68 protein-coding genes are annotated in these 83,622 nt (G+C 38.1%); 38 read left to right on the top strand and 30 right to left on the bottom strand.

What is annotated here, in order from left to right; genetic code table 11:
* Positions 1 to 77 precede the first annotated feature (77 nt).
* From VB797_RS14990 to VB797_RS14970, 5 genes are all read left to right on the top strand, one after another.
* On the top strand, positions 78 to 686 hold the full coding sequence (locus tag VB797_RS14990; protein WP_323238493.1) for a hypothetical protein: 609 nt from the start codon (positions 78 to 80) through the stop codon (positions 684 to 686).
* Positions 687 to 833: 147 nt separating this feature from the next.
* Positions 834 to 2,570, top strand: coding sequence for an SDR family NAD(P)-dependent oxidoreductase (locus VB797_RS14985; RefSeq protein ID WP_323238492.1), 1,737 nt, complete (start codon positions 834 to 836; stop codon positions 2,568 to 2,570).
* Between the two features lie 69 nt (positions 2,571 to 2,639).
* Positions 2,640 to 7,388, top strand: a complete 4,749-nt coding sequence (locus tag VB797_RS14980; RefSeq protein ID WP_323238491.1) for a PfaB family protein — start codon at positions 2,640 to 2,642, stop codon at positions 7,386 to 7,388.
* 154 nt (positions 7,389 to 7,542) lie between these two features.
* Positions 7,543 to 9,192: a PfaD family polyunsaturated fatty acid/polyketide biosynthesis protein gene (locus VB797_RS14975; protein WP_323238490.1), complete on the top strand. Its 1,650-nt coding sequence runs from the start codon at positions 7,543 to 7,545 to the stop codon at positions 9,190 to 9,192.
* Between the two features lie 226 nt (positions 9,193 to 9,418).
* On the top strand, positions 9,419 to 10,933 hold the full coding sequence (locus VB797_RS14970; RefSeq protein WP_323238489.1) for a thioester reductase domain-containing protein: 1,515 nt from the start codon (positions 9,419 to 9,421) through the stop codon (positions 10,931 to 10,933).
* A gap of 105 nt (positions 10,934 to 11,038) precedes the next feature.
* On the opposite strand, the gene VB797_RS14965 is transcribed toward VB797_RS14970, so the two are convergent.
* On the bottom strand, positions 11,039 to 11,398 hold the full coding sequence (locus VB797_RS14965) for a hypothetical protein (RefSeq protein ID WP_323238488.1): 360 nt from the start codon (positions 11,396 to 11,398) through the stop codon (positions 11,039 to 11,041).
* A gap of 119 nt (positions 11,399 to 11,517) precedes the next feature.
* Here VB797_RS14965 and VB797_RS14960 point away from each other — a divergent pair, with 119 nt between their 5' ends.
* Together VB797_RS14960 and VB797_RS14955 are read left to right on the top strand one after the other, a co-directional pair.
* Positions 11,518 to 11,964 carry a DoxX family protein gene (locus VB797_RS14960; protein WP_323238487.1) on the top strand — a complete coding sequence of 149 codons (447 nt, stop codon included), beginning with the start codon at positions 11,518 to 11,520 and terminating at the stop codon, positions 11,962 to 11,964.
* A gap of 40 nt (positions 11,965 to 12,004) precedes the next feature.
* Positions 12,005 to 12,499, top strand: a complete 495-nt coding sequence (locus VB797_RS14955; protein WP_323238486.1) for an ureidoglycolate lyase — start codon at positions 12,005 to 12,007, stop codon at positions 12,497 to 12,499.
* A gap of 88 nt (positions 12,500 to 12,587) precedes the next feature.
* On the opposite strand, the gene VB797_RS14950 is transcribed toward VB797_RS14955, so the two are convergent.
* A complete protein-coding gene (locus VB797_RS14950) occupies positions 12,588 to 13,043 on the bottom strand; it encodes a helix-turn-helix domain-containing protein (RefSeq protein ID WP_323238485.1) in 456 nt (151 codons plus the stop codon).
* A 267-nt stretch (positions 13,044 to 13,310) separates the two neighbouring features.
* Here VB797_RS14950 and VB797_RS14945 point away from each other — a divergent pair, with 267 nt between their 5' ends.
* On the top strand, positions 13,311 to 13,685 hold the full coding sequence (locus VB797_RS14945; RefSeq protein WP_323238484.1) for a hypothetical protein: 375 nt from the start codon (positions 13,311 to 13,313) through the stop codon (positions 13,683 to 13,685).
* Positions 13,686 to 13,792: 107 nt separating this feature from the next.
* Positions 13,793 to 14,068 (top strand): hypothetical protein, encoded by a 276-nt coding sequence (locus VB797_RS14940; protein ID WP_323238483.1) that lies wholly within the window; start codon positions 13,793 to 13,795, stop codon positions 14,066 to 14,068.
* On the opposite strand, the gene VB797_RS14935 is transcribed toward VB797_RS14940, so the two are convergent.
* Together VB797_RS14935 and VB797_RS14930 are read right to left on the bottom strand one after the other, a co-directional pair.
* Positions 14,055 to 14,213: a hypothetical protein gene (locus VB797_RS14935; RefSeq protein ID WP_323238482.1), complete on the bottom strand. Its 159-nt coding sequence runs from the start codon at positions 14,211 to 14,213 to the stop codon at positions 14,055 to 14,057. The genes VB797_RS14940 and VB797_RS14935 overlap by 14 nt on opposite strands.
* Before the next feature lie 466 nt (positions 14,214 to 14,679).
* Positions 14,680 to 14,838 (bottom strand): hypothetical protein, encoded by a 159-nt coding sequence (locus VB797_RS14930; protein WP_323238481.1) that lies wholly within the window; start codon positions 14,836 to 14,838, stop codon positions 14,680 to 14,682.
* Between the two features lie 211 nt (positions 14,839 to 15,049).
* On the opposite strand from VB797_RS14930, the gene VB797_RS14925 reads away from it, so the two are divergent.
* Complete coding sequence (locus VB797_RS14925) at positions 15,050 to 15,580, top strand: DUF4330 domain-containing protein (RefSeq protein WP_323238480.1); 531 nt, start codon at positions 15,050 to 15,052, stop codon at positions 15,578 to 15,580.
* Positions 15,581 to 15,692: 112 nt separating this feature from the next.
* Here VB797_RS14925 and VB797_RS14920 read toward each other — a convergent pair whose 3' ends face one another.
* From VB797_RS14920 to VB797_RS14905, 4 genes are all read right to left on the bottom strand, one after another.
* Positions 15,693 to 18,350, bottom strand: a complete 2,658-nt coding sequence (locus VB797_RS14920; RefSeq protein ID WP_323238479.1) for a molybdopterin-dependent oxidoreductase — start codon at positions 18,348 to 18,350, stop codon at positions 15,693 to 15,695.
* 53 nt (positions 18,351 to 18,403) lie between these two features.
* Positions 18,404 to 19,225, bottom strand: coding sequence for an FAD binding domain-containing protein (locus VB797_RS14915; RefSeq protein WP_323238478.1), 822 nt, complete (start codon positions 19,223 to 19,225; stop codon positions 18,404 to 18,406).
* Between the two features lie 86 nt (positions 19,226 to 19,311).
* The gene (locus VB797_RS14910; RefSeq protein ID WP_323238477.1) at positions 19,312 to 20,352 is read right to left on the bottom strand and encodes a tRNA-dihydrouridine synthase family protein; all 1,041 of its coding nucleotides are present in this window, start codon (positions 20,350 to 20,352) and stop codon (positions 19,312 to 19,314) included.
* A 55-nt stretch (positions 20,353 to 20,407) separates the two neighbouring features.
* On the bottom strand, positions 20,408 to 21,082 hold the full coding sequence (locus VB797_RS14905) for a glutathione S-transferase family protein (RefSeq protein WP_323238476.1): 675 nt from the start codon (positions 21,080 to 21,082) through the stop codon (positions 20,408 to 20,410).
* 252 nt (positions 21,083 to 21,334) lie between these two features.
* Here VB797_RS14905 and VB797_RS14900 point away from each other — a divergent pair, with 252 nt between their 5' ends.
* A complete protein-coding gene (locus tag VB797_RS14900) occupies positions 21,335 to 21,865 on the top strand; it encodes a DNA-binding protein (RefSeq protein ID WP_323238475.1) in 531 nt (176 codons plus the stop codon).
* Between the two features lie 10 nt (positions 21,866 to 21,875).
* Here VB797_RS14900 and VB797_RS14895 read toward each other — a convergent pair whose 3' ends face one another.
* Positions 21,876 to 23,474 carry an FAD-dependent monooxygenase gene (locus VB797_RS14895; protein WP_323238474.1) on the bottom strand — a complete coding sequence of 533 codons (1,599 nt, stop codon included), beginning with the start codon at positions 23,472 to 23,474 and terminating at the stop codon, positions 21,876 to 21,878.
* A gap of 109 nt (positions 23,475 to 23,583) precedes the next feature.
* Entirely contained in the window at positions 23,584 to 26,961 is a 3,378-nt protein-coding gene (locus VB797_RS14890; RefSeq protein WP_323238473.1) for a ferritin-like domain-containing protein, read from the bottom strand.
* A 215-nt stretch (positions 26,962 to 27,176) separates the two neighbouring features.
* Here VB797_RS14890 and VB797_RS14885 point away from each other — a divergent pair, with 215 nt between their 5' ends.
* From VB797_RS14885 to VB797_RS14845, 9 genes are all read left to right on the top strand, one after another.
* The gene (locus tag VB797_RS14885) at positions 27,177 to 28,661 is read left to right on the top strand and encodes a serine/threonine-protein kinase (RefSeq protein WP_323238472.1); all 1,485 of its coding nucleotides are present in this window, start codon (positions 27,177 to 27,179) and stop codon (positions 28,659 to 28,661) included.
* A gap of 188 nt (positions 28,662 to 28,849) precedes the next feature.
* Positions 28,850 to 30,364 (top strand): NAD(P)/FAD-dependent oxidoreductase, encoded by a 1,515-nt coding sequence (locus tag VB797_RS14880; RefSeq protein WP_323238471.1) that lies wholly within the window; start codon positions 28,850 to 28,852, stop codon positions 30,362 to 30,364.
* 461 nt (positions 30,365 to 30,825) lie between these two features.
* On the top strand, positions 30,826 to 31,917 hold the full coding sequence (aroF, locus tag VB797_RS14875; RefSeq protein ID WP_323238470.1) for a 3-deoxy-7-phosphoheptulonate synthase: 1,092 nt from the start codon (positions 30,826 to 30,828) through the stop codon (positions 31,915 to 31,917).
* 249 nt (positions 31,918 to 32,166) lie between these two features.
* Positions 32,167 to 34,362 (top strand): anthranilate synthase, encoded by a 2,196-nt coding sequence (locus tag VB797_RS14870; protein WP_323238469.1) that lies wholly within the window; start codon positions 32,167 to 32,169, stop codon positions 34,360 to 34,362.
* 246 nt (positions 34,363 to 34,608) lie between these two features.
* On the top strand, positions 34,609 to 35,454 hold the full coding sequence (gene trpA, locus VB797_RS14865; RefSeq protein ID WP_323238468.1) for a tryptophan synthase subunit alpha: 846 nt from the start codon (positions 34,609 to 34,611) through the stop codon (positions 35,452 to 35,454).
* A 58-nt stretch (positions 35,455 to 35,512) separates the two neighbouring features.
* Positions 35,513 to 36,736, top strand: a complete 1,224-nt coding sequence (gene trpB / locus VB797_RS14860) for a tryptophan synthase subunit beta (RefSeq protein WP_323238467.1) — start codon at positions 35,513 to 35,515, stop codon at positions 36,734 to 36,736.
* Positions 36,737 to 36,943: 207 nt separating this feature from the next.
* Entirely contained in the window at positions 36,944 to 38,440 is a 1,497-nt protein-coding gene (locus VB797_RS14855) for an iron uptake porin (RefSeq protein WP_323238466.1), read from the top strand.
* Between the two features lie 132 nt (positions 38,441 to 38,572).
* Complete coding sequence (gene trpD, locus VB797_RS14850) at positions 38,573 to 39,652, top strand: anthranilate phosphoribosyltransferase (protein WP_323238465.1); 1,080 nt, start codon at positions 38,573 to 38,575, stop codon at positions 39,650 to 39,652.
* Between the two features lie 859 nt (positions 39,653 to 40,511).
* Positions 40,512 to 40,703 carry a hypothetical protein gene (locus VB797_RS14845; RefSeq protein ID WP_323238464.1) on the top strand — a complete coding sequence of 64 codons (192 nt, stop codon included), beginning with the start codon at positions 40,512 to 40,514 and terminating at the stop codon, positions 40,701 to 40,703.
* A 104-nt stretch (positions 40,704 to 40,807) separates the two neighbouring features.
* On the opposite strand, the gene VB797_RS14840 is transcribed toward VB797_RS14845, so the two are convergent.
* Positions 40,808 to 41,986 (bottom strand): DUF1822 family protein, encoded by a 1,179-nt coding sequence (locus VB797_RS14840; RefSeq protein ID WP_323238463.1) that lies wholly within the window; start codon positions 41,984 to 41,986, stop codon positions 40,808 to 40,810.
* 49 nt (positions 41,987 to 42,035) lie between these two features.
* A complete protein-coding gene (locus tag VB797_RS14835) occupies positions 42,036 to 43,226 on the bottom strand; it encodes a sigma-70 family RNA polymerase sigma factor (RefSeq protein ID WP_323238462.1) in 1,191 nt (396 codons plus the stop codon).
* Between the two features lie 278 nt (positions 43,227 to 43,504).
* Between VB797_RS14835 and VB797_RS14830 the strand changes: the two genes are divergently transcribed.
* Entirely contained in the window at positions 43,505 to 43,645 is a 141-nt protein-coding gene (locus tag VB797_RS14830) for a hypothetical protein (RefSeq protein WP_323238461.1), read from the top strand.
* Positions 43,646 to 43,769: 124 nt separating this feature from the next.
* The gene (locus tag VB797_RS14825; RefSeq protein ID WP_323238460.1) at positions 43,770 to 45,929 is read left to right on the top strand and encodes a caspase family protein; all 2,160 of its coding nucleotides are present in this window, start codon (positions 43,770 to 43,772) and stop codon (positions 45,927 to 45,929) included.
* Positions 45,930 to 45,987: 58 nt separating this feature from the next.
* Here VB797_RS14825 and VB797_RS14820 read toward each other — a convergent pair whose 3' ends face one another.
* Together VB797_RS14820 and VB797_RS14815 are read right to left on the bottom strand one after the other, a co-directional pair.
* Positions 45,988 to 46,881: a Tll0287-like domain-containing protein gene (locus VB797_RS14820; RefSeq protein ID WP_323238459.1), complete on the bottom strand. Its 894-nt coding sequence runs from the start codon at positions 46,879 to 46,881 to the stop codon at positions 45,988 to 45,990.
* A gap of 428 nt (positions 46,882 to 47,309) precedes the next feature.
* Positions 47,310 to 48,203, bottom strand: coding sequence for a Tll0287-like domain-containing protein (locus VB797_RS14815; protein WP_323238458.1), 894 nt, complete (start codon positions 48,201 to 48,203; stop codon positions 47,310 to 47,312).
* 103 nt (positions 48,204 to 48,306) lie between these two features.
* Between VB797_RS14815 and VB797_RS14810 the strand changes: the two genes are divergently transcribed.
* The gene (locus VB797_RS14810; RefSeq protein WP_323238457.1) at positions 48,307 to 49,167 is read left to right on the top strand and encodes a phosphate/phosphite/phosphonate ABC transporter substrate-binding protein; all 861 of its coding nucleotides are present in this window, start codon (positions 48,307 to 48,309) and stop codon (positions 49,165 to 49,167) included.
* Here the strand turns inward: VB797_RS14810 and VB797_RS14805 are convergent.
* From VB797_RS14805 to VB797_RS14780, 6 genes are all read right to left on the bottom strand, one after another.
* Positions 49,160 to 50,776 (bottom strand): MFS transporter, encoded by a 1,617-nt coding sequence (locus VB797_RS14805; protein WP_323238456.1) that lies wholly within the window; start codon positions 50,774 to 50,776, stop codon positions 49,160 to 49,162. The genes VB797_RS14810 and VB797_RS14805 overlap by 8 nt on opposite strands.
* A gap of 426 nt (positions 50,777 to 51,202) precedes the next feature.
* The gene (locus tag VB797_RS14800) at positions 51,203 to 52,429 is read right to left on the bottom strand and encodes a cytochrome P450 (RefSeq protein ID WP_323238455.1); all 1,227 of its coding nucleotides are present in this window, start codon (positions 52,427 to 52,429) and stop codon (positions 51,203 to 51,205) included.
* 71 nt (positions 52,430 to 52,500) lie between these two features.
* Positions 52,501 to 53,769 carry a cytochrome P450 gene (locus VB797_RS14795; RefSeq protein ID WP_323238454.1) on the bottom strand — a complete coding sequence of 423 codons (1,269 nt, stop codon included), beginning with the start codon at positions 53,767 to 53,769 and terminating at the stop codon, positions 52,501 to 52,503.
* Between the two features lie 397 nt (positions 53,770 to 54,166).
* On the bottom strand, positions 54,167 to 55,447 hold the full coding sequence (locus VB797_RS14790; RefSeq protein ID WP_323238453.1) for a cytochrome P450: 1,281 nt from the start codon (positions 55,445 to 55,447) through the stop codon (positions 54,167 to 54,169).
* A 296-nt stretch (positions 55,448 to 55,743) separates the two neighbouring features.
* Positions 55,744 to 56,979: an MFS transporter gene (locus tag VB797_RS14785; protein ID WP_323238452.1), complete on the bottom strand. Its 1,236-nt coding sequence runs from the start codon at positions 56,977 to 56,979 to the stop codon at positions 55,744 to 55,746.
* A gap of 419 nt (positions 56,980 to 57,398) precedes the next feature.
* Positions 57,399 to 57,623 (bottom strand): peptidoglycan-binding domain-containing protein, encoded by a 225-nt coding sequence (locus VB797_RS14780; protein ID WP_323238451.1) that lies wholly within the window; start codon positions 57,621 to 57,623, stop codon positions 57,399 to 57,401.
* 277 nt (positions 57,624 to 57,900) lie between these two features.
* Here VB797_RS14780 and VB797_RS14775 point away from each other — a divergent pair, with 277 nt between their 5' ends.
* A complete protein-coding gene (locus VB797_RS14775) occupies positions 57,901 to 58,872 on the top strand; it encodes an alpha/beta hydrolase (protein ID WP_323238450.1) in 972 nt (323 codons plus the stop codon).
* Here VB797_RS14775 and VB797_RS34985 read toward each other — a convergent pair.
* On the bottom strand, positions 58,861 to 58,968 hold the full coding sequence (locus tag VB797_RS34985; RefSeq protein WP_416350872.1) for a TPR end-of-group domain-containing protein: 108 nt from the start codon (positions 58,966 to 58,968) through the stop codon (positions 58,861 to 58,863). The two genes, VB797_RS14775 and VB797_RS34985, sit on opposite strands and share 12 nt — an antisense overlap.
* 218 nt (positions 58,969 to 59,186) lie before the next feature.
* Here VB797_RS34985 and VB797_RS14770 point away from each other — a divergent pair, with 218 nt between their 5' ends.
* The 5 genes from VB797_RS14770 to VB797_RS14750 all read left to right on the top strand — a co-directional run bounded on the left by VB797_RS14770 (position 59,187) and on the right by VB797_RS14750 (position 63,426).
* Positions 59,187 to 59,561: a cupin domain-containing protein gene (locus tag VB797_RS14770; RefSeq protein WP_323238449.1), complete on the top strand. Its 375-nt coding sequence runs from the start codon at positions 59,187 to 59,189 to the stop codon at positions 59,559 to 59,561.
* A 293-nt stretch (positions 59,562 to 59,854) separates the two neighbouring features.
* Entirely contained in the window at positions 59,855 to 60,808 is a 954-nt protein-coding gene (locus VB797_RS14765) for a methyltransferase domain-containing protein (protein ID WP_323238448.1), read from the top strand.
* 281 nt (positions 60,809 to 61,089) lie between these two features.
* Positions 61,090 to 62,256, top strand: coding sequence for an alpha-hydroxy acid oxidase (locus tag VB797_RS14760; RefSeq protein ID WP_323238447.1), 1,167 nt, complete (start codon positions 61,090 to 61,092; stop codon positions 62,254 to 62,256).
* A 169-nt stretch (positions 62,257 to 62,425) separates the two neighbouring features.
* Positions 62,426 to 62,683, top strand: coding sequence for a hypothetical protein (locus tag VB797_RS14755; protein WP_323238446.1), 258 nt, complete (start codon positions 62,426 to 62,428; stop codon positions 62,681 to 62,683).
* A complete protein-coding gene (locus VB797_RS14750; RefSeq protein WP_323238445.1) occupies positions 62,629 to 63,426 on the top strand; it encodes a cyclic peptide export ABC transporter in 798 nt (265 codons plus the stop codon). Before VB797_RS14755 ends, VB797_RS14750 begins: the two co-directional genes overlap by 55 nt.
* 109 nt (positions 63,427 to 63,535) lie before the next feature.
* On the opposite strand, the gene VB797_RS14745 is transcribed toward VB797_RS14750, so the two are convergent.
* The gene (locus VB797_RS14745) at positions 63,536 to 64,504 is read right to left on the bottom strand and encodes a hypothetical protein (protein ID WP_323238444.1); all 969 of its coding nucleotides are present in this window, start codon (positions 64,502 to 64,504) and stop codon (positions 63,536 to 63,538) included.
* A 155-nt stretch (positions 64,505 to 64,659) separates the two neighbouring features.
* On the opposite strand from VB797_RS14745, the gene VB797_RS14740 reads away from it, so the two are divergent.
* A complete protein-coding gene (locus VB797_RS14740; protein WP_323238443.1) occupies positions 64,660 to 65,298 on the top strand; it encodes a peptidase M15 in 639 nt (212 codons plus the stop codon).
* Positions 65,299 to 65,517: 219 nt separating this feature from the next.
* On the opposite strand, the gene VB797_RS14735 is transcribed toward VB797_RS14740, so the two are convergent.
* Complete coding sequence (locus VB797_RS14735) at positions 65,518 to 65,736, bottom strand: type II toxin-antitoxin system HicA family toxin (protein ID WP_323238442.1); 219 nt, start codon at positions 65,734 to 65,736, stop codon at positions 65,518 to 65,520.
* A 3-nt stretch (positions 65,737 to 65,739) separates the two neighbouring features.
* Positions 65,740 to 65,949, bottom strand: coding sequence for a type II toxin-antitoxin system HicB family antitoxin (locus tag VB797_RS14730; RefSeq protein ID WP_323238441.1), 210 nt, complete (start codon positions 65,947 to 65,949; stop codon positions 65,740 to 65,742).
* Between the two features lie 379 nt (positions 65,950 to 66,328).
* Here VB797_RS14730 and VB797_RS14725 point away from each other — a divergent pair, with 379 nt between their 5' ends.
* The 3 genes from VB797_RS14725 to VB797_RS14715 all read left to right on the top strand — a co-directional run bounded on the left by VB797_RS14725 (position 66,329) and on the right by VB797_RS14715 (position 69,966).
* Positions 66,329 to 68,539, top strand: coding sequence for a phosphoketolase (locus VB797_RS14725; RefSeq protein WP_323238440.1), 2,211 nt, complete (start codon positions 66,329 to 66,331; stop codon positions 68,537 to 68,539).
* An 80-nt stretch (positions 68,540 to 68,619) separates the two neighbouring features.
* On the top strand, positions 68,620 to 69,078 hold the full coding sequence (locus tag VB797_RS14720) for a hypothetical protein (protein WP_323238439.1): 459 nt from the start codon (positions 68,620 to 68,622) through the stop codon (positions 69,076 to 69,078).
* Between the two features lie 75 nt (positions 69,079 to 69,153).
* Positions 69,154 to 69,966: an Rpn family recombination-promoting nuclease/putative transposase gene (locus tag VB797_RS14715; RefSeq protein ID WP_323238438.1), complete on the top strand. Its 813-nt coding sequence runs from the start codon at positions 69,154 to 69,156 to the stop codon at positions 69,964 to 69,966.
* A 265-nt stretch (positions 69,967 to 70,231) separates the two neighbouring features.
* On the opposite strand, the gene VB797_RS14710 is transcribed toward VB797_RS14715, so the two are convergent.
* The 3 genes from VB797_RS14710 to VB797_RS14700 all read right to left on the bottom strand — a co-directional run bounded on the left by VB797_RS14710 (position 70,232) and on the right by VB797_RS14700 (position 73,319).
* Complete coding sequence (locus tag VB797_RS14710) at positions 70,232 to 70,510, bottom strand: hypothetical protein (RefSeq protein WP_323238437.1); 279 nt, start codon at positions 70,508 to 70,510, stop codon at positions 70,232 to 70,234.
* A gap of 831 nt (positions 70,511 to 71,341) precedes the next feature.
* A complete protein-coding gene (locus tag VB797_RS14705; protein ID WP_323238436.1) occupies positions 71,342 to 71,662 on the bottom strand; it encodes a cyclase family protein in 321 nt (106 codons plus the stop codon).
* A 529-nt stretch (positions 71,663 to 72,191) separates the two neighbouring features.
* Positions 72,192 to 73,319: a retropepsin-like aspartic protease gene (locus VB797_RS14700; protein ID WP_323238435.1), complete on the bottom strand. Its 1,128-nt coding sequence runs from the start codon at positions 73,317 to 73,319 to the stop codon at positions 72,192 to 72,194.
* Between the two features lie 416 nt (positions 73,320 to 73,735).
* Between VB797_RS14700 and carA the strand changes: the two genes are divergently transcribed.
* From carA to VB797_RS14675, 5 genes are all read left to right on the top strand, one after another.
* On the top strand, positions 73,736 to 74,896 hold the full coding sequence (gene carA / locus VB797_RS14695) for a glutamine-hydrolyzing carbamoyl-phosphate synthase small subunit (RefSeq protein WP_323238434.1): 1,161 nt from the start codon (positions 73,736 to 73,738) through the stop codon (positions 74,894 to 74,896).
* Between the two features lie 109 nt (positions 74,897 to 75,005).
* Positions 75,006 to 75,407 carry an STAS domain-containing protein gene (locus VB797_RS14690; RefSeq protein WP_323238500.1) on the top strand — a complete coding sequence of 134 codons (402 nt, stop codon included), beginning with the start codon at positions 75,006 to 75,008 and terminating at the stop codon, positions 75,405 to 75,407.
* A gap of 463 nt (positions 75,408 to 75,870) precedes the next feature.
* Positions 75,871 to 76,347, top strand: coding sequence for a Mini-ribonuclease 3 (locus tag VB797_RS14685; RefSeq protein ID WP_323238433.1), 477 nt, complete (start codon positions 75,871 to 75,873; stop codon positions 76,345 to 76,347).
* A gap of 103 nt (positions 76,348 to 76,450) precedes the next feature.
* Positions 76,451 to 77,434, top strand: coding sequence for a 23S rRNA (guanosine(2251)-2'-O)-methyltransferase RlmB (gene rlmB, locus VB797_RS14680; protein WP_323238432.1), 984 nt, complete (start codon positions 76,451 to 76,453; stop codon positions 77,432 to 77,434).
* A gap of 83 nt (positions 77,435 to 77,517) precedes the next feature.
* Positions 77,518 to 77,820 (top strand): DUF1816 domain-containing protein, encoded by a 303-nt coding sequence (locus VB797_RS14675; protein ID WP_323238431.1) that lies wholly within the window; start codon positions 77,518 to 77,520, stop codon positions 77,818 to 77,820.
* A gap of 316 nt (positions 77,821 to 78,136) precedes the next feature.
* On the opposite strand, the gene VB797_RS14670 is transcribed toward VB797_RS14675, so the two are convergent.
* The 3 genes from VB797_RS14670 to VB797_RS14660 form a co-directional block, all read right to left on the bottom strand.
* Entirely contained in the window at positions 78,137 to 78,952 is an 816-nt protein-coding gene (locus VB797_RS14670; protein WP_323238430.1) for an alpha/beta hydrolase, read from the bottom strand.
* A gap of 100 nt (positions 78,953 to 79,052) precedes the next feature.
* A complete protein-coding gene (locus tag VB797_RS14665; RefSeq protein ID WP_323238499.1) occupies positions 79,053 to 79,742 on the bottom strand; it encodes a CAP domain-containing protein in 690 nt (229 codons plus the stop codon).
* A 250-nt stretch (positions 79,743 to 79,992) separates the two neighbouring features.
* Positions 79,993 to 83,616: a hybrid sensor histidine kinase/response regulator gene (locus VB797_RS14660; protein ID WP_323238498.1), complete on the bottom strand. Its 3,624-nt coding sequence runs from the start codon at positions 83,614 to 83,616 to the stop codon at positions 79,993 to 79,995.
* Between the last annotated feature and the right edge of the window lie 6 nt (positions 83,617 to 83,622).

Genomic DNA, 83,622 nt, shown 5'->3' with positions numbered 1-83,622 from the left:
ACTCCCTATTCCCTACTCCCTATTCCCTACTCCCTATTCCCCAAAGCAAAAAATTTTAAATTACAAATTAATATATTATGTCAGAACAAAAAAATAATTACGTTGGTCGCATTGTTGACTGGAGTAAACAAGCACCTATCAGAGCAGCAAAAGTAATATTCGAGAATAATGATGGTACTTCAATTGTTTCTTACACCGATTTAGAAGGAATTTACCGATTCTCGGCAAAACCCGATAATAACGGAGTTATTCAAGGAAAAATGACAGTGGAAGCTAACGGTTATCAAACTTATAAAACATCCATCAAGTCACCAGGAGATAAACCAGACTTTGGGGATATTACGCTTGTTCAAGGTAGTAGTAAAACTCAAAATACAGAAAATATCAAACATACGAATAGTACAAGTAATACTACTAATACGACCGATAAGACCAATAAGACAAATACTAGCAATACGACTAGTCAAACTCATAATAATACTAATCGCACGAATAGAAACAATAGTGATAGTGACAAATTAATTCCAGTATTAATAGCTTTAATGGTAGCCTTTTTCACGTTTACAACATTTGCTATTGTATCCGCGATGAGAAAAGAACGTTTTAATCGACGCGACAATTACATTAATTTTAATCAATTACCAATTAATGGGGTCGAAAGTCAGAGGTTAGAAGTTAAAGGTTAAAGGTAACTTGTTCCCAGTCTCTGGCTGGGAACACCTAACAGAAGGCTCTGCCTTCAAGCGATGGAAGAGAGGCAGAGCCTCCAGGGTAAGCATTCCCAGCCTGGAGGCTGGGAACGAGACTAACACGCTAAATCCTTATAAAAAATCATGAAAACAGCAACTTCAATTCGTCCCAAATCGGTTTTTCTTGTGAGCGGTGGTGCTAAAGGTATTACTGCCAAATGCGTAATTGAATTGGCACAGCAGTATCCGTGTAAATTTATTTTACTAGGTCGTTCTTCTCTATTAGAATCAGAACCTTTATTTGCTAGAGATTGCTTTGACGAAGCAGTTTTAAAAAAGAATATCATGGAAGATTTGCTTGCTAGAGGAGAAAAACCTACTCCCATGCAGGTGAAAAAGATTTATAATCAAATTATTTCTGATAGAGAGATTAAACAAACTCTAGAGATAATTAAACAAACAGGAGGTGAAGCCCAATATATTAATGTTGATGTCACAAATACTCAGGATTTACAGCAAAAAATAGCCGCTGTTACAGATATGGGTACAATAACTGGTATTATTCATGGTGCGGGTAATTTAGCTGATAAACTAATTGAAAAGAAGACCGAAGAAGATTTTGAAAAAGTTTACAGTGCCAAAATTCAAGGCTTAGAAAATCTACTTAGTTGCGTTAATCTTGCTCAATTAGAACATTTAGTTTTATACTCTTCCGTTGCGGGTTTCTATGGCAATATCGGTCAGTCGGATTATGCTTTATCCAACGAAATTCTCAACAAATCGGCTCATTTATTAAAACAACAGTATCCCCAATGTCATGTTGTAGCGATTAATTGGGGAGGTTGGGATAGTGGGATGGTAACACCGGAATTGAAGAAAGAATTCGCACGTAGGGGGATTGAAATTATTCCGGTAGAAGCAGGAGCAAAAATGTTAGTCAACGAACTTCATGACTCTTACCGTGATTCTACACAGGTTGTTATTGGTAGTCCGATTTCTCCACCCCCAGCAGCTTTAAATTCGCAGTTAAGAAGTTATCGCATTCATCGTAAATTAACAGAAGCAGCTAATCCTTTTTTGCAAGATCACATAGTTGGTGGAAGACCAGTTTTACCCGCGACCTGTGGAACAGCATGGATAATCAATGCTTGCGAGCAGCTTTATCCTGGATATAGGTTTTATTACTATAACAACTTTAAGGTATTGAAAGGCATAATTTTTAATGGAAACCAAGCTGAGGAATATATTTTAGATTTAGAAGAAATTGCTAAAAATGAGCAACAAGAAATCATTTTTAAAGCAAAAATATGGAGTAGAAATAGTAACGGAAAACTTAATTACCATTTCAGTCTTGACGAAATTCATTTATTACCGCAAAATACGACCAGCCCAATTTATGAAAAATTGAATATGACCGAAGATAAAATCATTACAATCACGGGTAATGACTTTTATCAAGAAAATCCATCAATATTTCCTTTATTTCATGGAGAATCGTTTAAAGGATTAACAAAAGTATTAAATATTAGTCCAGAAAAAATTACTATCGAATGTATTTGGAACGAGATCGATAGAAAACAGCAAGGACAGTTTCCTGTTCAATGGGTAAATCCTTTCTCCGTTGATTTAAGTACTCATCCTTTATGGGTTTGGTTGCAGTATTATCATCAAGAAATTTGTTTACCCGCAGAAATTAAGAAACACGAACAATTTGCAGCAACTCCTTACAATCAACCTTTTTATGTTTCTTGCGAAGTTGTGAATAAAACGAATAATAGCGTTGCAGCCGATTTTATCATCCACGACAACCAAGGTAAAATATATTCCCGCTTATTAGGTGGTAAAGGAATTATTATCCCGACACAATCTTTGAAATCCTAATCAGTTCTCTGCGTACCTTTGCGAGAAACTTAGCGAAACTTTGCGTTTATATCTTTTATTAAGCTAATTATGGAACAAATAGCAATAATTGGATTTTCATGTTTATTCCCCGATGCTAAAAACGCTGAAGAATTTTGGCATAATTTAATTGAACAAATAGATTCTACTTCATCCTTAAGTATTGATGAAATTGGGATAGAACCGACTATATTTTACGATTCAGAGAAAGGAAAAGCAGACAAAGTTTACTCCTTACAAGGAGGATTTGTCCGTAATTTTAAATTTGATGGGTCGGGATATAATCTTCCCGCTTCGTTTCTACAAAATCTAGATGACACCTTTAAATGGTCGCTTTATGCTGCGAAGCAAGCATTGCAAAATAGTGGTTACTTGGAAAACAAATCTGTGCTTTCCAAATGTGGAGTATTATTGGGCAGTCTCTCGTTACCTACGAAGTCATCAAACCAACTGTTTGAACCGATTTATCAACAGGTCTTAGAACCAGCTATAAGACAACTTTTACAACAAGAATTTGATTTAGCAAGTTTACCGAACTCGGAAGAAACATCGTTCTATAATGCGATGATATCGGGTTTACCTGCTGCTATCGTTTCTCAAGCTTTATCTTTATCTCACATCCATTTTTGCCTCGATGCTGCTTGTTCCTCTCCGTTATACGCTGCTAGATTAGCATCTCATTACCTGTGGACGCACAAAGCTGACTTGATGTTAGCGGGTGGTATCAGTTGTGCAGACCCGATTTTTATCCGGATGTTGTTTTCCGGTATCCAAGGATATCCTGAAAACAACGATATTAGCCGTCCTTTGGATAAATCCTCACGGGGATTACTTACCTCTGAAGGTGTGGGAATGCTAGTACTCAAGCGACATAGCGATGCAGTTCGAGATGGCGATCGCATTTACGCAACGATCGCAGGTAACGGACTTTCCAATGATGGTAGAGGTAAACATCTACTCAGCCCTAATCCGAAAGGACAAACTTTAGCTTTTGAAAAAGCTTACTCGGAAGCACAACTCGACCCGAAAGCGATCGACTATATCGAATGTCATGCTACCGGAACTTTATTAGGAGACAGTACCGAATTTAACTCTGTCGAAACCTTTTTTGGTAAACATGGAGCAACTCCCTTATCGGGTTCGGTAAAATCTAATATCGGACATTTGCTTACTGGTGCGGCTAGCGCTAGCGTAATTAAAGTACTCTTAAGTATGAGTAAGGGTATCATTCCCACAACTATCAATATTACAGACCCAATCGGCTCCGAAGATAACGTAATATCACCAAGTCGTATTGTCACAAGTGCAACTAATTGGCACTCAAAAAGCGCGTCGGTAAAACGTGCTGCTATTAGCGCTTTCGGCTTGGGTGGAACTAATGCTCATACAATTTTAGAACAAAATAAAAATACTCAAATAGAATCAAGCCAACCACTCAAACCAGCTAAAATGGCAATTGTGGGAATGGATGTCTTTTTCGCTGAGTGCGATGGTTTAGATGCTTTTGAGAGCAGTATTTATCAGGGAAAACAGCATTTTATTCCTCTACCGGAACAGAGATGGCATGGTGTAGAAACCGAAACTGAATTACTTAAAAAATACAATTTACCTGACGGAAAAGCACCGCTGGGGGGTTATATTAATGAATTTGAAATTGATACTGTATCTAGTAAAATTCCCCCTAATGAATTAGAAAAGCTCAACAAACAACAATTGTTGATGCTCAAGGTAGCAGAACGTGCTTTGCAAGATGCGGGAATTAAAGAAGGCGATAATGTAGCAGTGTTAATTGCTACAGAAGCTGAACTTTCGGTGCATCAACTCCAGCAAAGATGGAATTTATCTTGGCAAATTAAAGAAGGATTAAGTACTGGCGCAATATCCTTATCTTCTGATAAAGTTAATCAGCTAGAAACAATCGTTAAAGACGGAATTCATCAACCCGCTGATAGTAGTGAATTTGTGAGCTACATCTCTAACATTATGGCGAGTCGGATTTCCTCACTTTGGGATTTTACGGCTCCTGTATTTACCATTTCGGCTGGGGAAAATTCTACATTCAAAGCTTTAGAAGTAGCTCAAAATTTATTAAGTACCGGGGAAGCAGATGCCGTCTTAGTGGGTGCTGTAGATTTAGCCGGGGGTATGGAGAATGTTTTATTACGAAGTAAAATAGCTACAGTTAATACAGGTGTAAATACTCTTTCCTATGACCAGAAAGCTAACGGCTGGATGGTTGGAGAAGGTGCCGGTGCAGTAGTTTTGAAACGATATGAAGTCGCAAAGCAAGAAAATGAGTGCATTTACGCGGTCATTGATGCAATTAGTTTCGCGCAGAAAAATGCTAACAAAAATGATTTGCAAAGTCGTTTGGGAAGTACCGATGCTAACGCGGTTGATTCTGCTTGTCAGCAAGCTTTTGAACTGGCACAAATCAAACCTCCAGAAGTGTCTTATTTGGAAGTTTTTGGTAGCGGTATTTCTCAAGAAGATGAAGCGGAAATTAATGGTTTACTTCGGGCTTATCCAAGCGGTGCAAATAAATTAACCTGTGCTATTGGCAGTGTTAAAAGTAATATCGGTCACACCTATGTTGCTTCGGGAATTGCAAGTCTAATTAAAACAGCTTTGTGTCTTTACTATAGATATATTCCCGCAACACCAAAATGGACTGGAGTGAAAGATATTAAAAGGTGGGAAAACAGTCCTTTCTATGTTGTTCCAGAATCAAGACCGTGGTTTGTTAACCCCGAAACTAATAAAAGAACAGCAGCCATTAATAGCATTGGTATAGATGGGACTTACGCTCATTTAATCTTATCAGAAGAACGCGATCGCCAAGACCGTAGCAGCAGATTTTTGCAGCAAATGCCTCTTCAATTGTTTGCGATCGCAGGCAATAATCGCGAAGATTTACTACAGCAAGTTGACAATTTGCAAAATGTAGTAAATAGCGGAACTTCTTTACCCAAAGCTGCGAGCATGACTTTTGCTAATTACCAAAAAAGCAGCCAAGACTATACTTTGGTAATTGTGGCGCGTAATGTGAAAGAATTAGTTAGAGAAAGCGAAGCAGCTATCAAAGGTGTAAATAATGCATTTGATAACGGTGAAGAATGGCAAACTCCACTAGGCAGTTATTTTACAGCTAAACCGTTAGGCAAAAAAGCAGAAGTTGCATTTATCTATCCTGCTGCGGTTAATTCTTATCTCGGGATTGGTAGAAACCTGTTTCGTCTGTTTCCTCAAGTTCACGATGACATCATCTTACAAAATTTAGACAGTCGCGTTAATCATGTTGAGGGATTAGTATATCCTAGAAGTTTGAATAAACTGTCCACTCGGCAATTAGAAGGACTCGAAAAACAACTGCTAGATGATTCAGCAGCGATGTTTGAAAATGAAATAGTTGTAGCAAGACTGCTTTCCAATATTCTTCGAGATAACTTCCAGATAAAACCAAAATTTGCCTTTGGTTACAGCTTGGGTGAAGTCAGTATGATGTCTGCTGTCGGAGTATGGAATAAATTTGGTCAGATGAGCAATGCTTTAAACTCATCTACCTTATTTGGAGACAGATTATCAGGTGCGAAAAATTGCGTCCGCGAATTTTGGCAACTACCACCCGTAGAACAGTCACCGGACAATAACTTCTGGTGCAATTACGTTCTGATTGCTACACCATCTCAAGTTAGGGAAAGTATTGTAGGGGAAAACCGCGTTTACTTGACTCAAATTAATACACCATCTGAAGTCGTAATTGCAGGTGAACCCGTAGCTTGCGAAAGAGTCATAGAAAAGTTGGGTTGTAATGCTTTTCGCGCACCTTTTGACCATGTAATTCACTGTGAAGCAATGGCTTCAGAATATCAAGAAATGAAGAGCGTGAATACTTTACCAGTTCAAGAAAAAGAGCATAATCTGACACTTTATTCTGCTTCGGAATATGCACCAATAAAGTTAGAAAGTGAAGCCATTGCTGAAGGTATCGCTACAGGACTTTGCAAAGAACTTGATTTTCCCCGGTTAGTTAATCAACTGTATAACGATGGTGCCAAAATATTTATTGAAACGGGTGCTGGTAGCGTTTGTTCTCGATGGATTGATACAAATTTAAGCGACAAAGAACACATGACAATTTCTCTGAATCGCAGAGCTTTAGACGACCACAGCAGCATTGTCAAAGCATTAGCAAAATTAGTTAGTCATCAAGTTGCTTTAGATTTATCACCGCTATATTCCCCAGTAGAAGAAACTAGTCAAAAAGCTAAATTTAGCCAGAAGAAAGTGATATTGGGCGGTTATAGTTTTACTGACAAAATTTTGACCCCAGAGAACAAAAAGCTGTTTCAAGAACAAGTAGAAGTTAATTTTGAGCCTGTTAAAAAAGCAGATTTGGTAGAGCAAAGTACTCCTACACCCCCACCTGTAGAAGTAAAATTAGCGGAGAAAATTAACTCAACACCTCAACCAAAAAAGAAACCAAACATTCCCGCACCTTTGCCGAAACAATCCGAAGTAAATCCGATGAAAATTGCCGTACACAGCATAGAAAATCAAACAAAATTACCAACGACTCCGAAAAATACCACATCATTAACTACCATTACAGAAAAATTAGCTTCAACTGTTAGCTTGTGCAGTAACAGAAAACCTCAAATTCAAAAAGTAAATGCGAATAACTTAATGGTTCATAAAACACATTCTACATTTCTAAAATCTCGTCAAGAATTTAGTCAGCAACTCAGCAAAATAATTCAGCTACAAATCTCTTGCGCCGAACACTTGTTTGACAAGTAATAATTATCAATGAACAATTATCAATTATCAATCAGTAACTAAAAAATGATGATTGATATAACACTTCTGCAAAGCTAATATCGTTGTTATTTGATAATTGTTCATTTTTACTTGTTATTTATTCACTGTTAATTGTTAATTGATCATAAAAAACGTGCTAAACAAAGAAAATAACGGACTGATATTTCATGGGTCTTCCTCGACTAAAAATCGAGTTTGGAAAGGTTCAGTAAGCTGTATTTCCTTTGACCTTGAAGGAATGAAACAACAATTACTGGAAATAGATAAACCCTGTTATATTGTTAAAGTAGAAGACAGAATTGGTGTCACTAACTATGGCTATTGTCCCCTCGATAATAGCCAACCAGCAGAAATAGAATTATTACTGGCAACTCCACCTATTTTTACAAAAAGTTTTGGAGACCCGGACTTTCTGGCTTTTCACAATGTCAGATATGCTTATGCAACTGGGGCAATGGCTGGGGGTATAGCTTCAGAAGAAATGGTAATTGCGCTTGGTAAACAGAAGATTTTGAGTTCCTTTGGTGCGGGTGGTTTAAGCTTAGCTCGCTTAGAAGAAGCCATCAAAATTATTCAAGCATCTTTACCTCATGGACCTTATGCTTTCAATTTGATTCACAGTCCCAACGACCCAGAAATTGAAACAGGTGCTGTAGATTTATATCTAAAATATGGAGTGGAAACTATAGAAGCTTCGGCTTTCTTAGATTTAACTCCTAATATTGTTTATTATCGTGCGGCTGGACTAAGTTTAAATTCAGCTAACAAAATTCAAATCAATAATAAGGTAATAGCTAAAATTTCTCGTCGAGAAGTTGCGAGTAAATTTATGCAGCCAGCACCTTTAAAAATGCTTAAAGAACTGGTTGATAAAGGCTTAATTACCGAATTACAAGCAACTCTCGCAGCCCAAATTCCCATTGCAGATGATATTACTGTAGAAGCCGATTCTGGTGGTCATACAGATAATCGTCCTTTAGTTTGCGTTTTGCCTTCCATCATTGCTTTAAAGGATGAAATACAGGCACAATATTGTTACGAAAAACCCCTTAGAGTTGGGGTAGCAGGAGGAATTTCGACTCCTCAATCGGCTCTAGCAGCCTTTATGATGGGTGCTGCATATGTGGTGACTGGTTCAATCAATCAATCTTGTGTAGAAGCAGGAACTTCTATTCATGCGAAAAAATTATTAGCACAAGCTGACATGGCTGATGTGATGATGGCACCTGCTGCTGATATGTTTGAAATGGGAGTGAAATTACAGGTTCTTAAACGTGGAACAATGTTTCCTCTCAAGGCACAAAGACTATACGAAATCTATCGAAACTATAACTCCCTTGACGAACTTCCGGCTGCGGAAAAAGAAAAGTTAGAAAAGCAGATTTTTCGCAAAAGTATTGAAGAAATTTGGCAGGAAACCGTCGCTTATCAATCCCAAAGTAATCCTCACAAACTTACTAAAGCGGCAAAGAATCCTAAATACAAAATGGCACTGATTTTTCGTTGGTATTTGGGATTATCTTCGAGATGGTCGAATTCCGGTGAAAAAGGTAGAGAAGTTGATTATCAAGTATGGTGTGGCCCCGCAATGGGTAGTTTTAATGACTGGGTGCGCGGTTCTTATTTGTTAGAACCAAATAATCGTCGGGTAGTTGATGTTGCTAACCAGTTGATGATAGGAACATCTTATTTATACCGCATCCAAAGTTTAAAAATGCAGGGTCTGCAATTTCCTAATTTTTATTCTCAGTATCACCCAGTCAAGTCTACATTAGAGACGTAAAAAACTATTTTAGATTTTAGATTTTGGATTTTGGATTTGTCCTACGGAAACCCTACGCGAATGGATTTTAGATTTTAGATGGAAAACAAGTCCCTGACGTATTATTTAAAAGATAATTTTAAATCTCCATCCGTAAATAAATCTTAATTTTAAAATCTTAAATCTAGAATTTACAAGCTGCTTTTCCAAAAAACAACAAGCTACATAATTCTAAATCCAAATTAAAATGACTACAACACAATCTATTAAAGCCGCAGAAATTGAAGCATGGTTGTTATCTAACCTAGCTGAGTTACTCAACATGGAAGCCGAAGAAATCGACGTAACTCAACCTTTGGATAGTTACGGTTTAGATTCAACCCAAGCAATGGTAATTGTGACCAAATTACAGAAAATGCTGGGATTTGAACTGTCTCCCATGTTGCTTTGGCATTATCCGACAATTGAATCACTTGCGGGACGTTTAGCTGAAGAAGCGGAAGAATCTCAACAAGATGTCAAACCACTCAAAGATGCTAGTAGCACTCCTAATTTAGCCGCAGAAGCAGTTTTAGATGAAAATATCCGTCCTGCATCAACTTCTTTTAAATTTAATCCCAATCCCCAAAATATCTTTTTAACCGGGGGTACCGGCTTTTTGGGAGGATTTTTAATCAACGAACTTTTACAGCAGACTGATGCAGATATCTACTGCTTGGTACGTGCAGCAGATGCAGAATCTGGTAAGGAAAAGCTGAAAAAGAATCTAGAATCCTATGCAATTTGGAACGAAGAATTTAGTCCTCGGATTATTCCGATAGTTGGTGATTTATCCCAGCCGCAGTTAGGTATAAGCACTGAAGGCTTTGAAATGTTGGCAACAAATATAGATGCCATCTATCATAGTGCTGCGATGCTCAACTATGTATTTCCTTACTCAGCGCTGAAAACAGCCAACGTTTTAGGAACCCAAGAAATCATCCGTTTAGCTTGCAAAATTAAAGTTAAACCCCTCCATTACGTCTCTAGCGTCGCGGTATTTGAATCACCCTACTACGCAGGTAAAGTAGTTACAGAAGACGATCGCTTTGACAATTGGGAAGGTATTTTCCTAGGATATTCTCAAACTAAATGGGTCGCAGAAAAGTTAGTTAAAATAGCCGGTGAAAGAGGACTTCCCATCACCATTTACCGACCACCTTTAATTTCCGGACACAGCCAAACCGGAGTTGGTAATACCGACGATTTTGTCAACTTAATGACTAAAGGCTGTCTGCAAATGGGAGCTTTCCCGGATGTGGATTATATGCTGGATATGTCACCAGTTGACTATGTGAGTAAGGCGATCGCGCATTTATCTAGACAAGAAGAATCCTTGGGTAAAGCTTTCCACCTGCAACATCCGCAACCAGCACCTTTAAGTACTTTAGTTGAATGGTTGAATACCTTTGGTTTCCCGATCAAAATGATTCCCTACGAAGAATGGCAAGATAAGTTAATAAATGATGTCACATCTGCGGAAAATCCCTTATACACCCTGCGTCCATTTTTACTCGAACGTTGGTCGGAAAGACAACTGACAATACCCGATTTATACTTAACATCCAACAGACCAATTATTAGCTGCAATGCAACCTTAAACGCTCTTGCGGGAAGTGGTGTAGCTTGTGCGCCCATTGATGGAGAATTATTTACAACCTATTCAATGTACTTGCTTCAAAGTGGTTTTCTTAACCTTGAATCTGTTTTGAATAAGTCCTAAATAGTACCCTCAGACTAGAAGTCTGGGGCTACAGAAGCAAAGCCCACCTGCGTGGGCTAATCTGCATCTTCATACAGAATTGGGCAAAATGTTTAATATGTACAATTAACGATTCGTCATCGTGTTGATTAGTCCAACATTCAGGATGCTTTGCACCATATTCTCGTAATTCTTCAAGCTTTTTATAAAAATATAATTAGGATTATTTAATTTACTTTTTAGAATAACCGGGTCAACATGGCAAGATTCAAATACTCTTGTGTAGTTAAATTCTTTACCCATGTTCCTAATTAACTTTATCAACACTTTCGGAAACCGATCTTTTACTGAATCCGGAAAGTTATTGTTTAAAAAATTCATTAAATAGTCGGCATGAAATACCGTCGCTTTGGTATTTTGAAATACTTTATTTGCCAATCTTGATTTACCAGTCCTGCAAACACCACCGATCGCAACTGTTTTCATGATTTTCCATACCTTCAAAAGGCGATCGGCTTAAATTTTTACCACTCTCGACAGAAGACAAAGTAACTTTGAGCGCACAAACTAAAATAATACTTTAGTTATTTGCTCAAATGGAACTAATGAAAAAGAACAAAGAACTTCTACGGGTTATACTTGCCGCTACTATAATTTTTGTTGGAACCCTGCACTTCCTCGTTCCTCAACCTTTTGTAAAAATTATGCCGTCACAACTTCCCTATCCTTTGGGTTTAGTCTATTTAAGTGGCTTTTATGAAATATTAGGTGGTATCGGTTTACTAGTTCCACCTTTAAGTCAAGCCGCTGCGTGGGGGTTAATTGCCTTATTTATCGCGGTTTATCCAGCTAATATTAATATGGCAGTTAATCATATCGAAATTGAAAGCATACCATATTCAGGTTCGCCTTTGTTTCAAGCTATTAGACTTCCCCTCCAAGGAGTTTTAATTGCTTGGGCTTACTGGTATACGAAACCTGCTGACAAAGAAAAACAAGCTTCCATTATTCCTAAATCCATGATTCCCAAAGAATTAGAATTAGGGGACTAGCAAGTAGGGAGTAGGGAACAATTAAATAGGAATCCTATATATGAATATTACGAAAACAGTAAAAAAACTACCAGCGCAAACTATAACATCTGAAAATTTTCAACCTTACGGACAGGTTATTTTTCCTAGTCAAGATGGCAACCTATTTAATCAAGAAGATGCTCAATTAGTACTTGATAACGGCATCCCTCGATTTTATATTATGCAATTACAGGGTCGCGGACGCAAGTTTCACAATATTACCCGTCACGCAAAATGCACTCAATGCTTAGGTTCTTTAGCTGGTAAAGATTGGTTTATGGCGGTTTGTCCGGCTAATAATCAAATAAAAGAACCGGATTTACAAGATATTGCCGCTTTTCGCATTCCTGGAAATTGCTTTATTAAATTAAACGTCGGAACTTGGCACGCTGGGCCTTATTTTGAACATGATACTGTAGATTTTTACAACTTAGAATTAAGCGATACGAATGAAATTGACCATTTTACTCATAGCTTTTTGAAAAGTCATCAGTTAACATTTGAGATTATTTAGGGAATTATAAAAATAAAAATCACTTTGATGATATTTTAGGACAAATTATGAAGAACAGTATCTACCCATCAGCGTATGCATCTGATTATTATTTATTGTCTTCTTCATTATACTTTTCGGCTATTGAATTAGATTTAGCTGATTGACTTTTATCCTTAGATTTTTTTCTTTTTACGCCAGTAACCTTTTCTCTAATTGCGTCTAAGCCTTCTGGATTAACCCAATTTTTGCTGTGAGTCATTCTGTAAACGTCTGTACGCCCCTTGCGCTTTTCCTGAGTCAAAAAACCTGCTTCACAAAGAAACTTCAGCGCATATTGAGCCTTGCGAACACTCATTTGACAAATTTCTGCTGTCTTAGTCAGGCTAGCAAAATATTCGCCATTTAATTTTCCTCCGGTTCTCCGAACTGCATGAGCATAAATCCTAAATTCATAAGGATCTAAACCATACTCATCAAGGACATTGTGAACAAACATCACTGAATCCGGACGAGTGACGGCTTTTGGAATGTCTTCTTTTATCATCGTTGTTGTTTTTTCCATACTATAGTATTTAGTATAAATATACTCCTAGAGCTTATACAATATTTTACCCCTGCACTAGATGCCGTAGCCCTGGTATAACTTAAGTTTATACTTTAATGGTATAGGGCAAGCCTAAAAAAAGCATGATTTGCCGGAGGGATAGTTGCTAATTTCTAATTTTGTCGCTAATATAACAAAAGAGGCTCTTGCTAGTAACAAGAACCTCTGGAAAAAAGTTTTCACTCTAATGAAAACCTCATATTGTATTGTTTCACTTGAAAAAAAATGAATTATTTCGATTATACTTCGGGATCAAAAGTCTCGCAAGCATTAAGTCTTGTCAAAGAAGCAAAAGCTTTCGCAGATAGATATGGATTGGAGCGTTTAGATCATCTGACTGGATTTCCAAGCGTTGCCGAGAATATTGCAAATACTCAATTGAATCACAGCGATTTAGAAATACTCACCGAAGTAGAGACGATAGGACTTAAACTTAACTCTACATTGGTGAGTTTAATTATGGAATGCACTATTCAAGAGGTTCGATACGCTATTGCTGTTGTTGAACAAGCTCGTAAACGAGAGACGCTAAGAAATCCAGAAGGACTGTTTTATCGTGTCCTTGAAAAAAAATGTAAATCAAATGGCTTTGGTTTTTAAAGTAGTAAAACTAAACTACAAAACCTTTGATACAAGACTAAATAGTTAATCTTGGAGGAACAGCATTTAAGTATGCTTTTTCCTCCATTTACTCATGAAAAGATGTTATGGCAATTAGAATAAAAGCCACACTCATAGAATTTGAAGCGGCTTCTACTAATGGGTGCGTTTATGGAGAAATTAAAAGTAAACGGGGTCTTTATGTCTATGTTGAATTGGGGGAGGAAAAAGAATATATTCCTTCATCAAGTGACAATCGAATGACGGAATATAGACTTTTTACAAGTTGTGATGTTTACTTTGCTAAGACTAAAGAACAACTAGCTGATGGAGAATTTGAGGCAGAATATTTATCTAATACAACTGTAATTATTTACTGCTAGTTGGAGCTTTAGCAACATCTAAAGGAAGTCTACGTAACTTTTTACGGCGAGTTTCTATATTCTCGTGATTCTCATACAGATAGTTTTCCAAGTCTTCCATACTTACTTCTACAGTCTTTCCGCCTTTTAAATAAACAGTAGGCATTCTGCTGTCTCCAATACTATGCTTCTTTCTCTATTTTAGAGGTTGGACGGAAAAGTTGCTTTCATTTAACGAAAAAATCTTCTCAAAACCTCTCTCTAACTAGGAAGGAGACTTTAACCTAGGTTTTTACTAACTTTAATGTTAATAACAATATTTTTAAAATATTCTCTCAGAAAGTCTCTCAATAGCTAAGCACAGAAATTGACCATTTCACTCATAGTTTTTTGAAAAGTCATCAGTTAACGTTTGAGATTATTTAGCTATTTAAGTTTGTAAATCTTGATTCTGCCGATCGCTAACCATCTTGTAATAGCAAAAGTCCTCTAGAAGAGGACTGAATAAATTGACAATTTATACTAGAAGGATGTTGTTTTCAATCCTAGATAGCATAATCATGATTTGCTTTTATTAAAAATATTTGTAACGGCAAATCTTAAAAAAAAAGGATATTGCATAATTCCTTGAATTATTTAGTCGTATTTAAATAATGAACAACATCTATAGGAAGCCTGCGTAATTTTTTACGGCGATTTCCTATCCTTTCATGATTTTCATACAGATACTTCTCTAAATCTTCCATACTTACTTGTACAGTCTCTTCGTCTTTCAAATAAACAGTAGGCATTTTATTCTCCTCAGCTATAAGTGACTTGGCGATTAAGTATCTTTAGTTACGAACTATTGATAGTTTGGCAACACGGACTAGTAATTAATACATATTAGACTTTTATATGACTAATTTGTCAACAGGTGCGCTACTATCATATGAAAGCTCAATACTACTTGTGTTAGCTTTATTTCATCTGTCCAATTTGCACTAAAAGGCATTAACTTTTATGGCAATTTGGAATTTTAATAATTTTAATTATGCTATGGCAAGAAAAATTTTCAATCTGTCGCTGACTCCACTAATTGTAATCGCGATCGCAATTCTAATATTATTCTCTCACGTATCTGTTTCTAGCGCTCAAGTTAATGTTCCCACAAAGCCGATAGAAGTGGATTTGTTTGTAGATGGTTTAAATTTACTGCGTCCGGAAGTTTTACTGGAACAAGGTTTAAAAAGTGGTGGAAAAACTAACTTGACTATCGACAATCAACCCTCCGGTCAAATGACGATAAAATCTGTCAAGCAGCTACCTATAACTACAAACGTAACTCAACCAGATGGCTCGGTGAAAGAGTTACCAGACCCTAGCGCTCAATTTAAAACTGATATATTTGTAACTTTGACAGGCAATGCACAAATTCAAAATACTGGTGCAGTTATCGGTGAAAGCTCAGTCAAAATCGGTAGTCCTGCTAAGATAGAAGGCTTTGATTATGATATTAATGCTACTGTGGTTGATTTAAGAACGGAAAAGTGAAATAAAGGGAATGGGTAATTGGTAATTGGTAATGGGTAATGGGTAATGGGTAATTGGTAATTTCTGAGTCCTAACTTTTAACTCCTAACTCCTAACTCCTAACTCCTAACTCCTAACTCCTAACTTTTAACAATTGCCAAACTCTTTGAGGGGTCATTGGTAATTGTCGCAATCTTGCTCCCGTGGCATTGGCGATCGCGTTTGCAATTGCTGGTGCGGTACAATTAGTGGTAATTTCCCCTACTCCTTTGGCACCAAATGGGCCATAGGGGTCGGTTTTTTCTATTAAAAATACTTCCATTGGTGGCATATCTGCCGCTGTGGGGATGCGGTATTCTCTCAATTTGGGATTAATTATTCTTCCTTGTTCGTCAAATAATAATTCTTCCATCAATGCATAACCAATTCCCATCGCAATTCCCCCGGTTGCTTGTCCCTCACAAATTTTGGGGTTAATCGCTTTACCAATATCAATTGCTTGGACACATCTTAAAACATTAACTTTCCCCGTCTCCATATCAACTTCTACTTCCACACCCTGCACCGCAAACGTTAAAGTTGCTTCATCTGCTGTATAGGTTTCTTCGACTTCAATTATCTGTTGTAAATCAACGCTATTATCTGCAATTTTCTGCTTTAATTTCTCCGCTGCTAATTTAACAGCTTGTCCCGAAATATACATCGTTGCTGAAGCATAAGAACCTGCATCAAAGGGTGTTAACTGTGTATCTCCAGAAATAATTTTAATCTTGGCAACCGTCACCCCCAAGACTTCCGCAGCGATTTGTCGTAAAGTGGTATCGGAACCCGTACCAACATCAACTGAACCCGTTCTTAACTCATATTTACCATCAGCGAAACGCGATAATTTAACGCAAGCAGTGTGGATTTTACATAAACCGCTTCCCTGCATTGAAACCGCGAACCCAATACCACGACGGAGATGATTATCAATAACTGGGTGCTTTCCCGGAATGTAATTTAACGTTTCAATAACTTTAGTAAAACACTCTTCCACCGCATAGCTACCAATTAAATTAAAATGCTCCCCACTGTTTCCTAAACTAACTACATCTCCCGGACGAATTAAATTTTTCTGTCTAATTTTAATCACATCAAGACCTAATTGATTGGCAATTTGATCAATTTGAGATTCCATTGCAAAAGTGCCTTGAGTTGCACCATAACCGCGAAATGCACCCCCAGGCATGGTATTAGTATAAACAGCGTATGCCGTAAATCTTTTATTCGCACAGCGATATAAACCCAAAGGAATATAGCCAGATAAAAATACTACCGTCTTACCGTGATTGCCGTAAGCACCAGTATTAGCAATGATTTCTAAATCTTGAGCAATAATCTTACCATCTGCTTTAACTCCAGTTTTGAGCTTGATTGTCATTGCATGACGGCTATTTGTCGCGGTAAATTCTTCATTTCTGGTCATTTCCCACTGTACGGGTTTACCAGTCCGCAAAGTTGCTAAAGCACATAAATCTTCTGTTAATATTTCTTGCTTGTTGCCAAAACCTCCACCGAGTTGTGGTTTATAAACCCGGATTTTCTCTTGAGGTAAATCAAAAAGTTGTGATAATAATCTTTGAGCGTGAAACGGTACTTGGGTACTGCTGCGAACAACCAAAGTTCCATCAGATTCTAAATGCGTTACCGTTACATGAGGTTCTAAATGAACGTGCTGGACTGCTGGCAATATATAAGTATTTTCTACGATTAAATCCGCTTCCATAAAAGCTTTTTCTACATCTCCCGATTCCAAGAATATTTCACCCGCAATATTATGATCGCGATCGGGAATTTGCACAGATTCCGCTTCTGTATGGATCACAACGCTACCTGTCATCGCTTCCACTGGATTGGTAACGTGGGGTAAAATCTCGTAATCAACCTCAATTAACTCACAGGCAATTTGCGCGATCGCCACCGATTCAGCCACCACCGCAGCCACTCTATCGCCGACAAACCGCACCATATTATCTAACAAATAATGGTCTAAAGGATCGGGAACGGGTTCCGCGTGTCCGGCAGTAGTGTAAGGTATCCTAGGTACATCTTCGTGAGTGAAGATATTTACTACCCCCCGCAGTGCTTTCGCTTTGTCAACGTTAATCTTGCGGATTTTGGCATGAGGAAATGGCGATCGCAATATTTTCAAATGTAATAATCCGGATTGCAAAATATCAGCAGTGTAGTATGCTTTACCTGTAACGATTGACGTTCCATCTTGTTTTGGAACGTTTTCTCCGACGGAGTGTGGTGTGAGAATTGCGGGTGTGACAAGGATGTCACGCCCATTTGATTTTTGATCGAGTAAAATACTTTCAATTATTGCTTGGTAGCCAGTGCAGCGGCAAAGGTTGCCTTTCATACAATTTTGGATTTTAACAAGGGATGCATTTTTTGGGGATTGCGGAAGATCGAACTTCGCTGCACTCATAATCATTCCCGGAGTACAAAATCCGCATTGAAATCCCTGAGCTTGTAAAAAAGCTTGCTGTATTGGTGCAAGTTCGTCATTTAACGATAATCCTTCGATAGTCGTTACAGATTGTTCGTTAATTCGCATCGCTGGATAAATGCAGCTATGTACCGCTATATCATTAACCCAAACAGTACAAGCACCACAATCACCAGTTTCGCAAACTCGATGTACCCCAAAGTAATTAAGTTGACGAAGTAACGAAAGCAAACTACTACCAGAGTCACAGGTCGCGGTATGAATTTGGTTATTAACGCGGAATACAGGTTGCATAAGTTGGGAATTGGGAATTGGGAATTGGGAATTGGTAATCTAAAATCTAAAATTTAAAATCCAAAATTGTTAAAACAACGTTTAATTAAAACCTGCGTAACTTGCCGACGATAAATGGCGATCGCTCTGGCATCTTCAATAAAATCCATATTTTCCACAGATGTAATATAATCTAAACTTGAATCTAAATTATGATCGAATTCCAATAACACTGGTGCAACAACACTCGCAGCAATAACCAGCCGCATTTTGTTCGCAATTTCATTATAAGCACCTACAACAATAGCTAAAGCCGGGTCACTGGCTGCCATGCCAAAACGTTTATAATCAACTTGCCATTTCAAATGTTCTACAGGAATCAAAACCCGTCGTAACAATTCCCCAGATTGCAAAACTGTGTGACGAGAAGCAATTTGAAAATCCTTTGCTGCAACGATTCGCGATTTTCCTTGCAAATTCCAAATTTCATAACTTGCATCCAAAGCCACCATCATTGGTGCAAGAGTACCCACCGACAATGCAAGACAAATATTACCCCCCACCGTAGCCATATTCACCACCTTCAACGAAGCAGCAAGCGCAGATATCGCAGCTTTAAAACCTTCCACTGCTATATATTCAGATAACCAAGGATGTTTTAATAACTTAATTAAAGGACAAGTTGCACCAATAGTTAATAATCCCCCTTCCGAGGAAGAATTCACCTCAATTTCATCCCATCCCCACGCCTGTATATCTACTAATGTTTTCACATCAGGCTGTGGTTCGGAAAATAACCAAGTACCCCCAGCCAACCAACTCCAATTTTTTCCCCAAGCAGTAACTTTATTAATATCCGTAGGACGTAAATAATTATCTATATTATGTAAATCCATTGTGTTTATCGAAGATAACTAAATGCAGCTTTAGTATATTTAAACACAAAGGTTTCAGTTATGCGATCGCTAAAAAATAAAATAAGTTAAGCACCTGATCGCTTTTCAACACAGCTTGAGTACGGTGCCAGGGCTAAGTATTGGTTACTATCGGTAAGGAGAAAGCGATCGCACAAATTAAGCAGTTCGACTTCGGTCTGTGTCTTTCGCATCAGCCGGAGGAAATGACCTTCAGCGTCAACTAATAGTGCAATGTAGTTGAGGTACATTTTGAGGTGTCCGGCACGCGCTCGCACTGGTATAGTTGCTGAATCGGGAGTTTGCCGTAAACGATCGATATATTGACGTACTTCGACCAAAGGAACGGGCGAAATCGGCTCCGATAGTAAGCTGAGGCGAATTTGATTAAAAATCCAAGGATTTGCGATCGCCCACCGTCCCACCATAACACCCGCCGCACCCGTTTGAGAAAGCACTTTGAGGGCAGTTGTCGCAGAGTTGATATTACCATTGGCAAGTACCGGACAATTGACCCGTTTGACCGCTTGAGCAATCAGATCGTATTTCACTTCCCCGTGATACATATCTTTCACCGTGCGACCGTGCAAACTCAGCAAGTCAATGTTGTGGCGATTAATCGTATCTAAAATGGAGTAAAAGTTATCCGTATTTTCAAAACCGACGCGCATCTTCACCGTTAAAGGGCGATCGTTTACAGCAGAACGCAGTTCTCCCAAAATCCGATCCACTTTTTCGGGTTCTCTAAGTAATCCACCCCCAACATTTTTACGATAAACTCTAGGTGCCGGACAACCCAGATTCAAGTCAATTCCAGCAATATTATAGCGACAGAGTTCCCGTGCTGTTCTTACTAAGTCAGGAATGCTTTCGCCAATCATTTGAGCAAAAACTGGGCGACCCGTATCGTTTTCAGTGATTGCTGCCAGAATTTTACGGTTGAGCCTTGAGGTGTCATTGACGCGAAAATATTCGGTGAAGAAGTAGTCGGGACTGCCGTAGTGGGCAATCACCTTCATAAACCAAAGATTTGTCACGTCCTGCATCGGCGCAAGAGCGGTGAGAGGTAAATCTGGATCGAGCGATTGGGGAAGCGATATCTGGGACATAGAGATTACAAAGATTACACTCATCGACACATTACTTTATCATTGCTCGCTCAGGTCATAGAAACGAAGAACCTCGATCTTTTACGGGATATTTCAATGTAGATAACATCTGGGTCATCTGTTCTCTTCCGGACTCAAAAACCCTCGCTACAGAAGGTTTCGCTTTCAGTCGTTCAAAGTAAGCTGTCAAAGAAAGCAAATGTTCGTAATCGTAAACTATCCGTAGATAAGCAAGAGTTGGAGCCGCACTACAATCAGCAGCAGTAAACTGTTCCCCTACCAACCAGGTACGATTCGCTAGTTTTTCATCTAGTAAATTACAAGCAGACTCCAACAATCTCTTGGCTTTGACAACTTCTTTTTTACCTCTTTCCTCTGGAGGAAGCTGACCATCTTTAAATAATGCTTCTCTTCCCCCGTTGATATATACATCCACAATGCGATCGAGCATTCGCATTTCTAAATTTACGTTACTATCTTGGGGAATTAAAAGAATATCATTTTGATAACTATCTAAATATTCAATTATAATGTTCGCTTCTAAAAGTACTTCCCCATCGTCGGTTATTAAAGTGGGGATTTTTCCAAAGCGGTTTATCTCTGAATATTGATTTCTTGATTCTGCATCAAATAAATTTACTTCAATAGGGGTGAAATCTAACTCTTTTTCGTATAGAGCAATTAATACCCGTTGGGAATAAGAAGAAGCCGGTGCGTAATAGAGTTTCATGCTGGTTATTTTTCCTCCTGTAGAGACGCAGTATTACTACGTCTTTTGATATTGCGATCGCTACCAATAAATTAGTAAAACATTATCAAACTGAATAAATGAGAGTAATGTGTATATATTTAGACACTTATTCCATAAAAAAAGCTTTTTTAGCTGAATATAATTTTATTTTTCTAAAAAAAAACTAAAAAATTGATATATTCCATCATCGGTATAGTACTATTTACTTATAGGGTGATTTGGTGATGAAAAATGATTGGAACTACACAAGCAGCTAAATTATTAAATATTTCTCCTCGAAGATTGAGACATTTGTTAGCTCAAGACAGAGTTCACGGAGCTTTTAAAGCAGGTCGAAATTGGGTAATTCCGACGGTAAATGGTTATCCTAAGATTGCAACAGCGTCTCGCGGTCCGAAATCAACTTGGAAGAAAGTTCGGTTTACCGCTCAGAATGTTATTCATATTAATCGTCAATTAATTGGAACAAAGATGGATGATGGTCAATTCGCTCCACCAATCAGCGTTAAGTGTAGGAACGAGAATACATATTCGAGTCGGGTTGTAATTCCCGGACCTTGCGTTCTGGTTTATGATTTTGAGAATCCTCAAAAGGATTGCGGTGCCACGGCATGGGTTGAAACTTTTTGCGAACCCATGCTCGAAGATGGTTGCACTTATCAACAAATCATGGATAAAAATCCAAAGCCAGTTAAAGGTAAATCTCGAAAAGCTTCAGGACAAGGTTTTGCAAAGAAAGCCGATTGTCCTGTTGCTGCTTAACTGCTAAATGTCAAACTCCTCGAATTTTATCAACAATAATTTCCACATCTTGAGGTATTTCATTACCCCTCCAAGCGACGTGTCCGTCGGGTCTTACCAAAACAAAAGCACGCTCGTAAAGTTGTGCAATTTCAAGATTATCGATTTGATGAGTTGTCAAAGGAATTTGTTTTTCGTGACAGATTTTAGTTAAACGTTCAATTCCAGAGCTTGAGCTTGAGTTGAAACACATCAACGTAAATCCATGACCGAATAAATCTAAAGTTGATAATCCAGATTTTAACCAAGCATGGGGAGCGCGGCAGCCGGGATAACTACTTTGCGTCCATTGGCGATCGCCATCTTGGGGAGGATTACCGTCAGGAATTAGAATTGGTGAAGAGTAACGCAAACCAAGGTGAACACCAGGAGCGTCAAATTCTTTTTTGACTCCACTACGTTCCATGCCTTGTGCCATTTGTTTACGAATTGTTTCACCCTTGGGAGAGTTATTCGCAATTTCGGGAGGAATGCCGCGTTTTTGAGTTCTTTGTAAATTAGCGTTTGCAGCTTCGAGGTTCTGTACCGCTATCGGACGACGTTCGGTTTCGTAGGTATCGAGTAAATTTGCTCCTCCCCAACCTTGAATAGTAGCAGCGAGTTTCCAGCCTAAATCTACAGCATCACCGATGCCGGTATTCATGCCAAAACCGCCAGATGGGGAAAGTGTATGAGCGCAATCACCGATAAAAAAGATGCGATCGCAACGGAATTTTTCTGCAACTTTATGAGATAACCGCCAGGGTAAGTTAGAAATAATTTCTACTGGGGTATCTATAGAAATAGCTGCTTTGATTGCTGTATAAGCATCGTGAATTTCACCGTTTTCTTGAGGTTTTAAAATTAAACGATATTGTCCTTTTCCATCTACAGCCCGTAAAGGTTCTTGGATTATGGGGTTAACTAAAAAGAAAACCACAGCATTGCGATCGCCTAGTTGTGATGCTAATTCGGGTGCTTGGAAAACAACGCTTTGAAATACCTGGGTGTCGTGATATTCAACTGCATCCACACCGCATTGTTTACGAATAGTAGCGCGAGCGCCATCGCTAGCTACCATGTATTTAGCTTCAATGGTTTCGGTGTTTCCGGTTTGTAAATTTTTGATGCTCGCAACTATTCCGCGATCGGATTGTTGAAAATTTTCTAATTCCGAAAGTAATTTGACACAACCTTGGGGATATTGTCCTAAGAATTTCAGAAATTCGGGAGCAAACCAATGTTGGGGACATACCTGTTCCGTTTCCGGAGCGTAATCGGGTTGAGTGCGATCGGCATAGGATGGTAAATGAACGCGGAAGATTTCATGTCCTCCCACAGTTGTTACCCAAGCCACATCTAAGGTATGGTTTTTATCCCAACCGGCATTTCTAATTTGTTCGGAAATACCCCAACGACGGCAGAATTCCATTGAACGATATCCGACAGTACTTACTTTGGGGTCGCGAACCACTCCATCAGTTTTTTCGATCAAAATGCAATCGATGCCTTGGTAACCTAATTCGGCTGCCATTGACATTCCAACGGGACCGCCACCGACGATTAATACTTCTGTTGTTGTGTTTTTCATTGTTGATTGGATGGGGGATGGGGAGACAAGGGGACAAGGAGAAGATAATTCTTCATATCTTTTGTGTTTGTATTAAAAAAATACTCTGCGTACCTTTGCGTTAAAAAAATCATTTCTCACTTTTCCTTAATTCCTCGAAGAAATTACCATAAAAATCAAACATTTCAGAAACGGCTTCGGGAATAACTTCGCAGCGATGAGAACGTTTTGCTAAAATCTGGAATTGACTTGATATGGTTTGATAGGCAATTTCTTGATTAGGTATGTATTCCGGTGTGGGAATATCAAAGGATGGTCCTGCTGTTTTACCGCGTTTTCCCGAAGGTAAGGTCATCAACAGTTCTCCCAAGGGACGCATCATTCCTGTCATTACATCTATACTGGCGTTCATTAATTTGGAACGTCGTAAACTACCTTGAGGATTTGAACCGAAGTGCTGTACCATCAGCTGCATCATTAAGAAGTAACTTTCGTTGAATATTTCCATTACCGTTCTGGTGTGAGGAACCGTAACAACGTTATTATTACAATCTTGATAATTTAAACTGGGATTTCTCAAGGATGGGTATGAAGGATTCCAAGTTCTTTTATCTCCTTTTTTGGATTGATTAATTTGTTCTTGGGAAAGAGAGTCTGCTAAATTGCGGAATTTTTGATAGTGCGATCGCGCAAATGTTTCGCTTTCGGTTTCGCTTCCTTCTCCATGTTCGACAATTACATCAACGGCGAATAAGGCGCTTTTGAGGTCGTAAACCTGCATTTGATAATCTGGGTGTGCTTTATTCAAGTTTTCTCGCATGAATAAACGATGTTCTCCACCGACGCTTTCTTTACTTACTGCAAATAAATCGGGAATGTTTTGTAATCCATTACGGATTTGACCGTATAGTTCGCTTAAGGAACCATATGTATGTAACTGACCTGAAGTCGGAATAGGTTCGTTGAGGAAGTCAGGCATTTCCAAACGTATAAAATACTGTAGTGATAAAGCATTTAATGGTTCGAGAGCAAAGTTTATATCTATGGGGAATTTGGCGTTAAGTTGTTGGAAATCGGGAACTGCTGGATAAAATGGTTCTCCAATTGCCATCAATATATTGTTAACTAAAAGAAAGTGAATCATTTCCTCGCGGGCAATTTCCATTAATACTCCCCGCATTCCATAATTATCAACTTCTTTGCGATCGCCACAAGCCAAATATAATTGTTCTTGCGTCCACAATCCCCGACGCACGTATTCTTCCCCGGTGACGTAGTTGGGAACGGAATATCCGGCGTAAATATATTGCAGCATCACAGCAACTTCTAATTCTGCTGCTTGTTTTAATGCTGTGATTAATTCTTCCTTGGTTTGAATTTTATATTCGGATTGCTGTGGTTGTAACTGAACTGAAGTGGGAATATAACCAATTTGCTGTTGATTTTGCAGGAATTTGAGTAAAAGTTTGGATTGAGCTTCAGACATATCTCTTGTGGGAGGCATATAGTAAGTTTTGGTTTTATTTTTGGGGTCTGACATTTGCCACATCAAGCGAGCGTAGGTAGCTACTTTACACTTATCAGCCAAACTAAAAACTTCAGTTTTCATAAACGAAAAGCTGGCTTCGTAGAAAGCTAAAATATGTTCGTAAATTAAGTTGAAATCTACATCTTCTTGAAGAATTTCATCTAGGTGCCAATCATCACCCATGACTCTGACAGCTAAGAAGCCCGAACCGTTCCAAAAGCCGAGTTTATTGTGGTTATCGTAAGCAATTTCCGCTTCATCTGGGTGGTTGCGATCGCAAGGTATTTCGTTGAAAGAACTAGAAATTAATACTTTAGTAGTTCCCGGTTTGGCACCTCTTAAAGTAAACCAACCGCGTCCTTGTTGATTGGTAGAGATTTCACAACTTGAACTAAATTCTCCTTTTTCATCTTGTTTTCCAGGTTTTAATCCAACGATTTGAATTTTACAACTGCGGGGGAAGTGGAAAATTTGAGCTTTATTTTGAGAATCTTGTTCAAATTGGTAACGTAATTGAGGAAAAGCTCTAGGATTATAAAATTGATTTACGTAAATTGACTGTACCGATTGCGGACGACCTCTAACAAAAGAGCGGACTTCTAATTCAACAGCGTTATCTTCCCCTTTACTAGAATTGGGAAATTCGATAAATAAACAAGCGTCGTCAACCTGAAGATTAATTTCCTTCTCTTGTACTAAAACTGTTCTTTCGTTGTCAACGCTTCCGATAATGCACAAACCTTGATTTTCAATATCTTTTCGTAAATCTTCCCAATCATCATAAAAAGGAATATCTATTAAACCACTAGTTAACTGATGGGCTTCCTTGTTGTATGCTTCTGAAGGGATTTTCCCAATTAATCTATGACTGTTAACAGTACATAATTCTAAATCGCCTAAATCCAACTTTGAAAAAATCTCGTGAAATCCAGCTTTAGCGTTAGGCTCACGCCCAACACAAGGAACAGCCGTAATCATATTTAAACTAATACCTTGGGGATTTAATTGCAAAGTCAAGTTTCCCATACTTCCCCCTGCTCCCCTACGGGTTGCGCCACTTGCGACAAGGGAGGGAACCTCCGCAACGCAGTAGCTTACCTGCTCCCTGCTAAGAGCCTTTGAAGTTAATAACCGTCCGTGGGGATAAGTTTTTAATTCGTCTTGACACCATAAGCCGATAGTTCCATGTAATTCCCAGAAACTTGGTGCATCCGGTTGAACTGGTGCCGACATATTGCTGATACTAAACTGCACCACCAAACCCAAAACGTCCTCTCGCTGCATGGCTGACTTCAACATGGAAACCGTCGGCGATATATTTACCTCGTCATTCCATAGAAAATCTTCAGTATCCTTAGAAATAGCAAACTGATAAACGGCAGCTTTACCAAATTCATCATTTAAAATATGAAGAGGTAAATCGCGAATATAATTAAAATCTTGCCAGCGAGCTAACTGATAACCCTCGATGGGAGCAGTTACCATATAAGGAACTTGATTGGAATCACCCAACCTGCCAAAAGCTAACTGACCCAACATAATTGTATTAGTCCAATTAGAAGCCGGGTCACATTCAAAAATTCGAGCGCGGTTGACAGTCGTTTTAACATACTCATTATAATGACCCCAAAAATCAACACTGCGTCCGATAACCGGGTCATCTAAATCAACTTTTCCAAATTCTCTTTGAGTACTAATTATTTTGGCATCAATAGAGAAATGACCGTTACCACCGAAATTCCAACCCATCGCTTGACTAAAAGGACCATTTTCATCTAACTTCCCGTACTCGTTGAATTTTGGTCCCTTATTATAAAGAAATTCGTGATATTCGGAAGCAGAATGGTTTTCTTTGTAAGGTAAACCATTCATATAAACAGTATTGCTACCCATATCTACTAAACCGTTTTTATATCCAGTAGGGGCGTGAATGCGGGCTAAACCTTGAAAATGTAGGCGAGGAAAATCTAAAATACTCATCTTAAGTAACAGCAATGTACTATTGCTATATAGGAGTGAGCGCTTACGGTTTATGCAGCTACGCTGTATTTTGCCTGTCATTTTCATAGACATCTGCCAAGTTATGTCCCAATTACTTTATAAAAAAGATTCTGGACAAAATCCGATGCATAAATTTAAATCTTCTATCTCTATTAAACTAAAAATTATATAATTAACTAACTAGTAACTTAAAAATGAGTGCCGAAATCAATCAAGGAACATTAATTAATAATCGCTATTTAATTCAGAGAACTTTGGGAGCAGGTGGGTTTGGTAGAACTTATTTGGCTTTAGATATTCAGCGTTTTCAAGAACCCTGTGTTCTGAAAGAGTTTTTACCAGATACTAATAATTCCAAGGTAATTACGAAATCGAAGGAACTATTTGAACGCGAAGCAAAAGTTTTATACCAAATTCAACACGAACAAATTCCTCAGTTTTTGGCTTTGTTAACTCATGAGGAACAGCTTTTTATTGTTCAAGAGTATATTGATGGTAAAACTTATTTACAAATTTTAAGCGATCGCCTTTCTAAAACGGGTAAGCCATTTTCGGAAATGGAAGTGAGACAATGGCTTTCAGATCTTTTACCAGTTGTGGCATATATTCATAGCTGCAATATTATTCACCGGGATATTTCTTTAGAAAATGTCATGCTTCCTGGCGATCAAACGAAGCCCGTATTAATTGATTTTGGAGTAGTGAAAGAAAAATTTACCCAAATATTTTTAAATAATTCTTCATCGCAGCAGTGCTTTAATCAAGGTTCAGTTGTAGGAAAAATGGGTTACTCACCACCAGAACAATTGCGTTTGGGACATTGTTATCCTTCCAGCGATCTTTACGCGCTTGCTGTTAGTGCGCTAATTTTATTAACTGGAAAAATGCCATCTATGTTAATAGATGAATCTTTAAATTGGCAATGGCAATCTTACGTTAAAGTTAGCGATCCTTTTGCTCGCATTCTTAATAAAATGTTGGCAGAATTACCGATAGACCGCTATCAATCGGCGAAAGAGGTAATAATAGAACTTGGTAATAATCATAATAATAATACTAATATTAATAATTATGTAGAAAATGATGACTTGAAGCCAAGAATGTCATTAGGTGGTATAATATCAAGTCTATTACCGAGAAGAACGCATCATAACGAGAAGCAAAATTCGGATAACGAGCTTACTTTTGAACAACTCGCACAAACACCAGTTTCTTTAAATCCACAATTTGTAGATTACTGTCAGCGGCAACTTACAAGTTTTGTCGGACCATTAGCGAGCGTTGTTATGGAACATACTTTGTCAGAAAATCCCGGCATAGCATCGAAAGAATTTGTAGAAGTTTTAGCTAAAAAAATTCCTGACGCACAACGAGCGAGAGATTTTAGAAGTCACATCCAACTGTTAAAAGAGTTTAAACCAGAAAAAATTCCGAAGTTAAAGCGATCGCAGTTAAATTTAACAAATTCTCCTGCAATTAGCGATCCAGAGTTTTTGGATCGTTGTCGGCGAGAATTAACTAGTTTTGTTGGACCTTTTGCAAGTGTAGTTATTAGAGACACTTTAGAAGAATGTCCGCATCTAACTCCCAAGCAACTTATAGAATCTTTAGTAGTTGGAATTCCCAATCAAAAAAGGGCAAAGGAATTTGAAAAACGTGTTCTCGAAGAGCGAGACTAATCGATGATTATTTTCTGTGCTGTTGAGGAACCTGGTTTTTTGGAAAAACCGGGTTTTTTAATTTCTAAAAATAATTGAAGTTTGAATCAAAGCGCATATCTGCATAAACGAGAAAGCTTGTCCGGTATGAAGTAACAGAAGCGGTAAACACACCGCAGACGAAATTCAAACCGAACAAGGATAAAAAAATGCTTACTTCAACTTTACTAGATATGTGTGAAATGACCAACTTGCAACCTGGTAAAAAAATTACCATTCTGGGTGCAGGAATTGCAGGATTGGTTGCAGCTTATGAATTAGAACGTTTAGGTCATCAAGTCGAAATTATCGAGGGTAGCCCCCGAATAGGTGGAAGAGTTTGGACGCATCGCTTTGGTAAGGATAATAACGCACCTTATGCAGAGTTGGGAGCAATGCGAATTCCTAGCAGCCATCAGCATACATTACATTATGTAAATGAAATGGGATTAAGCGACAAACTCTGTAAGTTTATGACTGTATTTGAAGAACAAAATGCCTTTATTAATTTAGAAGGTAAAATCTTCAAAATGAAAGATGCTCCTCGTATTTTGCAACAACGCTATCAAGGGATTTTTACAGATACTCGTTATAGTGAAGAAACTCGTTTATTTGCAGCTTGGTTAAAAACGATTGTTGATACTATTTCTCCCGGTGATTTGCGAGAAAGCTTAGAAAATGACCTCAAATCTCACTTGATGGATGAATTAGAAAGATTGGATTTGGAACCTTATTTTTGCGAAGATAAAGAATCTATCGATCTACAATCTTTTATTAAAGAAAATCCTAGTTTTCGCGCTCGTTGCAGTAAAGCATTAGATATGTTTTTTGAAGACATTGTAGTTGAAACCAGTCGCGATTTATTACAACTTCAAGGCGGAATGGAGCAAATTATCGACCGTTTAGTAGAATCAATTAAGTCTCCTATTAAGTGCAATCGAAAAGTAGTAGCTATTAGAGTTAATGGAGAATATACAGAAATTGACTATGTAGAAAATGGCGAAAAATACACCCTTAGTTGCGATTATGTCTTGTGTACAATTCCTTTTTCTGTAATACGAAAGATGGAATTAGCAGGATTTGATGAAAGAAAACTCAACTCTATTCATAATACTTATTACTGTCCCGCGACAAAAGTTGCTTTTCACACCAAAGAAAATTTTTGGCAAAAACAAGGTATTCGCGGTGGTGCTTCTTTTAGCGGTGAAGGTGTTCGTCAAACTTACTATCCTTCTGTTAAATTCAATCCAAATAGCGGTAGCGTGATGTTAGCTAGCTATACAATCGGTGATGATGCCGATCGCATGGGAATGATGTCTGAACAACAGCGTCATAGTTATGTTAAAGATGTTGTTGGTAAAGTTCACCCAGAATTACAAGAAGAGAATATGGTTGTAGAAGCTGCTTCTATTGCTTGGGGTAATTACGAATGGAGTGCTGGTGGTTGTGCGGTACATTGGGAAGATGAATCTGTGAATACTTCCAATTATTTGGAAGCAGCTAGAAGACAACATCAATTGTTATTTGCTGGAGAACATTGTTCTAAATATCCTGCTTGGTTACAAGGTTCTATTGAATCTGCTTTGGAAGCTGTTTACGATATTGTTTCTGATAAGAGAAGAGATTACTTTGGTACAACTTCTGTTAATCAAAGACAAGATGCTTATGTTTTACAAGCTGCTTAGAATAACGGCTAAAAATTTTAGAGGAAAGAGTTTTGACGTGAATACCTCAACTCTTCCCCCTCTCCGAAGCTTTTGGTTAAATATATAGAGACATCTCCGGAAATGAAAAAACCTCTCTCCTAGTAGGAGAGAGGCTTATTTTTTTCCTTTCCTATCAGGGAAAGGGTGTAAGAGGGTTAGGTGTTTGCATAAAGAAGGAAACCAATATAAATGTTTTACGGAGATGTCTACTTTATTTTGCTTAATAAAATTGTAATTTTGTAATTTTTTCATGGTTATGTTGATTTTATTTAATGATTTGGGAAACATAAGAATCAAGACTCTAAATTTTTTATAAATAATATATTTTAATTAACCGTAGAGAGGCTGAGGAAGAGAAGAAGAGAAAATTATTCATATTTTGCATAAATTGAAAAAGCCTATCCCTATAAATAATTATCAAATGAAAATAAGGAAGATAGATGATTATTGTTACCCAATCCGGAACCCCTGAAGTTGAAATTGAGCGTATTATTGGAGAATTGAGCGTTTATGAGGGAACTGTAGAAAAAATTATTGGTAAAGAGAAGGTTGTAATTGGTTTAGTCAGCGATACTTGTGATATTAATCTTGGATATATTCAACAAATTAGTCCGTTCATCGAACAAGTTTTCCGAGTTGAACAACCTTTTAAGCGAGCTTCTTTAGAATACCGTAACGGCGAACATTCTCAAGTTGTTGTCCAAACTCCTAATGGTGCGATCGCTTTCGGTGAAAATCATCCTTTGGTTGTGATCGCTGGACCTTGCTCTGTAGAAAATGAAGAGATGATTGTGGAGACTGCTAAAGTAGTTAAAGCTACTGGCGCTCAATTTCTTCGAGGTGGTGCTTATAAGCCTCGCAGTTCGCCTTATTCTTTTCAGGGACATGGTGAAAGCGCTTTGCATTTATTAGCTAAAGCCCGTGAAGTTACTGGTTTAGGAATTATCACTGAAGTAATGGATACTGCCGATTTGGATAAAGTAGCAGAGGTTGCTGATGTGGTACAAATTGGAGCCAGGAATATGCAAAATTTCTCGCTGTTAAAGAAAGCTGGTGCAACTGGTAAACCGATTTTACTCAAGCGGGGAATGTCTGCAACTATTGAAGAATGGTTGATGGCTGCTGAATATATTTTATCTACTGGCAACAATGACGTGATTTTGTGCGAGCGCGGAATTCGCAGCTTTGACAACAAATACACTCGCAATGTTCTAGATTTATCGATTGTACCAGTATTGCGGACTCTGACTCATTTACCAATTACCATCGACCCCAGTCATGCTACTGGTTATTCAAAGTTTGTGCCGACAATGGCTAAAGCTGCGATCGCAGCTGGTACGGATTCTTTAATGATTGAAGTTCACCCCAATCCTGCAAAAGCTCTTTCCGATGGGCCGCAATCTTTAACTCCTGGAAATTTCATCGAGTTAATGCGAGAAATCAAGCCTCTATCGGAATACTTTGGACGGGGAAATGATTCCGTGACGACTTCAAGTTTTGTTAGTGAAAGTGGAATTAAAGTTGGTGTTTGATGGATAAGGATTGAAATCCTTAATAGGAACAATTAATTAAACCTGGTTTTTTGTGAAAAATCGGGTTTTTTAGTTTTTATTCTTGTAGAGTGTGTGACTAGGGTGTTGACTCTGTAACTTTTTAGGAGCTAAAAATTCATGCACAATTTATATTTCATTAATAATGGTGCTTTCGTTACCTTGATAAATTGCATAAACCAAATTTACTCATCCCTATAAACATTTAAAGAAGGTTTGAGAATAATTAATATGCAATTTGACACGAATTCTTACACAACTCAAGGCGGTATATTTATATCCCGTACCGTTACGAATACTTCTATCGATGCTGCTATTGATGAAGTTTTGATGCGCTTGGATTCTCAACGAGGTGGTTTGCTCGCTAGTAGTTATGAATATCCGGGAAGATATAAAAGATGGGCGATAGGTTTTGTCAATCCACCTTTAGAAATATCTACACGAGATCGCACTTTTACAATTACAGCTCACAACGAACGAGGTTTGGTTTTACTCGGTTATTTGAGTGAGTTGTTATTAGATAAACCATATATTGAAGAGATAAATCGAGAGGATACATCCATTTCGGGTTCGATTAAAATTAGCGATCGCCTATTTTCTGAAGAAGAGCGCAGCAGACAACCATCTGTATTCAGCGTAATTCGAGAAATTATCTCTGCATTCTTCAGTCCCTTGGATGAAAATTTAGGGCTTTACGGTGCTTTGGGTTACGATTTGGTTTTCCAATTTGAACAAATGCCTAAATTATTGGAACGGGAATCCGATCAAAGGGATTTAGTTTTATATTTACCCGATGAGCTATTCGTTGTTGACTATCATTTACAACAAGCATTCCGGATGCAGTACGATTTTGTGACTCAGAATGGTAGTACTAGAGATATACCACGGACGGGTGAAGCAATTGATTACCGGGGTAAACGTCTCAATATAACTCAAGGTTCCGACCACGCACCGGGAGAATATCAACAACAAGTTATTAAAGCTCTTGATTATTTCCGCAGGGGTGATTTATTTGAAGTGGTTCCTTCTCAATGTTTTTCTGAAACCTGCGAAAAATCCCCTACTCAACTATTCCGGACTCTGATAAAAATTAATCCCAGTCCTTATGGATTCATCTTTAATTTAGGTGGAGAATACTTAATTGGTGCATCTCCAGAAATGTTTGTCCGGGTTGAAGGTAGAAGGGTGGAAACTTGTCCCATTAGCGGCACAATTAGAAGGGGAGAAACTGCGATCGATGATGCGGTACAAATTCAGAAGTTGCTCAATTCACGCAAAGATGAATCAGAACTGACAATGTGTACCGATGTAGACCGCAATGATAAATCACGGATTTGCGAACCCGGTTCTGTAAAAGTTATCGGTCGTCGTCAAATTGAATTGTATAGCCATTTGATTCATACAGTTGACCATGTTGAAGGAATACTAAAACCGGAAGCCGATGCTTTAGATGCATTTCTGACTCATTTATGGGCAGTTACCGTTACCGGAGCGCCAAAACGTTCCGCAATGCAGTTCCTTGAACAAAACGAACGCAGCGCTAGACGCTGGTATGGTGGAGCCGTGGGAGGCTTTAATTTTAGGGGTGGTTTAAATACTGGTTTAATTTTACGAACCATCCGACTCCAAGATTCAATTGCAGAAGTAAGAGTTGGTGCCACAGTTTTGTATGATTCCGATCCCGAAGCAGAAGCAGAGGAAACTTTAACTAAAGGCGGTGCTTTATTCCAAGCATTGAATAGAGCGAGTCATCAAGAAGTTTCCAAAGCGGTCATTCCGGAATTTGGCATTAAAGAAGCGAAACCAGCAGCAGGCAAGAAAGTATTATTAATAGATTACGAAGACTCATTCGTTCATACCCTCGCCAACTACATTCGTCAAACAGGTGCGACAGTCACAACATTACGACATGGTTTTCCCGAATCGGTATTTGACGAACAACCAGATTTAGTTGTATTGTCTCCCGGCCCTGGAAGACCTAGTGATTTTAAATTAGAAAGTGCGATCGCCGCTTGCAAAAAACGTCAGATTCCCATATTCGGCGTATGTTTGGGTTTGCAGGGAATAGTTGAAGCGCATGGTGGGAAGTTGGGAGTTTTAGATTATCCTCAGCACGGTAAGACATCTTTGGTAAATGTAGTAGATAAAAATTCCGTTGCTTTCAAAGACTTACCGTCATCCTTTGAAGTTGGTAGATATCATTCTTTGTACGCTTTGCAAGATAGTTTACCCGACGAACTAAAAATTACAGCCATGTCCGAAGACGGAATAGTTATGGGCATCGAGCATAAAACCTTACCAATAGCCGCAGTACAGTTCCATCCCGAATCTATCATGACATTAATTGGAGGTACGGGATTAACAATTGTCACTAACGTAGTAAGTGAATTTACTTGTTCCGCTAAGGGAGTAGTTTTAGCAAATTAAAGAAGAGATGGGGGGACAAGACCGCCTACATTTACGAAGCCTGCCTTCGCAGGCTAATAGTCTTGTAGCCTGCGAAGGCAGGCTTTGTAGCTGTAGCGATACCCTTCTAGGGTATTGCTACGACAAAATTAGGACACTCCCCCAAAATTTCTCTAATTAATTCAAAGATTACTGCATAAACTTCAAATCCCTTCCCCTAGAAAACAATAGCAATTACCAATTACCAATTAGCAATTACCAATCCCCATGAATTCAATATCCGAAAAATTTAAACATCTCCGCGCCCAAAAGCAATGTGCTTTAATTCCATTTATCACAGCTGGCGACCCCGACTTAGAAACTACATCTCAAGCATTAGCGATATTAGAAGCAAACGGTGCGGATTTTATTGAATTGGGAGTTCCTTACTCCGACCCCTTAGCCGACGGTCCGGTGATTCAAGCCGCAGCAACTCGCGCTTTAGAAAGGGGAACTCGCTTAAATGATGTTTTGCACATAGCGCGGTCAGTCACTCGTAAAATCAAAGCTCCGATTATCTTGTTTACTTATTACAATCCGATTCTTAATTTAGGAATTGACCAATTTCTTAAAAGAATTGCTGAAGCCGGAATTAAAGGTTTAGTCGTACCAGATTTACCCTTAGAAGAAGCAGATAATTTAATTAACACAGCCGAAGCTGCCGGAATCGAAGTCATATTACTTGTGACTCCCAATACACCCGATGACAGAATAAAGGCGATCGCACAAAAGTCTCGCGGATTTATTTATCTTGTCAGCGTCACTGGGGTTACAGGAGTCCGTTCTCAATTGCAGACACGAGTCAAAGATGTGTTGCAAAATATCCGCAGTATTACCGACAAACCGATCGCCGTTGGATTTGGTATATCCAGCCCAGAGCAAGCCCTTCAAGTAAAACAATGGGGAGCAGATGCGGTCATCGTCGGAAGTGCATTTGTTAAACGTCTAGGAGAATCAACACCATACAACGGATTGCGAGCCATTACAGAATTTTGCACTGATTTAAAAACAGCGATTAGCGGAGCTAAACGCCTTCAGCGTAACGCAAAAGAAAGGTTAAAAGTTAAAAGTTAAAAGTTATTTTTTCTTCCCATGCCCCATGCCCAATTACCAATTACCAATTACTAAAAAAATGCTATTAACAACAAACACTCCAGACACCTTCGGCAGATTCGGTAAATTCGGCGGTAAGTACGTACCAGAAACTTTAATGCCTGCTTTGAGCGAATTAGAGAGGGCTTATCAAAAGTATCGGAATGACCCGGATTTCATCGGCGAACTGCAAGGACTGTTACGCGATTACGTGGGACGCTCTACTCCCCTATATTTTGCCGAAAGACTGACTCAACATTATGCTCGTCCCGATGGTGCAGGAGCGCAGATTTACTTAAAGCGCGAAGACTTAAATCATACTGGCGCTCATAAAATTAATAATGCGTTAGGACAAGTTCTACTCGCTAAACGCATGGGAAAGCAAAGGATTATCGCGGAAACTGGAGCCGGACAACACGGAGTTGCAACCGCTACTGTATGCGCTAGATTCGGTTTAGAATGCGTGGTTTATATGGGCGTTCACGATATGGAACGACAAGCCCTAAATGTATTCCGGATGCGGTTGATGGGTGCGGAAGTTCGCCCGGTGGAAGCGGGTACGGGTACTTTAAAGGATGCGACTTCTCAAGCAATTCGCGATTGGGTGACGAATGTTGAAACTACTCATTACATTTTAGGTTCCGTGGCTGGGCCACATCCCTACCCAATGATAGTGAGGGACTTTCAGGCAATTATTGGTAAAGAAACTCGCTCTCAAGCTGAAGAAAAATGGGGTGGATTACCCGATATTCTTTTAGCTTGTGTTGGTGGTGGTTCTAATGCAATGGGACTATTTCATGAATTTGTTGGCGAGAAATCGGTACGGTTAATTGGTGTGGAAGCGGCTGGTGAAGGCATTGATACTGATAAACACGCGGCAACTTTAACACTTGGGAGAGTCGGTGTTTTACACGGAGCCATGAGTTTCGTTTTGCAGGATGAAGATGGACAGATTATCGAGCCTTACTCTGTTAGCGCTGGTTTGGATTATCCCGGAGTTGGTCCGGAACACAGTTATTTCAAAGAGATTAAGCGTGCGGAATATTACAGCGTTACCGATAAACAGGCTTTAACAGCATTTCAATTATTATCGCAATTAGAAGGAATTATTCCCGCTTTAGAAACATCTCATGCGATCGCCTATTTGGAAACTCTTTGTCCGCAGTTGACTGGTAGTCCTCGAATTGTCATCAACTGTTCCGGTAGAGGTGATAAAGATGTACAAACAGTGGTGAAGTTGTTGCAGCGAGCAGTTAGCACTTAGGCATTTAGGAGTTGTTTAGGTCAAAGGTGAGAAGTTAGGAGGACAGGAATTACAGCAGATTGCAAGAGATCATCAATTACCAATTACCCATTACCAATTACCAATTATCCATTTTCAACAATGATTAAAAGCTTTAAATTATTCTTTCTTCTTTCTTGTAGCTTCTGCTTTCTTTTAACGATATCTCCTGTTAAAGCAGAAACAGGAATGGGTCAGGTTACGAATGTTAATCAATTGAGCGATGTTCAACCAACTGATTGGGCATTTCAAGCATTACAGTCTTTAGTTGAGCGGTATGGTTGTATTGCTGGATATCCGAATGGAACTTTTCGCGGCAATCGAGCTATGACTCGTTATGAATTTGCTGCGGGACTTAATGCTTGTTTGGATAGAGTTAACGAACTAATTGCTACGGCTACGACGGATGCGGTAACAAAAGAAGATTTGGTAACTTTGCAGAGGTTACAGGAAAATTTTACTGCGGAATTAGCAACTTTACGCGGTCGGGTGGATACTTTAGAAGCACGTAGCGTCCAATTAGAAGCCAATCAGTTTTCTACAACTACTAAGTTACACGGACAAGCAATTATTTCTGCTAACTTTGGTGGGTTTGATGGCGATCGCATTATTGATGCTACGGGGAGACAAATTACAAATGACCCCAACGCTACAATTGTATTTAGGGCAGGAATTGATTTAGACACTAGCTTTAATAAAACTGACTTATTAAAACTGCGTTTGGAAACGGGAAGCGGTTTTACAGAAAACGGTCAAGTTCAAGGTGGTAGAGATAATGCAGGTGGTTTCTTAGAACCATTTTTCGGTAGTGCTTTGGATTATTCGATCAATCCCCCCACAGATAGAAATATTGAAATTTCTCGACTCTATTACACCTTTAAACCCAGTCAAGATTTAGCAGTTACCATCGGTCCGAATATTCGGGCTGCCGATTTTATAGACTTTAATAGTTATGCCAAACTTAGCTTCCGCGACTTTAGTACTCAAGCTTTTGTAAATAACTATGTTATCTTCCCTATTGAGTTTCCCAGTGCTGGGGCTGTAATTGACTGGAAACCCAATCGAGGAGCTTTTACGGTGAGGGCTGCTTATACCGCAGCCGATGCAGGAAATCCCAGCGATCGAGGAAGACTCATTGGAACGGCACCTTTTATTGATGTACTGTACGATTCTCCTAATATTCCCAATTCTCCCAATACAGGAGGAGAACGCGGTTTATTTGGAGATAATTATCAAGGTATTGTAGAAGTTGAATTTTCCCCTTCTAGGGATTTAGCTTTACGTTTACAGTACAGCGGTGGTGAAGTATTTGATAACCATTTTGACGCTATTGGAGCCAATTTAGAATTTACCCTAGCCAAGAAGCTAGGTATATTTGGACGCTATGGTTACAGTAATTACAACAATACTCGTTTTGGCGATATTAGTCCGAATTATTGGATGGCTGGCGTTGGATTCAGGGACTTATTTACTAAAGGTGCTTTAGCTGGAATTGCAGTTGGACAGCCTTTTATTGCCACAGAAATCGGCGATTCAACTCAGACAAATTACGAAGCATTTTACAACTATCCAGTTAATAGAAACGTGCAAATCACGCCAACTATTCAAGTAATTGAAAACGCCGCAAATCAAAATAGTAATGGTACGATTTATACCGGAACTTTACGAACAACTTTCTCTTTTTAAGGATGGGTAATCGGTAATGGGGAGAAGAATTAATAATTCCTAACTCACTACTTTTTACTTATCACTCCTAACTTCTAACTATTCCAATTCGCAATTACCAATTACCAATTCCCAATTCCCAAATATAAAATCATGCAAACAAAATTAGAACAATCAAGTTTAACTAACAATTGGTCTGCGATATTGCAACAATTGCTTAATGGAAAATCCCTTGATATTTCTCAAGCATCGGAATTAATGCAAGGTTGGCTGACGGAAAGTATTCCGGAGGTGTTGTCTGGGGCGATTTTGACGGCAATTCAAGCGAAAGGTGTTTCTGTAGAAGAGTTATTGGGAATGGTAGAGGTGTTGCGATCGCAATCTGTAAAACCTGTTTCTCGCAATCTTGTAGGTGATTTACCTTTTATTGATACTTGCGGAACAGGTGGAGATGGAGCTTCAACGTTTAATATTTCGACAGCAGTTGCTTTTGTCACGGCTGCTTGTGGAGTTAAGGTTGCCAAACATGGTAATCGTTCCGCTTCTGGTAAAACGGGTTCTGCTGACGTGTTGGAAGCTTTGGGAGTTAATCTCAGAGCCGATACTCAAAAAGCTCAAGCTGCTTTAGAAGCTGTGGGAATCACCTTTTTATTTGCCCCAGATTGGCATCCGGCATTAAAGGCGATCGCACCGTTACGAAAAACTCTCAAAGTCCGCACTGTATTTAATTTACTCGGTCCTTTGCTCAATCCTTTGAAACCTACCGGACAAGTTATTGGAGTTAATAGTCCGGTTTTGATCGAAACCTTTGCTCAAGTTCTCGGTAAGTTAGGAACTCGTCGTGGTATTGTTCTCCACGGCAGGGAAAGATTGGACGAAGCCGGTTTGGGAGATAAAACAGATTTAGCGGTATTATCTAATGGAATAATACAGATATTGGAATTAGATCCCAACGAATTAAACGTAAATTCCGCACCGATTGAAACCATAAAAGGTGGAGACGTTCAAGAAAATGCCGTTATTCTCAAGGCTGTTTTGCAAGGTCAAGGTACTCAACAGCAGCAAGATGTTGTGGCTTTGAATGCTGCTTTGGCATTGTATGTTGGTGAAGCGGTTGCGGATACAGGGAATTATTTACAGACTTTTGCAAATGCTGTGGTGTTGGCGAAAGATGCCATGAAAGATGGAGAACCTTGGCGGAAGTTGGAACAGTTGACGGAGTTTTTAAAGTAATTGGATTTATACAACCTTAAATCTCCTCAACCCTCCTTATTAAAGGGGGGTTTTGTTTGATTAATTGAAAATTGGGGATAATTTTTTTCATCCTTTTTTGTAAAACGCTATAGCTCAATATATCGGCGGTTTTGTAATTTTGATTGGGATTATTTTGAATCAATTAGGTATTTTACGAAAACCGGCTCTTCAGTACCTAGTATGCTAATTCTCAGGATTAAATCACGAAAACCTTTGCTGTATAAAGATTCCAAACAGTTTAGTTAGTATTATTTATTAATTTCTTCCTTCTTCCCCTACTGCCTTCTGCCTTCTGCCTTTTTACGACTATTTAATTAGCATAACAAGTGCGGAAGAACCCGAAAACCATCCCGTCAAAGTTATAATGATGGTACAAATTCACCTCTGAAATTACGAGAAGTTGAAAACAAGGTTGGATTTAAAGGAATTAGGACTTACGCATTGACAGAAAAGCCTAAATAGCAGGTATAGTTTTCAAGGCTTACAGCTAGATTTTTAAATCATATTTTGGCGAGAACCGCACCTACGGTGAACGCCAGCAATCAAAAGCGACATCCAAAAGCCTGAAACAAAGTATTTACGTTAATACACAAGATGGTTGTTTTGTACAGTGCGTAAGTCCTAGGAATATAAGAAAGACGAAAAAAAGATGAGTAAATTTTCTGGCTTAATCTTAGTTCTATATATAATGATTATGGGGTGCGATTGCAATACTATAATTAACACCTCTGCCCCTAAGAGCATCAACCTTTACGTTGACTCCAAGCGCGTTGAATGTGTTGGTGTTGCTCCCCAAATATGCCTGCGTATAAGGAAAACCACCGACTAAAGAGCAAAAATGGAAAAAAATACAGATGATCTCCCTATTGCTGATTGGATATCTGAGGGACAACGCCAAAACGCAATTCACTTAATTGTGGTATACGATGGTCAAAATGGAAATTATAAACCTGTTTATGTACAAGCAAATGAAAATATTGAACAGAAAAGAAGAGGTTACTATACTGTTGTGACCGATTTACGTTGCTGAATTTAAATGTCATTTGTTTCACAACCCGGAATGGTGCGTGACACCACAAACCTTGTTGTTAGAAATATAATCGCTTCTTGTGTCACACACCCTACAAGAAAACTTTATAAATACAAGGTTTCATATTCAAAATCATCGGCTGTCGGCTCTGTCTTCCACACTAAACCTTCCTCATCTTCACCCAAAGCAACATCTACATAAATTCTTTCTACAGGAGTTCTAGCTTGGGCTTGATTGCCGTCAAATGGCTGCAAATCTTCTGTTAACAATATTAACTTCACGCCAACAGGAATCATTTCTCCTACAGTGGCACGTCGTAATTCAAACCGCCAAATTCTATCTTGAATTCTACCTTTGGGATGCACTAATAAATCATATTCATCCCCGGATATAGTAATTTTTCTAATTAAAGTAGTTGCTCCCGATGGTGTTGTAGAACCTCTAGCACCTTCTAAACCGGGCTGTAAATCTACGCTTTCCCAGCCGAACTGTTGAGCAAATTCCGATACTCCGGTTTGCATCCATTGACGAATTGACCACTGTCTTTGCATCCCCTGACGCTGTTCGTACAGTCGCACTCTCCAACCACCATGTTCTAGAAGCGCTCCCCACATGGTAAAAGGTATTTCTAAACGGGGATTGATTACTTGAGGATTCCCTAACCGATTAATTAAATTTTCTGCTTGAGTTGCGGACAATTCCGGCATCGGAACAGTTGCATTTTTAGTAACTTCTTCGGAACAAACTTGACGTGCTATCCATAAAATACTCAAGTTTGAAATTAGATGCTCTTTGTCCAAGCAATAAGTGCGATCGCTAGCATCATAAGTTCCCATTTCCTTTAAATTTACTTGCGATGTATAACCCAAAATTCTGATATAGTTTTCCTCTATATTAACTTGTAGGGCTAAGTAATAATCGGCACTCCAATTTGGAATGTCTACCCATTCTTGAGGAACTCGTATTTCTGATATATCTAAAGCTTCACTGGGAATCAGCACCAGCTTTTTACCGTTAAAGGAAATACCCGTACCGTTGGTAACTTCCCAAATGCTCGGTAAGGTTGCCCAATTAGGAAACACTTTCGCATCACCCGCGTGTTCTTCTTTTATCCAAGGTAAAAATACTTGGCTGCTCAAGCGATTGAGATATGCCATCCAGCGACGATTATCTGTAGAAAAGGCTTGGCTTTGTTCCCAAATCTTGGTTTGTTGGCTTTCAGGAATTTCTAGCCATAAATTGGTAGGGTTATTTAAGCTCAGCGTTTCTAAATCAATTGTCATAATTTTGGCTCCCGCTTGAAAGAAATATAATCAAGGTAATTTTTTGAATTTAATATGAGTCTTGAGGTTTGTAGTAATTTTGCAACCATTCCTCTAAAACTGTACTCATATAATCTAGTACCGACGAGTTTAAGGAGATATGCAGCGACTCTTTTGACCAAGTTGCTAATTTAATCAATAATGTGTCTTTACATTTACTGAGCTTTCGTGAAATAGTGTATTGCTTGACTCCCAATTCTTTCGCGATCTGGGATTGGGTCAAACTACCTTGGTAGTAATATTTGATGATATTTTGTCCTTGTTCATCTAGCTGGTTGATTGCAGCAATCAATACATCGCTAATTCGATCTTGCTGGGATTTTCTTTCGGCAATTTCTTCTTGAACAACAATTTCTGATAGTAAAGATTCTTGTCTGAGTTGCGGTAATATATCTTGAAATTCTCCCGAATTATCTCCGGTAGTTGCATTCAAGGAAGCCATATTCGGATACAAATAAGCCCGTGTGGCTTTAGCACAAGCAATCAGCCATTTTTCGATAGTTGTACCATTGCATTCGGGTCCCGGTTGCGATTGGGTCAGACGTTCTTGATTATAAAGTTTGGCAATATTATCCCATACAGCATCATCAGGTCTTGCTAATTTGCGAGTTCCCTTTTCTTTACGGGGAGCGTACAAAGCTTGATAACATTTCCATGCAAGTACGTAATTATCGATCGCTAAATTCAATCCAGCATTTTCTAAAGATTCTACCAACCGCTTTTGAGTTAGTTTCCGCAACAACCGCCAATCGGTAGAAATATCAACTTCTTTTTGCTGTCGTAACAATTCTTTAAGTTCGCTGCTAAAAATTGCACTCGCGTAGTTTTTGATATTAAAACCCATATCGGGTTTAAAGCCTTGCAAAACTTTATCAGTCTTAGTGACGATCGCTTGAAAGCAATCTGATAAAGTATATTGTCCCGATGAAAAATGAGTAACTGTTTTATTCGCAGCCCAGTAGCAAACTTCTTGTAAATAAGCTGATATATGTCCGCTTGCTAAATTCTCCGATTGAGAAAGCCATTCTTTATACCAGTAAGTTACCCAGAAATCTTCGGAATTTTCAGGTTTTGCTAATTTGTTTTGACGATTAGTAATATTTCGACGCAGTTTAGCTTCAGTTGCCCAACCAATTACCCGGTCAGCATCAAATTGTAAAAAAGTTGAAAATAATTCGGTGATTCCTTGACGAGAACGCATAACTAAAATTACTCACAAATACAAATGCATAATTACATCATAAATACAGCTATCTATAATTAATTACCGATAATAGACTTAAATATAAATTTACACAATTTAACTTTGATTATTACTAACTTGGTATGAACGAATCAATTTTGTCAATACTTCTGAGTATATAAATAAATTTACATGAAAATTTTAAATTAGGAAACTTGACGTTCAACTGCATAACTCTGTAAAAGCTTTACCCATACAATAAATAGGGAAGGTTAATTTAAAGGTACTGAAAGTTCATGCTTAAAAAAGTTACAATTATTGATATTAGTCTTGGACAACTGCCTTTAGGTTGTGACTTACAGTTGCGATCGCGAATATCGAATTCACAAATATTCTTCTCTAGTTCTTCTCGATTGGGGATTATCTTTAAGCTTTAAAGTTAGAACACAAATGGCAGCTTTGTTAATACTGGAATTACTGGAATTCAATTATCTTAATTTTCTAAAAATAAGAACAAAATTCGATTTAAGGATAAAATAATCTTATCAGAGGTCTAAAATTATGGCTCTCGGCGTAGGTTCTAGCAATTCAACTTATACATTAAAATCAGGAGAAGCCAAGCTTTGGCTGTTATTGGTAGGTGTTAACGATTATCAAGATATCGGTTTACCTTCTTTACGTTATCCAGCGTTAGACTGTCAGGGTTTGGAAGCAGCACTTGTTAAAGCTACTGAAGGATTTCCCAACAAAGAAGTCGTTGTGCTTCACGATTTTGCGTCACAGACTCCTAAATTAACAAATATTCGTAAAAGTTTGCAAAAAATTGTTTCGCAATCTCAAGCTCACGATTCAATTATGCTGTATTTCTCAGGACACGGGATGTTAGAGCCAAATACGCAAGAAGCTGTCCTGTGTTTTTCAGATACTAATAAAAATAATTTGTTGGCTACTGGTTTACCTATGCAGGAACTAGTAAAAATGTTAGGTGCTAGTCCAGCAAAGCAACAGTTATTATGCTTGGATACCTGTCATAGTGGTGATATGGCATTGTTGGGAGCGGGATCTGGTAGTGCTAGGGATGGAAATATCGCTCCTCTATCCAACACTACCCCGCAACTAATGAATGTCTTAAGACAGCAAGCTTCTCAAAGTAAGGGATTTTGTGCTTTACTCAGTTGCGATCGCGGTCAGCAATCTTGGGAGTTTCCCGAGTTGGGACATGGAGTATTCACCTACTATTTAATGCGGGGATTGTCGGGGGAAGCTGCCGATAACAGCGGATTTATTGATGCTGACGGACTTTATAAATATGTTTATCGTCAGACGGTACAGTATATTGATAAATTAAATCATCAAGTACGTTTAATTAATCAGCAAAAGCTCAAGCGGGGAGATAGCAAGCTTTATCCAGAGTATCCTTTACAAACTCCGAAAAGAATTGTTGAAGGTGTTGGAGAATTAATTGTTGGATTTAAGCACAAGAATGTTAATTCTCAAAAGTTACGACGTGCTTTAATAGTTGATGGATTAAAAAATCAGCAAAACACTCATGATTTAAGTCAATTACTAGCTACTGCTGGTGATTTTGAAGTGGAATTTTTTCACCAACATAAAAATTGGTCGGAAATTCGCTCAGAAATTCAACAATTTATCCGTAAGAGCGAAGAATTAAATAAAAAATCCTCTATAAAAGTCGGGGGAGTGAAGAATATACCCACCTGCTTATTATATTTACGCGGGTACGTTCAAGAAAACGAAGATGGAGAAGCCTGTTTAATTTTAGGTGACGGAGTGCGTTTGAGTCGTTCTTATTTGAGACAAGTATTACGTCGCGCTCAAAATACTCAGCAAATAGTCATTTTAGATATAATAAAATCGGTATCTCCAGGGATTAGTTCTGGGGAAAATTGGCTAGAAGATTTACAGTGCGGTACCGAATACGGACAATGTTTAATAGTTACGGAAACACCTATCGATAAATCAGAATTAGTTACCCAAACTTTGTTAAAAAGTCTTAACGACGCAAATCATCAAGTTGGATTACCCGTTGCTCAATGGATTACTCAACTACAAAAACTTTTACAAATTCAAGGAATAAGTTTGCATACTTGGTTTTCGGGTACCCAAGCAATCATTGATATTTTACCAGGGAATATTCAACAAAATGTTCAACAAATCAACCATCAAAGAACTGTAGTTCAACTACCCAAAAAACCCCCGACTCCTAATCAATTTTCTCATGTAAAAATACCAGCACAATCTCAAAAAAACTTCAGTTTAAATTCTGAAAAATATACCGAATTAGAAAACTTACTCAAACAATCAATAGGAGTAATTTCCGGAACAATATTGCAGCAATCTATTCAAAAAGCAGCAAATGATGAAGAGTTAATCGAAAAACTTACGGATTATATATCACTTCAGAAAAAAACACAGTTCAAAAATCAAGCAACAGCTATCTTATCAATACCAGCTATTGCTACTCAAACGGAGTTAGGTAAATCTCCAGCAGTTGCATATCCCACCATCGACAACAACTTTGTCAACAAATGCAAACACGATTTAGTTTATTTAATTGGTCCTATGGCTAATTTTATCATTGAAGAGACTTTGCAATCCCACCCGCAAATTACTGACATACAATTTGCCGATCGATTAGCACAGAATATTCCCGATCCCGCAATGGCGATCGAATTTAAGCAGCGGATATTGAAAAAATAGGCGAGCAAAGGTCAAAGGTTAAAAGTTATTCAATTTTACATTTTGTATTTCCAATTAGTCATTCCCCTTTTTTCTTATTCAACATATTCATCGCAATTTCTAAACTATACTTCATGCGATTAAAAGCTTCGGCTAAATCTCCAATTTCATCTTTATTTTGTCTGCCAAAATTAGCATCCATATCACCAACGCTAACTTGTTCGGCTACTGTAGCAATGTTTCTAATCCGCTGTAGGATGATTCTTTTTAACAGCAGATTCATCACAATAACGACGGATGCAAAAATCATCGTCACAATTCCCGTAACTAGTATAAATGACTGATGAGCATTGTTAATAATCCTTTCGGCAGGTATATAAACAATTTGAGCGGCAACAATTTCATTCAACTTCCATCCGAAGCCATTTTCACTTCCATAAGTTGTTAGCTGACTTTTTGGCGCGTTTCCAGAAGTACTGTGACAACGTAAACAACTTTCATTTTTAATCGCAAAAGGTTTAGCAGTGTAATACAGTTGTGTTCCAGACATGGAGCGAAAACCAGATAAAGATGTTGTATTTGACTCTTGACGAAATCGGTTGACAATTTCAGTTTCAAAATCATCAGCTTTATCTCGTAAATTGGTCGGATTTAATGCAGCATCTTTATAAAAGAAACTAGCAAATTCGGGGATTTTACGAAAATATTCAAAAGTTTCTCTTACTGAATAAGTTGGGATAGATTCTGGAATAAATTTTTCTTGAGTATCTAGTTTCGGTAACAATAAAGGCTGTACGCGATCGTTTGTATAGTTTCTAATTGAATTATTCATATCCATTAAGGCTAATGCTTTAGAATTTACCTCGCTTTCTACTTTTTTTTCTAATACATTTGCCAAAGAAATTCCACTAATTAATATACTAATGATAAAAACAATAATCAGACTTATATTTACTTTAGTTCCTATTTTCACGATTATATCTTCCTGTTTAATAATTAGTAATTAGGACAAGCGAGTAAGGGTAAGATTTTGTAGACACGCAAGCAGCTTCTTAAAGAATAGCCGATTTTTAGATATTTTTTGACTAAGGATCGATCTGGGTTAAATTTCTCCATAAAACATATAAGAATCCGTTTTGATTTCTAAATAACTTGTAGGGAATAAGGAACAGGGAACAGGGAATAGAAAATAGGGAACAGAAAATGTACATATAGCAATCCGGAATCAAACGTGAGAAAATACTTAATTTACAAAAGTATCTCTTTTAACTCGCTAATTACTATGCTTTGTGGCTGAATTGATATATTGCGTAAAACAAAGTTGAAAAGCTAGTTTTATATTTTACTAAATATTTATCAGTGTTTTCTCATGAATAATTTAGGATTGCTATAGTCTACTGCTCAACTATTTTTTTTCTTATTTAACATATTCATAGCAATTTCTAAACTATATTTCATACGATTAAAAGCTTCAGCTAAATCTCCAATTTCATCCTTATTTTGTTTACCAAAACTAGCATCCATATTTCCAACGCTAACTTGTTCGGCAACTATGGCAATTTTTCTAATCCGCTGTAGGATGATTCTTTTTAACAACAAATTCATCACAATAATCACGAATGTAAAAACTATTGCCACAATTCCAGTAACTAGTATAAATGACTGATGAGCATTGTTAAGAATCTGTTCGGCGGGTACATAAACGATTTGAATACCAAGAATTTCATTCAAATTCCATCCGAAGCCATTTTCGCTTCCATAAGTTGTTAGCTGACTTTTTGGTGCATTTTCGGGAGTACTATGACAACGCAGACAACTTTCATTTTTAATCGCAAAAGGTTTAGCAGTATAATAAAGATTTGTTCCAGCCATCGTGCGGGAACCAGATAAAGATGGTGTATTTGGCTCTTGACGAAATTTGTTGACAATTTTAGTCTCAAAACTATCAGCTTTATCTCGCAAATTGGTAGGATTCAATGTTGCATCTTTATAGAAAAAATTGGCATATTCTGGATTAGCACGAAAACTTTCAAATACTTCTCTAACAGAATAAGCTGGTATCGATTCTGGAATAAAATTATCTTGAATTTCTACTTGTGGTAATAATAAAGGTCCTACCCGTTCATTTGTGTAGTTTCTAAGTGAGTTATTCATTGCCATTAAGATTACGGCTTTAGAATTTATCTCGTTTTCTGCTTTGTTTGTTAATACATTTGACAGCACAATTCCACTCACTAAAATACCGATGATGAAAACAGTTATCAGAATTAGATTTGCTTTAGTTCCTATTTTCACGGTCGTCTCCTTATTGCGTAACTATATAAAGATTTATTTCGCGGTTATCTAACAATTTAAATTACTTAGATAATTATAATGCCCTTTTTTACATAATTAATAGATGAAATTAAGATTGTCTCGACGTGCATTTATGTTGCAAATGCTGTTTTCCTTAGCAGCTTGTACGACAGAAGAAACAATAATTAATCCACAATCGGGATTAGTTATTGGTGTAATCAGTTATGGACAAGGACAACAAACTGTAGAAAGGTTGAGCAGTTTCCGTAAATACTTAAGCGAACAATTAAAAACTATTGTTCAAATAGAACCTGCTTTTAATGAACGAATAGCAATTGAGCAGATTAAGCGTCATTATTGGTCGTTAGTTTTTGCTACTCCTGGTTTAGCTGCGATCGCTATTGCTAATTATCAATATTCAACTCTTTTCCCTTTACAAATCGGTACTAGTTCGCGTTCTATAATCGTTGTCAATCAAAACAGCCCTTTGAAAAAATTATCAGATTTACAAGGAAAAAATATTGCTTTAGGACAGGAGGGTGATGCAACTGGCTATTATTTACCACTTTATAATCTTTATGGTTTAACATTAGCATCAATCCTATTTGCTCCAACATCAAAAGAATCTTTAGAATGGGTATCGCAAGGTAAAGTTGATGCTGCGGCAATGTCCTTGGAAGAGTTTAATTTTTATAAATCAAAACTCAATTCTGTATTTCGGGTCTTATTTAATGATTCTCATACCGTACCATCGGGTGCTGTTTTAGTTAGTCCTAAACTTGAGCAGAATCGTGTTAATATAATTGCCAATTATATCAAAAAGGCTCCTCCTACTGTGATTCAACAAGCTAAATATTTACCGTCAGAATCACCTCCCGATTATCAATATATGATTGAAGTGGTGAAAAGAGTCACTTCTATTACTCAAAATCTTAACTCTAAACCCGTGCGTTTATTTAATTAAGTTGAAATGTAAAAGTTATTAGGTCACGCTTACCTAAACCAATTTTGACACCCGAACCCAACTTATACCAAGTACCAGGTAAAAGTGGATATTTGTTAATATAAGTACCGTTAGAACTTCCCATATCTTGAATATAGTAATTTTCTCCATCAAATTTGATTTGAGCATGATTTCGTGAAACAACCTCCGAGTGAGGTAAATTTGCAACATTTATTCCCTGCATACTATTATTGCGTTTACCAATACAAATCAATGCAGGATTTTCCGGTAAATCAATAACCTTGTTGGTGAGAGTATGAACTAATTGAGCAACGGGTGTTTGTAAATTTGTCGGAGATGCAATGGAAGGAATAGCTGTTAATTCTTGCTTTATTTCTGGTAGTAACTCCAATGCGGATTTCGTTTGCTTAGGAGTTATGAGAATATTAAATATTACAAAGGCGATGATTGCAAAAACAGCCGTACCGAAGAAAACTGCTTTTATACCACCGATCGCGATCGCAACACTTCCTAATATCGGACCGAGAGCTTGTCCTAAAGATTGAACGCTAGCATTCACCGACATAAATCCAGCGCGGGTATCTTGTGCGGAAAGTCCTGCTAATAATGCTTGAGAAGATGGTAAGGCAAATGCTAATGCTACACCGAATAAAGCGCTAGGAATCAATAGCAGCCAAGGGTTAGTCATTAACGGAACAATTAACAATGCCACAGCACTGATAAGAAAAGAAACTTTAATTAAGGTAATTTCCGAAAATCTTTGAATTAAGCGTCCTAATTGAGAAGCACTGATGGCAACTGCTAAAGACATGACGCATAAAATAATCCCATTTGTAAACCCGGAAGCACCAAGGTCAATTCCGGCAAAAATGGGGATGTAGGTAATGAAAGCTCCAAATTGAATCATAAATATGGAGCCGACTGCAAATAATAATCCTAGTACCGAACGGTTATTAACGCTGTTCCAAGTACTTTTGAGATAAACGCTCAAGCTTTCTTTTTTGATCCCGTTTGGTTTTGAGGGCAGCTTTAACACCATTATTACCAACATTACCAAGGGGAAAGCCAGAACCGAAAGTAAAAACGGATATGACCAACTAAGACTTCCTAATGCTCCACCCACTAACGGATAAATCGCCGAAGAAATTCCGATGACAGCAGCATTAATCGACATTGCCGTACCCAGACTTCTGCCGTTGTAGAGCATCGCAATCATAGTTAATGACAAAGCATCCAACGGAGCCGCACCCAACCCTTGTAAAAAGCGCAATCCCACAACAGAAGTGAAAGTCCCTGCAAATGCAATTGAAGCTCCGGCGATCGCAAATAAAATAAGTGCGGGAATTAAAACTTTCCTAATGCCGATGCGGTCAGCTAATACTCCTAAAATCGGAGTTGCGATACCAATAGGCAATACAAAAAGCGTCATCATCAGTTCAATTTCTCTAGGAGAGACATTGAATACGGATGTTAGGCTTGGTAGTATTGGAGCAACAGTTTGCCCTCCCATAATCGATATCAGGGTTACACCGATGATGATGTAAAGATTTTTGTCTTTGGTGATATCTCTTGAACTTTTCTGCTCTGCTAAAATTGACGTGTTATTCATCGCTTAAAAGTTTACTCCTCACTGGTTTTATTGCTTCATTAGATGATTAGGGATGGGGTGAAGTAGTTTATGCAATATTGATGGGGAATTGGTAATTATTTTGTAGGGTCTGTAACACTACGAGCAATTTTGAACGTAGCGTAATGGTTGATGGTGTCACGCACCAATCCGGTATTGGAATAGTTTTTTTGAAACGCAAAGGAACGCTGAGGGAAGCGCGGAGGAACGCGGAGTTTTTATTCGTTTATTGAATGATTTTGAGGTGAGGGGGAGATAAGGAGAAGAATAAGTTGTTACGCATTTAATTTGTATAAGACAAGATTGCAAGATGCATGTCTTGGCGGACACGCGCTTGTTGACCGCATTATACAATTTAGCTGCACATCAGCTTAACTAACTACTTCCTAACTCCTAACTCCTAACTCTTCACCCCCACTCTAAATTAAGTCTTTCATAACCACGGTCTAATAATGTGGGAATATGGTTTAATTCTTGGTTGGGAGTAATTCGTAAGTTAGGTATTCTAGTCGATAATACTTCTAGAGCAATCCTTACTTGTCTGCGAGCTAAGTTGAAACCAGTACAGTGATGTTTTCCATGACTGAATGCCAGATGGTTGACGGGAGCATCTTGGAAACGTTCGATATTAAAGCGATCGCCATCAATAAATTCCTCAGAATCGCGGTTTGCGGAGCCGTAGAGTATAAGCACCCGGCTATCTTGTGGTATGGTGGTTCCCGACAAGGTGACTTCTTGGGTGGTAACTCTAACCATCGATTGGGCTGGTGTATCGTATCTGAGGACTTCTTCTAAAGCTATGGGAATTAGTGATGGATTTTCATGTAAATTTTGCCATGTTTGAGAATCTTCGACTAATAATTTCAAAGCTGTTCCAATTAAACTTGCGGTTGTTTTATGTCCGGCTATTACTATTTCACATAAAAGTAAAACCTGTTCCGGTAGGGTAAGATCGCTGCTTTGTAGTTCGCTAATTAAGTCATCCCCCGGTGCGGAGCGTCGTTGTTCGATTAAGCTGGCAAGATATTGTTGTAAGGCAACATAGTTTTTAGCGCATTCGATTTGACGCTCTGGTGGTAATTTTGTTGAGAATAAAGCCGAGGTGCTATTCCCAGACTCTTTTACTAGTTCCATTTTTTCTAAAGGCACCCCGTACATTGTTAGGATGACTTCAAGGGGTAATGGGTGAGCAAATTTAGATACGATTTCGACTTTGCCATCATTAAGGAAATTATCTACTAATTTATTCGCGATCGCATAAATAGAATTTTCTACCGTTCCCAGTCGTTCTGGTGCAAAAACTTTTACAAAAGGCGCACGCAAGCGTTTATGTTGTTCTCCATCACTATTAATTAAGGAAACAAAGGGAAACCCTTGACGCAATACCTCGACTACCTCTGGAGTCAAATCTCCTACAGCTTGCAGGCTCTTGGCTGATGAAAATTGTGTGGGATTTTTGAGTATATTTAACACGTCATCGTATCGTGTAATTACATAGGCGTTCAACAATTCGCTATAAAATATTGGTTCTTCATTTCTCGCACGTTGAAAAAATGGATAGGGGTCATCAAGTTGTTCTTTAGAAAAGGGTTGGTATTCTTTCCCTGCATGAAACGGACAAGTTTGTTTGTTCATTGTTTTAATTCTTTTTAATTGGTAATTGGGCATGGGGGATTGGTAATTGTGTATTACTCATTACCTATTTCTTAAACAACATCCCACTCAACATGAAGATTCGTACAACCCCGACTCCTCAATGTGGGAATATATGTAAATTCTTGGTTGGATTGAAGTTTTAGATTTGGCAACCTTGAAGACAATACCTCTAAAGCAATCCGAGCTTCGGTAAGCGCTAACTTGGAACCGATACAGCGATGCATTCCGTGACCAAATGCTAAATGATTGGAAGTTGTTTTTTGGAAGCGTTGAATGTCAAAGTTATCTGCATTCTCATACTGACTTTCATCGCGGTTTGCGGAGCCATACATTAAAAACAATTTGGTGTCTTTAGGTAAAGTAGCTCCTCCAATTTCAACTATTCCGGTAGTGGTACGATAAACTGCTGGTACCGGAGCATCATATCTAAGCGCTTCTTCTACAACCCCAGGAATGATTGATGGATTTTCACAAATTGTCTGCCATAAATCCCGTTGATCTAAAAGAACTTTCAAAGCGTTTCCTATCAAGTGGCTGGTAGTTTTATGTCCTGCGAATATCAACCCAGATAAAACCATTACCATATCCGGCATAGTTAAATCAGAATCTTGAATATCGCTGATTAAATCGTTTTGGGGTGATTGCTTTCTTTGCTCGATTAAATCTGCAACTTTGTATTGTAATGATACAAAACTGCGAGCGCATTCGACTTGTCTTTGGGGGGTTAATGGTGCAGAGAATAATTCCGCCATATCATTGCACCATATCTTAATATCTGTCATTCCTGCCAAAGGAACCCCATATAAATTAAGAATTACCTCCAACGGCATGGGGAAAGCAAATTGTCCGAGAATATCTGCTTGACCATCTTTAATAAAATTGTCTACCAATCGGTTAGCGATCGCGCTCACAGATTCTTCCATTGCTGCAATACGTGCTGGTGCAAAAACTTTGAGCAAAGGTTCCTTCAAAAATTTGTGGCGAGATCCATCACTATTCACCAAGTCGGAAACGAAAGGAAACCCGGTACGTAAAACATCAATGGTTTCTTTCGTATATTCCCCAATTGGCTCTAAATTATCTTTGGAAGAATATTTGGCAGGGTCTTTAAGTATGGCAAGTATATCATCGTAGCGAGTCACAACATAACCATTTAACGCCGAACTATAAAATATCGGTTCTTCCTTTCGAGCAAAATCATAAAATAAATAAGGATTTGACAATTGAGGATTGACAAAAGGTTGATATTCCTCTCCTATTTTTTCCTTATGAAAAGGACAACCTTGTCTCTGAGATTGTGCAGTATCTTGTACGTTCATAATAAATTCCTCTTGAAGAATAAATTTAATTCAATACTGTTCCATTACGGGAATTGAAAATGGAAGAAAAAAAGTTTAGTCTCTCCCTCACTAAATCTATAGGGGTAAGAAAATTCTATTTATGCAATCAAGAACAAAATTACGAACACGATTATTAGAGAAGATGTTCAAGCGATAGAATCACAAAAGCCAGTACGTTTACCCAGCGATCGCGCTAGCATTACTTACTGTAAATGGCTCAAACAGTTAGGGGCAACTTTCGGCACCATTAAATGAATGATGGGAATTGGGGATGGGGAATTGGTAGTTAAACAGCAAGGGAGCAAGATGCGAACACTACAGATAGTTATGAATCTTTGTCCCCCCATCTCCCCATCCCCTTCTCTCCTCATCCTCTTCAAGCGTGGTCGTGTCCCCACAATCCTTTCGCATCCCTTGGAGAACTAAAGCCGACTTGTAAATGCTTTGGTCCGTGAAACACTATATTATTTGCCCATTCAATTGATTCTGATTTCAAACTCAAATTTGGCAATCTATTTATTAAAGTATTTAAAGCAATGGTGACTTCAGCACGAGCGAGTGTTGAACCTAAGCAGAAATGAATGCCGCTACCAAAACCACTATGTTTAGTTTCTTCTCGTTCAAAATTTAATTCGTCGGGATTTGCAAACTGTGATTCATCTCGATTGGCTGAACCCAAAATTAAACCAACGCTATCACCGCGTTTGATTACCTTACCGTCAATTTCAAAGTCGGAATAAGCCCAACGACTGACCATCTGTACCGGGGAATCATATCTTACCAATTCTTCCACTGCTGCGGGAATTAATTCCGGGTGCGATCGCAACAACTTTAATTGCTTGGGATGACGCAATAAAGCCAATGTTCCCTTACTAATCAAATTAACTGTTGTTTCATGACCTGCGGTTAATAAATGAATGCAGGTAGCTAATATTTCTTCGTCATTTAACTTATTTCCTTCATCCCTAGCTTTAACCAAAGCCGTAATTAAATCCTTTCCTGGCTCTTGATGTCTCTTCGCAATTTCCTTTTTAAAATATTCAATAAATCCTTGAGTAGCAGCTTCCGCTTGTTCGTACACTTCCGGAGATGGAGTCAAACGACTGGCGCTAGCGTGTTGTAGAGCTAAAGCCCATTTTCTAAATAAAGGTCGGTCTTTGGGGTCAACACCCAACATATCGGCAATTACCATTATGGGTAGAGGAAAAGCAAAATCTTCAACTAAATCCATTTCCCCTTGCAGATGGACTCTATCTAATAAACAATCAGCTATGCCGATAATGGCAGGTCTAAGATTTTCCACCATTTTGGGAGAAAACACTTTATTAACAATAGTTCTTAATCTAGTGTGAGTAGGAGGATCGCGGAACACCATCCAATTGCTCACCATCGAACTAAATCCCCGATAAGCCTTGGGAACTGGTGAACCTTCATCATCATCTCGCACCTTACTAGCTTCCCTACCAAAGCTGGAACTTTCCATTACCTTCATCACATCCCGGTATCGGAACAGATACCAAGCACCGGGTAAATTGGGATTTGCAGAAATTCCCCAATGTACTGGATCTTCCTTTCTGTAACGGCTGTAGAAGCTGTAAGGGTCTTCAATTACCTCTTTGACAAATGGATTTAATCTTTCAATTGTAGAAATAGACATATTTACCCACAGATTTTTTTGAATTCCTTATTTATTGCTTAGGGGTGAAGGATTTTGGATTATGCAATTTTTAATAGGTAATAGGTAATGGGTACTTGTCTCTCTCTTCTTTCTTTCCTCAGCGTCCTCTGCGTCTCTGCGGTTATTAAAAAAAATTGAACTTAAATTTTTGATATAACCATAAATAAATGTAGAGACGCGATATTATATCGCGTCTCTACAAGGTTTTGGGTTGTGTAATTGGTAATGGAAGATGAATATTTGAACCACTACCAATTGTGATTTTGTCATATTTACTAAACTTTGCGAGACTTTGAATTGATTAACAAACTGAATCCGACAAGCGCGATCGCAGTTACAGCAGCACCGACATAACAAACTCCTTGAATTCCCCAAATTCCAAATAATATTCCCGCAAAAACCGGACCGATCGCTCTTCCAACTGCTTGAATTGTAACGTTAAGGGACATAAAACCGGCGCGGTATTCTATTGGAGCAAGTTTAGCTAAAGATGATTGGAGTGAAGGAAACGCTAAAGCTTCAACTATTCCCATGAGAACGCAAGGGATTACTAACATCGGAATTGAATTAACTGTGGGAATGATGCATAGTGCGATCGCGAAGATGACGAAAGATATTTTGATTAATTTGATTTCAGAAACTTTGTTCGCTGCTAAAGTGACGAATATTGAAAAGATTGTCAGAGATATGGCATTTGTGGTTAATATAATCCCAATTACCGCGCTCGTTGCTCCTAATTTATCTCCAGCGAAAATTGGAGTGAAGGTATAGAATGCTCCGAACTCTACCATGAATAAGGTAATTACCGCAAAAAACAAGGCTAAAACATTTCGATTTTGAATACTTTTTAGTATATTTTTAACATAGCTACCTAGTTGAAATTTTTCAGTATTCTTTGGTGTTCTGGGCAATTTGAGTTTTAGCATTACTAATAATGCAACGGGAACTGCTAATAGTGATAGTGCGAAAGGGTATCTCCAACTTAGACTTGCTAAAACACCTCCCAAGATCGGATAAATTGTTGAACCAACACCAATTGCTCCAGCATTGACAGCCATTGCTTGAGTTAGTTTTTTGTCACCATACAAACTACTAATGATTGAAAGTGTCAAAGCCTCTAAAGGAGCAGCACCAATTCCCTGTAAAATTCTCCACTCTATAAGAGAGCGAAAGTTTCCAGCGAAGGCACATAAAATACCGCCGAGAGTAAATACCAGCAAGGAAGGAATTAACACCTTCTTAAAGCCAAAATGGTCTGCTAACAACCCGAATATTGGAGTTCCCAGAGCAACTGGAATTAAGTAAGCTGCCATGATTAATCCTGCTTGTTGAGCAGAAATATTTAATCCCTTAGCTATAGTTGGAAGAATTGGGCTGACGCTAAATAAAGGCATAATTGCGATCGCCGTGATACTAACAGCAATTAAAATATTTTTATCTTGGAAAATATTGCCTTTTGGTCGATTATTTTTGCCTAACTGAGAGTTAGTTGTAGTTAATGATGTAGTCATTTTTTTGATTTTCTTAATACATATTATGTGTTAGGGGAACTAAAATAAATAATATGCATTTAAAACGCTTTATTACTCGATAATTGCAAAAAGTATCTGTCAGCAAGGATTGAAAGTGTTTAAGTAAATTGGCTTTTTATGGAGGGGGTTTGGGGGAGAATCCTCCAATCATTGGTTTTTTAGCTTAAGACAGATTAATAATTATGTTTATTATCACTAGCTAAAAATTAAATTCTAAATATAAAATATCAATTAAAAATTAAAATTAAACTTAAAAAAAACCGACTTTTCCAAAACCGGGTTTATAAGGATATTAAATTATTTGTAATTAAAGTTAAATGTTTTTAATACTTTAAAATTAATAAAAAGCGGGCTGATAATTCAACCCGCGACTGCTCAGTTTAAATTAACCAATTAAATTAACCAACCGGAGCGCCCAACTTCCGACCAGTTTCGGCTCCCACAATTCCATCTATAGTTAAGCCGTTATCTTTTTGAAATGCTTTGACTGCATTTTCAGTATGTTCATCAAAGTTTCCATCAACACCGTTTGGTCCGAGTTGATATCCTCGTGCAGATAAATCCCCCTGTAAGCGCTCGACATCAGAACCATTCATTCCATGATTTAAGATTTGAGGTGCCATTACTCTAATTCTCCTTATTGATTAACAGTTAACCGTTCAGAGTTAACTTTGTGGTCTTATTTAATATGTAGGGAGAGGGTTTGTTAGTTTATGCAGTTGCATAAATTTACCATCACCAGAAATATCAAGTTATTGGGTCGTTGCCCTAAACAAATTGCTTTTACTTGTAGGACGTGGAGAAATTGAGGGTAATCGGTTTTGCATAAGTAAAAATACTGTACTTTTTGTATCATTTATTTATATAATGACAGACTGGTAAATATGTTTAAACAAGTAAATGCTAACTAGAGTTTTTGTGCTGATTTTAATGGCACTTTATCAAGCCATAGCTAGCTGGTGGGAAGATCGACAACCAGCACCCGGTCAATTGATTGATGTGGGTCAATATCGGCTACATCTTTACGTTAAAGGAGAAGCGAGTCCTACTATCGTCATAGATCATAGCTTAGGAGGAGTAGAAGGGTATTTGCTAATTGAGGAATTGTCAAAATTAGCACAAGTATGTATTTGCGATCGCGCTGGATATGGATGGAGCGATAGTAGTCCGCATCCGCGAACCAGCGAGCAAATTGTCAAGGAATTAGACGCACTACTTACTCAAGCCGGAATTCAACCACCTTACATTTTGATCGGGAATTCATTCGGTAGTTACAATGTACGACTTTATGCTCATAAGTTTCCTCAAAAAGTTGCGGGGTTGGTGCTTACAGATGGGTTACACGAGACAGGAATGCTCAAAATGCCGGTTCAATTAAAAGCATTGAAACTCTTTTTTATATCGGGTTTTGTAATGTCTATTTTCGGCTCAATATTGGGGATTATTAGATTATTAAGAGTTTGTGGAGTATTTGAGTTTATCAAGCCTGAACTACGGCATTTTTCTGCAAATAAACTTAATTTCGTAAAGCGTTCTTTTTGTCGTCCCAAACATTGGATTACAATGATTAGAGAAATGATAAATTTAGAGAAAAGTGCGCGTCAGGTGAGTGCAGCTAAAAATTTGGGAACATTACCTATAGTTAGTATTAAAGCCAGTTCTTTCTTCAAACCCAGCTTTTTTACTTTTTTTCTTCCTCTGCAAAGTACCAATAAGTTGCGGGATAAAATGCACGTAGAACTATGTAAATTATCAACAAATTGTCTTCAGTTGGAAGCAAGTAAAAGCGACCATTTCGTATGGATAGATCGACCGGATGTGATTGTAGATGCCGTAAACATTTTGCTTTCCCATACTGATTTACTTCATTAGTTTTTTAAACTCTTCGTTATCTCTAATTGAATTGAAAGCAGATTCTTCTTTAGCTTTTTCTTTATAATCTTGATTTTGTTTTATAGCTTCGTTCAAATTGTTTTGCAGACATTTTTATCTATTGGGTTATTCAAACTTCACTCAGCATCATGCAATAAAATTAGGAAAAAAATTTTGTCCGGTGGTTCCTTCAATAAATTTAAGATGAGATGCTATAGCATAGTTTTCACCTCTGCTAGATTGCACCTTAATTTCTTCGCTCATGCAAAATATCCTTTAAACTTTATTTGTAGTACTAATAAAAGGTAGTCCCGATGAAGTCCACATCAACCTACTGGAATTCATTAGATAAAAGTAATTTCGATGAATGGGAAGTCATAGATGGATCTGAAGGTAATCTCCGCCAGTTAACATTATCTGAGGATAAAAATACTGGTGATTACACGAGGTTGACTTGGTTTAAAAGTGATTATTATACAGGTCAGTTTGGTTCTAAAAGCCATACATATCCCGAAGAGATATTTGTTGTGTCTGGTCGGTTGTATGATGAAGCCTTTGATATGTGGCTTGAGCCAGGATTTTATGCAAGCCGTCCTCCAGGTGAAGTTCACGGTCCCTTCCGTGCAGATGGTGATGTGTTAATTTTTGAAGTTTCATATCCATCACAATCTATCGACGTAATAGATTAGCTGTAATTTGTAGGTTGGGTTAGACACGAAAAACAATTTGGTTTGTAACGAGAATACTTATTAATCGTGTCGTAACCCAACATTACCGTATTAAATAAACAATATTATCGCCGCGAGGATATGGGATTTTTGATAATATCAATAATGGAATCTTGGGTTACAGCGCAATATAAACTTTTAACTAAAACCTATTATTTTTTGTGCGCCTAACTCAACCTACTACTACAAAGAAATTTTAATTCACGTTTCATTAATACGATAAAATTATGACAAAATATTAAGGCATTATTCTAATGAACTGGTTGCTTTCTACCTTGGGAATTATCCTTGCAATATTAATTGTAAGCATCGCACTATATTTAATTACTGCTCGTCGCTATCAATCATCTGACTCCGTAGCTAATTCCTACGACGAATGGACGGATGACGGGATTTTGGAATTTTACTGGGGGGAGCATATCCACTTGGGACATTATGGTTCACCACCCACAAATAAGAATTTTCTGGTTGCTAAATACGATTTTGTCGATGAAATGGTGCGTTGGGGTGGTTTAGATCAATTACCCGCAGGTACCACCGTCTTAGATGTTGGTTGTGGAATCGGTGGTAGCAGCCGTATTTTAGCCAAGGATTACGGGTTTGACGTTACGGGTGTTACTATTAGTCCGCAACAGGTCAAACGCGCTACTGAGTTGACCTCCGAAGGAGTTAATGCGAAGTTTCTGGTGGATGATGCGATGGCTCTTTCTTTCCCAGATGCCAGTTTTGATGTAGTTTGGTCAATTGAAGCGGGGCCACATATGCCGGATAAAGCGGTTTTTGCCAAAGAATTGATGCGAGTGATAAAACCCGGTGGGTTGCTAGTTGTAGCCGATTGGAATCAAAGAGACGATCGCCAAATCCCGCTGAATTTCTGGGAGAAACCAGTCATGCAGCAACTACTCGATCAGTGGTCTCATCCGGCTTTTTCTAGCATAGAAGGTTTTTCCGAACTTTTGGAAGCCACGGGATTTGTTGAAGGAGAAGTGACAACGGCTGACTGGACGCAAGAAACACTTCCTTCTTGGTTCGATACTATCTGGCAAGGAATAATTAAACCACAAGGGTGGATGCGTTTTGGGGTATCGGGTTTTCTTAAATCTGTGCGGGAAGTACCGACAATTCTTTTAATGCGGTTAGCATTTGGTACCGGGCTTTGCAGATTTGGGATGTTTCGCGCAGTTAGGGGTAATTTAGAGTCGCGATAGCGAAGCGCTGCTGCAAGCAGATCGCAAGAAGTTTCAACGCAAACCGCTCAAGTTTGATTGATGGGTAATAGGTAATAGGTAATTAAAGGTAGGTTGAGTTGCTTTTATTACACTCAATCTACTTTTTACAAAGGATTAAAAAAGCCTTTTGATGTCCTCTTTGTTTTCCATATCAGTGTTTGCAAAAAAGTGGTTAATTCGCTCATCATTATTCAAAACGTATCCGTAAAAATTATCGTATTCCGCGTTTAACGTAGCACTTTTATATTTATATAAAAACAATGGATTTGAAATTATTTAAAAGTGTAGCAGATTGTCGTAACATAAATGATTTTAGATATTTAGCTAAGGCAAAATTACCTGTTCCAATATTTCATTATATAGATGGAGCGGCAGATGATGAAGTTACTTATAGAAGAAATACCAAAGCATACGAAGAATGCGATTTGATTCCTAATGTGTTAGCAGGAGTTGAAGAAGTAGATACTTCTGTGGAAATAATGGGAATGAAAATAGATATTCCGATGTTTTGTTCGCCAACAGCATTACAAAGATTATTCCATTATGACGGTGAAAGAGCGGTTGCGAAAGCAGCAGAAAAATACGGAACTTTGTTTGGTATTTCAAGTTTAGGAACCGTTAGTTTGCAAGAAATTGGTAAAACAATATCAACACCAAAGATGTTCCAATTTTACTGTCATAAAGATAAAGCTTTGAATGATGCAATGATAGAAATGTGTAGGGAAGCAAATTTTGATGCGATCGCTTTAACCGTCGATACAATTACTGGAGGAAACAGAGAACGGGATTTGTGGACGGGATTCACTACACCCCCAAAGCTTACACCGAGGAGTTTAATTAGTTTTGCTCTACATCCGAATTGGTCGTTGAATTATCTTTTACGCGAGCCATTCAGCTTACCGCAATTAGAACAACACGTTAATAAAGGAACAAATGTCGCAGTATCGGTAGGTGATTATTTAAGTACGATGCTCGATCAATCAATGGATTGGAAGGATGCTGAAGAGATTAGAAAAAAATGGGGTAAGAAATTTTGTCTCAAAGGTGTAATGAGCGTTGATGATGCCAAAAGAGCAGTTGACATCGGAGCCGATGCAATAATGGTATCAAATCACGGTGGTCGTCAATTGGATGGTTGTATATCTCCTTTCGAGCAGTTAGCAGAAATAGTAGATGCTGTAGGAGATAAGATTGATGTAATCTGCGACGGTGGTATCAGAAGAGGAACCCATGTTCTGAAAGCGCTGTCAGTTGGTGCTAAAGCTTGTTCTGGTGGAAGATGGTATTTGTATGCATTAGCTGCTGGTGGTCAATTGGGGGTTGAAAAAGCTATTTCTAATATGAAAAATGAAATCGAAAGAGATATGAAACTTATGGGAATCACTAAACTTTCCCAACTGTCAAGAAAAAATATAAAATTTAGATGATTCAGCGAATAGGGAACAGGGAATAGCAAATAATATCAAGTCAGGCTACTAATTACTTACTATATAGCTCAGAACTATCATAAATTGTTATTTAACCATTACCAATTACCTACCCTTACACATCTGAGAATTGTTACGCGAACATGATATAATACAGAACATTTTTTTTATGAAAATTATCCGACTTCTGCTCAAAAATTCAGGTAAAGATTTCTTTTTAGCAGCAATATTTAGTATTCTTAGCGGTGCTAGTGGTGCGGGTATTATCGCCGTTATCAATTATGCGATCGCCAATTTGCAAAACTCACCTGTTTGGTTAATTGTGCTGTTCGTTAGCCTCTGCGTTGGTTTATGGATTTTTCAGTTTATTAGTTGGGTATTGATAAATCGTCTTTACCTCAAATTGCTCAAGCAAATATCGCTTTAAATAAAATTGAATCTTTAGGAATATCTCTTTCCGAACAAGTTACCGAACCAAATTTTCCTACAGGTTCTGATTTTGAATCCAATTGGACGAGTTTAGAATTGGTTAATGTAAGTCATGCTTATGGTGGAGAGAGCGAAGAACATCAGTTTACTTTAGATAATATCAATCTCAAGTTTGAGCCAGGTGAATTAGTTTTTATTGTCGGTGCTAATGGTAGCGGTAAATCAACTTTAGTTAAGTTAATTACGGGCTTATACGTTCCCGATAACGGTCAGATTTTATTTAATAATCGTCCCGTTACAGATGATAACCGTGAATGGTATCGTCAGCAGTTTTCTGTCGTGTTTTATGACTTCTATTTATTTGCTCGCTTGTTAGGAATAGAAGAAAACCGCGAAACAGAAATACAGAATTATCTTACACTATTAGAATTAGAGCGAAAAGTAACAGTTAAAGACGGTGTTTTATCGACAATAAATTTATCTCAGGGACAGCGCAAACGTCTGGCTTTACTAACAGCTTATTTAGAAAATCGTCCAATTTACGTATTTGATGAATGGGCATCCGATCAAGACCCCGTATTTAAAGAAATATTTTATAACAAATTGCTTCCAGAATTAAAACAGCGTGGAAAAACTGTAATTGCTATCAGTCATGATGACCTTTATTTTAATAATTGCGATCGATTAATTAAACTAGATTATGGTCGTGTAGTTGAGAATCGTGCGATCGGGAATGGGTAAGTTGGGTTACGGCTTGAATTAAATTGAACTCCCAATTTTACAAAAAGCCCGCAGGCTGTAAGCCTGGGGCTACCTTAACGAAGCCCACCTGCGTGGGCTATGAGCATTCTTAGCCCACGCAGGTGGGCTTTGTTTCTGTAGCCGCACCCTTATAGGGTGTTGGTTTTTTATCAAATTTATGTTTTATTTTAGTAACTAGAGTAATCAACCCTGCAAATATAACCGACCATAAACTAGTTCCAGATTCGGGGACTTTAACATTAGATTTTGTATTTTTAAATGCCAACAAAGTTACATTTCTATCTTGTTCAAAAAAGCTTTCTACAGAACCCTTAAAAAGAGAAGTGCTAATTGCTCGACTTCTAGCCAAATCGCCAATTTCTTCGACATTAGAATAACTGAAATCACTGTTAATATCAATATTTTTACTCTTAGTGTTATTAATAAAATCAATTCTACCTAAAGCATCAATGTTGGCTGCAAGGGTAAAATATTCTAATATATTATTTTGACTAATCTGATTTGGTTCTAGTTGTGTTGAGTTGAGAAAATCAAACCGATTATCTATAGAAATACCAGTTGTATCCAAAAGATAAAAAGCAATATCGACCGCAGCATTCGCAGTTTCAACTCCTGGTTTGTCTACAGAAGCTTCTAAATCGAGAATAGTTGTAAAGTCGAATGATAAAGTATCGTTACTACTTACATCAAAATTGGCAAAAAATCTTGGCATGGTTTCCGCTGAAGCTTCGTAACTTGAACCCTCACCAGATGTCAAACTTTCTGCAATATTAGATATGTCTAATGGAGTTGGTTTAGCATTAGTTCTAGAAAAGTTCTTAAAATCTGCTCTGCTATCATCGGATTTAGATTCAGCAGAAGCATTAGCATCATTAATCGCTTCAAATGCTGCGTTTTCTCTATTGAAATTTGTGAATGTTAACTCCCCAAAGGAACTAGCAAAAGTTGCAGCTAAAGTAGGTGAACTTGCTAACATCGAGGTAGCAACAAATGGAGAGACTTGTAAAATTAACTTTTCCCCAAATGTTGAATATAACTTCTTCCGCATTTTTGTCATGATTTTATTTTTAATCTATATGATGTCCGAAAAATTAACTATATTAGCTAGTATTTGTAGAATACAAATAAAATAGTTAAATTACGGATAAAAAACCCTTAACCATAAAAATTTTACAAAATGCAAGTATTTGACCTAATACAATTACTGTAATCATGAGAAAGCCCCAAACTGTTAAAGCTTTAGAAGAATTAGGAAGAATCCAACTCTCTAAAAATTTTTTCATGCGAGAATTTCTATATTCAGAAATCTCTCAGATCGAGGGTATACCCAATATTCCAGACGATATTGATTTGGCTGTAGAATCCGGAAGCAATCTCTGTAAGTTTGTGCTAGAGCCAATTCAAGACGTACTCGGTAGAGTTAGCATTCGTTCAGCATACCGTTCTCGTGCAGTTAACGCTAAGGGAGCGGAAAATAAAAATCAGTACAATTGTGCGAGTAATGAATCAAACTATGCCAAACATATCTGGGATGCTTTAGATAAAGATGGGTATATGGGAGCAACAGCGTGTATTATTGTTAATTCATTTTTACCTTATTACACAAAAAGTGAAGATTGGACGGCTTTGGCATGGTGGATACACGATAGTATAGATGCTTACGCAGATATGGTATTTTTTCCAAAGTTTGCAGCCTTTAATATTAGCTGGAGCGAGAATCCGAAACGTTCAAAAAATATTTATAGCTATGTAGAAAATCCCCATACTGGTAAAAAAGGATATTTAACAAAAGAAGGAATGGATAATTTTTCGGGTTCCCATGAGCAGTTTTATCGGGAATTTATTAAGTAGTTTGTATGTTGGCTTCACAGCGCACAAAAAATAATAGGTTTTAATTAAAAGTTTAGATCGCGCCGTAACCCAACATTGCATTATTGATATTATTAAAAATCTCATATCCTCGCGGCGATAATATTGTTTATTTAATACGGTAATGTTGGGTTACGACACGATTAATATTATTGTCGTTACGAGCCAAGTTTGCTTTTCGTGTCTAACCCAACCTACAAGCTATTCTAAGAATTCTTCTACAGTCAATTCGATATCGCTTGCTATCTGCCGTAAAAGTCGGGGAGAAATATCACGTCCTTTATGAAACGGAACTGTAGTTCCTCTACCATCTTTATGACGAAATTGTTTGTGTGAACCCTTTTGACGAACTTCTACAAAACCCAGCTTTTCTAAAATACGTACAACTTCTTGTGGTTTGAGAACAGGTATGTTGCTCATAGTTCATTGAACCACAATCTGCTGCGTACCAACAAAATCCGTCTTAAATACGACTTTTTCATCCTCCAAAAGCATTTCAATTACTTCTCGGAGATTCTCGCGCAATTCGTCTAAAGTTTCTCCTTGGGAATGCGCTCCCGGAAATCCAGGAACATAACCAACGTAAAGATTAGTGTCAGAATCTCGCTCTATAATTGCAGTGAAGACTTTCATAAGTGCGATTATATTTACTTGATTATTATGTCGTTTCGCTTGTTAGTTGTCCATAATAAAAAAAAGAATAATGATTTTCATTTTTAAATTAACAGGACTTACGATATTGTTATAATACCCAGTTGGTGCGTGACACCACAAACAATATTGTTTCGTTCCAAATCACTCAAAGTTGGTAGGTTGGCTTCACGGCGCACAGAAATAGTAGAGGGGGAAGAGAAACAAGAATTAATTATTTTGAATTATTCAAAACTCCTCACTCCTAACTTTCCATGCCCATTGCCATTATTTATCTATAGGTTGAGAAATCGCAATCAATCCCAGTAACCGTAAAGTTGTAAAATTTTGTTAGATATAAAGCGGCTATTAGGTAATCGGCATGACAGCAACTACTCCCAAAGCAACATCGGCTCCCAAGTTTTGCGAAGGTATTCAATATTTTGGGGAAACAAAACCTGATTTTGATAAGTATGGTAAGCAAAGTGCCATACAAGATGGTAAAACCGCTATCAACGGTAGTCAAGACCCAACGGCAGTTTACCAAACTTTACTTTATGCCGATGCTTTACGTTATTTAACATTACAAATTACCGGAAGTAAAGCTTCGGGACATCCTGGTGGTTTTGCATCTCAAGCGGAAGCTTATGCTGCTTTAGTCATGCTGGGTTACAAGAATATTCTGACGGAAGTGGGACACCACGCTCCCGGTTTTTATAGTGCCATGTTTCTTGACCGTTCCCTAGAAGACATGGATATTACCACGGTGGCACAGTTGCGGGAACGTTATCGGGAAAAACACGGTTTGCTGGGACACCTTTCGGGTATGATTCCTGGCATTCTCGCACCTGCTGGTCCTTTAGGTCAAGGTCAGCATTTTGCGATGGCTGCGGCTTATTTAAATCGAGATAAATTATTTCCCTTTACCGTTGGTGATGGAGGTTTAGGGGAGCCTTATATTATGAGTGCGATCGCGCATTTTAATACGGCTTTCCCAAAGATTACTAATTTTCTCCCGGTGTTGGTGTGGAATGGTTACTCTCAGGAACATCACAGCATGGTTTCGCTGAAAACCAATGATGAGATGGGAAATTACTGGGTTGGTAATGGTTTTGAAGAAGTTGTTATTGTTGATGCTAAAGACTTTGACGATCGCAATCAGCCGGGTGACTATGTTGATAGTACCGAATTTTCCTTTGAGAGAAGATTGCTATTTACCAAAGCCGTATTGGAAGGAATTGATAAAGCTGCTAAATCTGCACTTGGTGGCAAACTTACCGTATTTATTATTAAACAACTCAAAGGTGCGGGAGTTCACGCTACTGGTTCCAAATCCCACAACCTTTATCCCAAAGATACTTTAGATGCTGCTCATATGGTAGAAGCCTTGAAAAAACGGGCTTTATCTGTAGAAGCTTGGGAATTAGTGCGGAACAATTGCGATCGCGCTGGTGGTGGCCCTGCTGCAAAGATTGCGGTGACTGAATTTGAGTTACAATTACCTGAGTTGGGTAAATTGCCTTTGGAAGAGTTTCAGGTAGGTGGGGAGCCAAAAGTTTCTACTACCGCGATGGGACTTTTAGTTGGTAAAGTCGGACAAGCTGACAAGAATTTTTTAGTTACCAACGCTGACGGAAACGCCGCATCGGGTATTGGCAATATCAATGAAGCTTTAAAAATTATCCATCCCACCCAAGATGATGATTACAATCAAGCACCACAGGGGCAAGTTTACGAACCTTTGAGCGAAGATGCTTGTGCTGGTTTAGCTGCGGGTTTATGCTTGATGGGGGGACGCAGTTTATGGTGTTCCTACGAATCCTTTGCCATCAACGGTTTACCAATTTGGCAAACTGTAACTCAAGCAATGGCAGAATTACGCCGAGCAACTCCTTCTACAATAACCTTATTTACCGCCGGTGCATTGGAACAGGGACGCAACGGATGGACTCACCAACGCCCGGAAATCGAAGCTTACTTTGCTTCCATGATGCGTAACGGCAATATTTTCCCACTATTCCCCACCGATGCCAACAGTATTCAAGCTTGTTACGAATGGGCTTTGACTACTAAAAATAAAGGAATTGTCATAACTGCGAGCAAATCACCCTTGCCAATTCGTACTACCTTTGAACAAACCCGACAAGCCTTAAAAGATGGTGCGGTGGTGTTGCAAGAAACCGATGGTAACAAGAAAGTTGTCTTTGCAGTCATTGGTGACATGATGTTAAAGCCAGTATACGAAGCAGCCGAACATCTGCAAAGTGAAGGTATAAGCGTAAAAATTGTTTCCATTGTAAACCCCCGTCGTTTATATCGTCCCCACGATACAGCTTGGGATTTATGTTCGCACTCAGACGGTGATTTTATCGATGATGCTAAATTTGCCGAAATATTCGATGGAGATGCCTTGATTGGCATTACTGGTGGTGCTGCGGCGATGTTAGAACCCGTGATGCTGCGGAGTAACTGCAAGCGCGATACCTTTGCATGGAGACGCGGGGAAACCACTGCAAGTGCGGGTGAATTGATGGCATTTAACGGTTTGACAGCCGAAGGTTTGAAAGAAAGAGCGATCGAGTTAGTAGGTTAAGTTTTGTAGTTGCGCTTCAGCACTAATTGAGTTTTTGGTGCTGAAGTAAAACTAAAATTATGAATTATGAATTATGAATTATGTTGATATTAAGCGAAGAAGTAAATGATATATTAGCTTCAAAAGCAACTCTTATCAAATTTTTTGCATTACCCGAAGAACAGCAAATACAAATTATACCAGTCCTCGATGAAGAAAGAAAATATGACTTTCCAGACGGAGATTTAATCACAGATAATGCTTTGGAAATTTTGGTAAATGAGTACAAGGCATCTTTAAACTCAATCTTAATCTGGCTAGACGAGCCACATAATGACAACATTCAAGGTTTGTTTAAAGTTTTTGAGCAAATATTTGAAATAATCAATTTTATAGAGAATCATTATAACGAGGATACTGATAACTCAACTATTTTCAAACTTCCTGAGTGGAGTAAACTTCGCGAGCTTTCCTCCGTTGTGCAAAAAACGTTAAATATTCAGCAAGCTCCAAATACAAATATTCTCAAAAGTTATATAGAATATCGACTCCATCCTTGAAAATTAAACTATCTCTACCACGGCATCGCATTGCTATATAATACATATGCTCTACCATTTCAAAAGCGGTAATAGATGAAAACAGACACCATCTTCTATACTCTGCTGCAAAATCTCCCCAGCGTATTGTTTGAATTACTGCAACAGTCTCCTACACAAGCTTTCCATTACGAATTTTCCTCTGTGGAAATAAAAGAACTTGCACGACGGATTGATGGTTTATTTTTACCCAAACCTGAATACCCACACGATCCAATTTATTTTGTAGAAGTACAATATCAGCGCGATGACGATTTATACTGGCGATTAATTACCGAAGCATTTGTTTATTTGAATCAATACAGACCCGAAAAACCTTGGCAAGCAGTGGTTTTATGGGCAAAACGCAGTCTCGATCCAGGTATACCGATCGCGTATCAAACATCACTATCTCATGGGCAAATTCAAGTAATATATTTGGATGAATTAACCGATACTTCTTCCTCAATCGGGTTAGGAATTATTGGTTTGGTAGTTGCTCCAGAAAACGAAGCAGTACAAGTAGCAAGAAACTTGATCGACAAAGTACAACAAGCAGATGTCACAAACCGTCGTCAGCTTTTAGAATTAGTAGAAAGGATGCTGATTTATAAATTTTCCAATCAAAGTAGACAGGAGTTAGAAGCGATGTTTGGATTAACGGAATGGCGACAAACTAGATTTTATCAGGAAGTTAGAGAAGAAGTTAAAGAGGAAGTGAAGGAAGAGGTTGAACAAAAAACGAAACTCGAAACAATCCCTCGGATGTTAAATATGGGTTTGAGTGTAGAACAAATTGCTGAAGCGCTCGAATTAGAAGTTGAAGTAGTTCGACGAGCTATTAAAAAGCAAAGTGAGGAAGAATCTTAATTTTGATGTAGATTAGTTTATTTGCTTTTACTGTGAAAATTTGTATTTTAAAGATATTAGTTGATAACAAACAAAAGTAGACAGGAGTTATAATTTTCATCAACATTAACGCGATCGCAATTCCCACTCCGGCTTAATTTTAAATTCCACGAAGATTAAATACAAAAACTAAAGTCAGAAGCTAGAAGAATAAACTTCTAAGTTCTGACTTATGTATACTATGCAATTTTTTTAAAAATGAGCAAAATTTAGTTTAATTATTCAGTTAATCAGCATTTACGACTGAACAATTAGGTCCTACGCATTTAACTGTTTTCACCGCTTCAACTTCATTTCTTACAAGCATATTAAATTTAGGTTGCGAAATATAGAGTTGGTAAACTCCTAATAACAACAATACGCTACCTATCTGTATAAATGATGGAGCCAATACAAACCCCATCGCTAAAAGTATTACTCCGGTAAACACTACTGCAATACGATAGACTTCTTCGGCTATCTTCAATCCCAGCCATATAGTACCCAAAGCAAGAATCAATAGCATTAGATAAATTGTAAGCATTTCTATCTCCTAAACTGTATTTACTCATAACCATCTATCGCTCTAATAAGATAACAACTATTCCGGCATTATATAACAGTTGTTTTACAATTCTAAATATCAATCTCTCAAAATTTAAAAAAAATCAATAAACCGCTTTTTAGAGATAATTGTCTTAACATTTATTCTAGTTATTTCTGTTTTAATGTTATTTTAAGTATAACGTCAAGTTGATATAAGTGATTCCAATGCTTTTGGAGTCTTAGTTAATGGGGATCAATCGATTATCAATATTGAAAGCTGCGCGATACCTGCATAATTCATACGTCTTCGACCGAGGTTTACTTTAGAAAGTATATTCATTTGACCGATAAGTTATTGGATATAATTATTTCAGTAATCTCAACATAACTCAAAACTCTAAGTCCGAATACAATCAATAATGGCATCCAGCTATCAGCATCAAGACGAACTAGAAATAGATTTATTGTTTAGAGCAATAAACTACTGCTGCAAATACAAATATCCTTATTGATGAGTCAAAATACCAACCTTAAAATCATTGAAAGTCAAAAAAACGGTATTAATAGCCTTAAAAACCCATTACAGCCCGAAAAACTGAATTATGTACTTTTAATAGTTATAATTTTCATTTTGTGACACATCTAATATTACTAAAAACCAGCTTTGAACATATACTCCTAAAGTAGTATTTATCAATTTGGTTGGCGATAGAGGCAGCATAGCTGAACGCAAATACCAATTGCATAATTAATCATTATTAATAATCAATAAAGTTAATTATCTTTTTATATTTTACTAAATCGCAAAAACTCATAGCAAAGCTACCACACTTGCCGGAGAACCCGAACCGCAGCGCAACCTTAAAACTCCAATAACAAGAATAATTCCAGTCGCGGGTAGCTGTTCCAAATTAGTTAAATTTTCCAATACAATGCGCGGTTGTTCCAACATCAAACGATTGATAGTAAAACCTGTGTCCCGACCCGCATCTACACCGTGGGTATCTATTCCAATCCCAGCAATATTTCTTTCTTGAATTAATAGCTTAGCTGCATCAACCCCAAAACCGGGGAAATGCATCATCCCTCGAACGTCTTGATTAAAAAAAGCTTGTTCGTTGCTCCACCACATTAATTTTGCAGCGTCGCACTACTATGACCCCGCAGAACTTATGTGGTGAACTATTATTACAGAGCCAAGGGAAGCTTGCAGGTAATTTTATTTCCATTACTCCCCCCAACCCTACTCCCTCACCTCAACCGGCATTGGCTTGGTAGACTACTAGAGAAGATCGAGCTTTAATCCAAAATCTAAAATAAATAATCCCCCGAACCCTATATACTCTAAAAGTTCGGGGGTAAGTTCAAATGTTGCAGCAAAAAGTGAATTACTATTTAGGTTAACACCTTATAGCTTAAGCTTTAGCTAAAAAAAGGTTAATTTTTGTTTAAGACACCAGGAAAAATACGGAGCAAATATAATTTGTCCTTGACTGTTGCCGTATACCGCGCAATATTAAGTTATTCTAAAATTGCTCCTCAGAGCATCACCGAACTATACGAATACCGTGTTAAAGATCGTATTTATTGAAATATTACACTTTAATTTTTAAATTCCTATTAGGGTCAAGACCCCTCACTTATATTTGTCTCTGTAGAAATTACTCCTTAAAAAGCTTTTTGGGATAAATAGGAATGCTTTTTCGAGTTTCCTTTTTAGGTATTGGAGCATCGAACCGGGGACGAAATTCAACAACATTGCTTTTAATCGTAATGTCGTAGTTACCAAAAAAGTCGTGTCCTAAAAGTCCATTTTCCAATTCCGAACCGGCGATCGCCACAGCCACTTTTTTGACTTTGACACCACCTGCTTCAATAGAGTCAACGTAGCCGATGGGGAATTCTACAGATTGAGCGCTTGCAGTATTTGCTTTTGCTTTACCAACAGTAGAAACACCAAGCGAGCTAGCCATTTGCTGAGTAATTACAGTCCCGCTGGCTCCCGTATCAACAATCATCTCAAATTGGCGTTTCCCGTTAAAAGTGACATCAATAATTGGTGTACCACCGATACGTCGTTTAATTGGAGCGCGAAATACCATCGCTTGACGGCTGTCTTCTTGAATCGGTACGGCAGCATACACCTGTTTTGTCTCGATGGGTATTTCTACCGTTTGAGGTGTTGGTGGGGGTGGTGCGGGTTGAGGAAGCGGGGGTAATTCCTGCTGTAGGGCGATAGGAGATTGTAAATTCTGCTGCAATATCTTTTGTACCCCTTGAGGAATCTGCATTTTTTTACTTGCGATCGATTCTTTGAGCGGCGGTACTGATACTACTATTTTTTCGGGTTCTGGCTGTTGGGGTTGAGGAAGCGCAACCGATTTTTCCAGAGCATAATCAAAATGGCGCTGGTATTCCTTAACTTTTGCTTTAGCGATCGGGTAGTAGCTGGCTTGAGGCTTAACAGTTTTCATCAAGTTAATGGCATCTTGGTAATAATCAGCCACTAATTTCCAATCTTCTGGAGAATGAGCCGATTGACTGACGCTAAAACCACCTGCGGCTTTGTCCAATGCCATTTCAAAGGAAGTTGGTATAGCTTCTTCATTGGTTTTAGTTGATTGTGCCGAGTTAGGCGAACCCACCACAGGGGAAGCACTCGGCACCGATCGCGGCTGCTGATTAGTCGGAGTTTTGGCAGTTTTTTCTTGGCTACAGGCAGTACTAGCGATAGTTAGTACGCTCCATAGTAAGATCGACGCTGTACGGGAAAACAAAGGCTTAAGCATAATAGTTTTGATTTTACCAAGCCCTTGGGGGCAAAAATCTATTTTCAAGTTTTAATTATTCAACATTCATCAAACACGACTATCTGCCTAATTTTGTGCGATCGTCCAAGCATCTTCAAGCCTAAAAATATAATTCTCCTTCACCTATGCTCTTTTACCTATTTTAATCAGTAGGAAACTTTTGGACTTGTTCGTTGAGTACGAATAGTAATTAGTTCTAAGATCTTTACTGCTCAGTTATATATTTCCTATTTCCTACTCCCTACTCCTTATTCCCGACCTCAACCAAATATTTAATTAATTTTACACAACTACTTATTTGTAATTTACTTATAAAAATAAAAAATTCAAGTAAATTAACTCGTGGGATAATTATGTTTCGCTCCCAATAGCTAATCGTAATCGTTTTATTGCTTATGCCTCTGTTTGACGCAACACCTGCTCTACTTGTCTTAGCGGATGGAACCAGCTATCGCGGTTGGTCTTTTGGTGCTACTGGCACAGCCATCGGCGAAGTTGTTTTTAATACCGGCATGACGGGATATCAAGAAGTAATGACCGACCCTAGTTATTGCGGTCAGATTATTGCTTTTACTTATCCAGAATTAGGAAATACTGGTGTTAATCCTCTTGATGCGGAGTCCGATAAACCACATTTGCGAGCTTGTATCGCTCGTAATATTTGTTATCGACCAAGCAACTGGCGAGCAACTCAATCTTTACCCGATTACTTAAAGCAGCACCAGATACCTGGTATATATGGTATCGATACTCGTGCATTAACTCGTAAAATTCGCAACGTTGGAGCGATGAATGGCGGTGTTTCTACTGAAATACTCGATCCCAGTGAATTACTAGAGCAGGTCAATGCAGCTCCATCGATGAGCGGATTAAATCTGGTAAAAGAAGTAACTACTTCAGAAGTTTACGAATGGTCGGAACCCACAATTCCAGCGTGGGAATTTAATGAGGATTCAACTAACAACGAAAAATTCACCGTTGTAGCCTTGGATTTTGGCGTTAAACGCAATATATTACGCCGTTTAGCAAGCCACGGTTGTCGGGTAATTGTAGTTCCAGCAGATACTCCAACCGAAGAAATTCTCAGACATAACCCAGACGGAATTTTTCTTTCCAACGGACCAGGAGATCCCAGCGCAGTTACCGAAGGAATTGAAACTGCGAAAGCGCTATTAAAATCCGAGAAACCCATATTTGGTATTTGTATGGGACATCAAATTTTGGGTCAAGCCTTGGGGGCGCAAACCTATAAACTTAAATTTGGTCATCGCGGCTTAAATCAACCAGCAGGTTTACACGAACGAATCGAAATCACTTCTCAGAACCACAGCTTTGCCATTGACCCCGATTCACTACCTCATAGCCAAGTAGAAATTAGCCATCTTAATCTGAATGACGGTACCGTCGCTGGAGTCAAACATAAGTCATTACCAGTTTTCTCGGTGCAATATCACCCAGAAGCTTCTCCAGGTCCTCACGATGCAGATTATTTATTTGAGCATTTTGTTCAAGCAATGAGAACATCTCGTCAAGCAATTACTGCTCAAGTAAGGTAAAAATAGAAAAAGTGAGAAATTGGAGAATTGTCAGACTTTGATGATCTCACTCCCCTTATCTTTTAGAACAGGGGTTAAAGTAGACAACAGACACAAAAAACATCTATACTTGAGCGTTTGCTTTCACCATGAGGAGGGAATTATTGCTGAACCACTAAATCTAACCGTTAGCCTGCGAGGCACTCGCGAAGTCAGGGATAACTGTCAGCTATTTCGCCTCACAGGTTTGTTAGACGCATTTTCAGAGCCGACATTTCGTAAGGTACTGAGTACTAAAATTGATGAAGGTCCCAAACACGTTATTTTAGATCTTTCGCAAATTGACTTTGTGGATAGTTCTGGTTTGGGAGCTTTGGTTCAATTAGCCAAGCAGTCTCAAAACACCAAAGGTACCTTTCAAATCGTCACTAACGCTCGCGTTACTCAGACAGTCAAGCTCGTCCGCTTGGAAAAGTTTCTTGCCTTACAAACTTCAGTTGATCAGGCTTTAGAAAACACCAAGTCTTCTTGACGGTCAAAAAATAAGCTATCCGATATTTAAATTTGGATAGCTTAATTTTTATTTAGTTAAAAACCAGCAGACAGTTATTATATTTTTATATTTGACACTGGTATCATCAAGTTCAATATTTTCCAATAGGTATATATGATTATTGATATGAACTATAACTTTTAAAATATCTTTCCAATTCACATAGTTTGAAATTGGTATAGAATTAGGATGAAATTGATAGAATTAATTTATTTATACTGACAGAATATTTTCGATTGGCAAGAATATTGTTAATAAAAGTTAAAATAAGTGCGATCGCTCGGAAGTAACAAGTTAAAACGATTAAAATTATCAAGAACTTTTGTAACAATAACGGCAATAATTACTAACCAGTACGACAATAACGAACGAGTAGTAACTAATTTTTTTTAAAGTCATCATAAGTAAGATAATTATTAACCGTATCAGGAATGATTAAGTTGTGAAATCCAAGGAGGAAGATCTTTTAAATTCAGGTTGTGAAAATGTCCGCAAGGATTCATTTGATTTATATGGATCGAGATCAAATGCAGAACAGTTTTTACCTCAACTTTCTGTATCGCAACTACGGCAGCTTTCTCCTACTGCTCTTGCCTATTTAGGCGATGCAGTTTACGAACTGTATATTAGAAGATATTACTTGCTACCACCCCGACGGGTAGAAAATTATCATCTTTTGGTAGTGTCACAAGTAAGAGCCGAAAAGCAAGCGAAAATGTTAAACTTACTCATTCCGCATCTTAACAACAATGAATTAGAAATTGTCCGCAGGGGTCGTAACGCCGCCACAGGTCGTCCCAAGCGTGTAGATCCTCAAACATACCGACAAGCCACCAGTCTAGAAACTTTGATTGGCTATTTATATCTCACCGATACCGAACGATTGAGCGAACTTCTGCAAAAACTCATCATAGAATAGAGTCGTAGCAGAATATATGACTCTTGAATGTCCATAATGGACAATGTTCGGTAAAAAAATGTGAGAGAAGATACCCTACATCTTAGCTCTACCAAATAACCATATGATAGACAAACCAAGAAAAATCAAAATTAATGTTAATGACGAAAATCGCCCACAACCTTTAAAACTAAAAGGTAAGCGTTTTTCATCTCTACCTAATGGTACTAGAGATAGAGATCGTAGTTCTATAATTGATAAGCCTCGTCAAAATAGTTCTAATTTTGAATCTCCATCATCTACAGAAGAATCAGAAAATAGCGATTTAATTTACGGTCGTCATCCAGTTTTGAGTACTTTGGAAAACCAAGGTCGTCTCAATCGAGTTTGGATTACTTCCCGTTTGCGCTACGATCGCCGTTTCCACGATCTGCTTTTGCAAGCCAAAGGGAATGGGACAGTAATAGATGAAGTTGAACCCAGCCGCTTAGACCAAATTACTAAAAATGCTAATCATCAGGGAGTAGCTGCACAAATTGCTCCTTACGACTATTTTGACTTGGACGATTTGATCGAAAAAGCTTTGGCTGCCACTGATACCCCAGTAATAGTTGTGGCTGACGGAATTACCGATCCCCACAATTTAGGAGCAATCATTCGTACAGCCGAGTCAATTGGGGCCCAAGGTTTAGTAATTCCACAGCGTAGAGCAGTTGGTATTACCTCTACAGTCATGAAGGTAGCCACTGGTGCTTTAGATAATTTTGCTGTGGCTAGAGTAGTTAATCTCAGTCGTGCTTTAGAAGATTTGAAAACTGCTGGTTTTTGGATTTATGGTACTGCTAGTTCTTCTAGCCAGCCGATACATACAGTAAATTTTAAGGGTTCCCCAATTGCTTTAGTTATTGGTTCTGAAGGTGATGGTTTGGGTATGCTGACACAAAAATGCTGCGATGCTTTAGTGTCAATTCCCTTGAAAGGCAAAACTCCTAGCCTCAACGCTTCAGTTGCGGCTGGTATGGTACTGTACGAAATTTATCGTCAGCGCTGGAATGATACGCTTTACTTAGAAAATTTGTCAAAAACCCCTTCCAAAAACCGTATATAAAAGAGTATAAAGAAGTGTGAAGGGAAAAACCGTCAGTATAGCTCTTTAATACCTACTATCAACTTTAGTAATTAGCAACAACCATGAACACAATTGGAAATGCTTTCAAAGAATTTGCTACGAACATTTTTGATAACTTTGGCTTGGCTTGGTGGGTAGAGATTGCTACTCAAAATCCTAAGTGTACTTATTATTTCGGTCCGTTTCTAGATGGTACGGAAGCTAAAGCTTCTGTGAAGGGTTACGTAGAAGACCTGGAACTAGAAGGAGCGCAGGGTATTAAAGTTGATGTTAAGCGTTGTAAACCAAAAGTTTTAACTATCTCTGAAGACTTGGGGGAATGGTTTGACCGCAAAGTAAAGCCTGTCTTTAGCGGTCAAATGTAATTAAAAGCTTTCAGCATTCAGGTTTTTGAAGTTTCGCTGAAAGCTTTCTCTATCAGGCACCGTTTTCTAAAAAAAATGAAGCATAAGGTATGAATAATCGATTTTGGCTTGACTTTTGTTATACTTTGTGTTTCATTATTTCGATATTATAGTTTTATACTTGTTCTCAGACTTACTTGTTCCCAGGCTCTGCCTGGGAATACATTGCATGAGGCTCTGCCTCTTATTAGGACTGGAGGCAGAGCCTCTAGAACTGCATTCCCAGGTAGAACCTGGGAACGAGAAAACGAGAAACCACAAATCCAAAATCTAAAATCTAAAATTGTATATGCGGATTATCCTTCAACCAACAGTCAATATCGCTTAATACTTGATGGGGAATTTCCCACGGGAACAGATGAGCGGTGTTTGGATAACGATGCAGTTGAGAATTTGGTAGGTGTTGAAAAGTTTCCAAACTGCTTTCAAATGTGATGTGCCTATCTTCCGTACCCGCGAGAACTAAGGAGGGACATTGAATTTGGCTTAAGTCGTCAACTTTGTTGTATCCGGCTCTGATTGCGGAATAAAGAGCGCGAGTTGAATAGTTGGAAGTTTGGAAGTAAGCCGGTATGGCACATGAGGCAATATAGCTGTAAGCAGTAGGGGTATGTTGTTGAATTAAGTAGCGAAAAAGAGAACGCTTGCCAAAGGTATCAATATTCCACTCCCAATTGGGATTTACTAAACTTAAAAGAGCAGCAATACCTGTATAGAGATTGTCTTGCCATGAAATGGGTGGATGATTACCGCGAGGTCTTGCCGCTGTAGCTACCAAAATCAACCCATTTACGCGCTGTGGGAGTCGCCGCGCTAGTTCCATAGCTAAAATGCCGCCCAAAGACCATCCCAATACCAAGCATTTTTCAATTTGAAAGCGGTTTAAAAGAGCTTCTAAGTCGCTTAAATGGTCATTCATCTCAAAATTTTCATAGCAGCGGCTTTTACCGTATCCACGTAAATCTGGAGCGATAGTTTGAAAGCGCTTTGATAAACTATCGGTAAATACAGAAAGACTCGAACCCGAACCGGGATGTCCGTGTAAGCAGAGAATCGGGAAGCCTTGACCTTGAGTATAAACGTTGAGGTGCATCGGGGAAGGAGTTAGGAGTTAGGAGTTAGGAGTTAGGAGTTAGGAATTAGGAGTTAGCAGTTAGCAGTTAGAAATTAGGAGTTAGACTTTTAGTTGGTAATTAAACTGAGTTTTCTTGATATCCTCCAGCGTAGGTGATAACGCACATCTGCCTGTAGGTGGTGTGAATTCCAAAAGCAACACCCGATACTTTAAAATCGGGGTTAAACATATTTACTCGATGACCGCGATCGCTAACTCCATCATCAATAATTAACTGCATGACAATATCCCTTGCGGTATGGGAACCGTAGCTGATATTTTCACCTGCTGTAACTTGCCATTTTCCGTAGCGATTCAAACGTTTAAAAGGGTCGCTATTATCGCTACCGTTATGACCGACGATACCTTTAGGGCCTTGATCTTTAACATGATCCTTGGCTGCTAAAGACATTCCTTTGGAAGCAGTTAAAGGAGGTGCGGGAGCAACTGTTTTTAGATAGTTAATAGCTTCATCAACGGCAGGAACACCTTCTTGAGTGATCAAATAAACATTTTGAGAAATTTTGACCCGTTTACCTTCAAAGCGTTTTCTATAGTCTTCTAATATAGCAGCATAAGCTTTTGGATTTGTCCGAGCCTGATTCATTTCAGCAATTACTCGTTGTTCCAAAGGTGAATGATAAGAGCGCGTCACGGATTCAGTGGTTTGTAAGGGAGTTTCCGGCACTGGAGATATTGGTTGAGTGATTTCGACAGAAGAACATCCAGCAAGTAGGCTAAGAGCTACCCAATAAAGCATCCGACGCATCAACATCATATGGGACAGTGAAGTATAAGTATCGTAGATATATCTAGATTCACGATGTTAGCATCAGTTTCCCGATCGCGACATCATATATTTATTACTATGTTGAATTACTTACGAGCAAATAACGTAAAAAACCCGATTTATTAAATAAATCAGGTTGAGATCAAAATTACTTCAATCAGGAAAGTTTAATATTTCAGAGGTAAGTCAAATAGACTACAAATTAATATTCACCGTATAGGAGTTTAGATCAATTACTCATTACCAATTGCTCGACTTTAGAAAGAAACTCATGTTCCAAATAAGGCTTGGTTAAATAAGCATTTGCGCCTAATGCTTCCGCAAGCTGACGATGTTTTTCCGCACTCCGAGAAGTCAAAACAATTACGGGTACATTGGCTAAGTCCGTACTTTGACGTAGGTTGCTTAATAATTCAAACCCATTCATTCGGGGCATTTCTAAATCAGAAATCACTAAATCAACTTTAGAATAGTGCTGTAGTTTTTCTAACGCTTCTACTCCATTTTGGGCTTGTATCACCTTATAACCGTATTTTTGTAAAGTTAATGAAATAGTTTGACGCAAACTAATCGCATCATCTACTACTAAAACTACTTTTGAAGATTTGACTGAATTCCCGGAAGTAATTTGAAGATTATTTGTAGATTTAGAAGCAGTAAGTAGCGCTTTAGATGCAACAATTTCTCCGGACATTTGTAAAGTCTTATGTGCAGAACCCGCTGACGGTAATACCATATAATCAATTGATGCCTGCATTTCGCCCACTGATGGTAACAAAGTACCATCAATCACTAGGATTAAATTCCCATTAGCCAAACTACTACAACCGTAAACATATTTTGGTGGAGCAATTGCTTGACCTAAAGGTCTAACTACCAATTCTTGCTCGCCGATTATTTGGTCAATTTCTAAACCTAAAATTTGGTCATTGCTACGTAGTAATAAGATGGGATTTACAGTTTTGTCCGTATTATTAATTATAGATTGATGATGTAATGTATTTTCAGTGTTGAACGAGCGATGATATTGCATTAAATCTGAAAAGTTGAGCAGATTTACCATGCGTTCTTCCTTACCTGTATTCCAGTAAAGAACTTTTTTGTTTTCAAACTGTTTAATTTGGTCGGGAGATGGAAGCAATATTTTGGCAATACTGTCTAATAACAGTGCGTAAGCAGCACCTCCCGTTTGAACTATCATTAACTTTTCAGTAGTCATAGAAAAAGGAATTTTTAATACAAATGTTGTTCCTTGCTGGGGTTGTGAGTAAACTGCGATCGAACCGTTGAGCGATCGCAATTGAGCGCGGACAATATCTAACCCAATACCCCGTCCGGAAATATCGCTAACTTTACCAGCAGTCGAAAATCCTGGAGCAAATAAACAATTTAGTAATTCTTCTTCCATCAAGTTTGAATCGTACTGATTAAATTGTTGATCTTGATGTAAAAATCCTAATTCAATTGCTTTATTGCGAATTTTCTCAAAATTCAATCCTCCACCATCATCTCGAACTTCGATGACAGTCTGAGAACCTCGATTGTAAGCACAAATTTCGATTAAACCTTGCTCTGATTTACCGCGATCGCGACGAACTTCTGCTGATTCAATCCCATGATCGTAGGAGTTACGCACCAAATGCAATAATGGCTCGTAAAGCTTTTCAGCAATTGCTTTATCTACCAAAACGGAACCACCACTCAGCCGCAATTCAACATTTTTACCGTGAACGTTACTGAGATTTTGCACCATTTGAGGGAAACGATTCAAAATATTACCTAGAGGTAACATTCTTGCTTCGACCAAATTATCAATAATACCAAGCGTTAATCGCTGTTTTTTATCGTGAATTTGACTAGATTGCTGAATAATTACATCTGCTGATTCTAAAATTTCCTGTAATTGGATTGCTTGTTCGGTAGCTTCGTGCAGTCCTAAATGAAACTCAGTGTAGTCATCCATTTCTAGAGAATCAAAGTCCACAAAGCCAACATTTAAGGTCTTTAGCGATACTGCTTTTTGAGACTGTAAAGGTAATTCCCGTAATTCTTCTAAAGTTTGTTGATGTTTTTGTAGCTTTTCGGATAGCTGCTTAATTGTTTGTTTAAGCTGTTCATCCTGGGAAGTCCGACGCTTTTGATAAATTAGCAATTCACCTGCTAAATAATTAAGCCGCTGTAAACTTTCTACATCTACACGTACAAATGTTGGTAATTTAGAATTTCTAGCAGTCGTTGGTGATTTTTCTGCTATTTTATGTTCAGTTTGGGCTATTGAATTAGTCGCAAGTTGAATAATTGTCTTAGGATCTTCATCTATATGATTATCATGGACTATTGGTAATGATTTGGAGTTAGTAAGTCCATTTTCTAAGCCATCTTCAAATCTAGTTGCTGTATCTTCAGTAATATCATTATTGATATTAGAATTTACTTCTTCTCCCCAGATTGCTTCTACAATATTTTCATCTTGATTTAGAGCAATTACCGGAGAATTTTGTTTAATTTCCAATAATTTTTTTAATTTGGGACTATCAAGCCAATTTTTTTCTTTAACGATCACGGGAGAATATTTTTTATACTCTTTTGCAATATCAGAAATTTTTATTTGTAAAGTTTCAATTACTGAAAAATCATCTAAATTATTTTGATAGTATTTAAATTTGGCTACTGCTAAAAGTACAGTTAAAACACCACCAAGACGATAGAGGCAGAGGTTAGTACTATCCGAATCATCTTGCAAGTATTCCAGAAACTCTTGCAGCCAGTTTTCTATATATTCCATAGATTTTTCAACATTGTTCTTAGGAATAAGTAGATGTAACCCAAGGTTTTCTTCCGGAATATCTAACTCATTGTTAAACCAACCTAAAAGACATCGAATTACTTTTAAATTAAATTTTGCAGATTTCGGCTTCAGGGGTTCGTTATCGATATTCCCTTTTGTAAAAAATTCGTATAATTGTTCGATCTCGCTTTTAAAAGATGTAGAAAAAGATTCAGTTTTTAATAATTCATTTTGTGATAGAGATAAATCATCCGTCTCATCCTGAGAACTAATTGCTCCAGGTAATGAAAAAGCAAGTAAAGCTTGTGAAGGTTCTCCACCACGTTCGCGATCGCCATCTAAAACTGCTTTCCGTGCTTGCTGTAAATCGCGATTAGCAATTTTAGCAATTTCCAAGGCTTGAGAGGGATTAGCCTCTAATCCAGCAATAATCGCTTGAGTTATTTGACCGAATCCAGGTAAATTTAAAGACTCAGACAATCCAGTAAAAACTTCAGCTTGAGTACGTAAAAAAGTAGCAACTTCGGCAGTCGCGGGAGGATTTTTGAGTAATTCTTGAATACTATCTATCCGTTGAGTTACACCTGTTTCAAAAATTGATAAGACGATATCAAAACCCAACTCCTCAGAAGTAGGAATATGAGCTTCAGCACCAAACGCATCACCGAGTTTTTCCTGTAAATGTGTGAATACCGAAGCAGCCCGCTGCATCAACTCATCATCATCAATTTTAGTCCCCGTCATTTCCGAAGTTAAGCACAATTGTAAACACTCAAAAGCCTGTAAAAGTAAAGAGTGCAAATGAGAATCAATTTCTACTTCCGGATTATATAAAGCCTTAAAAACATCTTCTAAAGAATGAGCTATTTTAGTAATTGATTCTAATTCAACATTTGCAGCACCACCTTTAAGCGTGTGAGTAGCTCGCATCAAATTATGTACTTTATTAGTACTTCGCTCCTCAACCAAACTAAAAAGTTCTTGCTCAATAGTTTGCAGCAATTCTGGAGCTTCGCTAAGAAAATAAATATATCCTTGTTCGCGGATCGAAGAGTCGGTGATCATGATGTG

Origin of the sequence: Rivularia sp. UHCC 0363 (genome assembly GCF_034931125.1) — a bacterium.
Taxonomy (GTDB): Bacteria; Cyanobacteriota; Cyanobacteriia; order Cyanobacteriales; family Nostocaceae; genus Rivularia.
Note: the sequence above shows the minus strand (reverse complement) of the source record. Positions and strands in the feature narration are given on the sequence as shown.

What these genes read in the sequence shown, in the direction of transcription:
- VB797_RS14900 (WP_323238475.1), top strand. Translation starts at nt 21,335, where the DNA reads ATGATTGGAACTACACAAGCAGCTAAATTATTAAATATTTCTCCTCGA.
- VB797_RS14720 (WP_323238439.1), top strand. Translation starts at nt 68,620, where the DNA reads ATGTTGATATTAAGCGAAGAAGTAAATGATATATTAGCTTCAAAAGCA.
- VB797_RS14890 (WP_323238473.1), bottom strand. Translation starts at nt 26,961, where the DNA reads ATGAGTATTTTAGATTTTCCTCGCCTACATTTTCAAGGTTTAGCCCGC.
- VB797_RS14960 (WP_323238487.1), top strand. Translation starts at nt 11,518, where the DNA reads ATGAAAAAGAACAAAGAACTTCTACGGGTTATACTTGCCGCTACTATA.
- VB797_RS14705 (WP_323238436.1), bottom strand. Translation starts at nt 71,662, where the DNA reads ATGTGGTGGAGCAACGAACAAGCTTTTTTTAATCAAGACGTTCGAGGG.
- trpA (WP_323238468.1), top strand. Translation starts at nt 34,609, where the DNA reads ATGAATTCAATATCCGAAAAATTTAAACATCTCCGCGCCCAAAAGCAA.
- trpB (WP_323238467.1), top strand. Translation starts at nt 35,513, where the DNA reads ATGCTATTAACAACAAACACTCCAGACACCTTCGGCAGATTCGGTAAA.
- VB797_RS14980 (WP_323238491.1), top strand. Translation starts at nt 2,640, where the DNA reads ATGGAACAAATAGCAATAATTGGATTTTCATGTTTATTCCCCGATGCT.
- VB797_RS14780 (WP_323238451.1), bottom strand. Translation starts at nt 57,623, where the DNA reads ATGGCACCTCAAATCTTAAATCATGGAATGAATGGTTCTGATGTCGAG.
- VB797_RS14930 (WP_323238481.1), bottom strand. Translation starts at nt 14,838, where the DNA reads ATGCCTACTGTTTATTTGAAAGACGAAGAGACTGTACAAGTAAGTATG.
- VB797_RS14825 (WP_323238460.1), top strand. Translation starts at nt 43,770, where the DNA reads ATGGCTCTCGGCGTAGGTTCTAGCAATTCAACTTATACATTAAAATCA.
- VB797_RS14730 (WP_323238441.1), bottom strand. Translation starts at nt 65,949, where the DNA reads ATGAAAGTCTTCACTGCAATTATAGAGCGAGATTCTGACACTAATCTT.
- VB797_RS14765 (WP_323238448.1), top strand. Translation starts at nt 59,855, where the DNA reads ATGAACTGGTTGCTTTCTACCTTGGGAATTATCCTTGCAATATTAATT.
- VB797_RS14965 (WP_323238488.1), bottom strand. Translation starts at nt 11,398, where the DNA reads ATGAAAACAGTTGCGATCGGTGGTGTTTGCAGGACTGGTAAATCAAGA.
- VB797_RS14920 (WP_323238479.1), bottom strand. Translation starts at nt 18,350, where the DNA reads ATGCAACCTGTATTCCGCGTTAATAACCAAATTCATACCGCGACCTGT.
- VB797_RS14775 (WP_323238450.1), top strand. Translation starts at nt 57,901, where the DNA reads ATGCTAACTAGAGTTTTTGTGCTGATTTTAATGGCACTTTATCAAGCC.
- VB797_RS14905 (WP_323238476.1), bottom strand. Translation starts at nt 21,082, where the DNA reads ATGAAACTCTATTACGCACCGGCTTCTTCTTATTCCCAACGGGTATTA.
- VB797_RS14740 (WP_323238443.1), top strand. Translation starts at nt 64,660, where the DNA reads ATGAGAAAGCCCCAAACTGTTAAAGCTTTAGAAGAATTAGGAAGAATC.
- VB797_RS14955 (WP_323238486.1), top strand. Translation starts at nt 12,005, where the DNA reads ATGAATATTACGAAAACAGTAAAAAAACTACCAGCGCAAACTATAACA.
- VB797_RS14745 (WP_323238444.1), bottom strand. Translation starts at nt 64,504, where the DNA reads ATGACAAAAATGCGGAAGAAGTTATATTCAACATTTGGGGAAAAGTTA.
- VB797_RS14805 (WP_323238456.1), bottom strand. Translation starts at nt 50,776, where the DNA reads ATGAATAACACGTCAATTTTAGCAGAGCAGAAAAGTTCAAGAGATATC.
- VB797_RS14810 (WP_323238457.1), top strand. Translation starts at nt 48,307, where the DNA reads ATGAAATTAAGATTGTCTCGACGTGCATTTATGTTGCAAATGCTGTTT.
- VB797_RS14785 (WP_323238452.1), bottom strand. Translation starts at nt 56,979, where the DNA reads ATGACTACATCATTAACTACAACTAACTCTCAGTTAGGCAAAAATAAT.
- VB797_RS14770 (WP_323238449.1), top strand. Translation starts at nt 59,187, where the DNA reads ATGAAGTCCACATCAACCTACTGGAATTCATTAGATAAAAGTAATTTC.
- VB797_RS14950 (WP_323238485.1), bottom strand. Translation starts at nt 13,043, where the DNA reads ATGGAAAAAACAACAACGATGATAAAAGAAGACATTCCAAAAGCCGTC.
- VB797_RS14840 (WP_323238463.1), bottom strand. Translation starts at nt 41,986, where the DNA reads ATGACAATTGATTTAGAAACGCTGAGCTTAAATAACCCTACCAATTTA.
- VB797_RS14830 (WP_323238461.1), top strand. Translation starts at nt 43,505, where the DNA reads ATGCTTAAAAAAGTTACAATTATTGATATTAGTCTTGGACAACTGCCT.
- VB797_RS14800 (WP_323238455.1), bottom strand. Translation starts at nt 52,429, where the DNA reads ATGAACAAACAAACTTGTCCGTTTCATGCAGGGAAAGAATACCAACCC.
- carA (WP_323238434.1), top strand. Translation starts at nt 73,736, where the DNA reads ATGCCTCTGTTTGACGCAACACCTGCTCTACTTGTCTTAGCGGATGGA.
- VB797_RS14670 (WP_323238430.1), bottom strand. Translation starts at nt 78,952, where the DNA reads ATGCACCTCAACGTTTATACTCAAGGTCAAGGCTTCCCGATTCTCTGC.
- VB797_RS14700 (WP_323238435.1), bottom strand. Translation starts at nt 73,319, where the DNA reads ATGCTTAAGCCTTTGTTTTCCCGTACAGCGTCGATCTTACTATGGAGC.
- VB797_RS14795 (WP_323238454.1), bottom strand. Translation starts at nt 53,769, where the DNA reads ATGAACGTACAAGATACTGCACAATCTCAGAGACAAGGTTGTCCTTTT.
- rlmB (WP_323238432.1), top strand. Translation starts at nt 76,451, where the DNA reads ATGATAGACAAACCAAGAAAAATCAAAATTAATGTTAATGACGAAAAT.
- VB797_RS14915 (WP_323238478.1), bottom strand. Translation starts at nt 19,225, where the DNA reads ATGGATTTACATAATATAGATAATTATTTACGTCCTACGGATATTAAT.
- VB797_RS14990 (WP_323238493.1), top strand. Translation starts at nt 78, where the DNA reads ATGTCAGAACAAAAAAATAATTACGTTGGTCGCATTGTTGACTGGAGT.
- VB797_RS14935 (WP_323238482.1), bottom strand. Translation starts at nt 14,213, where the DNA reads ATGCCTACTGTTTATTTAAAAGGCGGAAAGACTGTAGAAGTAAGTATG.
- VB797_RS14945 (WP_323238484.1), top strand. Translation starts at nt 13,311, where the DNA reads ATGAATTATTTCGATTATACTTCGGGATCAAAAGTCTCGCAAGCATTA.
- aroF (WP_323238470.1), top strand. Translation starts at nt 30,826, where the DNA reads ATGATTATTGTTACCCAATCCGGAACCCCTGAAGTTGAAATTGAGCGT.
- VB797_RS14710 (WP_323238437.1), bottom strand. Translation starts at nt 70,510, where the DNA reads ATGCTATTGATTCTTGCTTTGGGTACTATATGGCTGGGATTGAAGATA.
- VB797_RS14970 (WP_323238489.1), top strand. Translation starts at nt 9,419, where the DNA reads ATGACTACAACACAATCTATTAAAGCCGCAGAAATTGAAGCATGGTTG.
- VB797_RS14855 (WP_323238466.1), top strand. Translation starts at nt 36,944, where the DNA reads ATGGGTCAGGTTACGAATGTTAATCAATTGAGCGATGTTCAACCAACT.
- VB797_RS14760 (WP_323238447.1), top strand. Translation starts at nt 61,090, where the DNA reads ATGGATTTGAAATTATTTAAAAGTGTAGCAGATTGTCGTAACATAAAT.
- trpD (WP_323238465.1), top strand. Translation starts at nt 38,573, where the DNA reads ATGCAAACAAAATTAGAACAATCAAGTTTAACTAACAATTGGTCTGCG.
- VB797_RS14910 (WP_323238477.1), bottom strand. Translation starts at nt 20,352, where the DNA reads ATGTCCCAGATATCGCTTCCCCAATCGCTCGATCCAGATTTACCTCTC.
- VB797_RS14985 (WP_323238492.1), top strand. Translation starts at nt 834, where the DNA reads ATGAAAACAGCAACTTCAATTCGTCCCAAATCGGTTTTTCTTGTGAGC.
- VB797_RS14835 (WP_323238462.1), bottom strand. Translation starts at nt 43,226, where the DNA reads ATGCGTTCTCGTCAAGGAATCACCGAATTATTTTCAACTTTTTTACAA.
- VB797_RS14675 (WP_323238431.1), top strand. Translation starts at nt 77,518, where the DNA reads ATGAACACAATTGGAAATGCTTTCAAAGAATTTGCTACGAACATTTTT.
- VB797_RS14665 (WP_323238499.1), bottom strand. Translation starts at nt 79,742, where the DNA reads ATGCGTCGGATGCTTTATTGGGTAGCTCTTAGCCTACTTGCTGGATGT.
- VB797_RS14755 (WP_323238446.1), top strand. Translation starts at nt 62,426, where the DNA reads ATGAAAATTATCCGACTTCTGCTCAAAAATTCAGGTAAAGATTTCTTT.
- VB797_RS14880 (WP_323238471.1), top strand. Translation starts at nt 28,850, where the DNA reads ATGCTTACTTCAACTTTACTAGATATGTGTGAAATGACCAACTTGCAA.
- VB797_RS14790 (WP_323238453.1), bottom strand. Translation starts at nt 55,447, where the DNA reads ATGTCTATTTCTACAATTGAAAGATTAAATCCATTTGTCAAAGAGGTA.
- VB797_RS14885 (WP_323238472.1), top strand. Translation starts at nt 27,177, where the DNA reads ATGAGTGCCGAAATCAATCAAGGAACATTAATTAATAATCGCTATTTA.
- VB797_RS14925 (WP_323238480.1), top strand. Translation starts at nt 15,050, where the DNA reads ATGGCAATTTGGAATTTTAATAATTTTAATTATGCTATGGCAAGAAAA.
- VB797_RS14940 (WP_323238483.1), top strand. Translation starts at nt 13,793, where the DNA reads ATGGCAATTAGAATAAAAGCCACACTCATAGAATTTGAAGCGGCTTCT.
- VB797_RS14660 (WP_323238498.1), bottom strand. Translation starts at nt 83,616, where the DNA reads ATGATCACCGACTCTTCGATCCGCGAACAAGGATATATTTATTTTCTT.
- VB797_RS14715 (WP_323238438.1), top strand. Translation starts at nt 69,154, where the DNA reads ATGAAAACAGACACCATCTTCTATACTCTGCTGCAAAATCTCCCCAGC.
- VB797_RS14870 (WP_323238469.1), top strand. Translation starts at nt 32,167, where the DNA reads ATGCAATTTGACACGAATTCTTACACAACTCAAGGCGGTATATTTATA.
- VB797_RS14735 (WP_323238442.1), bottom strand. Translation starts at nt 65,736, where the DNA reads ATGAGCAACATACCTGTTCTCAAACCACAAGAAGTTGTACGTATTTTA.
- VB797_RS14845 (WP_323238464.1), top strand. Translation starts at nt 40,512, where the DNA reads ATGGAAAAAAATACAGATGATCTCCCTATTGCTGATTGGATATCTGAG.
- VB797_RS14895 (WP_323238474.1), bottom strand. Translation starts at nt 23,474, where the DNA reads ATGAAAAACACAACAACAGAAGTATTAATCGTCGGTGGCGGTCCCGTT.
- VB797_RS14725 (WP_323238440.1), top strand. Translation starts at nt 66,329, where the DNA reads ATGACAGCAACTACTCCCAAAGCAACATCGGCTCCCAAGTTTTGCGAA.